Genomic DNA, 115343 nt, shown 5'->3' with positions numbered 1-115343 from the left:
GTCGGCGACGGCGGTGTAGGTGACCGACAGCGTCTTGGTCGACCAGGCGGGCGTGGCGGAGCCGTCCTGGGCGGCCGCCTCGACCGTCAGGGTCACCGTGCCGGCATAGTTGGCCGGCGGCGCCAGCGTCAGCGCCGCGCGATCCGACGCGGACAGGCCGGAAAGGTCGTAGACTCCGTTGCCGAGCGAGGTGCCGGCCGACAGGGTGAAGCCGGCCGGGACCGTCACACGCAGCGCGGTGATCACCTCGCCTGTGCCGACCAGATCGGTGACGGCGGCGGAGATGGACAGGCTGGCGGCGTGATCCTCCTGCGCGGTGACGGAGCTGGCGCTGATGGCCGGGGCGTCGCTGACCGGCGCCACCTCGACCGCCAGGGTCTGCGTCGTGGTCGCCCGGTCGGCGTTGCTGCTCTCGCGCGCGACCGCCGTCACCGTCAGCTGGAAGGTCCCGCTGGCGTCGTGCGGCGGGGTGAACTTCAGCCCGGACAGCTGGTCGGGGGTCAGCACCCATTTCCCGGTGGCGGAGTCCAGATAGCCGGCCGACAGCGAGGCGCCGGACGGCACCCCGTCGATGACGATGCTGGCCAGGACCTCCGACCCGTCGGTGTCGGCCAGCGCGGCGGTGATGTCCAGCGCGATGGCGGTGTCCTCGTTGCCGGAAGCCGCCTGCACGGTCAAAAGCGGGCTGTCGGCAACGGCGGTGACGGTCACCGCCTGGGTCAGGCTGGTGTGGGTGTTGCCGGAGTTGGTGACCACATCGATGCCGAGGGTGAAGTCGGCGTCGCTGTTGGAGGGTGGCGTCAGCGACAGACCGGCCAGCTGGGCCGGCGTCAGGGTGATCGAGCCGTTGGCGATGGTCAGCGTGTCGCCGGCCGTGTTGGTCAGGACGGCGCCGGTCGGGATACCGGACAGGGTGACGGAACTGACGCCGCTCCAGTCCTGCAGGCCGGTGTCGAGATGCAGGGCGACGACGCTGTCCTCCGCCGTCGTGACGGCGGACGGGCGGTCGCTGCCGACGCCGGTCGCCGGATCGGGAGACGTGCCGCCGGTGCCACCGCCGGTGGACCCTCCACCGGTCGAGCCGCCGCCAGTCGAACCACCCCCAGTGGACCCCCCTCCCGTGGAGCCTCCTCCGGTCGAGCCGCCACCCGTGGACCCGCCGCCCGTCGAGGCGGTGGTGGTCCAGCTAAGCACGAAGCTGTCGGACACGCTGGTGTTGCGGTCGCCCTCGCTCTCGATGCTGTAGGGGTTGACCGTCAGTGTGACGCTGGCCGTGTCGACGCTGCCGGACACGCTGTGCGTGATGCCGGTGGCATTGGCATCCTTGACCGTCAGCTTCAGGCCGCCTTCGGACAGTGCCGCGGTATAATCGTCCGCGGTCAGCGTCCAGGTGCCGTTGCCGTTGTCGAGGCCGCGCGACAGCACCGTGCCCTTCGGCACGCCGGAGATGGTGACCGCCAGCTTTTCGGAACCGTCGGTGTCGGCCAGGAAGGCGTTCAGGTCGATAACGAGGCCGTCCGGCACGCCGGTCGTCGTCTGGTCGTCGACATGGTAGGCCTCGACCGCGCCGTTCGCCCCGTGCGACATCGGCGCGTCGGCCACGGCGGTGACTGTCACGGTCGGGGTATAGGTCTTGGTCAGGCTGTCGGTGCCGTCCACCGCCGTCACCTTGACGGTGATGGTGAAGTCGTCGGCGTTGTTGGCCGGCACGTTCAGCCGCAGGTTCCCGAGCTTGGCCGGATCGACGGTCCAGCTGCCGTCATGGTTGTCGGTCAGCGCGCCGGCATCCGTGCTGGTCAGGGTGACCCAGGCCGGCAGGCCGGAGATGACGATGGAGGAGATGTGCTCCGACCCGTCGCTGTCGCCGGTCAGGGCGGAGATGGTCAGCGGGATGCCGCCGACGGCGTCCTCCAGACCGCTGGCGCCGATGGAGACGACCGGCTCGTCCGCCTTGGGATCGACGGTGACGGTCAGGTCGCGGGTGTCCTTCAGCGTGCCGCCGGAGGTCACGCCGTTCACCGTGATGATCGGTGCGCCGTTGCTGTCGGTGGTGATGACGTCCACCTTCAGCGTGATCGTGCCGGCGAAGTCCTGCTTGGTCGTCAGGGTCAGTTCGTTGCGATACTCCACATCGACCGACCAGCGGCCGTTGCCGAGATAGACCAGCCCGCCCTCATGCCCCGCTGCCAGCGACAGCCAGGAACCGGCAGGCAGGTTGCTGACGACCAGCGACAGGCGCTCCGACCCGTCATCGTCGACCATCACCAGATCGCCGAGCCGCAGGTTGATCGCCGTGTCCTCGTTGCCCTGGGCGGTGAGCGTGCCGTTGGGCGTCACCACGTCGGCCACGCCCTGCACCTCGACATGGACGGTCATCGGTATCGCGTCTGCGATGGAGCCGTTGGCGCTTTCCGTCGCCCGCGCGGTGAAGGTCAGGTCGAAGCCGGTGTTGGAGTTGGCCGGCGGGGTGATGGTCAGGCCGCTCAGGTCGGCCTGGGTCAGCACCCACTTGCCGAGTCCGGCATCGTAGTGGCCATGGTTCAGCGTCGCCCCGGCCGGCACGCCGCCGACCAGGATGCTGAGGGTTTCCGACCCGTCGCGGTCGGTCAGGGCCGCCACCACCGACAGCGGGATGGCGGTATCCTCGCGCCCCACCGCGTCGGAGGCCGACAGCACCGGCGTGTCGGCGACCGCGTTGACGGTGATCGCCAGCGGCTGCTGCGCCGAGGTGGCGGTGGTCGTTCCCTCCACCGAGGTGGCGGTGATCTGAAGCGTCACCGTGCCGGAATAGTTCAGCGGCGGCGTGAAGCTGAGGCCGGTCAGCTGACCCGGAGTCAGGGTCCAGCTGCCGTCGGCATTGTGGGTGCCGGCCGACAGGGTCGCCCCCTCGGGCACGCCGGTGATGGTGATGTGGTCCAGCGTCTCCCCGGTCACATCGGACAGGTGGGCGTCGATGGTCAGCGGGATGGCGCTGTCCTCGTTGCCGGTCGCGGCCGTGGGGATGACGATGGGGGCGTCGGCGACGCCGGTGACGGTCACCGACAGGGTCGCCGGCGCCGACACGGCGGTCGAGCCGTTCTCCTGCTCCACCGAGGTCGCGGTGACGCTGAGGGTGATGGTGCCGGAGAAGTCGTGCGGCGGCGTCAGGCGCAGGTTCGGCACGTCGGCCGCCTCGACCTTCCAGGTCTTGCTGCCGTCGCCCTGGGTGCTGAGAACGGTGCCGAAATTCAGGCTGGCCCCGTCCGGGACGCCGGAGATGGTGACGTAGCCGATGCTCTCAGACCCGTCGGTGTCGGTCAGGGCCGGGGTGATCGACAGCGCGACGGAGGTGTCCTCAGCGGTCGCGGCGGCGGCGGCGGTCACGGTCGGCGCATCGGCCACCGCGTCGACGGTGATGGTGCCCGTCGCCGTCTGCGTGCCGCGCGCCGTGCCGGCGCTGGTGCTGTCGATGGTCCCGACCGTCAGCGTATAATTGAGGTCGGCGTCGGAGTTGTGGGCGGTGACGACCGTCAACCCCTGGACCGTCCAGGTCCCCGCCGTACCGCCGGCCGCCAGCGCCGTGGTCGGGATCGTCCAGCTGTAGTTGCCGGAGACATCGGGACCGCTGCGGGTCAGTTCCACGCCATTCACGTACAGCTTGGCGCCGGCCACGTCCTGCTGCGAGGAGGCCATGGTCAGGGTGACGCTCTCCACCCGTTCTGGGCTGGCGGCGTCGACGTCGCTCAGCGTGATGGTCGGGGCGAGCGCGATGCCGCCGGCCGCGTCCTCGTCGCCGCGCGCGTTCATCGTGGTGATGGCGATGGCGTCGGCCTGCGGGGTGACCTGAATCGTCTGGGTGGCGGTGGAGGTGCCGCCATAGGCGTCGGTCACCGTGAAGGAGAAGGTCTCCGTGCCGCTGAAATCGGCGTCCGGGGTATAGGTGAAGGTGCCGTCGGCGTTCACCACCAGCGTGCCGTGGTCCAGACGCACCGGCTGGCCGTTGTCGCCGGGCCCCTTGTAGGTCAGCGTGTCGTCGGTGCGGCCGTTGAGCGTGTCCTGGTCGGTGGCGCCCAGCCGGCCGTTGACCGCGACATCCTCACGGGTGGAGGTGCTGTCCGCCGTCGCGGTGGGCGCATAGTTCAGCGCCGTGCGGACATCGACCGGCTGGCCGTCGACATAGAGTTCCAGCTTCTCGAAATCAGCCACCTTGATGCCGAGCGCGCTTAGGGTGGCGGCCTTCGAGACATCGGTGTCGTTGGTCGCGGCGTTGGGATCGGCGGCAGCGGCCTCGATCCGGTTGCGAAGGGTGCGCAGGTCGGCCAGGATCGATGCATTCGACAGCTGCGAACCGGTCAGCATCACCCGGAAGGTGTCGATGCCGGCATCGCCGTCCTGAAGTTCCGGGTTGGACGAGGTTCCGCCGTCGGTGCCGACGGTGAAGATCGACAGATCGTCGCCGGCCCCGCCATGGATGGTGTCGCGGCCGGCGCCGCCGGTGATGGTGTCGTTGCCGCCGCCGCCGAGCAGCACGTTGCCGCCGCTGTTGCCGGTGATGACATCGTCGAAGGCCGAGCCGGTGACATTCTCCAGATTGCGCAGGACATCGTTGCCCTCGCCGGTGCCGACCCCGGTCGCCAGGTTCGCGTTCACCGCTGTGGCAGAGTCCGCATAGGTGACGGTGTCGTTGCCGGCCCCGCCGTCGATGGTGTCGTTGCCGAGGCCGCCGGCCAGCAGATCGCTGTCGGCGCCGCCGTCCAGGCTGTCGTCGCCCGCCCCGCCGATCAGCGTGTCGTTGCCGGCCCCGCCGATGATGGTGTCGTTGCCGTCGCCGCCCTCCAGGCTGTCGTTGCCCTTGGGCGTGTTGGTGAACTGGATGGTCAGGGTCTGGGGCGTGCTGTCGGCGGTGCTGCCGTTCTCCCGCTCTTCCGAGGTGGTGACCACGGTCAGGGTGATGGGGGTGTTGCTGTCCCCCTCCTTGGCGGTCAGGGTCAGGCCGGACAGTTGGGCCTGGGTCAGCGTCCAGGTGCCGTCGGCGTTGCGGGTGCCGGCGCTGAGAACCGCATCGGCCGGAACGCCGGAGATCGTCACCCTGGAGATCGACTCCGAGCCGTCGACGTCCGTCACGGCGGGGGTGATGGTCAGGGCGGTGGTGAAGATGCCGGTGCCGTCGCCATAGATCACGTCGTCACCGGCGCCGCCCCGGATGGTGTCGTTGCCGGCGCCGCCCGACAGCGTGTCGTTGCCGGCGGTGCCGGTCAGCGTGTCGTTCTGGCCGCTCGCAAGGTTGTAGGTGACGGGCGTCACGGAGAGCGTCGGCGTGTCGGCCACCGCCACCACGGTAACGGCCAGCGTCGCCTGGACGGAGACCGGGGAAAGCCCGCGGTCGGTGGCCGTGGCGGTGACGGTCAGCGTGAAGTCGACGTCGCTGTCGTGCGGCGGCGTAATGGTCAGGCCGGACAGCTGGGCCTGGGTCAGCGTCCAGGTGCCGTCGGCATTGTGGGTGCCGGCGCTGAGCGTCGCGCCGGTGGGAACGCCGGCGATGGTGATGCTCAGGGCTTCCGAACCGTCCAGATCGGTCAGGGCGGACCGGATGTCCAGCGCGATGGCGGTGTCTTCGTTGCCGCTCGCGGCGGTGACGGTCAGCGTCGGGGTATCGGTCACCGGATCGACGGTGACGTGCAGGGTCCGGCTCCTGGTCGCTTCGGCGGCGACGCCGTCCTTGGCGACGGCGGTGACGGTCAGGTCGAAATCGACGTCGCTGTTCGACGGCGGCGTGATCGTCAGGCCGGCAAGCTGATCCTTGGTCAGCGTGATCGAGCCGCCGGTGACCGTCAGCGTGCCGTTCAGCGTGTTGGAGAGCGTGGCGCCGGTGGGGATGCCGGTGATCCGGATGCTCAGCGTCTCGGACCCGTCCGTGTCGGTCAGCGCCGGATTGATCGACAACGCGATGGCGGTGTCTTCGTTGCCCTGCGCGGCGGTGACGGTCAGCGTCGGGGTGTCGCTCACCGGATCGACGGTGACGCGCAGGGTCTCGCTCTTGCTCGCTTCGGCGGCGACGCCGTCCTTGGCGATGGCGGTGACGGTCAGGTCGAAATCGACGTCGCTGTTCGACGGCGGCGTGATCGTCAGACCGGCCAGTTGAGCCTTGGTCAGCGTGATCGAGCCGTTGGTGACCGTCAGCACGTCGCCCGCCGTGTTTCCAAGCGTGGCGCCGGAGGGGATGCCGGTGATCCGGATGCTCAGCGATTCCGAGCCGTCGGTGTCGGTCAGCGCCGGATTGATCGCCAGCGCGATGGCGGTGTCTTCGTTGCCCTGCGCAGCGGTGACGGTCAGCGTCGGCATGTCGGTGACCGGATCGACAGTGACGTGCAGGGTTTCGCTCTTGGTCGCCGCAGCGGCGACGCCGTCCTTGGCGATGGCGGTCACCGTCAGGTCGAAATCGACATCGCTGTTCGACGGCGGCGTGATGGTCAGGCCGGACAGCTGCGCCGGGGTCAGAGTCCAGGTGCCGTCGGCATTGTGAGTGCCGGCGCTGAGAACCGCACCGGTCGGAACGCCTGCGATGACGATGCTCAGCGTTTCGGAGCCATCGGTGTCGGTCAGGGCCGGGCTGATCGTCAGCGCGATTGCGGTGTCTTCGTCGCCGCGGGCGCTGGTAACGCTCAGCGTCGGGGTGTCCGACACCGGATTGACGGTCACCGGCAGCGTCTGGGTCACCGATACCGCGTCGGCAGTGCCGTCCTTGGCTGTAGCGGTCACGGTCAGGGTGAAATCGACGTCGCTGTTCGACGGCGGCGTGACGGTCAGGCCAGCAAGCTGATCCTTGGTCAGCGTGATCGAACCGTTGGTGACCGTCAGCACGTCGCCCGCCGTGTTGCCGAGGGTCGCACCGGCGGGGATGCCGCTGATGGTGATGCTCAGCGATTCCGAGCCGTCGGTGTCGGTCAGCGCCGGGCTGATCGCCAGCGCGATGGCGGTGTCTTCATTGCCGGTGGCTGCGGTGACGGTCAGCGTCGGCGTGTCGGTCACCGGATCGACGGTGACGCGAAGGGTCTCGCTCTTGGTCGCTTCGACGGCGACGCCGTCCTTGGCGATGGCGGTGACGGTCAGGGTGAAGTCAACGTCGCTGTTCGACGGCGGCGTGATGGTCAGCCCGGTCAACTGGGCCGGGGTCAGGGTCCAGGTGCCATCGGCGTTGTGGGTACCGGCGCTGAGGGTCGCGCCGGTGGGTACGCCGGAAATGACGATGCTCAACGCCTCCGAGCCGTCAGTGTCGGTCAGCGCGGGGCTGATCGTCAGCGCGATGGCGGTGTCTTCGTTGCCCTGCGCGGCAGTGACGGTCAGCGTCGGCATGTCGGTCACCGGATCGACGGTGACGTGCAGGGTCTCGCTCTTGGTCGCCGCTGTGGCGACGCCGTCCTTGGCGATGGCGGTCACCGTCAGGTCGAAATCGACATCGCTGTTCGACGGCGGCGTGATCGTCAGGCCGGACAGCTGGGCCGGAGTGAGAGTCCAGGTGCCGTCGGCATTGTGCGTGCCGGCGCTGAGCGTCGCGCCAGTGGGAACGCCGGAGATGACGATGCTCAACGATTCCGACCCGTCGGTGTCGGTCAACGCGGGGCTGATCGTCAGAGCAATCGCGGTGTCTTCATTGCCGCGGGCGCTGGTAACCGAGAGCGTCGGCGTGTCGCTCACCGGATCGACGGTGACGCGCAGGGTCTCGCTCTTGCTCGCTTCGGCGGCGACGCCGTCCTTGGCGATGGCGGTGACGGTCAAGTCGAAATCGACGTCGCTGTTCGACGGCGGCGTGATCGTCAGGCCGGACAGCTGGGCCGGAGTGAGAGTCCAGGTGCCGTCGGCATTGTGCGTGCCGGCGCTGAGCGTCGCCCCGGTAGGAACGCCGGAGATGACGATGCTCAACGATTCAGAACCGTCGGTATCGGTCAGGGCCGGGCTGATCGTCAGAGCAATCGCGGTGTCTTCGTCGCCGCGGGCGCTGGTGACGCTCAGCGTCGGGGTGTCGGTCACCGGATCGACGGTGACGCGCAGGATCTCGCTCTTGGTCGCCTCGACGGCAACGCCGTCCTTGGCGATGGCGGTGACGGTCAGGTCGAAATCGACATCGCTGTTCGACGGCGGCGTGATCGTCAGGCCGGACAACTGGGCCGGAGTGAGAGTCCAGGTGCCGTCGGCATTGTGGGTGCCGGCGCTGAGAACCGCACCGGTGGGAACGCCGGAGATGACGATACTCAGCGCCTCGGACCCGTCGGTGTCGGTCAGCGCCGGGTTAATCGTCAGGGCGATGGCGGTGTCTTCGTTGCCACGCGCGCCGGTGACGCTCAGCGTCGGCATGTCGGACACCGGATCGACGGTGACGCGCAGGGTCTCGCTCTTGGTCGCCTCGGTGGCGACGCCGTCCTTGGCGATGGCGGTCACCGTCAGGTCGAAATCGACATCGCTGTTCGACGGCGGCGTGATGGTCAGGCCGGACAGCTGCGCCGGGGTCAGGGTCCAGGTGCCGTCGGCGTTGTGGGTGCCGGCGCTGAGAACCGCACCGGTGGGAACGCCGGAGATGACGATGCTCAGCGCTTCGGAGCCATCGGTGTCGGTCAGGGCCGGACTGATCGTCAGGGCGATTGCGGTGTCTTCGTCGCCGCGGGCGCTGGTAACGCTCAGCGTCGGGGTGTCCGACACCGGATTGACGGTCACCGGCAGCGACTGGGTCACCGATACCGCGTCGGCAGTGCCGTCCTTGGCTGTCGCGGTCACGGTCAGGGTGAAATCGACGTCGCTGTTCGACGGCGGTGTGACGGTCAGGCCGGCAAGCTGATTCTTGGTCAGCGTGATCGAACCGCCGGTGACCGTCAGCACGTCGCCCGCCGTGTTGCCGAGGGTCGCACCGGCAGGGATGCCGCTGATGGTGATGCTCAGCGATTCCGAGCCGTCGGTGTCGGTCAGCGCCGGGTTGATCGCCAGCGCGATGGCGGTGTCTTCGTTGCCCTGCGCGGCAGTGACGGTCAGCGTCGGCGTGTCGGTGACCGGATCGACGGTGACGCGAAGGGTCTCGCTCTTGGTCGCTTCGACGGCAACGCCGTCCTTGGCGATGGCGGTCACCGTCAGGTCGAAATCGACATCGCTGTTCGACGGCGGCGTGATCGTGAGACCGGTCAACTGGGCCGGGGTCAGGGTCCAGGTGCCGTCGGCGTTGTGGGTACCGGCGCTGAGTGTCGCGCCAGTCGGAACGCCGGAAATGACGATGCTCAACGATTCCGACCCGTCGGTGTCGGTCAACGCGGGGCTGATCGTCAGGGCGATGGCGGTGTCTTCGTTGCCGCGGGCGCTGGTGACACTCAGCGTCGGCATGTCGGTCACCGGATCGACGGTGACGTGCAGGGTCTCGCTCTTGGTCGCCTCGGTGGCAACGCCGTCCTTGGCGATGGCGGTCACCGTCAGGTCGAAATCGACGTCGCTGTTCGACGGCGGCGTGATGGTCAGCCCGGCCAGTTGGGCCGGGGTCAGGGTCCAGGTGCCGTCGGCATTGTGCGTGCCGGCGCTGAGGGTCGCTCCGGTAGGAACGCCGGCAATGACGATGCTCAGCGTCTCCGAGCCGTCGGTGTCGGTCAGGGCCGGGCTGATCGTCAGAGCAATCGCGGTGTCTTCATTGCCGCGGGCGCTGGTAACGCTCAGCGTCGGGGTGTCGGTCACCGGATCGACGGTGACGTGCAGGGTCTCGCTCTTGGTTGCCTCTGCAGCGACGCCATCCTTGGCGATGGCGGTCACCGTCAGGTCGAAATCGACATCGCTGTTCGACGGCGGCGTGATCGTCAGACCGGCGAGTTGAGCCTTGGTCAGCGTGATCGAGCCGTTGGTGACCGTCAGCACGTCGCCCGCCGTGTTTCCAAGCGTGGCGCCGGAGGGGATGCCGGTGATCCGGATGCTCAGCGTCTCGGACCCGTCCGTGTCGGTCAGCGCCGGGTTGATCGTCAGGGCAATGGCGGTGTCTTCGTTGCCACGCGCGCTGGTGACGCTCAGCGTCGGGGTGTCGGTCACCGGATCGACGGTGACGCGCAGGGTCTCGCTCTTGGTCGCCTCGGTGGCGACGCCGTCCTTGGCGATGGCGGTCACCGTCAGGTCGAAATCGACATCGCTGTTCGACGGCGGCGTGATGGTCAGACCGGTCAGCTGCGCCGGAGTCAGGGTCCAGGTGCCGTCGGCGTTGTGGGTGCCGGCGCTGAGAACCGCACCGGTGGGAACGCCGGCGATGACGATGCTCAGCGCTTCCGACCCGTCGGTGTCGGTCAGCGCCGGGCTGATCGTCAGCGCGATGGCGGTGTCTTCATTGCCCTGCGCGGCGCTGACGCTCAGCGTCGGGGTGTCCGACACCGGATTGACGGTCACCGGCAGCGACTGGGTCACCGATACCGCGTCGGCAGTGCCGTCCTTGGCCGTCGCGGTCACGGTCAGGGTGAAATCGACGTCGCTGTTCGACGGCGGTGTGACGGTCAGGCCGGCAAGCTGATTCTTGGTCAGCGTGATCGAACCGCCGGTGACGGTCAGCACGTCGCCCGCCGTGTTGCCGAGGGTCGCACCGGCGGGGATGCCGCTGATGGTGATGCTCAGCGATTCCGAACCGTCGGTGTCGGTCAGCGCCGGACTGATCGCCAGCGCGATGGCGGTGTCTTCATTGCCGGTGGCTGCGGTGACGGTCAGCGTCGGGGTATCGGTTACCGGATCGACGGTGACGCGAAGGGTCTCGCTCTTGGTCGCTTCGACGGCGACGCCGTCCTTGGCGATGGCGGTGACGGTCAGGGTGAAGTCCACGTCGCTGTTCGACGGCGGCGTGATCGTCAGGCCAGCAAGCTGGGCCGGAGTCAGGGTCCAGGTCCCGTCGGCGTTGTGGGTGCCGGCGCTGAGCGTCGCCCCGACCGGAACGCCGGAGATGGAGATCGTCAGCGCCTCCGACCCGTCGGTGTCGGTCAGGGCCGGGCTGATGGTCAGCGGGATGGCTGTGTCTTCGTTGCCCCGGGCATCGCTGACGGCGAGGGTCGGCGTGTCCGACACCGGATTGACGGTGACCAGCAAGGGTGCGCTGGTGCTTGCCGCACCGGCATCGCCGTCCTTGCTGGTAGCCGTGACGGTGAGGGTGAAGTCCTCGTCGCTGTTCTGCGGCGGGGTGATCTTCAGGCCGGCCAGCTGGGCCGGCGTCAGGGTGATCGAGCCGCCGGTGATGGTCAGCGCCTCGCCCGCCGTGTTGGTCAGAACCGCCCCGTCCGGAATCCCGGCGATGGTGATGCTCAGGGTCTCAGATCCATCCGTGTCCGTCAGGGCCGGATCGATCGTCAGGGCGATGGCGGTGTCCTCGTCGCCTGCCGCCGCCTGGACGGTGAGCGTCGGCGTGTCGGACACCGGCGCGACGGCCACGGCCAGCGTCTGGGTCACCGACACCGGGTCGGCGGTGCCGTCCTTGGCGGTGGCGGTGACGGTCAGGGTGAAGTCCACGTCGCTGTTCTGCGGCGGCGTGATCGTCAGGCCGGCGAGCTGGGCCGGGGTCAGAGTCCAGGTGCCGTCGGCATTGTGGGTGCCGGCGCTGAGCGTCGCGCCGCCCGGCATGCCGCTGATGGTGATGCTCAGCGACTCCGAACCGTCGAGGTCGGTCAGCGCCGGGCTGATCGTCAGCGGAATGGCGGTGTCTTCGCTGCCGGACGCGGCGCCGACCGTCAGCGTCGGCGTGTCGGTCACCGGGGTCACCGTGACAACCAGCGGCATGCTGGTGCTGGCCGGTGCGGCGGTGCCGTCCCGGCTGGTCGCGGTGACGGTCAGGGTGAAGTCCGCGTCGCTGTTCAGCGGCGGCGTGATCGCCAGCCCGGCCAGCTGGGCCGGCGTCAGGGTGATCGAGCCGCCGGAGATCGTCAGCGTCTCGCCGGCCGCGTTGGTCAGCACCGCCCCGTCCGGGATGCCGCCGATGGTGACGCTCAGCGTCTCCGACCCGTCGGTGTCGGTCAGGGCCGGGCTGATCGTCAGCGGGATCGCCGTATCCTCCGCCCCCGTCACCGCCGCGACGCTGAGCGTCGGCGTGTCGGAAACCGGATTGACGGTGACCGGCAGCGTCGCGGTGACGCTGTTGGGGGTGGCGCTGCCGTCGGTGCTGGTGGCGGTCACGGTCAGGGAGAAGCTGTCGCCGCTGTCGGGCGGCGGGGTCAGCGTCAGGCCGGGAATCTGCGAGGAGGTCAGCACGATGCTGCCGTTCACCACCGTCAGCACCGCGCCGGATGCGTCGCGCAGCACCGCACCGTCCGGGATGCCGGACAGGGTGACGGTCAGCACCTCCGTCCCGCCGGTATCGGTCAGGGCGGCGGCGATGTTCAGGGCGATGGCCGTGTCCTCGTCGCCCGACACGCCGTTCACCGTCAGGCTGGGCGTGTCGGACACCGCTGCCGGCGTGGCCGCGGCGGTAAGGTCGGGCGTGGCGGCGGCGTCCAGGAAGGTGACGGGGTCGGCAGTGGGGACGGTCCCGTCGTCGATCACCTGCTCCGGCGTCTCGGGCACCGGGATGTCCGGCAGCGCGGCGGCGAGTTCGTTGTAGGTGGTCGTCGTGCGTGCGTTGGACAGCAGCTCCGCCCGCTCCGCCGCGCTGCCGTTGGCCTCGCGGCTCTCCCCCTCCGACGGGCCCGAGCCTTCGGGGCCGGCCGGCCCGGAGCCGCGGGTGCCTTCGGTGCGCAGGACATCGCCGTTCAGCAGCAGCGCGTTAAGCGAGCGGTCGGTGGCGACCGCAACCGACTCGCCGACGACTTCGCCGGTCTGCACCGCGCCGCCGACCATCAGGTCCTCGGCGCCGCGATAGTCGGTCTGGACATAGCCCAGCGTGTCGTCGGGCCGCTGCAGTTGGACTGCGCTCGCCTCGTGGATGACGCCGCCCAGCCTGGTGCCGTCGACCTGCTGCAGGAGGGTCAGATCGTCCAGGATCTGTCGATCGTCGACCGCCGGGACTTTGCCTTCAACCGCTTCCTCAGCCATCGGACCGCTCCATAAGAGGGATGCGAACTTGCATCACGCCACTCGTCACGACCCTAGGTTCTAGCGCTCTAACTTGCTTGTGATAAGAAACTTCCTGTGATGAGTTTCAACATCTTAGACGATGAAGCATCCCCCGCACCCCCCTTGCGGCGACGATGCGATACTGAAGGAACCCGTTGGAATCACTTTGTTTCTTTCCCCTTTCACGCAGGATCGGAAGGGGTGGGCGTAACACATTTTGTCACTCGGTTGCCTTTTGTTGCTATTCGCGGATTTACCTATCACTAGCAATTGTGGTGTTGATTAGCACCGGGTTAACCCTGTGAACAGGTTGGTCGTCTTGCAGTCCGCAGCCCCGTCCACCATCCGCACCGCACCGCGCACCGCCGCGGCCAAGGCGTCCTCCGGCAGCGACCGGGCGGCCGAAAAGGCTGCCCGGCGCCTGCTGTCCGGCATGCTGGGGCCGCGGCGCGACCGCGCGATGCTGGTCCTGGCATCCTTTGCGCTGAACATCTTCGCGCTGGCCCTGCCGGTCACGCTGCTGCACGTCTATGACCGCATCCTGCCGAACGAGTCCTACGGCACCATGCTCCTGCTGGGCATCGGCTGCGGCGCGGCGGCGGTCATGGAGGCGATCCTGCGGGTCGCGCGCTCGGCGCTGACCACCTGGATGGGCGCCAGGATCGAACATCGGTCGAGCGCATCGCTGATCGACCGGCTGATGCACATGCCGCTGAACGCCTTTTCCCAACAGGGGATCGGCACCCATTTCGAGGTCTATCGCGCCATCAAGATGGTGCGGGAATTCTACTCGGGCCAGGCGCTGCAGTCGGCCATCGACATCCCCTTCGCCGTCCTCTACCTGGGGCTGATCGCCCTGCTGGCCGGCTGGCTGGCGGTGATCCCGGTGGCGGTGCTGGCGCTGTTCCTGATCGTCGGCGCCGTGCTGGGCCGGCGCATGCGCCGGGCGCTGGAAAGCCGCCACACGATGGAGGAGCGGCGCCTGAACTTCATCAGCGAGGTGCTGGCCGGCGTCCATACGGTGAAGGGGCTGGGGGCGGAGGCCGGTCTGCTGCGCCGCCATGAACGCCTGCAGCAGGGCTGCAGCGAGGAGGATTTCGCCGTCGCACGGCTCAGCGGCTCCGCCTCCGTCGTCGCCGCCACGCTGGCGCAGGCGACGATGATGCTGGTGGTGATCGTCGGCAGCGTGTCGGTGATCGACGGGGCGATGACAACCGGCGTGCTCACCGCCTGCTCGATGCTGGCCGGACGCTGCGTGCAGCCGGTGCAGGCGCTGTTCGACCGCTGGGTCCGTTACCAGTCGGTATCGCTGGCCCTGCGCCGCATCGGCCATGTCCTGCTGGAGGTCGGCATCGACGGGGCCGCGGCACAGCCGCAAGGAGACGGCAAGTCCGGCAGCGAGGTCGCCACGGCGCTGGCCCCCGGCTCCATCGAGATGGACAAGGTCCGCTTCGCCTACGACCGCGGGCCGGAAATCCTAAGCGACCTGTCGCTGAGCGTCGGGCCGGGCGAGTTCCTGGGCGTGGTGGCGACCAACAGTTCGGGCAAGACCACCCTGCTGCGCCTGATCCTGGGCGTGCTACGGCCGAGTTCGGGCGAGGTGCGGGTCGGCGTGCGCGCCCTGACCGACGCCGATGCGATGATCGGCATCGGCGGCGTCGTCTATGTCGGCGAGCATCCGGAGCTGTTCAAAGGCACCATCCTGCAGAACCTGACCCTGTTCGATCCCGGCCGGGCCGATCTGGCGATGGAGGTCTGCCGCCGCCTGGGCCTCGACCGCCGAATCGCCAGCCTGCCGCAGGGCTATGAGACCATCGTCGGCGACGCCTCGCAGGAGGCGCTGCCGCGCGGCGCCCGCCAGCTGATCTGCCTTGCCCGCGCGCTGGTGCGCGAGCCGGCGGTGCTGCTGCTGGACGAGCCGAACTCCTCCCTCGACGTCGAGTCCGACAAGGCGTTCCGCCGCGCGCTGGACGAGCTGCGCGGCAGCGTCACCATCCTGCTAGTCACCAGCCGTCCGTCGCTGCTGTCGCTGGCCGACCGGGTGGTGCAGATCGTCGACGGCCGTGCCGTCACCCGCAATCCGGATGCCGGAAGCGCCGGCGGCCAGCCGGTCCTCGTCGCCGCCGCCGCGACTACTACGGACGAGGCGGAGGCCAAAGCCGACGCGGAGCCGATCCGCGCCGCCCATGACGACGGCGACATCCTGCGCCGCCGGCTGGCGGAGGCGTCGGCCGTGGGCGCCTGCATGGTCCCGCTGCTGGACGCGCTGGGCTGGCGCGGCGCGCCGCAGACACTGGCGGAGGCCCTGCCCCACTTCTCCGAGGTGCAGACGGTGGAGGAGCTGTGCGACGTGCTCCAGCGCCTGCATTTCGAGGGGCGCAGCCTGCGCTTCGACCTCGGCCGGCCGGAGCCGTCGCTGCTGCCCTGCCTGTTCCGCGCCCGCGACGGCGGCATCTACACGCTGCTGTCCGCGGACGCCGACGGCGTCACCGCCTTCAGCGGACGGTCGCGCGAGACGGTGATGCTGAATTTCGGCAAGGGCACCGCCTATGTCTTCACCCCGCTGGAGGCGGCTGCCGGCGCCGGCAGCCAGAACTGGGTCGGCACCGTCATCCATGCCTATCTGCCCCTGCTGTGGGCGGTTCTGGGACTGAGCGCGGTCATCAACCTGCTGTCCGTCGCCGCCCCGCTCTTCACCATGGCGATCTACGACAAGGTCATCGGCACAGGTTCCTACGACACGCTGGAGACCATCGCCGTCGGCGCGTTCCTGGTGATCGCCGGCGATTTCGCCCTGCGCCAGATCCGCGGCCGGGCGCTGGCCCATGCCGGGTCGCGCATCGCCCGCAGCATCAGCAACGCCACCATCGAACGCATCCTGATGCTGCCGGTGGGGTTGAGCGAGCGCGCCGCCATCGGCACGCAGATCGCCCGGGTGAAGGATCTGGAATCGATCCGCGACTTCATCAGCCAGGGGCAGGTCGCGGCCCTGTTCGACGTGCCCTTCGCCCTGTTCTATCTGGGGGTGATGGCCGTGCTGGGCGGGCCGCTGGCGCTGGTGCCGCTGGCCGCCGTGCTGGTGACCGCCGCCATCGGCGCCGCCGTCCACCCGATGGTGCGCGCCCGCACCGGCACCACCGCGCGCGCCGACACCGAGCGGCAGGAATTCTTCGTCGAGATGGTCGCCAAGATGCCGGCGCTGCGCGCCATCGGCGGGCTGGCCCATTGGCGCGACCGTTATGACCGGCTGTCCGCCCGCACCGCGCGGTCGGGCCACACCGCCGCCAACCTGTCGGCGACCCACGCGGCGCTGGCCGGGCTGGTGGTGCCGGTCGCCGGGCTCGCCACCGTCGGCGTCGGCGCCATGCAGGTCTTCGCCGGCACCATGACGCCGGGCGCGCTGATGGCGTCGATGATGCTGCTGTGGCGGGTGATGGTGCCGCTGCAGACCGCCGTCTCCATGCTGCCGCGCATCGAGCAGCTGCGCGCCAACGCCCGCCAGATCAACGGCCTGATGAGCATCCGGCCGGAGCGCGAGCCGCGCTGCGCCACCCTGCAGCCGCGCCGGCTGAAGGGCGAAGTCTCCTTCTCCCGCGTGTCGCTGCGCTACCGCAACGATGCAGACCCGGCGCTGGTCGGCGTGAGCTTCACCGTCAAGCCGGGGCAGATCGTCGCCATCGTCGGGTCGGACGGTGCCGGCAAGTCGTCGCTGCTGAAGGTGATGCTGGGGCTCTATGCGCCGCAGGCCGGCAATGTGCGGATCGACGGCGTCGACATCCGCCAGATGGACCCGGTCGACCTGCGCAAGTCGGTCGGCTATGTGCCGCAGGCCAGCTCGCTGTTCTACGGCACCATCGCCCAGAACCTGCGCTTCGCCGACCAGACCGCCGACGAGGCCGAGTTGCGCTGGGCGCTGTCGCTGGCCGGCGCCCTGGACGAGGTGGAGGCGCTGCCGCGCGGCCTGGACACCCGCATCGGCGACAACCAGTCGCTGCGCCTGTCGCCCAGCCTGACGCAGAAGATCTGCCTGGCCCGCGCCTATATCCGCCGGCCGCGCATCCTGCTGCTGGACGAACCGGCCAGCCGGCTGGATTTCGAAGGCGACAAGGCCCTGCACGCCGCGCTGGCCGCGCTGCGCGGCCACAGCACCATCTTCCTGGTCACCCACCGGCCGAGCCACCTGACGCTGGCCGACACGGTGCTGACCATGGATGCCGGCATGATCGCCCCCGCCAACCCGGCCGGCGGTCTGCCCGGCCCCCGCCCTGTTGGTCCGGGCGGTGGCGGCAGCAGCGTCGCCAACGGCATTGCCGGGGCGCTGCTGGGCGGGATCGGGCTGCAACGCCCGCCCGGCGTCGCCGCCACGCCGCAACGCTGACCCGTTTCGCTCCTTACTTTGCGCTTTCCCCCTCCTTTCCGCTTTCAGTGTGATCCGCAGATGGCCGCTTCAGACCTCGCCCGCCCCACCGGCAAATCGCTCAGCGCCGACGACGCGACGCTGTCGCTGGTCCGTGCGACCATCGTCGTGCTGGTCCTGCTGCTGGCGGCATTGCTGACCTGGGCCACGCTGATGCCGGTCAAGGAGGCCGTCGTCACCGCCGGACAGGTGGTGCCGTCCGGCAATTCCCAGGTCGTCCAGCATCTGGAGGGTGGCATCGTGTCGGCCATCCTGGTCAAGGAGGGCGATCTGGTCGAGGCCGGCCAGCCGCTGATCGTCTTCGACCCCAAGCAGGTCCAGGCCGAGCGCGAGCAGATGAATGCCCGCCTGCTGACGCTGGAGCTGCGGGCGGAGCGGCTGCGCGCCTTCGCCGCCGGGCGGGAGCCGGACTTCATCCGCGCCGCCGGACCCGGCACGCCGCAGGCGGAGGCCCAGAAGGAGGCGCAGATCGCCGACCAGCGCCTGATCTACGACACCCAGCGCAAGGCCCGCGACACCGCCATCGCCGTGCTGCAGGCCCAGGTGTCGCAGCGCGAGGCCGAGCTGGCGCTGTATGAGGGGCAGCTCGCCAACATCAAGGACCAGATCACCTTCATCACCGGATCGGTCGACATCCGCAACAGGCTGGAATCCATGGGCCTGTCGTCGAAGCTGCAGTCGCTGGAAACCCAGCGCGAGCAGTCGCGGCTGATGGGCGAGCAGCGGCGGATCGAGGGCCAGATCATCGCCACCCAACAGGCGATCACCGAGGCCGGCAACCGCATCCTCGACCAGTCGGCCAAGCTGTCGCAGGACGCCGTGACCGAGATGGGCACCGTCACCGCCGAGATCGCCCAGCTGCGCGAGGCCCGCGCCAAGCTGGACGACCGCGCCGAACGGCTGACCGTGCCGTCGCCGGTGCGCGGGCTGGTGCAGGACCTGCGCATCAACACCATCGGCGCCGTGGTGCCGGAAGGCGGCGTCCTAATGCAGATCGTTCCGGTCGACCACGACATGACGGTCGAGGCGCATGTCACCCCGCGCGACGTCGGCCATCTCCAGGTCGGGCAGGAGGCGACGGTCAAGGTGCTGACCTACGACTTCGCCCGCTACGGCGCCATCACCGGCACGCTGCAGCGCATCTCCGCCTCCACCTTCCTGGACGAGCAGAAACGCCCCTACTACAAGGCGGTCGTGGCGCTCAGCCGCAACCATGTCGGCCGCGACGACGTCGAGCACCCGGTCCTGCCCGGCATGACCACCCAGGTGGAGTTGCCCACGGGCGAGCGGTCGCTGCTGGAATATCTGCTGAAGCCGATCTACTTCGCCCTGTCCGACAGCTTCAACGAACGGTGAGGAGTCCCCTCTCCCCCCCGGGGAGAGGGTTAGGGTGAGGGGGAGGCGCGGCGAGGATTTTTGGAGTAGTCACGCGGTGCATCCCCCTCACCCCGACCCTCTCCCCAGGGGGGAGAGGGAGATTGGCCACCCTCCCCCCACAAACGCAAAAAGGCCGCCGGTCCTGGCTAGGACGGGCGGCCGATGGATAGCGCGAGTGGTCAGTAGGCGCCGAGCGACCGGGCCGCGGCGGCGAATTCCTCGGCCAGCCAGCCTTCGCGCTCGATCAGGTGGCCCATCAGACGCTTCAGCGCCGCCTCGCACACCGCGGCGCGCTCGCCATCGGGCAGGCCCGCCACGGTCAGACGGGCGACGAAGTCGTCCACGACCTGTTCGGCCTTCCGGGTGTCGACTTCGGTCATGACGGGGAACAACCTGGGGTTGGTGTCGGCGAGTTTCTGCGGAATCATCGGGGCGCCTTAATGCTGGACGCGTGGCCTTCCCGAATAATGGGTCTACGACCGACAGGTGTGAAGATGCGATTTAGCGCTTAAATGAAATAAATTTAGGCTGCATTTGATACATCTCGTTTCATCTGTCGCCGACCGGTGGCGAAAAGCGGCAAGCCGCGGGCATCCTACGGCCCCGACACAGCTCGACAGAATATGTCACGACATACCAGTAGCAATCATTGGTGCCTGTACCTAAAATTACCGCGTCTCAGCAGCGCCCGTGAACGCCATGGCCGGCCGCCCCAACCGCAGCGCCTCCCTTCAGACCGTGCCGCTCCACGCGGTGGAACCGGATCCGGCAGCCGTCAGCCTCGACAAGGTCAAGGCGATCCTGGCTCCGCTGGACCGGGCGCAGAAGTCCAAGCTGTTCGAACTGGTGCAGGCCGGCCATCTGGAAGACGACCAGATGACGGTGGAGGTCGGCCGGCTGATCGTCGCAATGCTGAACGGCCCGCGCACCGAACATGCCCGGCGCATCTGGACCGGCTGGTTCGACCCGGTGATGCTGCGCACCGATGCGCTGATGCTGGCGGAAAGCCGGCCGCCGGGCTGCATGCATGTGGTCGACGCCAGCGCGTGGTGGTTCGCCCTGCTGCCGCATCTGCGCGACCTTGCCGGTCGGGTCCAGTCCGACATCGCCGACCGGGCTACCGAACATCCGCTCGATGCCGTCCTCGCCTCCCCCGCCGCGGCGGATTGGGCGGAGGAGCTTCGCGTGAGTTCGCTGGAGGTTCTGCGCCGGCGCGGCGCGGCCGGGCCGCTGCTGGCGACCGCCAACGCCGAGCGGATCACCCTGCTGCGCAAGCGCGGGCTGACCGGGGTGGCGCCGCTGTCGTTCGGCGATCTGGCGATGCTGGACGCCATGCTGGAGCATGCGCCGCTGTGGAAGGGCGCCGTCCGTCCGCGCGACACCATCGGCGTCCTGCACATGGTGTCGGAGATGGCCGGGCGCGGCGCGGCCACGGGCGGCGGCGCGGAGGGTGCGATGCAGTACGCCCTGGCCCTGCTGAACGGATCGCGCGATCCCGATCAGGCGCTTGCGCTCCATGGCCTGTCGCCCAACCCGGCCCTGGTCGAGGCGGCGGTCGGTCATGTGCAGTTCGCCTGGCAATGCCTGCGCCAGAAGCTGGAGGATTTGCATCTCGGCCGCCCCGCCCCGCCGCAGCTGACCGCCGGCGAGACGGTGGACCGCCTGCAGGAGCGCGCCTTCCGCTGGTACGACGCGCTGCAGGGCTTCGGCGTCGAGCGCGGCGGGCGCAACTGGGCGGCGGTGTCAGCCGCCGTCGGCCGGGTGACCGGACTGGTGGAGGGAGAGGTGGTGCCGGTGCTGAGCCACCGCCTGCTGACGCTGAACGCCAGCAGCACCGCCCGACCGCTGATCGAGCCGGTACGCTTCATCAACGGCTTCAACCACCGGCTTCGCCGCCGCGGCATCGCCGCCTCGACCAACCCCTGGCTGACGGCGATCGGTGAGCATCTGGCCGGCCTGTTCCGCCAGATCGGCGCCTATGGCCGCGAGGATGCGCTGTCGGCGATGGCCGAACTGTGCGAACTGGCGGAAGAGACCGGCTATCCCATCGAGGTGACGGCCATCGACAAGACGCTGCTGGGCATCGCCGAGCGGGCGCTGCGCGACGGCCGCGAACTGAATGCCGGCGAAAGCAAGTTGATCGACCGTGTCGTCACCGTCGCGACCGAGGAACGCCGCCGCTGCCGCTGGTGGGTTTCGGGCGAGCTTGTCAGCCTGCTGGACGCCGCCCAGCAGCGCGGCATCGGCCCGACACCGCAATAGACGAGCCCGTTCAGGACGGCAGCTTGATCCCCGCCTTGATGGTGGCCAGCGCCAGCTGGGTGCGGTTGCGCACGCCCAGCCGCTGCATCACCGACCGCAGATGCACCTTGATGGTGCCCTCCAGCACGCCGAGCGCGCGGGCGATCTCCTTGTTGGACCGACCTTCCAGCAGAAGGCACAGCACCTCGCGCTGGCGTTCGGTCAGACCGCCGACCAATTCGCTTTCGCTGCGCACGGGAGCCGCATCGGCCGTCAGCGCGATGCGGACCCGCTTCCCGTTGGGCGGCGTGGGCGGAGCCGGGGCGAAGATGCCGCCCTCCAGCACGATGGCAAGCGCCTGGTCGAGCACCGCCGCTTCGCAGCCCTTGTTGACGAAGCCGCGGGCACCGGCTCGGATGCAGGAGGCAATGACGTTGCCGTCGGTCGCCCCGGAGACGACGATCAGCGGCACGTCGCCGGCGGCCTCCAGCATGTCGGTCAGGCCGCTGTGCTCGTCGCTGTCGCCCATCTGCAGGTCATAGAGGATGGCGGTGAGGTCCGGTTCCGACCGCGCCTTGCGCATGGCCTCGGCCAGCGATCCGGCCTCTACGATCACGACGTCCTCATAGCGCTGCCGCAAGGCCAGGGTCAGGCCGTAGCGGACCAGCGCATGATCGTCGACGATCAGGAACTTGAGGGGATCGTCGGACGGAATCCGGCGGTCAGACACCATGTTCAGCTCTGCGGAGCCATGGCCGTGCTGCGCGTGATGATCCACGTTTGTTCCTCTTCATCGATCAATGATACCAGCTCTCGCCGGTTAAGCGGCTCGTAAGCAAAACTTTAGTTCCAAGCCACTGCCGCGATGAACTTTCCATGCGGTTATCCATAGGGTGCATGGGGATAAGAGGTCAGCGAACCGAAGGTGGCAGATCGGCTATTGTACGCTTTCCCCCATCCTTGAACCTCAACCTCCGCGTTTGCCCACGGACTTGCCCCGATTGGCAGCAACCGATGGGGCAAGCGGCACCGTAATCGAAAAGACCGAGCCCCGATCCGGCCAGGACCGCAAGCCGATCTCGTGGTCGAGCTGGCGGGCCAACCGCGCGACGATGGCGAGGCCAAGACCGACCCCGCGCCGCTGGTCGCGGTTGCGGTTGCCGAGTTGCCGGAACTCCTCGAAAATGAAGGTCTGGCTGCGCTCGTCGATGCCGGGCCCGGTGTCCCAGACCTCGATCCGCAAGCTGCTGCGCCCTTTTCCGTCGCGGCAACGGCGGCCGCCCAGCAGGATCGAGCCGGAGTTGGTGTATTTCAGCGCGTTCGCCAGGAGGTTCCGCAGGATCCGCTCCAGAAGCTGCGCGTCGCTGAGCACCACCGCCCTGCAGGGCACGACGCGGAAGCGCAGCCCGCGCATTTCCGCCTGGATCGTGAACTCTCCCTCGATCGCCTCCAGCATGTCGCGCATCGGCAGGGACTCGATCATCGGGTCCAGCGCACCGGCATCCAGCCGCGCGGTGTCCAGCATGCCGTCCAGCAGGGTGCGGATCGACAGGTGCGCGGCCAGAAGTCCGCCCAGGATCGGTTGATCCCCGTCGCCCATCCGATGGCGCAGCACGTCCAGGAACAGCCCCATCGACATCACCGGCTGGCGCAGGTCATGGCTGGCCGAACCCAGAAGCTGCAGCTTGTCGGCGTCGGAGGCGCGTAGACGCTGCAGTTCCTCGTTCGAGCGGGCGAGATGGGCGTTGGCCTCCTCCACCTGTTCCAGCGAGAGGCGCAGTTCCTCGTCCATGGCGCGCAGCTCTTCCAGGGAGGCCTGAAGTTCGGTGTCGGACCGGTCGAACTCCTGGTTGCTGTGGTCCAACGCATTTTCCCGCAGCGACAGCCTTTCCTGCACCGCATCCAATTGCGCCAGCGTTTCCCGGTATCGTCCGTTTGCGGTTCGCAGTTCCTTGCGCAGTTGCGCGATGGTCTCGTTTGCCTCCTGCTGGCGCCGTTCCAGATCCTCGACCAGCGTCTGCGCCTGTTCAAGCTCGTCGTAGAGCCGCTGGACTGCGGAGGGAGAGCAGTCCTCCTTCAGGTCGCCGGCCACGCAGATGAAATGCTCGGTTTCGCCACTGGGGCCGATCAGCGGGGTGATGACCAGGGCACACAGATATTCGCTGCCGTCCTTCCGCCGGTTGACCAAGGTGCCCCGCGCATATTCCCCCTCCAGCAGGTCCCGCTTGATGGCGGCGGCCACCACCTTGTCGGTGCGGGGACAATGCATGAAACGGGGGGAGCGGCCGATCACCTCGTCGGCGCGATAGCCGGTCAGACGGGTGAAGGCGCGGTTGACATAGCGGATGGTCGGACCCGGTGCGGCGAGGTTCAGGTCGGTGACGATGACGGCATGATCCAGCCGGTCCCAAATCGGTTGGACGATCAGCGGCTTTGCCTTCGGTTCCTTCAGACCATGCGCGTCCGACATGCCAACACGATCCTTTTCGCGATCAGCCCGTTTCGGGGTCAGCGATCCACGGTGCACAACGCCGGGTGATTGCAACGATACTTAGTTCACAATGTTAACTGTCCTGATGCAATGCCGTCACGGCCATATAACTTCTGACAAATGCATCCGGTATTCAGGTGCCGTCGGAACCGCAGCGGGGTACCACAGCCCAAAGTTTCGATTACTGGGATACCGCTTTCGTGCGATTGTCGTCTATGCCGATGCGCTGGCGCTTCGCGACGTCGTGGGCGATCGCCACCAGGATCGGCGGATCCTCCTGGCCGAAATACTGCATGCACATTTCGACCTGCCTTGGCGGCTTGTTGCTGCTCTCGATCGTTGTCTCAATGACGATTTCCGCCTTCTCGCCCGACAGCAGCGGGGCGACCAACCGGGTGAAGGCGTCGGCATCGATCTCCGGCATCAGGTCATGTAGGGCGATCTGGCGGAGAAGGTCCAGAGAATAGCCCAGCTTCTCCTCCGCACCCTTATTGACCAGATGGAAATGGAAGGTGGTGGGATCGAGGAAATAGATCTCGTTCAGCGACTGCCCGACGATACGGCCCAGATAGCGGATGAAGGCGTCGGACCGTCGACGCTCGGTGACATCCTCCACGATCAGGATGACGCCGCGCGGCTGCCGGCTGTCGTACAGCAGCGGCGACAGGCGGATGCGACAGTCGATCCGGCGTCCGCGCCGGTCCATCGCCTCCATCTCCATCGCTTCGACCGGCATCTGCGTCGTCAGCGCATCATGCAGCGAATCGCGCAGCCGCTGCACCGGCAAACCGATGTCGAGATCGAGGAAGGATCCGCCGGTCACCTCCTCGTTGCGCAGACCCCAGACATTCTCGCACCAGCGGTTCCACGACTGGACCAGCAGATTGTCGTCCAGCACGATGATGCCGACATCGATGCTGCGCAGGACCGATTCAGAATAGCGCCGGTACTCGCCCGCCTCGTCGCTCTGGCGCCGCATTTCCTCGTTGGTGACCTCAAGCTCCTCGTTGGTCGAGCGCAACTCCTCGTTTATGGTCTCCAGTTCCTCGTTGGTGGACTGGAGTTCCTCGTTTGTCGTCTCCAACTCCTCATTGGTCGACTGCAACTCTTCATTGGTGGTCTCCAGTTCCTCGTTGGAGGATTGAAGTTCTTCGATGGTGGTCTCCAGGCTTTCCTGCGCCACCTCGACCTCCTGCTGGAGCATGAAGAGGCGGCTGGTGTCCTGGAAGCTCAGCAGAGAGCCGAAGGTCTTGCCGTCGCGGCCGAACAGGGGTGAGATCTCGATGGTCAGCCGCATCGGTTCTCTGCCCGGACCACTGAAAGGCTGATGGTCGATGCGGACCACGCGCCCGCTGTTGCGCACCTCCTCGATCTGGCTGCGCAGTTCGGTCGGGCGGTAGGAAATGGTCAGATCGTGGAACGGACGGCCGATGTCCGACTCCTCGACCTCGAACAGTCGGCGGGCCAGCAGATTGGCGAAGATCAGCTGACCGTCGGCGCTGACCGCCATATAGGCCGTCGAACTGCCGTCGACGATGCTTTCCAGCAGGCGGATGTGCTGGCTGTTGCGTCCGTTGGGCTGGTCGGCGGCCAGTGTCAGGCTGCCGCCGGAGGTGCGGTGCCATTCCTGCGGCACCTTGGTGAAGATGCGGCTTTTCAGGTTCACCGCCTCGAACATGCGGGACCGGGCCAGCTGGGTTTCCGCCTTGCCCAGGAACAGGATGCCGTCATTGACCAGGGCATAATGAAGGCGCGGCAGGACGATGGCCTGGGTGTCCGCCTCCAGATAGATCAGCAGGTTGCGGCAGACCAGCAGGTCGATGCGGGAGATCGGCGCATCGCTGACCACATTGTGGCGGCCGAAGATCACGCATTTGCGCAGTTCGCGCTGAAAGACGTAATGGTTGCCGGTCCGCTCGAAATAGCGTTGCAGCAGCGGTTCCGGCACCGATTCCACGTCGCGCGGGGAATAGGTGGCGTGGCGCGCGGTGTTCAGGGCGTCGTCGTCCAGATCGGTCGCGTAAATCTTGACCCGCCGGCAGAATTCCGTGCTGCCGAGATGCTCGGCGAACAGCATCGCCAGCGAATAGGGCTCCTCCCCCGAGGCGCAGCCGACGCTCCAGATCCGGATCGGCGCCTTTTCCCCCTTGCGTTCGATGATCTGGGGAACGACCTCGCGGCGCAGCACCTCCCACGCCTCCTTGTCGCGGAAGAAGGAGGTGACGTTGATCAGAACGGTGTTCAGAAGTTCGATGAATTCCTGCGGATGTGCCTCCAGGAAGGCATGATAGGCGTTGAAATTGTCGCAGCCCACCTCTTCCATCCGGCGCCGGATACGCCGTTCCAGGCTGGTCCGCTTGTAGCCGCGGAAGTCGATGCCGCGACTTTCCTGTATGTGACGGATCAGATTGGAAAAATCATTGTCCGGATCATCGTTGCCGTTGGTCATCGCTTCAATCTTCGCCATATCGAACATAGCATAGACGGCAATCTACAGTTTGCTCAAGCGGCATGACGTCGTAGCTCCCATTTATTGGAGCGTTCGGATGGAAGTGGAAATTTTTGGCTCAGCATTGCGACGCATCAGGCTTCTGGCTGTTCACGTTCCATGGACAAGCGCGATATTCTCGTGATCGGCGCATCGGCCGGCGGACTTTCGGCCCTGACCCGGCTGTTCGGCGGCATGCCGAAAGATTGCGTGCCGACGGTGTTCGTCGTCCTGCACATTTCGCCCAACGCCAAAAGCATGCTGCCGCGGCTGCTGGAGCGGGCCCACTGGCTGCCCGCCTTCCATCCCGCCGACGGCGAACCGATCCGACCCGGTCACATCCATCTGGCGTCGCCCGACCATCACCTGCTCGTCCATCACGACCACGTGCTGGTGCGCCGCGGCCCGCGGGAGAACCGCACCCGTCCAGCCGTGGATCCGCTGTTCCGCTCCGCCGGCATCGCCTTCGGCAGCCGGGTCGTCGGCGTCGTGCTGACGGGAATGCTCGACGACGGCGCTTCCGGCCTGCGCGCCATCCACCGCTGCGGCGGTCTCTGCGTCGTCCAGGATCCGGGGGAGGCAGAGTGGCCGAGCATGCCTGAAAGCGCCATCGCGCGCGCGCCGGTCGACCATGTGCTGCCGATCGATGACATGCCGGCGCTGCTGTGCCGGCTGGCGGCGGAGCCGGCAGGCACCAGCCCGCCGGTTCCCTTCGACATCGCCGCGGAGGCCCAAATCGCGGAACAGGAGTTCACCACAGTGTCCGACGACACCAAGTCGGTGGGCAAACCGACCACCCTCTCCTGCCCGGACTGCGGCGGCGGACTTTCGGCGATCCAGGACGGCCCGGTGCTGCGTTTCCGCTGTCAGGTCGGCCATGCTTTCAGTCCAGACAGCATGGAGGAGGTGCAGGCCGAGGTGATGGAAAAGGTGCTGTGGGTCGCCCTGCGCACCCATGAGGACCGGGTGGAGCTGTTCAACCGCATGGCCAGCTACGCCCATGAGCACAATCAGATGAATCTGGTCGCGAAATGGGAATCACAGATGCAGGAGGCACGGCAGACCGCCGACCTGCTGCGGAAGGTGCTGTCAGACCCGAGGGTCCGGCAGAGCAGCGGACAGGGCGAGGGCTGAGCGGGGGCGATGCACGCGGCTCCGCTGCGAGGGAACTGGATGATCATGGCGCGGTTGGACAGGGGACCGGCGGGGCACCCGCCCCGGACGCTAATTCCCAGAGATATCGAATGAGCCGCCCCATGAGCATCGATGGACTGTCGGACGACAACGACACCCCGCATTACGACGGCCCGGCCGGCGGCTGGGGGTCGGTCAAATCCATGGCCCGCATCATGGGGGAGGAGCGGCCGTCGGCCGCCGTGCTGGAGACGCTGCGCCGGCAGAACAAGCCCGGCGGCTTCATGTGCGTGTCCTGCGCCTGGGCCAAGCCGGCCAAGCCCCACACCTTCGAGTTCTGCGAGAACGGCGCCAAGGCGACGATCTGGGAACTGACCAGCCGGCGCTGCACGCCCGACTTCTTCGCCGAGCATACGGTCACCGAACTGAAGGGCTGGAAGGATTACGACCTGGAGCAGCAGGGGCGGTTGACCCATCCCATGCGCTATGACCGGGCGAGCGACCGCTACGTGCCTTGCGGCTGGGACGAGGCCTTCGCCGCCATCGGGGCGGAACTGCGCGCCATCGACCCGGAACAGGCGGTGTTCTATTCGTCGGGCCGCGCCAGCCTGGAGACCTCCTATCTCTATGCGCTTTTCGCGCGGCTCTACGGGCACAATAACCTGCCGGACAGCTCCAACATGTGCCACGAGACGACATCGGTCGGGCTGAAGAAGGTCATCGGATCGCCGGTCGGCACCTGCGTGCTGGACGATTTCGACAGCTGCAACGCCATCTTCTTCTTCGGCCAGAACACCGGGTCGAACAGCCCCCGCCTGCTCCACCCGCTGCAGGAGGCGGTCAAGCGCGGGGCCAAGATCGTCACCTTCAACCCCGTGCGGGAAAAGGGGCTGGAGAGCTTCCGCAACCCGCAAAGCCCGCTGGAGATGCTGACCGGCAAGGATACGCAGATCTCCACCCTGTATTTCCAGGTGAAGGCCGGCGGCGACATCGCGGCGATCACCGGCCTGATCAAGCATGTGCTGGCGGCCGAGGAGGAACGGCAGAGGGAGGGCAAGCATGTCCTCGACCAGGACTTCATCGCCCGGCACACCATCGGCTTCGAGGAGATGAAGGCGCGGGTGAACGCCATCGGCTGGAAGCAGATCGAAGAGGAATCCGGCCTGACGCGCGCCGATCTGAAACAGGCCGCCGACATCTATGTCGAGGCCGACCGCTCGATCGCCATGTACGGCATGGGCCTGACCCAGCAGGTACACGGGTCGGAGACGTTGGGCGCGCTGGTCAATCTGTGGCTGCTGAAGGGCAACATCGGCCGTGACGGCGCCGGCATTTCCCCGGTGCGCGGCCATTCCAACGTCCAGGGCCAGCGCACCGTCGGCATCTCCGAAAAGCCGGAACTGGTGCCGCTCGACCGGCTGGCCGACCAGTTCGGCTTCGAGCCGCCGCGCAAGGAGGGGCTGACCACCGTCAAGGCCTGCGAGAAGATCCTGTCGGGCGAGGTGAAGGCCTTCATCGGGCTCGGCGGCAACTTCGTCCGCGCGATCCCCGAGCGCGAGCGGATGGAGGCGGCCTGGACGCGCATGCGCCTGACCGTGCAGATCGCCACCAAGCTGAACCGCAGCCACCTGATCAATGGCGAGGTGGCCTATCTGCTGCCCTGTCTCGGCCGGTCGGAGGAGGATGTGCAGGAGAGCGGCGCGCAGGCGGTGACGATGGAGGACAGCCTGAGCTGCATCCACGGCTCGCTCGGCAACAACACGCCGGCCAGCCCGCATCTCAAGTCGGAGGTCGCCATCGTCGCCGGCATGGCGAAGGCGACCCTGTCGCCGAACCCGAAGGTGACGTGGGACGCGTGGGTGGGCGATTACGGCCGCATCCGCGCGCTGATCGAGGAGACCTATCCCGACCAGTTCCACCGCTTCAACGAGCGGGTCTTCACCCCCGGCGGCTTCTACCGCGGCAACCCGGCGCGCGAGCGGATCTGGAAGACCGAGTCCGGCAAGGCCCACTTCACCCCGCCGGGCCGCCTGCGTGCCATCGGCTTCGAGGATGCGCCGGGCCGCTGGCGGCTGATGACGATGCGGTCGAACGACCAGTTCAACACGACGATCTACGGCTATTCCGACCGCCTGCGCGGCATCGAGGGCACCCGCGACGTGCTGCTGATGAACCCGCTGGACATCGCCGCCGCCGGCCTGCAGGAGGGTCAGGTTGTCGCGCTGGCGAGCGATGCCGGCGACGATGTCGACCGCCGGGTGGGCGGGCTGACGGTGACGCCCTTCCACCTGCCGCGCGGCTGCGTCGGGGCGTACTACCCGGAGATGAACCCGCTGATCCCGCTATGGTATCACGACGAGGCGTCGAAGACGCCGGCGGCGAAGGGGGTGCCGGTGCGGATCGTGGCGGATGGGGTGGGGGGCTGAAGCTTCAGTGGGATGCCCGCCAATTATCGCCAATCCTACAACCTATGCCACCAGAGAATGCCATGGAACTCCTGGACACTCTCGGCGGCCATAGTGCCAGTCGAGGTCGGGTTGCCTGAATGCACCACTAAAGTAGATGGATCGGCAAGCACCACAGCACCCAAGCAAAATGAAGATAAAAACTACACGCAAACGGTACCGTTTAGTCCAACGGGTTATACAATATAGGCAAATATCTCTAGGGCTCCGAGTCGCTCCAACAAGAGTAGTATTTCAATCAATTCTCAAATATTATTCAATATGAGATCCGTTTCTATAAATATTAATCTGATTAGAAACAGATTTCTCTGAATTCTAAAATTCTCTGCAAGAAAGATCGAATTCATGATAAATTCTAAATCGCTGCACACAGTGAAGAAAAATATCGAAAATCATCTGCAGCCTTCATCAATAGAGATTTTCTCTGCATACTTACGTACTCAGCAAAAGCCCGAGCCTGGCAATTTACTTGCTTCTGTGGATTGAATTCGATGTCGGTGAAGCCGTCGTAAAGCACCTTTTCTTTGATCCATTCATTATGCGGCAGCAACGCACGGATATACAACCAATCATAGAACGCGTTCTTGGGCCAAAGCGGAAAATTTTGACCAAGAAAGCGAAAGCCAATCAAATCCCCTTTGCCATTCTCTCTGATAAATCTTTTGGCATCACGTGGAGGCATATCCATTATCTCAAGAAATGGTCCAGATTCTCGAAATTCTTTTGCACTCTGATATACACTTTCCAGGGGAAGCATCCTTCCTTCAACATTTATCTTTAAGCTGAATGCGCTCAACCTTCTGCCCAATTCAATCTCAGATTTAGTGGAAATTTCAAGCAGGCGACCTATACCGGACCTCCTTGCCGCATCATGCAATGCGGACACATTTTTCTTCTTTTGGGTTTCAGAAAAGCCTGGAGCCCACGTAAATTCAAAGTTTCGTTCCTCCACCAAAAGCGGTCCATCTTCAACAGGAAGAAAAACTGGGCGAACGGCCATCACCCCCCCCAGGAAATAAGTGCGGATGGGACTATATCTGGCACGAGCAACTCCATCTTTTCTGCTTTTTGCAAACGAGCCTGTATTGCCGCATCGCTCCAATTTGTTCTAGAATAAATGACATCAAGGTCCATATGCGGAATTGCATCTGAAAGATGCATGATTTTTGTATCGTTTGCATTGGCAACACCAAACGCAACCTTGACGCCAGCTATGCGTAGAACATTCGCACTAATTCGAAGGTACCTTGGCGAAGGCAATCTCCCTTGCTGGTAAGCGATATGCTTCATTGGATGGTTATTGGTAAAGCACAGACTGACATATTTGGAAATTCCTCGATGTTCGTCAAGCTGATGGCTAAGTGCATTTCCACCCGTGGCCGCCGGCCACCACCCCTGTAGTCGCATCTGTGCCTTAGACAGTAGACCCTTTTCTTTGATCGTCTGCAAATTGGAAGCATCAGTAAAGTGATAGAGGCAACGATGTTGTGAACTAGCATTGATACGCGCGATCAAATCATTAATGCTCACTTCAACCTCCCCCTCAATAGTCCGGATACCGTACCCTCCAAAGGGGAAAAGAGCAATAAATTACACCTATAAGGTACAATAGAATGCATTTGCGCGCGTGTATGACGGCTACGCACCGACTCAAGCTTAACTTTCTGGTTCATCAGCGTTCAATTTTCGCATTAGAACCAGTAAGATAGAGAGTTTCCCTCAGTGCGCCTCTTCCCAATTGTCCCCAATCCCCGCCTCGGCCACCAGCGGAACCCCGAGGTGGGCAGCGCCCTCCATCACCCCGCGCACGATCCGCGCGGCGTCCTCCGCCTCCGCTTCCGGCACCTCGAACAGCAATTCGTCGTGCACTTGCAGCAGCATCCGCGCGTTGCTGCCCGCAGCGGCCAGTGCCCCCGGCATGCGGTTCATCGCGCGCTTCATGATGTCGGCGGCCGTGCCCTGGATCGGGGCGTTGATCGCCTGACGCTCGGCGAAGGCTCGGCGGGCGGCGTTCTTTTCCTGGATGCCGGGCATGTAGCAGCGGCGGCCGAACAGAGTCACCACATAGCCGTGCTGACGAGCGAAGGCCTTGGTCGCCTCCATCCACACCTTCAATTCGTGGAAGCGCTCCAGATAGGTCTTGATGAAGGCGTTGGCCTCCCCCGGCGCGATGCCGAGCTGGCGGCCGAGGCCGAAGCCGGAGATGCCGTAGATGATGCCGAAGTTGATCGCCTTGGCCTTGCGGCGGATGTCCGGCGTCATCTGCTCCAGCGGGATGCCGAAGACCTGGGCGGCGGTGGCGGCGTGAATGTCCAGCCCGTCGCGGAAGGCGTCCTTCAACGCCTGGATGTTCGCCATCTCCGCCACCAGACGCAGCTCGATCTGCGAATAGTCGACGCTCAGCAGCTTGTGGCCGGGGGATGCCACGAAGGCGCGGCGGATCTTCTTGCCCTCCTCCGTCCGCACCGGGATGTTCTGCAGGTTGGGGTCGGTGGAGGACAGGCGGCCGGTGTTGGTCGCCGCCAGCGCGAAGGCGGTGTGGACGCGGCCGGTGACCGGCGAGATCTTCTCCTGCAGCGCGTCGGTATAGGTGCTTTTCAGCTTGGCGAGCTGGCGCCAGTCGAGCACGCGCTGGGCGATGGTGTGGCCCTGCTCCGCCAGTTCCTCCAGCACGCTGCTGTCGGTGGAATAGGCGCCGGTCTTGCCCTTCTTGCCGGTGCCGAGCTTCAGCGTGTCGAACAGGATCTCGCCAAGCTGCTTGGGCGAGCCGATGTTGAAGGTCTGGCCGGCCAGGGCGTGGACGTCCTTCTCGATCTCGGCGAGGCGGACGGACAGGCTCTGCGACAGGTCGGACAGCGCCTTCTTGTCGATGTGGACGCCGGCGCGCTCCATGTCCGCCACCACCGGGACCAGCGGACGGTCGAGAGTCTCGTACACTGTGACCATGCGGTCGTCGACCAGCCGCGGCTTCAGCAGCGTCCACAGGCGCAGCGTGATGTCGGCGTCCTCGGCGGCATAGGCCAGTGCCTTGTCCAGCGGCACGCGGTCGAAGGTGATCTGGTTCTTGCCGGTGCCGCAGACCTCCTTGAAGGGGATCGGCGTGTAGGCGAGGTGCAACTCCGCCAACTCATCCATGCCGTGGCCGTGGGACCCGCCCTCCAGCACGTAGGAGATCAGCATGCTGTCGTCGATCGGCGAGACCTTGATGCCGTTGCGGGCGAACAGCTGGTGGTCGAACTTGAAGTTGTGCCCGACTTTGAGGACCGACGGATCCTCCAGCACGTCCTTCAGGATCGCCATCGCCTCGTCGGTCGGGATCTGCTTGGGCGGCGGCGGGGCGTCGAAATCAAGCTGGCCGGCGGCGGCGGTCGAGGCGCCATGGGCGAGCGGGATGTAGCAGGCGATACCGGGCTCGGTGGACAGCGAGACGCCGACCAGCGTGGCGGTGGCCGGGGTCAGGCTGTCGGTCTCGGTGTCGACCGCCAGCACGCCGGTCTCGCGCGCCCGCTCGACCCAGCGGCGCAGCGCGTCGGCGTCCTGCACCAGCTCATAGCGAACCTCCGGCACATGCAGCACCGTCTTGCGGGCCGGGCGGTCTTCGTCGACCGTGCTTGCGGCGGCAGCCGGAGAGCTTGCGGCGGGAGTGGCGGCCGAACCGGGGGAGGCGGGAGCGCCGCCGGCCCCGTCGGCGATGCGGCCGTCCTTCTGCATCTCCATCTCGACGCGGGAGACGATGCTGCGGAATCCCTGGGCCTTCAGGAAGTCGATCAGACGCTGATGGTCAGGTTCGCGCACCCGCAGCTCGTCCAGCGGCTTGGGCGGCGGCACCTGATCGTCCAGCAGGACCAGACGGCGGGAGATGCGGGCGAGATCGGCGAACTCGATCAGCTTCTGGCGGCGGGCCGGCTGCTTGATCTTCTCGGCGTTCGCCAGCAGGGCTTCCAGGTCGCCGTACTCGGTGATCAGTTGGGCGGCGGTCTTCACGCCGATGCCGGGCACGCCGGGGACATTGTCGACGCTGTCGCCGGCCAGCGCCTGCACATCCACCACCTTGTCCGGCGGCACGCCGAATTTCTCGAACACCTCGTCGGGGCCGATGGTCTTGTTCTTCATCGGATCGAACATGCCGACGCCGGGACGGACCAGTTGCATCAGGTCCTTGTCCGACGACACGATGGTAACCGGGCGGCCGGCCTCCTGCGCCAGACGGGCGTAGGTGGCGATCAGGTCGTCGGCCTCGAAGCCCTCCAGCTCCAGGCAGGGCAGGCAGAAGGCCTCCGTCGCCTCACGGATCAAGGCGAACTGCGGCTTCAGCTCCTCCGGCGGTTCCGGGCGGTGGGCCTTGTAGTCGGGATAGAACTCGTTGCGGAAATTCAGCCGCTTGCTGTCGAAGACCACCGCCACGGCTTCCGCCTTGGCATCCGCCAGCAGCTTCAGCAGCATGTTGGAGAATCCGAGCACCGCGTTGACCGGCGTGCCGTCCGGCCGCGTCAGCATCGGCAGCGCGTGGAAGGCGCGGAAGATGAAGCCCGACCCGTCGACCAGATACAGGCCGCTGCCATCGCCGCCCGACGTGGTGCCGCCGGTGGTGGCCTTGGCTTCGGTCGCGGCGTTCTCGGAGGCGGTGGCTTCAGTCATGGTGGTCTCTCGTCCCTTCCTTGCGGGCGCTACCATCGCCGAAGGAGGGCCGGGAGTCGAGTGCCGAGACCGGGGTAGAATGCCCTCAGCCGGCGCTGTCCTCCACCGCACTGGTCACCACCGGGCCGACGAAGGCATAGCCGACGCCGTGCACCGCCTGGACCGGCAGGGCGCAGCCGCTGCGCTCCTCCACCTTGATGCGCAGGCGGCGGACCAGCGAGTCGATGGAACGGCTGTAGGGGTCCCAGTCGCGGCCCGTCAGCGCCAGGGAAATGTCCTGACGGCTCACCGCCTCGCCGGGCGCGGTGACCAGCAGCGAGAGGAACTTGTACTCCGTCGCGGTCAGCGGAACGGCAGCGCCGGTCGGCGGCTGGATGCGCCATTCGATGTCGTCGAACAGCCACGCCTTGCGCGGGTCCGCGCCCGGTGCGCCGGCGGCGGCGGGAGACGGCTGGGCCTGTTCCGCGGCGGGCGGCGACTCGGCGCCCTTCTGCATCCGGCGCATCAGCGCCTTGACCTGCGCCTCCACCTCGCGGAAATCGACCGGCTTGACCAGATAGACGTCGGCGCCAAGCTCCAGCCCGATGACGCGGTCGATCAGGCTGGAGCGCGCCGTCAGCATGATGATGGCGGCCGGCGAGCCGGCACGGATGCGGCGGGCGACCGAAAAGCCATCCTCATCCGGCAGGTTGATGTCGAGCACGATCACGTCGGCCGGCCCTGCCTCCAGCAGCCGGTCCAGTTCCGCACCGCGCGACGCACCCCGCACCTCGAAGCCGCAACGGTCGAGATATTCGACAAGATCGTCACGAAGGTCGGCTTCGTCCTCGACCACAATGATCCGGGCCACGACGCCTCACGCCCCCATTCACATTCGTATGAGGTTATCTTAAACGCCTGAGCGGGTTACGCAAACCCTATCGGACGACTGGAATGAACGAGGCCGCGCAACATCGGTTCCAACGCTTTACCTATTGGGCAGGTAGCGGTCGCCGACCGTCGCGGCATAGCGGGCAACCCACTCGCGGTCGATGGCGTCGATGCGGCCCTTCGCCTTCAGCTCGGCAAAGCAGCGGTCGAAGTCGGCGCGCAGCGATTCGTCACGGAAGACCACGCTGTAGGGCGTCGGCGGGAAGATGGCGGTGAATAGCACCGGCTGAGCCGGGTCGAACGGCAGCCCGCCGGCCGATTTCGCCTTTTCCTGAAGCTGACGGTTGTACTCGGCGAAGATCAGGCCGTCGGCCAGCACCGCGTCCACCCGGCCGGCGAACAGCAGGTTGGAATGCACCATCTGGTCGGCGCGCTCGCGGAAATCGCCGAAGCTGGGGATCGCGGCGCGCAGGCCCGGCAGCACGTCCGGCGCGCCGGAAAAGGTAATGACCCGCTTGCCCGCCAGATCGGCCAGCGACCGCACCGTCAGCCCGCTGCTTTTCAGCACCGAAGCGCCGTTCCGGTAGAGGATATAGGGGACGGAGCGGAACCCCGGCATTTCCATTCCCGCCGGCACGGTGGTAACGGCATCGACCTGCCCGCCCGCCTGGACGCCGTCGCGGTAATCGTTCCAATGGCGGCCGAACGGGACAACCTTGAAGTGCGCCTCATGTCCGCAGGCGGCCAGGGTCTCCTTGATGATGGACGCCTCGCGCCCGGTGCCGTCGGCGGTCATCATCGGCGGCAGTTCCGGCGCCAGGATCGTCACCGGTCGGGCCGCCGCGGGCAGAGCCGCGGAGACGATGCCGATGAAAAGACCAAGGCAGGCCGCAAGGTTCCCCGCGGCGGCGAATGCACGAACACCGAACGCCATCCTTCGCACTCCGTCCTTGCCAAGCTCGGATCAGGTCCGCCGCAACCGCCGCGACCAGCCCGGAGGCCGTCCGTCCCGGAAAGTAGCATGGACGACGGCGCGTCCGTCCACGGAAATTCCCGCGTCCGACAAAGGCTTCGACGACTTGACCGGGGCGTATGTTACAGTTCGTCGCATTTGGTTGGGATTGGTCGCCGGCCGTTGCCGGTCGTTCCCATTTTTCCGGCCACTCCGACAATGAACACCCCTTTGCCAAATGTTATTTCAGGACTGAGTAATTCGATCGTGCTATGGATAGGCTCAACGGCCACTCGCATGATCCCCGCCGGCTGGCTCGATGACTGTCGGCACGTTGCACGCGAGGGTGGATTTACTGATGGAAATGGGACTACCGCATCCCCGGACCTCCGGGCCCGGGGTGGCATGAAACCCGCCATGAACGCAAAGGCCCCGATCGGCCGGGTCAGGAGGATGTGGATGAGCGTCACAGGATGGGACGACACCGAATCCTATACGCTTCGCGGCGCCGGCCCCCGCGGATCGGGTGACGAGGTCACCCGCACCGGCGGATCCTCCCTGCTGACTCGCGTCATTCTGATGATCGTCGGCTGCACGCTGCTGGTCGGGCTGATCGCCATGGGCGTGTCGTCCGTGCTGGTCGGCCGGCAGCAGCGCGACGCGCTGACCCACCGCGCGACGCTGGTCGGCACGCTGCAGGCCTCGGCCATGGGGCAGGCGGTTTGGGAGTTCGACACCCGCGCCGTCGAGGCGATGATCCGCGGCCTGATGGCCGAGGATCCGGCGGTGCGCAGCGTCAAGGTGTGGGCGGCGACCGGCGGGCGCGGCAGCCATGGCGAACCGCTGGTGGAGCTGGACCGGCCGGCGGGGCGGGCCGAACTGGCGACCGTCGAACGCAAGATCCACATGTCCGACAGCAACGGCGAGCGCACGATGGTCGGCCTGCTGCGCATGACCTATTCGCTGGAGGAGGCGGAAAGCGCCACCATGACCGCGCTGGCGCCGATGGCCGGTCTGGTCTTCTTCTCGCTGCTGGCCGTCATCGGCATGATCAGCGTGCTGCTGAACCGGCTGGTTCTGGCGCCGCTCGCCCGGCTGACCCGGTCGGCCGGGGCCATCGCCGCCGGCGATTACCGCGTGCGCCTGCGCAACAGCCGCTCCGACGAGATCGGTCAGCTGACCGTCGCTTTCAACCATATGGCGGAAACCGTCCACGACTATACCGAGCGGCTGGAACAGCGCGTCGCCGAACGGACGGAGGAACTGCGGCAGTCCAACGAGCAGCTGGCGGTGGTCAACCGGCAGGTGATGGACAGCATCCAGTATGCCAGCCTTCTGCAATCGGCCATCCTGCCCGACGAGCGCGAAATGGCGCGGCGGCTGGAGGGCTTGTGCGTGCTGTGGCGGCCGCGCGACGTGGTGGGCGGCGATTTCCACATCTTCCGCGAATTCGAGGACGGCGGCTTCCTGATCGGCGTCGCCGACTGTTCCGGCCATGGCGTGCCGGGCGCCTTCATGACGATGACGGTGTCGGCCATCCTGGACCATGTGCTGTCGGAAACGCCGGACAGTGATCCGGCGGCGATCCTGGGCGGGCTGAACCGCATGGTGCGCGCAGCGCTGGCCCGTGGGCGCGACAACCCGCGCTTCGACAACGGGCTGGACATCGGGCTGTGCCTGGTGCGGCCGGACCAGGGCGACCTGCTGTTCGCCGGCGGCCGGATCGGCCTGCACATCGTCGATGCCGGCGCGGACAAGGTCGCCGAGGTCAAAGGCGACGCGCAGAGCCTGGGCTATCGCCGTTCCGACATCGGCCACCGCTTCGCCACCCACCGGGTGGAGCTGGCGCCGGGCCGCAGCTTCTACCTGACCACCGACGGCTTCCTCGACCAGGCGGGCGGCGCCCGCGGCTTCGGCTTCGGCAACCGGCGCTTCAGCACCATGCTGCTGGAGCACGCGACGATCCCGATGGCAGAGCGCCGGACGGCGTTCGCGCAGGCCCTGGCCGAGCATCAGGGCGAGCGGGCCCAGCGCGACGACATCACGCTGGTCGGCTTCACCGTTTCCCCGACCAATTCGGCGCCGGCCATGGTAACGCTTGCCGACGCATCCTCATCCCACCCCGTCCACCCGTAAGGCAGGTCGTCAAGGTACGATGAAAGGCAACGAACTCTTCAACCTGCAGGAGCTGCTGTCGCGGCAGAAGCTGCTGATCTGCTTCAGCGGCCCCTTCAGCCACAGCGTCATCGAGGAGCTGGGCAAGGCCGTCCGCAACCACCTGGAAAATGAGCGGATCGAGAAGTCGGCGATCATGGACGTCTTCTCCGTCTATGTGGAGCAGGCGCAGAACGTCCGCAACTACACGGCGTCGCGCGAAGCGCTGGGCCGGCCGATCCCGGCCAACAGCGGCATCGTCGTGATTGGCAAGGACGGCGACCATTACGTCGTCAGCTCCGGCAATCTGGTGGAGGCGGACGACGTTCCCGGCCTGTCGGCGATGCTGGAGAAGCTGCGCGGGCTGGACAAGGCCGGCCTCAAGGCGGTCTACAAGGAACAGTCGCGCAAGCCGCGCGAACCGGGCGCCAGCGGCGCCGGCCTGGGGCTGATCGACATGGCGCGCAAGGCCACCCGGCCGCTGGAATATTCGCTGCGCGCCGTGGACGACGCCTATTTCTTCTTCAGCCTTGAAGTCCAGCTATAAGAAATCACGGAACACGCATAATGGACAGTTTGCGGATCGAGGCAACCTCCTGCTCGCCCCTGATCGATTTCGATCCGGCGGCCGGGCTGCTGCGCATCGAAGGCGAATCCTATCCGGAGAATTCCTTCGACTTCTATGCGCCGGTGTTCAGCTGGCTGGAGGAGTATCTGAAGGCCCCCTCCCAGGCGGTGGTGCTGGACATCGGGCTGAGCTATCTCAACACGAGCAGCATCAAATGCATGATCGACGTGCTGGAGATGCTGGACGGCGCCCACCAGAACGGGCAGACGGTGTCGGTGCGCTGGCATTACGACAGCGACAACGACCGTGCGCTCGACATGGCCGAGGAATTCGCCGAGGACGTGTCGCTGCCTTTCGAAATTCTGGCGCACTGATAGCGCACTGAGCACCCGGGATGACGATGCGGTCGCAGGAACAGGAGCTTCGTCAGTGGGTTCAGCGGCTGGCCGAGGATCCGGCCAATGCCGACAACCCGCTGCTGGCGGAATTCCAGACGCTGGCGGAACGGCACGGCAAGCTTTTGCGCCAGTTCCGCAAGATCGCCAAGATCAGCGACCGCCTTCAGACCGAGACCAAGGAAATGGCGCTCCAGCAGCGCCAGTTCGTGCTGATGGTCAGCCACGAATTCCGCACGCCGCTGGCGATCATCGACAGCGCCTCGCAGATGCTGGAGCTTGAGCCGAAGCTGCCGGCTTCGGCGATGCCGCGGGTGGGCAAGATCCGCAACGCGGTCCAGCGGATGCTGCACCTGATCGAACGCTGCCTGACCAACGACCGGCTGGGCACTGCGGCGGCGCGGCCGATGGCCTTCGACCTCGCGGCGATGCTGACCGCGCTGGTGGGGGAGGTGGGGGCGTCGGCCTGCGGCCACCGGGTCGAGCTGCATGGCGCCGACCGCCCGCTCCCGATCCCCGGCGACCGCGACCTTTTGGCAATTGTGTTTTCCAACCTGCTGGAGAACGCTGTCAAATACTCGCCGAACGGGGGGACGATCCGTGTCGACCTCTCATCCGGCGAGGGCCAGGTCACGGTGGGAATCACAGACGAGGGAATCGGCGTCAATGCGGCCGACGCGGCCCGGCTGTTCGACAAGTATTTCCGTGCGTCCAATGCCGCAGGGACGACCGGTGCCGGCCTGGGGCTCCACCTTGCCCGCTGCATCGTGGACAATCACGGCGGCGGCATCTCGATGACGAGCGAGCTGGGGCGGGGATCGGCCTTTACCGTCCGGCTGCCGGTGCCGCGGGCCGAGGTCCGGGCAACCGCGGCGGCTCCGGTGGCGGGAGAGGCGTCGTGACCGGCGATCGGAAATCCGCCGGCACCGGGCTTGAGGGCGCGACGGTGACGGGTTTGCCCAGACGCTGGGCCTTGCGGCGGGGAACGGTGGGCATGATGCTGCAGGAACAGAAGATCCAGGACTGGCTCGCCCGCCTTGCGGAGAACCCGGATTACGCCGACCATCCGCTGATGAGGGAATTCCGCGCGCTCGCCGACGACCATCTGAAGCTGATGCGGCAGCTGACCAAGATCGCCAAGATCAGCGATCGCATGCAGACCGACACCCGCCAGATGGCGCGGGCGCTGCACGCCGCCTCTCAGACCGATCCGCTGACCGACCTGCCCAACCGCCGCCAGATGATCGAACGGCTGGAGGCGGAGCTGTGCCGTGTCGGCCGCAACGGCGGCTGCTTCGCGCTGATCATGCTGGACATCGACCATTTCAAGGATGTGAACGACGCCTTCGGCCATGCCGCAGGCGACCATGTTCTGGTTGAAGTCGCCGGCCTGCTGCGGCGGAACCTGCGCGGGCACGATTTGTGCGCCCGCTGGGGCGGCGAGGAGTTCCTGATCCTGTTGCCCGACACCGATCAGGTCCAGGCCGAAGCGGTGGCGGAAAAGCTGCGAGACATCATCGCCCGCCATCCCATCGCGTATCAGGAACACGACATCGCCGTCACCCTGAGCCTGGGCGTCGCCGCCTATCGCGAGGGGCGGACGGCCGATGCCTGCATCCAGGCGGCCGACGATGCGCTGTACATCGCCAAGCGCGCCGGACGGAACAGGTGGGCCGCGGCGGCCTGACTAAGGCTGCGGAAAAGTTGGCTCGGGAGCCGGGGCCGCAACCACGCCGATATTCAATTCCTCCAACTGCGCCAGGGCGCCGGCCATGTCGGTGGCGACCAGATTGGCGTCGGTCTCGGCACTGGCGCGCTCCGGGACCTCGGCTTCCGGATGGGCGCTCCACAGGCAGAGCAGGATCGGCACGCGCGGGCCGAAATGCAGGCGCAGGCGGCGCAGCATCCGCCGGCAATGGCCGAGAGCCGAGGGATTGAGAGAGGACAGCACCACCGCATCCACACCCGCGGTGCCGAGGCTGGCGATGGCGCGCGACGACGCCTTCTCGCAGGGGACGACATCGGCATGGGTACCGCGGCCGATCAGCAGATAGGCGAGAACCCCGGCCGCCGCTTCGTCCAGATTGTTGCGGGCAGCGACGCAGAGAACGCGCCGCGCCGGGTCGGCGGTTACGGCTGTCTCGCTCAGCTCGTCCAGCAGGCTCGCCATGCCCTCCGCCACCGCCTGCCGGCCATCCGGGTTCAGGCTGCCGCGCTGGCGGTCCTGCTCGGCCAGCGACAGGGCGGGAAGCAGCAGGCCGTCGGCCAGTTCGACCGGGCTGCAGGCGCCGAGCCGCTCCTCGGCAAGCTCCGTCGCCTCGGTGGGGTCCCGGGCCAGCAGGCGCTGGTACACCTTCGCCTCGTCGGGCAGGACGGGGCGGTCGCCCAGCATCACCTCAAGGAAATGCAGCTGCGGCACATGGCGCCCCAGCACGACAAGGCACACCGTCAGCGGCGTCGCCAGCAGCAGCCCGACGGGTCCCCACAGCGTCGTCCACACCACCGCCGCGACGATGATGGCGAGTGAGGACAGGCCGGTCGCCGTGCCGTAGAGCCAGGGCTCCACCACATTGTTGGAGAACAGCTCCACCGCCACGAACAGGGCGATGCACAGCAGCGGCAGGGTCCAGCCGGTGTCGACCGCGAAGGACAGCAGGATCGGAAAGGCCGACGCAATCACCGGCCCCAGGAACGGGATGAAGCGAAGGGCCGTCGCCAGCAACCCCCACAGCAGCGGGTTCGGCACGCCCAGCAGCCACAGCCCGACGCCGATGGGAATGCCGTAGGTGACGTTCACCACCACCTGCATCAGCAGATAGCGGCTGACCCGCTCGCCGGCGTCGTTCATCGCCTCCGTCGTGCGGCTGAGATCGCCGGACCCGACCAGACGGATCAGGCGGTCGCGCAGATCCTCCCGCTTCAGCAGCATGAAGATGGTGAAGACCAGCACCATGCCGGCGGTGGCGATGGGCGTCATCGCCGGGCCGAGAACCCGGCTGGCGAGGTCGAACACGCCGGTGTCGGACTGGTCGATGCGCACGGGCACGGGTTCGCGGCGCGGCGGGGTGGCGGAGCCGGCCTGCGGAGAGGTGGGCGCGGCCGTGGAACCTTGCTGCTCGGCCGGCGCGTTGCCGGTTGCGTTCTCCAGTTCCTGCTTGAGATCGCGGAAGGCTTCGGTCGCCTGCTTGATGGCGCCGCGGTCGCCGGTCGAGGCGGTGGCGCTGCGCAGGGATTCGATCTTGGTGTGGATGTTGCGCTGATAGGTCGGCAGATTGTCGGCCAGATCGCCGAGTTGGCTGCCGACCACCGCGCCGAAGCCGATGATGGCGAGGAACAGCAGAACCACCACCGCCAGCACCGACGGCACCCGGCCGAGGCGCCAGCGCTCCAGCCGGCTGACGATGGGCGTCAGCACGAAGCCGAGCAGCACCGCCAGCGCGATCGGCATCAGGATGTCCGCCGCCAGATACAGCGTCACCACGATCAGCGTGATGATGAGCAGGATGGTCTGGGTGGAGACGGGCGGAGCGGCCTTCGTCACCGCGATTGGGCGTGCCTGCAGCCGGCGGGCGGTGTCCTCGGCCATGATCGTCGGGCTTTCCGGAAGGGTGAATGCCCGACAGGAACACCGGCCGTGCCGCCACGTTCCCTACCGCCGCGCTTCCAGGAGGCACGGGCAATTCGCGGGCAAGACACCGATCCGGTAAGGGCGCTGGACAAGGCGTGTTTCGGTGGCATCTTCGGCACGGGGACGCGGGCAATCACGGTGGACAGGGGACGCGACGACCATGCGCTGGTTCATTCTTGCCATCCTGTTCATTGCCCGCACCTGCATGGCGCTGGAATTCCAGATGCTTGGCGCTCTGATGCCATTTGCGCGACTGGATTTGAACAGCGACTATGCCGCCATGGGCCAGCTGATGGGGCTGTTCATGCTGCCGGGGATCGTGATGGCCCTGCCGGCCGGCATGCTGAGCAGCCGGTTCGGGTTGAAGCGGCTGGCGGTTTTCAGCCTGCTCCTGCTGGCCGGAGGCAGCGCTCTGTTTTCGGTCAGCCACGATTACGGCACCGCCCTGGCCGGGCGCCTGCTCGGCGGGGCCGGCAACGCGGTGCTCAGCGTGCTGGTGTCGGCGATGGTGGCCGAATGGTTCCGCGACCGCGAGCTGTCGACGGCGCTGTCCATCGTGTTCATCAGCTGGCAGTTCGGGCTGGCCGTCGCGCTGGCGCTTTTCCCGGCGATCGCGGAGGCTGCATCCTGGCGGTGGGCCTGCCATCTGACGACGCTGGTCTGCCTGACGGTGGCGGTTCTGGTCGGGCTGACCTACCGCTCACCGTCCGGCACCGTCGTCGCAAGGCGGAGCATGCCGAGCCTGCGCCTGATCCTCCGGCGGCAGAGCATCCTTCCCACGCTCGCCGGCATCATCTGGACCGCCTACAATGTCGGACAGGTGATTTTCCTGACCTATGCGCCCGCCCTGCTGGCCTCCACCGGCATGTCGGTGACCGAGGCGTCGGGCACCGTCAGTTTGACCGTGTGGGTGACCATGGCCACCATGCCGCTGGGTGGGCTGCTGACCGACCGTTTCCGCTGGCCGCTGCTGCCGGTTGCAGTCGGATCGCTGGGTGCCGCGGCGGCGGGGACCGCCTTCAGCCTGGGGGCGCCGCCGGTGGCGAGCTGCATCATCGCCGGCCTGTTCCTTGGCCTGCCGGCCGGCGGCATCCTGGCCCTGCCCGCCCGGCATGCCGACCCGGCCGACACAGCCTGGTCGCTTGGCTGGTTCATGACCGTCTTCTATATCCTGATGACCCTGATCCAGATGATGGCCGGTCTGATCCGCGACCGGACCGGCAGCGACCTCGTCACAGTCGAGTTCGGCTGTGCGCTGCTGGCGCTCGTCGCCATCGGACTGATCCCGTTCGAACTGGCGCGCCGCGCCTTGCGGCCGTCTCCCGCCATCGCGGCCTGAGCCGCCGGATATTCTATGGAAGCGGCTGCCGTTGCGTGATGCAGTGGCGGACTTCACTGAAGCTAATCTGTTGATTGGGGAGGATCGATCCGACCATTTTGTCAGTTCGCAACATTGTGCCGGCACGAGATCGGAACCGGAACAGCCACGGATACCCGTTTGCCGGCATGATTGTCAGCACCCGCATGGCCGAGATGGGATCGGCGGCATCAGACGCATCGGACGATAGATGGGTCATCGTGGGATCATAGTGGTCGATCTTCCACATGATCCGCCTGTCTCGCACTGTCATGGTCGCGCAATTGGGCCTGTATGCCCCTCTCCTCTACATCCCCGCAGACTTTATAATAAAGAAGCTCTTTGCTTTGCCTTCCGGCGACCCCCTTATTGATGACCAATGGGCGGAATGGAAGGTAATTTGCTTCTCCTCCCTCGCAGCAAATCACCTGCCCCTTCCTCGATTTAACCCATCTGGCAAGCTCTGTGTAATCCAACATTGCAGCTGACCAAGCGTAGCCAAGTTTCCCTTGATTCTGGTATGGCGGATCAATAAACCAAGTCGCCTCCTCAGCTGGCGCCGAGCTGTAGTCACCACATACAATTTTCCAATGCTTGACTTTATGAAGATTTTCGGCCATGTGACGTTTACTTATTTCCCAATTTCTAATCAAAACCGGGGTTGCCTTGATCGTTTTGTAAGCGAACGCCATCTTGGTGACAGCATGTATAATATGAAGGAATTCGGTTGATTTCTCGCCGACGGTCAAATCGGGAAGAGCCGATATCTTCTCAGGAGTGGCTTCACCAATAAGCCAATGCCAGATGTCTGCAACGCGTTTATCCTTCTCAATCAGGAATATCTCCTTTTCCCAATTGCTTCCGAGAAGGCTGTAAGCGGCCGATCCGGCAAAAGGTTCTATAATCTTGTCGTAGATTGGCTTCGGGTAATGCTTGGCCGTTTGCTTTTTTCTGCCAAAGTAGTAAAACATTGCCGGCGCTCACTCACATAAATTCAAACTGCCGATTGGACTGGAAATCGCATCCAAGTTTATCACCGTACTTTTCAATGTACATAGGATTGCGATGAACAGCAACCCATCCTGCACCCATTTTCTTTTTTCCTGAACCTAACATACAATTGATTTTTGTATTTCTTCCGGAAGTTCCGCTGATTTACAAACAATACTTTAATTGTATTTCAGTCGAGCAAAACACGCCCGTTATTGCAGATCAGTTCATGCCGTTCTCTTGCCACAGATCAAAAAAGCCCCACACCAACCCAATAAGCTCTTTGACATACCGATAGCGCGCTTGCCATGTTATAATTGCAATCTGTCTTGTTCTGGGTTCCACAGCTCAGAGTTTTGCACCAGCTTCCACATTCCCAATAGTAGTCTATACCTCGATGCCCTCTGGACATTCCTTCTGTTGAAAATGGTTCATGACACCTCGAAAGCGCGGATCGATTCCAGGGGATATAAGCGCGTGCCAACTGCCTCCAGTAGAATGGGCTCGTTCAAGCGATTGAAGATTTCGAAGGCGGTGAGTAGGGCTGCATGGCAGTGGTAAACCTACTGGAGCGAATTCCGATCATTCTGGTTCATAGCCAGCGGCAGCGAAATAGGATCGGCAATCCCCGGATGTGACGGCGTTGATGGGCGCGCCTCTACGACAGCGGTGTGAATGTCGGTGGTCCTGAGGCTTTGCCGGACGTGGCGGCATGTGCCGGGCACGTAGGCACGCACCTGCCAGAACAGGTTCTTGCTATCGCGCCAGATCAAGAGCCCGTCCCCAATCTCCTTGCACACCGCCAGCGTTGCCGCCTCGCCTTCTGACATCAAGACCCCGCAACAAGGTCGCAACAGGGCACTTCAGCCTTGCTTCTGTAAAATTCCATTATTTTCACTATTTTATGAAGCGGCCGGCTGCTGCTGGGTGATGCAGTGGATGCCCCCGCCCCCTCGAACGATGTCGAGGGCCGCGATCTGCACCACCTCGCGGTCGGGAAAGGCTTTGCGAACGACGCGGTAGGCTTCGTCGTCGGCCGGATCCTCGAAGGCCGGCATCACGATGCCGCCGTTGGCGATGTAGAGGTTGGTGTATGACAGGGTCAGGCGCACCCCGTTCACGTCGCGGCGGGCCGGTTGCTGGATCGGGATGACCTCAAGTTCGCGGCCCTTCGCGTCGCGGGCGCGCTTCAGCCGGTCGAGATTGTCCTGGAAGATCTTGAAATTGGGATCGCCGGGATCGTCGGTGGTGATCGCCATCACCACACCGGGGCGCACGAACAGCGCAATCTCGTCGATGTGGCCGTCGGTCTCGTCGTCCTGATAGCCCTGCCCCAGCCAGATCACCGTCTCGACGCCGAGATGGTGCTTCAACTGCCGCTCGATCTCCTCGCGCGACAGGCCGGGATTGCGGTTGGGGTTGAGCAGGCATTGCTCGGTGGTGATCAGCGTCCCCTCCCCGTCCACATGGAAGGAGCCGCCCTCCATCACCAGCGGCGCGGAAAAGCAGGGAAGCTTGAGGTGGTCGAGGATCAGGCGGCCGACCTGCTGGTCCTTCTCGCAGCCCTCGTAATTGCCGCCCCAGGCGTTGAAGCCCCAATGGACGCCGGCCAGCCCGCCCTTGCCGTCGATGACGAAGCTGGGGCCGGTGTCGCGGATCCAGGAATCGCTGATGGGCAGCGGCAGAATCTGGACGCCGGCACCGCAGGCGAGCGAGGCCTCCGCCACATCCGCCGGGTCGCACACCATCGTCACCGGCTCGAAGCGGGAGATGGCCTGCGCGACCTCGGCGTAGGCGTCGCACGCGGCGTCGAAGGCACCCTCCGGCCAGGTTTCCGGCCGGCACGGCCACGCCATCCAGCAGCCGCTGTGGCGCGCCCATTCGCCGGGCATGTGGAAGCCTTGGCCCGTCGGCATCGGGGCGTTCGGTGTCGTCATGCGTCGATCCCCCTACCCTTTTTAAAAGTCCCTGCCCGTCGCGACGGCCGCGTGACCCGAATTGCCGGGCCTCAAAACCGCAAGACCGGGACATTTTCCGTCCCGATCCACCCTAACCACGGGAATGCGCGTTTGGCAATCGCGTCCACGGCAGCGGGCACTTGGCCTTATGGCAGAGGAACTTTTGAACGGACGCGACATCGTGTCGCGTCGGCATGCCGGGAGGGGGGCCGGCATGTAGGCCGTCGGCGGCCGATCAGGCGCGGGACGGCGGGCGCAGGGCGCGACGGGCGGTGACCGTACGGGTGGTCGAATAAGCACTGGAAACGGGACTGAAGAATCCGAGTCTCAACAAGGGGAACCACAGGAGCGCGCGCATGGCACGGCCTCTTTCGCTGTTGCAGATAGCTTCAACATAGCAAAAGAAGCAGGCAATTGCCATCCACGGCGGCAGAATTCTCCCCTGCGCGGATGGAGGGTATACTGGTTAAGATCTGTGGACCGGCCGGGCTATGGCGTCCGGCCGGTCCATGAACCTCCATCAGCCGTTCTGGATCGCCATCTGCTCGTCGCGTTTGCGCTGGCGTTCCTGGCGGGCCATGACGATGCTGGCGACGAAGATGCCGGTCGCCACCACCAGCACCATCAGGGTCGCCAGCGCGTTGATCTGCGGGCTGATGCCGAACTTCACGCTGGAGAAGATCACCATCGGCAGCGTCGTCGATCCGGGACCGGAAACGAAGCTCGCCACCACCACGTCGTCCAGCGACAGGGTGAAGGCCAGCAGCCAGCCGGCGACCAGCGCCGGGGCGATCAACGGCAGGGTGATGACGAAGAACACCTTGGCCGGGCGGGCGCCCAGATCCATCGCCGCCTCCTCCAGGCTGCCGTCCATGCCGGCCAGACGCGACTGGATGACCACCGCGACATACGACATGGTGAAGGTGGTGTGGGCGATGGTGATGGTGGTGACGCCGCGCCCGTCGGGCCAACCCACCCACTGCTCCATCGCCACAAACAGCAGCAGCAGCGACAGGCCGGTGATGACCTCCGGCATGACCAGCGGCGCGGTGATCATGCCGCCGAACAGCGTCCGGCCACGGAACCGCCCGAAGCGGGTCAGCGCGAGCCCGGCGCAGGTGCCCAGCAGCACCGCCAGCGTCGCCGACACCGCCGCCACCTGGAAGGACAGCAGGGCGGCGTCGAGCAACGTGTCGTTGTGGATCAGCTCCGCATACCATTTGGTCGAGAAGCCGGCCCACACCGTCACCAGCCGCGACTCGTTGAAGCTGTAGACGATCAGCAGCGCGATGGGGACATAGAGGAAGGCGTAGCCGAACAACAGCGCCCAGGACAGGAATCCGAACCGTTTCATCGCCCGGCCTCCGCCTGTTTGCCCTGCACATGCTGGAAGATCATGATCGGCACCACCAGGACCAGAAGCAGGGCAATGGCGACGGCCGACGCCACCGGCCAGTCGCGGTTGGCGAAGAACTCGTTCCACAGCACGCGGCCGATCATCAGCGTGTCGGGGCCGCCCAGCAGCTCCGGCGTCACGAACTCGCCCACCGCCGGAATGAAGACCAGCAGCGAGCCGGCGACGATGCCCGGCAGCGACAGCGGCAGCGTGATCTGCAGGAAGGACTTGAAGGGACGGGAGCCGAGATCGGCCGCCGCCTCCAGCAGGCTGGGGTCCATCTTCTCCAGGGTCGAATAGAGCGGCAGCACCATGAAGGGCAGATAGCAGTAGGTCATGCCGATATAGACCGCCCAGTCGGAATAGAGGATCTCCACCGGGCCGCTGGTGATGCCCGCCCATTCCAACAGATTGCTGATGACGCCGTTGCCCTTGAGGATGCCGATCCAGGCATAGATGCGGATCAGGAAGCTGGTCCAGAAAGGCAGGATCACCAGCATCATCAGCGGTCCGCGCCGCGCCGGATCGGCCTTCGCGATGGCGTAGGCCATGGGATAGCCGATCAGCAGGCAGAACAGCGTGGTGACCGCCGCGATCTTCAGCGAGTTCAGATAGGCCAGGATGTAGAGATCGTCTCCGCCCAGCCGGAAATAGTTGCTGATGTTCAGCAGGATCTGCAGCTTGGAGGTGCCGGCATCCTCGTCGGTCAGCCACTCCACCAGCGAGGAATAGGGCGGCTGGGCGATGATCGATTCGGAGAAGCTGATGCCGAAGACGATCAGGAAGGGCACCAGGAAGAACAGCATCAGCCAAAGATAGGGGACGGCGACGACCACGCCGCGGCCCCACAGACCGATCCGGCTGAGGCCGGAAACGAGGGCGGAGACGACCGCCCTCATTGGGTCAGCACCACGCCGGCGAAGGGGCGCCAGGTCAGGGTCACCTCGTCCTCCCACGTGATCGGCATTTCGGTGCGGCGCGTGACATTGGGGGCGGTGACGCGCACCGTCTTGCCGGTCGGCAACTGCACCAGATAGATCGACACGTCGCCGAGATAGGCGATCTCGCGCACGATACCGGTGGTCCGGTTACGGCCATCACCATCCGCGACCGGATCCTTGGACAGGGCGATCTTCTCCGGCCGGATGGCGACCGAGACGGGGGAGCCGGCCGGCGCCGGGGTGGCGTGGGCGATCAGCAGGTCGCAGCCCGCCTCCTCCGACGAGACGATGACCTGATCGCCGTCGGTCGACACCACGCGGCCGTCGAACATGTTGATGGAGCCGATGAACTCCGCCACGAAGCGGGTGTGGGGATATTCGTAGATCTCGGTCGGCGTGCCCACCTGCGCGATGACGCCGTGATTCATCACGGCGATGCGCGAGGACATGGTCATCGCCTCTTCCTGGTCGTGGGTGACGACGATGAAGGTGACGCCCAGCTTTTCCTGGATGTTGACCAGTTCGAACTGCGTGCGTTCGCGCAGCTTCTTGTCGAGCGCGCCCAGCGGCTCGTCCAGCAGCAGCAGCTTCGGCCGCTTGACCAGCGAACGGGCGAGCGCCACGCGCTGACGCTGGCCGCCCGACAGCTGGTGCGGACGGCGCTTGCCGAAGGCCGACAGCTGGACCATCCCCAGCATCTCCGCCACGCGGTCGCGGATTTCCGCCTTTGCCACCCCGTCCTGTTTCAGGCCGAAGGCGACGTTCTGCTCCACCGTCATGTGCGGGAACAGGGCGTATGACTGGAACATCATGTTGACCGGCCGCTCATAGGGCGGGATGCCGGCCATATCGACGCCGTCGATGAAGATCTTGCCTTCGGTCGGCTGCTCGAACCCCGCCAGCATGCGCAGCAGCGTGGTCTTGCCGGAGCCCGACCCGCCGAGCAGGGCGAAGAACTCGTTGCGGTAGATCGACAGGCTGACCTCGTCCACCGCGACGAAGTCGCCGAAGGTCTTCGTCACCTTTTCGATTCGGACATACGGCGTCTGGCCCGCGTCCTGCCACGGTTCCAGACGGGTGGGTTTGCGAATCGGCTGACCGGCCATCCGGGTTCCTCTTTCATGACGACGCCCCGGCCGCTCCCCATCGCTGGGGACCGGCCGGGGCGGGCCAGCGCCACAAATCGGCGCCTCGCGGGGGACGGCTTACTTGCCGGTCTTGACCTTGGTCCACACGCGGGTGCGGGCGCGGTCGGTGGTCTGCTTGATCTGCTTCAGCGAGAACAGCTTCAGCTTGCTATCGGCCGGCAGGAAGATGCCCGGGTTGGACTTGATGTCGTCCGACACCATCGGCAGAGAGGCCGGCACGGCGTTGGCGTAGCTGACCTTGTTGGAGATTTTCGCCATGTTGGCCGGGTCGAGCACGAAGTTGATGAAGTCGTACGCACCCTGCTTGTTCGGCGCATCGGCCGGGACCGCCAGCGTGTCCCACCAGACCTGCACGCCTTCCTTCGGCGTGATGTATTCGACCTTGGCGCTCTTGGCCTCCTCGGCGCGGGCGGCGCCCTGGATGGCGTCGCCGTTGTAGGCCATCACGACGCAGGCGTCGCCGCCGGCCAGGATGTTGATGTTCTCACCCGTGACGAACCGCTTGATGTAGGGGCGGACCGCCATCAACGTCTTTTCGACCTTCTCCAGATCCTCCTTCTTCTCGGAGTTCGGATCGAGGCCGAGGTAATTCAGCACCGACGGGATGACGTCGATGGCTGAATCCATGACGGTGATGCCGCAGGCCGAGACCTTCTTCGCCACTTCCGGCTTGAAGATCAGGTCCCAGCTGTCGAGCGGGACGTCGGGGGCGACGGCCTTGATCTTTTCCGGGATGATGGCGATGCCGACGGTGCCGCCGAGATAGGGCACGGCGTACTTGTTGCCGGGGTCCGAGTTCTCCAGCAGCTTCAGGACCTTCGGGTCGACGTTCTTGTAGTTGGGGATCTTCGACTTGTCGAGCGGACCCACAACCTTGGCCTGGATCAGGCGGGAGAGCGTCGGCTCGGCGGTCGGCACGATCACGTCATAGCCGGACTTGCCGACGAGCACCTTCTGCTCCAGCAGCTCCAGGCTGTCGTACAGGTCGACCTTCGTCTCAGCGCCCGTGGCCTTGGTGAAGTCGTCGAGGGTCGTCTCACCCAGATAGTCGTTCCAGATGTAGATGTTGACCGGCTTCTTGGCCTGGGCCATCGCCGGGCCGGCGATGGCAATCGCCGCGACCGCGCCGATGAGGCTGAGAGCGAGTTTTTTCATGATTTGCCCCGACCTGTTCGTGAGTGTTGCGGGCGCCGCCACATCCCAACGGCATACCCAGCTCGCGGGCGCTATTGCACCCACGGCCGGGCATGTTGTCAACGGTTTGGGTCGAGGTCGGAAGCCGGTTTCCGGGCGGCGGCCATCTGTCCGAAGCCTTGCCCGATCAACCGGCTATCCGGGGAGGGTCGCCGCGGTTTCTTTCCGCGCCCGGGCTTCGTCCAGCAGGCGCTGGGTCTCGCGGATCAGGGCGCGGCGACGCGCGCTGTCGATCTCGTGCTGCGCCGCCGCCGCCGCGACGTCGGCACCGCAATGGGGGCAGTCGGTCTCGTGCGGCCAGATATACTGGTTGCAGCCGCGGCAGAGCGTCAGGCTGGGCGGCACAACGCCGCCTTCGGGGGAGCGTTCATAGGTGTGGCGATGCACCTTTGCCGGGTCGCGCTCCGGCAGGCCGGGGGATTCGGCGCCGGGGATCGGCTCGGTGATGAGCGCGAACTCGCCGATGGCGAAGGCCTCCTGCGGGGCGTCCTTGATCTTCACCACCCGCTCGCGCAGACCATGCCTGGCGAGGTCGAGCACGCGGTAATGGCAGTAGGGGTTGTTGCCCCGCTTGCCCAGCAGCGATTCGGAAGTCCAGGTGCAGCCGGCGCGGCAGATGTCGGCGTAATAGCAGGTGCGGCAATAGCCCCACAGCTCGTCCACCGAGCGCAGGCGGCCGAACTGCATCCGGTCGGCATGACGCCAGATATCCTCCACGCTCATCTCGCGGATATTGCCGGCGGCATAGAGGGAGGTCGCCAGCGACGGACAGCCCTTCAGGGTGCCGTCCGCCTCGATGCCGATGCCGATCTGCCCGGCGGCACAACCGGACCAGTGCATCCGGTCGTCGCCCAGGCCGCGCCAGATATGCTCGTAGGGACCGTAATAGCCGACATTGTTGCCGACCACCATCAGCAGCCCGCGGTCCAGCCCCTCGCGGTAGAGGCGGGCCAGCAGCGGCATGACATCGAGAAGGCGGTGGGGCTGCAGCAGCAGGTCGGGGTTGTCGACGGCGTTGCCCATGGCGACGGTGAACTGAATCTGCCAGTGGGTGGCCCCGGCCTCGATGATCCGGTTCATCAGCTCCGGCAGATGGTCGGGGGTTTCGGGGCCGATCTGGGTGTTGACGGACACCGCCAGCCCGCGCTCCTTGGCGCGGCGGAGGGCGCTCATCGCCTGATCGTAGGAGCCGGGAACGCCGCGCACCCGGTCGTGCAGGTCGGGCAGACCGTCGATCGAGACGCCGATGGCCTGGAGCCCGGCCTCCACCGCCTCGTCCAGCCGGCGGTCGGTCAGGTTGCGGCCACCGGTCTGCACGGCGGTCCTGATGCCGTGGCTGCGGCAGCGCCGGATGATCTCCACCCAGTCCTTGCGCAGATAGGCCTCGCCGCCGATCAGCGAAATCTCGCGGGTGCCGAGTGCGGCCAGACGGTCGACGAGGTCCAGAGCCTCCTCGGTGCTCAGCTCATCCGGGCGCGGCCGGCCGGCGCGCGATCCGCAATGCTGGCATTTCAGGTTGCAGGCGAGCGTGGTTTCCCAGACCACCAGGACCGGGACCAGTTTGCGGAAATCGTCTTCGTCGCAATAGCGGGCCGGTACGGATGCCTGCTGATCCGGGGAGCGGGCCGAAAGGTCGGGACTGGGAAGCGGCTGGTCCATGGTTCCGGAATCTTCCTCGCAATGGCATTGGCTCTGAATATCGGCGGCGCGGTGCCGCCGGGGTGCGGGCGGCATGGACGCCGCACCCCGGCCGCCGCACCCGGCCGAAGCCGATCAGCCGTTCGCCTCGGCCTTGGCGATCTCGACCTTCAGGAGCTGCAGCAGCGCCGGAACGTCGCCGTAGGTGGCGAGATGCTGCTCGGCCTCGGCCGCGACCTGCTTCATCGTCGCCAGATCGCCGCCGGCGATGGCTTCGGTCATGGTGGCCATGTACATCGGACGGAAGGGGGCAAGGGTCGAATCGGTCATCTGTCGGTTCCTCAGCTTGGAATGGCGGGATTGTTGGAAATCGGTCGATCGGAAATCACGAGGCGGGGCAAGCCCGGCCGGATCAGGAACCGGCTTCGGCCTTGGCGATCTCGACCTTCAGCAGGTTGAGGACGCCGGCGACGTCACCGTGTTCGGCGAGATGCTGTTCGGCGGCCGCAGCCACCTCCTTCATCTTCGCCAGATCGCCGCTGACGATGGCGTCGGAAATCGCCACGCCATAAGGCTTGATGGAGCGCATGGGTGCTTCGGACATGGGGAGACTGCTCCGCAGGAAAAATGGAAAGGCGACTGCGCGCCGGATCAGCCGTTCGCCTCGGCCTTCGCGATCTCGACCTTCAGCATCTGGAGCATCGAGGCGACGTCGCCATGCTGGGCGAGGTGCGTCTCGGCCGCCGCCGCGGCCTCCTTCATCTTGGACAGGTCGCCGCTGGCGATCGCCTCGGTCATGGCGCCGCCGTAGAGCATGCGAATGGGAGCGGTGGACATCCGGTGGTCTCCTTCAAGAGATGATTGGCAAGACATGATTGGAGAAATGCGCTTTGCATGCGCAGCCTGATGCCGATGTTTAAAACTGACGAAATTCCCGAATGAACGAACGGCAGCTGAAAATCGGCAAATATATGAAACGCCATGAAACGGGATTTACAAATCTAAAAGCTATCGGTTGTCAGTTTTCATGCTATCGTGTGAATACTGAACTTCATTTCCAGAAAGCTATATCCACGCTCCGGCAGAGGTCAATTGTTAATTTGTTATTTTTAATTTTGTTTTTGAAAGAATGCTTTTGTAACTGATTATTTTGCATCGGCGAGTATGCGACTCACGCTCCGTCCGGTGCCGGGCCATGGGACGTCATCAATACTTAGCGCAAAAGAAAAGGGACGCCGCACCATCGGTACGGCGTCCCTGCTTCAGCGCAAGACGGTGCCAGAGGACTGGCTTCGGCCTTGGCGATTTCGATCTTCAAGATTTAGGCGGCAGGAGGGAGGCCGGTCGCGACCGCATGGGGCGAAAATCCCATGCGTTGAGTGTCGCGACCGGCGAAGAGAGTCCCCTTCCCAGGCGACGGCCAACTGGCCGGCGCCCGGACTCCCTGTCGTTGAAATTGCATGCGCTTGTATTTTCACTCGCGAATATGCCGTCAGTTATATCCACTCACTTAATCCGGTCAATGCAGGAATCGTGACATTTGGTTTTAAGATTGAAAGAGTCCGTGTCGAATTTTGTTTCCATATAGGGGTATTCACCAAGACGCCGGCAGTCTCAGAGCAGCAGCATTTGTGCAGCGCACAAAGAAGGCGCCGCGACTTCTGCCGCGGCGCCTTCATCATCTCCAACCGGCTGTGGCCGGGACCTTGGGTGCGGGGTTTCCCTGGGAACTTCAGCTCTGCGCGGTCAGCACAACGCCCAGCACCACCAGCAGGGTGCCGATGACGCGGGTCAGGCTCATGGACTCGCCCAGCAGCAGGACGCCGAGCGCCAGCGTGACCAGGAAGCCCAACCCGACGAAGGGATAGGCCATGGTGACCTCGACCTTCGCCAGCACCGCCAGCCACACCACCATGCCCAGCCCATAGCAGGCGAGCCCGGTCAGGATATGGGGCGTGGCGACGACGGACAGGGCGATCTGCCCGGCCTCCCCCCGCGCCAGCGCAGTCGACACCGCCGGACTGGACATGCCGATCTTCAGCGAGATCTGCGCGATGGCGGACAGGGTGACGCTCAGCAGGATCAATCCGACGACGGCGATGGGCATGGGGACTCCCGGATAAAGGCGGACGGAGAAGGGGGCCATGGGATGGGGCCGGCGGCTCAGGTCCGGCCGAAGAGGAGGGCGGCGCCGCAGACCGCGCCGATGGCGAGGCTCCACTTGTCGCGGGCGGCGAACACCACCGGATCGTCATGCATCAGCCCGCGGTGGGTCTGCAGCCACACCCGCCCGATCCAGAAGAGCAGAAGCGGGCAGATGATCCACAGCGCCTGCGGCTGGTCATAGACGCGTCCGACCTCCGGGCTGTTGATGTAGAGCGCCATCACCAGCACCGAGAGGAAGCCGGCCGACACGCCGATGGATTGCAGGACCGGCATGTCGGCGGTCACATAGCCGCGCCCCTCCGCCTGCTCCAGCCCGAGCTTCACCATGCTGTCCATCTCGGAATAGCGCTTCACCATGGCGAGGCTGAGGAACAGGAACATCGAGAAGGCCAGCAGCCAGAAGGACGGGACGATGGCGGTCGCCGTGGCGCCGCCCAGCACCCGCAGCGAATACAGCCCGGCCAGCAGCATCACGTCCCAGATCACCCGGTTCTTGGCGAACAGATTGTAGAACAGCGACGACGCGGCGTAGGTCGCCAGCGCCGCCAGGAACAGCGGCGGCAGGGCCACCAGCGACAGGACGAGGCTGGCCAGCAGCAGGCCGGGGATCAGCGTCAGGCCGAGGTCGAGCGGCAGGTCGCCGGCGGCGAAGGGGCGGCGGCGCTTGCGCGGGTGCCGCCGGTCGGCCGGCAGGTCCAGCAGGTCGTTCAGCACATAGATGCTCGACGCGCACAGCCCGAAGGCGAGGAAGGCGCCCGCCGCCTGCAGGGTTGGCCCGACCTCGCCCAGCTTCTGGCCGGCCAGAAGCGGCACGAAGACCAGCAGGTTCTTCAGCCACTGATGCAGGCGCAGCGCCTTGAGGATCAGCAGCAGGCGCGGCCGGCGCGGCGTCGTTATGGTCTCCAGCGGGCAGAGGGTGGCGGCATGGCGCAGCACGGCGGCCGGCGCATTCACCGCGATGCCGCGGCGGGCGCCGCGCCAGATCGCATAGTCGGCCTCGTCGTTGCCCATGTAATCGAAGACGCCGGACGGCACCTGCGCGCGGATCGCCTCGTATTTGCGCTCGCTCTTCAGGTTGACGCCGTCGTTGCTGGCCAGCACCTGATCGAACAGGCCGAGATGGCGGGCGATGGCGTCGGCATAGCGGTGGTGGGCGGCGGTGGCCAGCACCAGCCGGCGCCCGCGCTTGCGCTCGGCCTCCAGCCGTTCCAGGACGGCGGGGTTGTAGACGAGGCCGGTCGGGTCGATGTCGACGCGGCGGGCCAGTTCCGCCTTCAGCCGCGCCTTGCCGCCGGCCAGCCAGACCGGCACGAGCAGCGCCGCCCAGGGCCGGGCCTTGATCAGGCCGAACAGCGATTCATAGAGAAGGTCGGTCTTCAGCAGCGTGCCGTCGAGATCGACGAACAGCGGCGGCTCCTCCGCTGCGGGCGGCGGGACCGGCGTTTCGGCCGCGGCGGCGCGGGGAAGCGCGACGCTGGTCGCGGTCAGGCCGGGAGCGCCCGCATGCGGTACGTGGTCCCTGCGGTCGCCGGCCTCCGCCCCGCCCCAAACCAGGGTGGCGCGGTCATGCCGGCCGGCCAGCACGATGGTCAGCCCCAGCAGCATCAGGGTGGCGAAGAACAGGTAGGATTGCAGGACGTTCAGCGGCGTGTCGGCCAGTGCGTTGACCGGCCAGAACAGCAGGTTGCCGGCCAGGAAATAGGCTACGGCCAGCAGCGCCGCCGCCCCGGCCGGACGCCGCAGGCCGGGCTCCAGCAGGATCAGGAAGGCCAGCGCAAAGGCCGGCAGCAGGATGCCGTAATGATGCACCCAGGCGACCGGCGAGCCGACGGTGAAGCAGATGCCGGCGACGACGAAGGGCAGGATCCGCTCGGCGCCCCGGTCGCGCCGGCGCCACAGCAGTCCGAGGGCGACGAAGACGAGGCCGGAAATCTGCGTGGCGATGTGGACCGCCGGATGGTAGGGGGCGAAGGCCTCCGCCGACCAGTCGAGGTTGTTGCCGTTGTGCAGCAGGCGGTTGACCAGCCCGTTGACGGTCTGGTTGACGTGATAGCTCTCGCCATGGCGGCCGATGAACAGCAGCACGTCGAGGTAATCGACCATCGGGGCAAAGCCGTAGAACAGGGTCGCCAGCACCACGCCCGGCACCACCACGGCCGCCCAGCCCGCCGCCATCCGCCAGTCGCCGCGCAGGGCCGCCCAGGCGAGGAACAGCGACATCTGCGGCTTCATCAGCGTCGAAGCGCCGAGCAGGGCGCCGCACAACGCGCGCCGGTCACGCAACAGGGCGATGCAGGCGAAGACGAAGGCGGCGTTCAGCCAGACCTGCACCTGCCCCAGCGAGAAGGCCTTCAGAACCGGGTAGAAGCACAGGGTGGCGACGAAGCCGAAGCCGCCGAGCAGCAGCTGGGTCATGCGGTCGTCGCGGGCACCCGGAACGCGCAATCGGGCGGCCATCTCCAGCACCAGGATCGCCATGCCGGCCGCGGTCGCCAGCACGAACAGCAGATTGACCCGCTCGAAGGCCACGAGGTTCAGCACCCCCAGCGCCTTCATCGCCTCCAGCGGCAGCAGCGAGGTCACCGGATACTGGAACTTGATGTGCTGCTGGAAGAATACCCCCTCATAGACATTCTCGCCGGGCCGCTCGTGCAGCCAGCTGAGCGCCGCGATCATCGGATCCCAGCTGTCGACCGGGATCAGGTCCTGGTTTTCCAGCACGAACAGGTTCTGGATATCGGTCAGGTTGCTGGCATGGCCGCCACGGTGCAGCGCCAGCCCGAGCAGCCCCGTCGTCAGCACGATGAACAGCGACGCCAGGATGATGCTGCGTTGGACCCAGCCAACGCTGTGGAGGCCGGTCCGAAGGGACGGGATCGCTGGTTGCATGCTCATGCTTGGCCATCCATCGGTTGCCCATCGATTGCGTCGAGACGGTGCCCCTGTGACGCCCGCCTGGATTATCCATTGGGGCAATCAAAGGCGCAGGGCGCCGGCGGGGGTCGCCGTCTCCGCGAAAAACGGTCAGGTGTGTCGACTATTTTCAAAGGAGATAACAAAGTGCAGTGACGCTTAAACGTCATGGGTCGAAACACCATGCGGCGCCCGCATCTCCTTCCGCCTCCTCTGACTGGATCGAAAATACACTGCGACTTTGCTGCGAAAGTCTTCGATTTCGTGTTCCGGCGGCCATAAGCGGATTAACGCCGGCTTTGAAATTTCCGGCTGTGTCGACACGGCCGGTCGGCGCGGTCGTGGCAGAAGACGACGGCCGGCGATCGATCGGGGTGGGACCGTTGACGTGTCGGAGTAGGACAGGCGGCGGTCGACGCCAGTTGGCCGGTCTTCCCGGCCGAACTTGCGGAATTCCGTGACTGACCGGCGCACGAACGGGGTGCCGTCCGGCGCGATCCGCTGAGCGCCGGGCGGGGGCCGGACTGACGGACCCCGCGCAGGAATAGGGAACCAAATGCGTAAAAGGGCGGCCGACGGATGTCTCCGCTGGCCGCCCCTTTGTTCGTCAACCTACGATGTCAGACGTTCAACAGCAGGTTTTCCCGTTCCCAGGAGCTGATGACGCGGTTGTAGGCCTCATACTCCGCCTCCTTCACGCAGGCGACGGCCTCGATGAAGCGTTCGCCGAGGATTTCCTTCAGCGGTTTGCAGGCGTTGAACTTGGTCAGCGCCTCCGACTGGTGGCGCGGCAGGGTGAAGGCGAGCCGGTAGGCGGAGCCCTTGATCGGGTCGTTCGGCTCCAGCCCCTGGATCATGCCGATATAGCCGCAGGCCAGCGACGCGGCGATGGCGAGATAGGGGTTGGCGTCGGCGCCGGCCACCCGGTTCTCCACCCGGCGGGCGTCGGGCTGGGAGACGGGAACGCGCAGGCCGGTGGTGCGGTTGTCGCGGCCCCAATGCACGTTGATCGGCGCGTCGGAGTTGGGGACCAGCCGGCGGTAGCTGTTGACGTTGGGCGCCAGCAGCGGCATCGCATAGGGCAGGTATTTCTGCAGCCCGGCGATGTGCGACATGAACAGGGCGCTGTCGGTGCCGTCGGGGTTGGCGAACAGGTTGCGGCCGCTGTCGGTGTCGACCACGGACTGGTGGATGTGCATGGCGCTGCCCGGTTCGCCCTGCATCGGCTTCGCCATGAAGGTGGCGTAGATGTTGTGGCGTATCGCCGCCTCGCGCGCCGTGCGCTTGAACAGGAAGGCCTGGTCGGCCAGCTCCAGCGCGTCGCCGTGGTTGAAGTTGATCTCGATCTGGGCGGCGCCGGCCTCGTGGGTCAGGGTGTCGATGTCGATGTCCTGCTTCTCGCAGAAATCATAGACCGCCTCGAAGATCGGGTCGAATTCGTTGACGGCGTCGATGCCGAAGGCCTGCCGCCCGCTTTCCATCCGGCCGTTGCGCCCGACCGGCGGAACCAGCGGGTAATCGGGGTCCTTGTTGACCTGGACCAGGAAAAATTCCAGCTCCGGCGCCACCAGCGGTTTCCAGCCACGCTCCTCGTAGAGCGACAGCACGCGCTTCAGCACATGGCGGGGAGAGACGTCGACCGGCTTGCCGTCGGCATAGACGCAGTCGGTGATGACCTGGGCCGTCGGCTCGTTGTACCAGGGGACGAAGCGGATCGTGCGTTCGTCCGGGATCATATAGATGTCGGAATTCTCGTCCGAGGTGATGTCCTCGTCGTCGGGGAACTCACCGGTCACGGTCTGGACGAAGATCGCCTCGGGCAGGCGCAGGCCGCGGTCGCGCAGGATGCGGAGGAACTTCTCGGCGGGGACGATCTTTCCCCGCGCGATGCCCGACATGTCGGGCACAAGGCATTCGACTTCGGTAATGCGGTTCTTCTTGATGAAGTCTTCCATAAAACCCATGGGTATGGCGGACCGCTCCGGGCGATGGGCAGCCCCCTCCGTGCTGTGAACGACAGCGACACTATGACGCCGTTCCGGCGGGACGCGCCAGAGGCTTCCGCATGATGCTTTGGTGAAACATCTGCCTTTCCGTTGACCTCCCCCATCGGCTGGGCCTTAACTGCCGCCATGCCGAAAGCCACATACCTGAACAGCTGGTACGCGGCCTCCGCCGCGCCCCGTGCCGACCGCCCGACCCTGGAGGGGGAAGCCGCCTGCGACGTCTGCATCGTCGGCGGCGGCTACACCGGCCTGACCGCGGCGTTGGAACTGGCGGAACGCGGATTCGACGTCGTCCTGCTGGAGGCGGAGCGCTGCGGCTGGGGGGCGTCGGGCCGCAACGGCGGACAGATCATCACCGGCTACAACAAGCCGATGGCGGCCATCGAGAGCTGGATCGGCAAGGAGGACGCCCGCCGCCTGTGGGAATTCGGCGAGGAGGCCAAGGCCCAGCTGGCCGAACGGGTGGAGCGCCACGCCATCGCCTGCGACCTGACCTGGGGCTTCGCCTATGCCGCGCTGAAGCCGCGCCACATGCAGGATGTCGCCGCCCTGGAACGCGAGATGCGCGACGACTACGGCTATGACCGGGTGCAGCGGCTCGACCGCGCCGGCATCCGTGCCCATGTCGGCAGCGACGCCTATATCGGCGGCCTGCTGGACGAGGGCAGCGGTCATTTGCACCCGCTGAACTACGCTCTCGGCCTCGCCCGCGCCGCCGATGCCGCCGGGGTGCGCATCTTCGAGAACAGCCGCGTCCTCGCCATGGACAGCGGCGCCGCGCCCTGGGTCCGCACCGAACGCGGCAGGGTGACGGCGAAGCACCTGATCCTGGCCGGCAACGCCTATCTCGGCCGCCTTGCGCCGGCGCTGGACCGCAAGATCATGCCGGTCGCCACCTACATGATCGCCACCGAACCGCTGGGCGAGGAGCGGGCGCGCGCCCTGCTGCCGACCAACATCGCGGTGTCGGACATGAAGTTCTCGCTGAATTACTTCCGCCGCTCCGCCGACCACCGGCTGCTGTTCGGCGGCGGCGTCAGCTATTCGGGCGTGGACGCGCCGGGGCTGAAGCAGGCGATGCGGCTGAAGATGCTGGCGATCTATCCGGAGCTGAAGGACGCCCGCGTCGAGTATTTCTGGGGCGGGCGGGTCGCCATCACCATGAACCGCATGCCGCATCTGGGCCGGCTGTCGCCGACGACGCTGTACGCCCACGGCTATTCCGGCCATGGCGTGGCGCTGGCCGGCATGGCCGGGCGGCTGATGGCGGAGACGGTGAGCGGCACCGCCGAACGCTTCGACGTGTTCGCCCGCATCCCCCATATGCCGTTCCCCGGCGGGCGGCGATTCCGCACGCCGGCGCTGGTGCTCGCAATGATGTGGTTCCGTCTGCGCGATCTGCTGTAGGCTGCGCAAGCAATCGACAGCCCCCTCCTCCGGCCTTTGAGTCCCCTCCCCGCCCATGACCGACACCTCCAGCAGCGACGAGACCACCCCCTCCTCGGAAGCCGTCCCGGAGACGGACACCAATCCGGACGCTGCCCCCGACTCCGGCATCGCCGAAAAGGCCGCGCAGGAGAATGTTCTGGTCCAGCCGATGCGGGACACGCATTTCGATTTCCAGCACAAGGTCTTCAGCCTGCCCGGCGCCTTCTTCTGCCAGGAGCCGAACAGCAAGGAACCGGTGCTGAACATCCTGCTGGGCGACCTGAAGGCGGCGCTGGCCTTTCCCACCCTGATGGAGTCCTTCCAGATCGAGGACGGCACCCACGACGCCCGCCTGCTGGAGATCATCGAACAGGGGCTGGCCTTCGTGAAGCAGATCCGGCCGGGCGAGGAAATTCCGGGCGAATTGCTGGACGGCCGCGCCTCCTGGTCGGTGGAGGACAGGCACCGCATCACCGCCAAAGGGCGGCTGACCATGCAGATCGTCTCCTCCTTCACCGGCAACGAGATCATCGTTTCCGACCAGTCGCAACTGGAACAGCTGTTGGATGATCCGCAGACACACGAGAAGATGAAGGCGGCCTTCGCCAAGATCGCCGAGCGGCTGAAGCTGACCACCAACGCCGAACAGTATCTGACCGACCGCATCGACGATCTGGCGCAGGAGCTGTCCTACATCGAGGCGCTGCGCGACCGCTTCAGGCACATCCGGCGCATCGATCAGGCGATGGCGAAGCTGGCCACCATCTATCGCACCGACCGGACCTTCTGCAGCGAGCTGAACCGCATGCAGGGGCTGATCCGCAAGCCGCTGCGCGAATACGACATGATCTTCGATCAGGCCGACGCCCAGACCGGCGACATCGTCGGCGCGCTGCGCAACTTCCACCCCACCGTCCAGTTCATCCGCAAGATCCGCGACGATCTGCGCGCCAAGTTGCTGGAATGGGAGGAACTGCTGCAGGGCTGGGACGAAATCACGATGGAACGCTCGCCCAAGGTGGAGGCGTTGCAGAAGCAGACCTACCGGTTCCTGGCAAGCCGCTACATCGAAACGACGGTGTGGAAGCGGGGCGGATAAACGAAAGGGGCGCCGCCAGCCGGCGACGCCCCCTCCATCACTTCAAACGCAAGACTTACCAGCTCTTCGCGCGGGCCGCCGGCTTGCCGTTGCCGTGGGCTTCACGGCGGGCATGAGCATGGTCCGGGCGCGAGTCGCCGCGGTGGTTGTCGTTGCGGGCATAGTCCGGACGCGGGCCGCGCGGGGCGTGCGGACCCTTGGACTCGCCGTTGCGGTGCCACGGCTTGCCGCCGCCACCCGGACGGCCGTTGCGGCCGGCCGGACGGCCGGCGCCACCGGTGGTGAAGGGACGCGTCGGCTCCAGGCCGGGCACCACATGCACCTCAAGCGTCGCCTTCGTGTAGCGCTCGATACGGACCAGGGTCTCGCGGTCGGCGCGGGCGGCGAAGGAGATCGCAACGCCCGAGGCGCCGGCGCGGCCGGTGCGGCCGATGCGGTGGACATAGTCCTCCGCCGAGCGCGGCAGGTCGAAGTTGATGACGTGGGTGATGTCGCGCACGTCGATGCCGCGGGCGGCGACGTCGGTGGCGACCAGCAGGCGGACCTGACCGGTGCGCAGACGCTGGAGCGTGCGGTTGCGCTTGGTCTGGTCCATGTCGCCGTGCAGGGCGGCGGCGGCATGGCCGGCGGCGCTCAGCTCCTCGGCCAGCGTGTCCGCATCACGCTTGGTGGCGGCGAAGATGATCGCCTTGCCGACCTCTTCCTGGGCGGCGAAATGCTGCAGCAGGCGGCGCTTGTGGTCGAGGTCGTCGGCATGGTGCAGACGCTGTTCCACGTTGATCGCGGTCGCCTGGCTCTCGACGGCCACGCGCTCCGGATTGCGCAGCAGGTTGCCGGCCAGATGCGCCATGCGGCGGTCCAGCGTGGCGGTGAACAGCAGGGTCTGGCGCGTCGGCGGGCAGCACTTGGCGATGGTCTCGACATCGTCGAGGAAGCCCATGTCCAGCATGCGGTCGGCCTCGTCGAGGATCAGCACCTCGACCTCGTCCAGCGCGATGCGGCGGCGGGCAACGTGGTCCAGCAGGCGGCCCGGGGTGCAGACCAGAACGTCGACCGGGCGCGACAGCAGGCGCAGCTGCTCGCGGTAGGGCATGCCGCCGACCACGTCCACGATGTTCAGCTTCATGAACTTCGCGTACTTGCGGGCGGCGTCGGTGACCTGCTTGGCCAGCTCGCGGGTCGGGGCCAGAACCAGCACGCGCGGGGTGGCGGCGCCGTTCAGCGGCAGCTCGGCGGTGCGGGTCAGCGCCGGCAGCATGAAGGCGGCGGTCTTGCCGGTGCCGGTTTCGGCGGTGGCGAGGATGTCGCGGCCCTGCAGCGCCGGCGGAATGGCGGCAAGCTGGACCGGGGTCGGGGTGGTGTATTCGAACGCCTCGAGGGCCTTCAGGACGAGCGGGTGCAGGCCGAGTTCGGAAAACGTCAAGTCGTAACAACCTTCTCAAAGCAACACGGCACGGCCCCGCGCGCCCCGATGGCGGGCGTGGGACATACCGGCGGACTCGCCGGGAGGAGGTCGATAGAGGGAGAGGCGTCTATCCGATGCAGCGGCCAGAGCGTCCCTAGAACCCTGGGACGTTTGCCCCCAAGGGGGCTGCCGTTGCGCAATCAGCGCGTCTCGCTCAAGAGACGCGCGAGCCTCCAGCGATCAAGACGCCCTACATAGGCTATTGCGCTGCACAAGACAAGTCCCATCGCAGAACGAGCCCCGCGTGCGTCACTTGACGACCATGCGTTCGATGTAGATGTCGCGGATCAGGCCGGTCCCCGCCTCGCGGTTGACGGCGTCCCTGATGCGCCCCTTCAGGAAGGCGGCCGAGCCGGGGCCGGTCAGGATTTCGCTGTCGGTTTGGCCGACGGTCTGGAACAGGCGGTCGGCGATGCGGTCCTGGTAGCGCAGGACGCGGTCGGGCTCGATTTTCGGCGCCAGCACCAGCGAGACCTGCATCTCCACCGCCCGCGACGCGCCGAGGGGCACCTCCATGGCCGGCAACTGCGCCAGCCGCGGTTTCGGCCCCATCCGCGCCTCGATCCGCCGCTGTTCAAGGATGCGGTCCACCGCGATGCCGCCGCCATAGGCCAGCCCGGCCAGTGTCAGCAGCGAGATCAGGACGACGATCAGCAGGCGGGTGGGATGCGCCGCCTCCGGGTGGGGTTCGTGGCGCACCGACAGTTCGTCGCGCACCCGGTCGGGCGGCGGGGTCGGGTACGGCGTTCCGTGCAGCGTGCGATGCGTGGCCATGGTCGGCCTCATCCGGAGCGGCGGGGGCATCAGTGAGCGTAGTGCGGCGGGGGTTAAGATTCGGTGGAGGGCGGCTGCCCGACGCCCCTCACCGCACGCAGTCCGCCAGCCCGTCCCGCCGCACCACCGCCATCCGCCGCTCGATCACCCCCGCCCGGCGGGCGACATAAGGGCCGGGGCGGGACGGCGACCAGTTGCGCGGGTTGGGCAGCACCACCGCCAGCAGCGCCGCTTCGCGCCGGGTCAGGGCCGCCGCGGATTTGTGGAAATGATGCCGCGCCGCGGCTTCGGCGCCATAGACGCCGTCGTCCCACTCCACGATGTTCAGATAGACCTCCAGAATGCGGCGCTTGCTCCACAGGCTTTCGATCAGCAGGGTGAACCAAGCCTCCGCCCCTTTGCGGGTCCAGCTGCGGTCGGGCCAGAGGAAGGCGTTCTTGGCGGTCTGCTGGCTGATCGTGCTGCCGCCGCGCAGGCGCTTGCCCTCCTCATTGTCCTCGAAGGCATCCTCGATGGCCGCCCAGTCGAAGCCGCCATGGCCGCAGAAGCCGGTGTCCTCCGACGCGATCACCGCCTCTGCCAGGGCCGGCGAGATGCGCTCCAGCGGTTCCCAGTCGCGCGACAGGCCGGAGCCGCCCAGCGCCCGGATCAGCATCAGCGGCGTGGCCGGCGGCGGCACGAAGCGGTAGACCGCCGCCCACAGAATGGTGAAGGCCATCAGCCCCGCCGCCCCGATCAGCGCCCAGCGCAGCAGTTTCCGCATAAGGTCCCGTCTCCGCTCGGCTCCGCAGGACTTCCCTCAATGGGGGTGAAGCGGCGGGCCGTCAACATCCGGCACTCGCTTTGCGGCCTGCCGCCGCCATATAGTGCCGCCGATGGACCTGACCGCCGACCCCACCCCGCTCCACAGCCTTGACGATGCGCCCGCCATGGTGGCCGGCGCGCGCCGCGTCGTGTCGCTGACCCTCGACGGCGAGGTGGAGGAGCTGTCGCTGGCCGCCGCCGCGTCGAAGGTACGCCACCAGCCGCCGCTGGTCTGCCATGCCCGCGCCTTCGCCCGCCGGCTGGGGATCGACGGCTTCCCGGCCTTCGACGTGCTGGAACTGTTCGCCTTCGTCCACCCCGCCCGCTTTTGCGTCCCCACCCCGCGCGGCATCGCCGAGGCGCTGGACCTGCCCACCCCCGACGGCCACGAGGCGGAGGCGCTGGCCCTGCAGCGCGCCGTGCGCCGCCTGCTGGGCGATCTCGGCGCCGCCGGACGCGAGGAGTCCTCCGACCCCGTCGCCTTCGCCTGGGAGATGGGGCGCGCCGGCTGGCCTTGGGCGTCGGCCGTGCTGGCCGCGCTCGGGAAGCCCGACGGACCGGAGAAGGGTGCCGCGCGCTCCGGCCTGCGCGTCTGGACCCGCATCAAGGAGTGGGAGGAGGGCGCGCCCCCGCCGCCGCCCGCGCAGAATCCTGTCGATCCGGACGAGGCGCGCCGCCGCCTCGCCGCCATGCTGTCCGCCAATGTGCCGGGCAAGGTGGCGGAGCCGCGGCCGCAGCAGGCCGATTACTCCAGCGCGGTGTCGGCCGCCTTCGCCCCGCGCCAGCTTCCCGACACCCCGAATGTCGTGCTGGCGGAGGCCGGGACCGGCGTCGGCAAGACGCTGGGCTATCTGGCGCCCGCAACCGTGTGGGCGGAGAAGAATGGCGGGACGGTGTGGATTTCCACCTACACCCGCAACCTCCAGCACCAGATCGACGCGGAACTGGACCGGCTCTATGCCGACCCGGCGACCAAGGCGCGCAAGGTGGTTCTGCGCAAGGGGCGCGAGAACTACCTGTGCCTGCTGAACCTGGAAGAGGCGGTGCGCGCCATGCCCTTCCAGCCGCACAACGCCATCGGCGTCGGGCTGATGGCGCGCTGGGCGGCGGCGACGCGCGACGGCGACATGACCGGCGGCGACTTTCCCGGCTGGCTGGTCGACATCGCCGGACGCGGCCCGACCATGGGGCTGGCCGACCGCCGCGGCGAATGCATCTATTCCGCCTGCGACCATTACGCCCGCTGCTATGTCGAGAAGAGCATACGCCGCGCCCGCCGGGCCGACATCGTCATCGCCAACCACGCGCTGGTGATGGTGCAGGCGGCTCTCGGCGGCGGCGAGGAGCCGACTCTGCCCAGCCGCTATGTCTTCGACGAGGGGCACCATGTCTTCGACGCCGCCGACAGCGCCTTCGCCGGCCACTTGACCTGCCGCGAGACGCAGGAACTGCGGCGCTGGCTGCTGGGCGCCGAGGAGACCGGCCGCAGCCGCGCCCGCGGCCTGAAGCGCCGGTTGGAGGACATCGTCGCCGGCGACGAGGAGGCCCTGCGCCATCTCGACGACATCCTGATGGGAGCCCGCGTCCTGCCCGGCGACGGCTGGTCAGCGCGTCTGGCCGCCGACAACCCGCAGGGGCCGACCGAGCGCTTCCTGCTGCTGGCCCGCCAGCAGGTCTATGCCCGCACCGCCGGCCAGGGCGGCCCCTACAGCCTGGAGGCAGACAAGGCCTATCCGGTGGACGGGCTGCTGGATGCCGCGGCGGAGCTGGAACAGGCGCTGGTCCGCCTGTCGGAACCGGTGGAGGCGCTGGCCCGTCGGCTGGCCCAGCGTCTGGAGGACGAGAGCGCCGAACTCGATTCCGACCAGCGCCGCCGCATCGACGCGCTGTCGCGCAGCCTGCACCGCCGCGGCACCCTGACGGTGGAGGCGTGGCGCGCCATGCTGCGCACCCTGCCGACCGAGACACCGTCGCATTTCGTCGACTGGTTCGCGGTGGAGCGGATCGACGGCCGCGACGTCGATGTCGGGCTGTACCGCCACTGGGTCGACCCGACGGTTCCCTTCGCCGAGGCGCTGGCCGGTCCCGCCCATGGGCTGGTGGTGACTTCCGCCACGCTGACCGACGGCACCGGCGACATCGGCCAGGACTGGCGCGCTGCGGAGGACCGCTGCGGCGCCACCCACCTGCCGGCCCCGGCGATCCGGGCGCAGGTCCCCTCCCCCTTCGACTACCCGAACCGCACCCGCGTCTTCGTGGTCAACGACGTGCGCAAGGACGATCTGGGGCAGGTATCGGCGGCCTACAAGTCGCTGTTCCTGGCGGCGGGCGGCGGCGGGCTCGGCCTGTTCACCGCGATCAGCCGCCTGCGCGCGGTGCGCGACCGCATCGCCGAGCCGCTGGATCAGGTCGGCATCCCGCTCTACGCCCAGCATGTCGATCCGCTCGACGTGTCCACCCTGATCGACATCTTCCGCAACGAGGAGCACGCCTGCCTGCTCGGCACCGATGCGGTGCGCGACGGGGTGGACGTTCCGGGCCGCTCGCTTCGCCTGATCGTCTTCGACCGCGTGCCCTGGCCGCGCCCCGACATCCTGCACCGCGCCCGCCGCGACGCCTTCGGCCGCCGCCGCTACGAGGACATGATCACCCGCCTGCGCCTGAAGCAGGCCTTCGGCCGCCTGGTCCGCCGCGCCGACGACACCGGCGTTTTCGTCCTGCTCGACCCGATGATGCCGAGCCGGCTGGCCGGCGCCTTCCCCGAGGGGGTGGAGATGCGGCGCGTCGGGTTGAAGCAGGCGGTGGAGGAGACGGCGGAGTTCCTGCGGGGGTGGTGAGGCGTAAGCTCACCCCCCGGGCGCATACACCGCCAGCAGCGCCGACAGCGTCACCACGCTCAGCACCGTCGAGACCAGGATCGCCGAGGAGGTGCGCTCGACGTAGGTCTGGTACTGGCTCGCCACCACGAAGGTGAGCGCGCCGGTCGGCAAGGCTGCCAGGATCACCGCGCTGCCGGTCCAGAAGGGGTCCATCGGGAACAGGGTCTGCGTCAGCACCCAGGCCAGCGCCGGGTGGACCAGCAACTTCAGCGCGCTGATCCATCCCGCCTCGGCCAGTCCGGCGGTCAGGCGTTGCGAGGCCAGGAACAAGCCGATGGCGAACAGCGCGCAGGGACCGGCGGGGGAGCCCATCAGTTCGCAGAAGGTGGCGATCGGCTTCGGCACCGCCACGCCGGGCAGCAGCGCCGACCAGGCGAGGCCGGCGGCGGTGGACAGGATCAGCGGGTTCTTCGCCAGCGCCCGGCCGACGTCGCGCAGCGCCTTGCCCAGCCCGCCGCCGTGGCTGTTGGCGAACTCCATCCAGATCACGGCGATGCCGACCATGATGGCGCTCATGATGACGGTCGCCAGGATGGTGGGGGCGAGATGGTCCGGGCCGAAGGCGGCCAGGAACAGCGGGATTCCCATGTAGCCGGTGTTGGAAAAGGCCGAGTTCAGCCCCTGCATGCACTGGATCTGCGTGCGTTCCCGGTACAGCAGGCGGCCGATGATCGCGCCCAGCGCGTAGACCAGCAGCATCGACCCCAGGAAGGCGCCGATGAAGGGGCCGTTGAAGATCTCGGGGATCGACCGCCGCGCCGTGCCCAGGAACAGCACCGGCGGCAGCGCCATCCAATAGACGAACTTGTTCAGCGCCTCCGACGAGGCGGCGCCGAGCAGCTTCGACTTCCCGGACAGGAATCCGGCCAGAATGATGGCGAATACGGGAAATGCGACATTGAGGACGACGTTCATGGTGCGCGACAATAGGCAGACCCAACCGTCGCGTCGAGCGGCCGACCTCTCCGCGCCGAGCATGGCACCCTTGACGCCGCGCAGGCGGCGTTCGAGATTGCCAACCCGACTTGCGACCACTCCCCAGGGGAGACCGCTTCATGAGAAAGCCGACCGACGCCATGATCGACCACCACAGCGCGCTCATCTACATCATGGTCCTGGTGTCCGCCTGCGACGGCGACATGACCGACCCTGAACTGGAAGCCATCGGCGAGAATGTGCGCTACCTCCCGATCTTCAAGGACTACAGCGGCGATCAGGTGATGGCCGCGACGCGCGAATGCACCGCCATGCTGTCGGACAACGACGGGCTGGACACGGTGCTGACCATCGTCGAGCAGGCGCTTCCGCCGAAGCTGCGCGAGACCGCCTATGCTGTGGCCTGCGACATCGCCGCCGCCGATCCCAAGGCCTCGCAGGAGGAGTTGCGGATGCTGGAGCTGATCCGTCACCGGCTGGGAGTCGACCGGCTGTGCGCAGCCGCCATCGAACGCGGCGCCCGCGCCCGCCACATGCGCCTGTGACCGTCTTCCTTTTTTTCTGAAAGCACCGACATGACCGAAGAGACCCTCCGCCCCGACCTCGCCGGCCAGCGCATCGGCTTCATCGGGCTCGGCCTGATGGGCAAGCCGATGGCCCGCGCGCTCGCCCGTGCCGGCGCGGAGCTGGTGGTGACCAGCCGCAGCCCCGGCCCGGTCGCCGAGATGGCGGCGGAAGGCATGATCGCCGCCACCGGCCCCGCCGCCGTCGCCGGGCAGGCCGGAACCATCGTCCTGATGCTGACCGACACCGCGGCGGTGGAAGCGGTGGCGGCGGCTCTGCTGCCGGTCCTGCGCCCCGGCCATCTGGTGATCGACATGGGCACCACCGCCGTCGCCGCTACCCGCGCGCTGGCGGAGCGGGTCGCCGCCACCGGTGCGGAGTGGCTCGACGCTCCCGTCTCCGGCGGGACGGTGGCGGCCGAGGGGGCGATCCTGACCATCATGGCCGGCGGGACCGAGACCGCCTTCGCCCGCGCCCTGCCGGTGCTGCAGGCGATGGGCCGCCGCATCACCCATGTCGGGGCCAGCGGCGCCGGCCAGATCGCCAAATCCGCCAATCAGGTCATCGTCGCCCTGACCATCGGCGCTGTGGCCGAAGCCCTGGCGCTTGCAAAAGCGGCCGGCGCCGATCCGGCCAAGGTGCGCGACGCCATCCGCGGCGGCTTCGCGGAATCCCGCATCCTCGACCTGCATGGCGGCCGCATGGTCAGCGGCGACTTCACCCCGGGCGGCCGCGTCACCACCCAGGTCAAGGATCTGCGGCAGGCGGAGGAACTGGCCCAGCAGTCCGGCATCGACCTGCCGACTCTCGGCCTGTCGCTTGAACTGTTCGAGATGCTTGTCGACCAGGGCGACGGCGGGCTGGACCATTCCGCCCTCTACCGCCTGTTCGCGCGCTGATCCCGGAAGGCGGAGCATAACGCTCCGCCATTCCCGTCCATTGCGGCGGAGAGCCGCTTTGCGTAAGTTTCTTGTCAAAACGGTTGAGGATACGCGCCGCATCGTCCATTCTCCCGGCTTTCCACAGGGCGGCAAAACACTGCCGGTCCTTATGTCTCTACAGGTCAGGCGGCGATGACGGGCGAGCGCATCTATCTCTACGACACCACGCTGCGCGACGGGGCGCAGACCCAGGATGTGGATTTCTCGGTCGCCGACAAGATCGCGATTGCCAAGGACCTCGACCGGCTGGGCATCGACTACATCGAAGGCGGCTGGCCGGGCGCCAACCCGACCGACGACCAGTTCTTCGCCGAGGCGCCGGAGCTGACCCGCGCCACCTTCACCGCCTTCGGCATGACCCGCCGCCCCGGCCGCAGCGCCGCCAACGACCCGCAGCTGACGGCGCTGGCGCAGTCGCGCGCCAAGGCGGTGTGCATGGTCGGCAAGACCTGGGATTTCCATGTCGACGTCGCGCTGAACATCCCGCGCGAGGAAAATCTCGACCTGATCCGCGACAGCATCGCCGCGCTGCACGCCGCCAAGGGCGAGGCGCTGTTCGACGCGGAGCATTTCTTCGACGGCTACAAGCGCAACCCGGCCTATGCGGTCTCCTGCATCAAGGCGGCCTTTGATGCCGGGGCGCGCTGGATCGTGCTGTGCGACACCAACGGCGGCACCCTGCCGCACGAGGTCGACGCCATCGTCCGCGAGGTGGTGGAGAGGCACGGAATCCCCGGCGACCATCTCGGCATCCACTGCCACAACGACACCGAGAACGCCGTCGCCAATTCGCTGGCGGCGGTGCGGGCCGGCGCCCGCATGATCCAGGGCACCATCAACGGTCTGGGCGAGCGCTGCGGCAACGCGAACCTCGTCTCGCTGATCCCGACGCTGATGCTGAAGCTGGGCTACGAGACCGGCATCCGGCGCGAGGATCTGCCACTGCTGACCCAGCTGAGCCGCGCCTTCGACGACCGGCTGAACCGCGCCCCCAACCGCCACGCCGCTTACGTCGGCGCGAGCGCCTTCGCCCACAAGGGCGGGCTGCATGTCTCGGCGGTGGAGAAGGACCCGTCCTCCTACGAGCATGTGGCGCCGGAGGCCATCGGCAACCGCCGCCAGATCGTCATGTCCGACCAGGCCGGCCGGTCCAACCTGATCGTGCGGCTGCGCGACATCGGCATGGCGGTGGACGCCAATGACGACCGGCTTGCCGGCCTGCTCGATCTGGTGAAGCAGCGCGACAGCGACGGCTATGCCTACGACACGGCGGAGGCCAGCTTCGAGCTTCTGGTCCGTCGCGAGCTGGGCGAGGTGCCGCGCTTCTTCGAACTGCTGCGCTTCCACGTCACCGACGAGCGCCGCTACAACGCCGTCGGCAAGATGGTGGTGGAATCGGAGGCAGTGGTGCGCGTGCGCGTCGGCGAGTCCGTGCGGATGGAGGTGGCGGACGGCAACGGTCCGGTGCATGCGCTGGACGTCGCCATGCGCAAGGCGCTGGAGCCGGTCTATCCGGCGCTGGCCAAGGTCAGCCTGTCCGACTACCGCGTCCGCATCCTGGCGGCCAAGGACGGCACCGGCGCCATGCCGCGCGTGCTGATCCGCAGTGCCCGTACCGATGGAACAGAATGGTCGACGCTGGGGGTGTCCACCAACATCATCGAGGCGTCGATGGAGGCGCTGGTGGACAGCTACGTCTACGCGCTGATGAAGAGCGACGCGAAGCCGGTGTGAGGGAATCTGCCCTCTCCCGCCCCGGGAGAGGGAGGGGACCCACGAAGTGGGGAGGGTGAGGGGGCGGCCAAGCATCCCGAACCGCATGGTTCCTTGGATCACCCCTCACCCTTCCCACCGCTGCGCGGCGGGCCCCTTCCCTCTCCCGGGGCGGGAGAGGGAGCCTTACGGACTTCCCACCACGGCGATGTTCTGTTAGCTAAAGCGGTTTCGGGGCGCTCGCATTCACGCGGGGTCGGCTCCGGTCATCAGCGCCCGTATTGCCGCGGGTCCGCTCTCGGAGGAACATCGCCATGCTCTGGCTCGCCGCCTATATCGGCAGCATTCTTGCCATCAACTATGCCTTCAGCCTGTTTCCGCACCTGGATCTGGTCTGGTCCTGCTGGGCCGGCCTGATCTTCATCCTGCGCGACATGGTGCAGGTGCGCTTCGGCCATTGGGCGCTCGCCGCCATGCTCAGCGGCACCGTGCTGTCCTATCTGCTGACCGATCCGTTCGTCGCCACCGCCAGCGTCGTCGCCTTCGCGGTGTCGGAAATGATCGACTGGGCGGTCTTCACCATCACCCGTCGTCCGCTGCGGGACCGGCTGTGGATCAGCGCCGCCCTGTCGGTGCCGGTCGACACCGCCATCTTCTTCGGCATGCTGGACGTCTGGGACCCCGCCGTGTGGGCCGCCAGCTTCGCGTCGAAGCTGCTGGGCGTGTCGGTGGTCTGGCTGCTGATGCGCACGCGCGACGGCCGGATGCCGGTCACGGCGTAACCAGCCCCCCTCGCCCTCTTCCGCGTTCCATGGCGGAAGGGGGCAAGGCGTCTCACGCCACCCCGCGCAATTCCTCGGCACGGCTGAGATCGACGCTGACCAGCTGCGACACGCCGCGTTCCACCATCGTCACGCCGAACAGGCGGTCCACCCGCGCCATGGTCAGGCGGTGGTGGGTGATGATGAGAAAGCGGGTGTCGCCCTGCTTCGCGATGTCCTCGACCAGATCGCAGAAGCGGCCGACATTCGCCTCGTCCAGCGGGGCGTCGACCTCGTCGAGCACGCAGATCGGCGCCGGGTTCGACCGGAAGACGGCGAACAGCAGCGACAGCGCCGTCAGCGCCTGCTCGCCGCCCGACAGCAATGAGAGAACCTGCAGTTTCTTGCCCGGCGGGCTGGCGTAGATCTCCAGACCTGCATTCAGCGGATCCTCGGCGTTGACCAGCTCCAGATAAGCCTTGCCGCCACCGAACAGGCGGGTGAACAGCTCCTGGAAGTCGCGGTTCACCACGTCGAAGCTGGCGACCAGACGCTCGCGCGCCTCGCGGTTCAGGCTGGAGATGCCCTGGCGCAGGCGGGCGATGGCGGCGGTCAAATCCTCGCGCTCGCCATGCAGTCCGGTGATCTGGGCTTCCAGCTCCTCCGCCTCGATCTCGGCGCGCAGATTGACCGGCCCCATGTTCTCGCGTTCGCGGGTCAGCTTGTCGAGACGTGCCTCCACCGCGACCGCATCCGGCATCGGTTCGGCGGGGTCGAGGTCGGCGGCGGCGCGGGTGTCCTCCGGCCGGCAGTCCAGCCGCTCGGCAATCCGTTCCGTCAGGGTGCGTTCCTGCTGCTGGGCGGCCGAGACCGCGGCTTCGGCGCGGGCGCGGGCCTCGCGGCCATCGGCCAGCGCTGCTTCGGCGTCGTGCAGGGCCTGCTCGGTCCCGGCCAGCCGGGATTCGGCCTCCGCCAGCGCGTCGGCGGCGCGTTTGCGGTCGCGCTCGGCCATGGCGATGCGGTCGAGAAGCTCCTGGCGTTCCGCCGCGATCGCGGCCGGTCGGCCGGACAGCGCGGCGATCTCGCCCTCCGCCTCTGCTGAGCGCTGGCGCAGTTCGGCGACGCGACCACCGGCTCCGGCGGAGCGTGTGTCCCAGGACGCGGTTTCGGACTGGATGGCGGCAAGACGCTGGCGGCGCGCCTGCGCCTCGCGGGTCAGGCGGTCGAGCGCATTCTGCCGCTCGGCCAGAACGGCGCGGCGCTCGGCCAGTGCGGCGCGCTGGTCGTTCACCCGCTCCCGCCCTTCGCGCGGGTCAGGCAGCGACTCCAGCAGCTCCAACGCCTCGTCCCGGCGGGCGGCGGCCTCAAACTCGTCGGCGGCAAGCCGCTCCACCGCCTCCACCAGGGCGGCGAGACGGGAGGACGCGGCGTCGGCCTCGCGCGCCAGCTTGGCATGGCGGTCGCGGGCGGCGTTCAGCGCGGCGAAGCCCTCGCGCACGGCGTCGCGGGCGCGGCGGTCGGCCTGGGCGGCTGCCTCCACCGCCAGTTTGGCGGCGTCGAGCGCCTCGCGCGCCAACTCGACCTGTTCCTCGGCAAGCTCCAGTTCGCCGCGCAGTTCGGCCAGCCGGTTGCGCTGCTTCAGCCGGATGGCCGCAGCGGTCGGGGCGCCGGCCTGGACGGTCAGCCCGTCCCAACGCCACGCCCCGCCGTCGCGGCTGACCAGCACCTGCCCCGGCGCCAGCGTCGCGGCCAGCACCACCCCCGCACCGGCATCGGTGACCACGCCGATATGGGCGAGCGCGCGGGCGGCGGCCGGCGGACCCTGCACATGGTTCGACAGCGGCTCCGCCCCTGTGGGCAGCGGCGCCACCGACTCATAGGCGGGCAGCATCCGCCAATGCACCGGCGCCGCCATGTCCAGCGGAGCGGTCAGCGCATCGCCGAGCGCGGCGGCGAGCGCCCCCTCATAGCCGGGCGACACCGTCACCGCATCGACCAGCGGCGGAAACTGTCCACCCGCCCCGGCCTCCAGCAGTTCGGCCAACGCCCGTTCCTCGGCGCGCAGCTTGGCACAGGCGCTATCGGCGGCGGACAGCGCCTCACGGGCGCGGGACTGCGCCGGCTCGGCCTCCACCTTCGCCAGTTCGGCGGCCTCGGCGGCGTCGCGGGCCTGCTCCAGCCGCTGTTCGGCCAGCTCGACCGCCAGCTCTGCCTCCGACAGGTCGGCGCGGGCGGCGATCTCCGCCTCCAGGGCGGCGCGCTGGGCCTGCTGTTCGGCCAGCCGCTTGGCGAGGCCGGCGGCGCGGGTTTCCAGCTCGGCGGCCTGACGCTGGGTGGCGGCGCGGCGGGCCTCGTCGGTGGCGACCGCCTCTGTCAGGCGGGTCAGTTCGCGGTCGAGCGCATCGACCTGCTCGCGCGCTTCGGCCAGCGCCTCGGCGGCGGCCTCTTCCAGCATCTCCTCGTCGGATTGCGCCGCGATCAGTCGGTCGCGTTCGGCCATCAGCCGGGCCAGCGCCTCGCCAGCATCGGCGGCCAGCGCCTCCTCGCGGCCGAGGTCGCCGGCGATCTGACGCAATCGGGCCTCCAGCATGCGCTGCTGGTCGGCGACGCGCTTTTCCTCGGCGTCGAGCTGTTCGCGGGCGATCACCAGCCTTTGCAGGGCGGATGCCGCCCGCGCCTCGTCCTGGCGCTTGTCGGGCAGGCCGGCGGCGGCCTCGGTGCGGCGGGCGGCCAGCTGGTTGACGGCCAGCATGCGGTCGCGCACCTCGGCCTCGGCGGTCGCGAAGGCGGCATGGGCGCGGGTGCGCTCCTCCTGCGCGGCGAGCCAGCGCAGGTGCCACAGCACGGCCTCCGCCTTGCGGATCTGGTCGGACAGGTTGCGGTAGCGGGCCGCCTGCCGCGCCTGTTTCTTCAGGCTCTGCAGCTGGGTGTCCATCGCCCCGATCACGTCGTCGAGGCGGGTCAGGTTGGTTTCCGCCGCCTTCAGCCGCAGTTCGGCCTCGTGCCGGCGGGAATGCAGGCCGGTGATGCCGGCGGCCTCCTCCAACAGGGCGCGGCGGTCCTGCGGCTTGGCCGAGATGATCTGCGCCACCTTGCCCTGGCTGACCAGCGCCGGGGAGCTCGCTCCCGACGCGTTGTCGGCGAACAGCAGCTGGACGTCGCGCGCCCGCACCAGCTTGCCGTTGATGCGGTAGTCGGAGCCGGAGCCGCGCTCGATCCGGCGGGTGATCTCCAACTCGTCATGGTCGTTGAATCCGGCCGGGGCGGTGCGCGACCGGTTGTCGACCGCCAGCGTCACTTCGCCCAGATTGCGGGCCGGCCGGCTGGAGGTGCCGCCGAAGATGACGTCGTCCATGTCGTCGCCGCGCATGCGCTTGGCCGACGTCTCGCCCATCACCCAGCGCAGCGCCTCCACCAGATTGGACTTGCCGCAGCCGTTGGGACCGACGATGCCGGTCATGCCGGGTTCGATGACCAGATCCGTGGCATCGACGAAAGACTTGAAACCCGACAGGCGGAGACGCGTGAACTGCACTGGGAAAGAACCTTTGGTGTACTGGGCTTTGATGTGCGGGAACTGGACAAGTCTTGCCCCCTCCCCGACCCTCCCCCGCTCTCGCGGGAGAGGGAGTTGAGTACAAGTGCGGCGGAGTTCCCTCTCCCGCGAGAGCGGGGGAGGGTTAGGGAGGGGGCATTACTGACAAAGACCTTCCAAACTGCCTTACTTCAACAGCTTGTCGATCGCCTTGGAGAACTCCTCGAACGACTGGGCGCCTTCGATGCGGGCCTTGCCGTCGTTCAGGATGAAGGTCGGGGTGGCTTCGACCTTGTACTGGTTCTGGCCGGTCAGGCGGCTGCCCAGGATGGCGTCGGCCAGCTCCTTGTTGGCGAAGCAGGCGTCGATGGTCTCCTGGCTCATGCCGGCCAGCTTGCCGTATTGGGCCAGCGCCTTGGTCGGGTCGGCGGCCCGGCTCCAGGTCGACTGGCTCTTGAACAGCACGTCGGTCAGCGGATAGTAGCGCTCGGCCGGCGCGCAGTGGGCCAGCATGCTGGCGGTCAGCGCCGCCTGGTCGAAGGGGAAGTCGCGGAAGATCAGCTTCACCTTGCCGGTGTCGATGTAGGCTTCCTTGATCTTCGGCAGGATGTCGGTGTGGAAATGGGCGCAGTGCGGGCAGGTCATCGACGAATAGTCGAGGATCGTCACCGGCGCCTTGGGGTCGCCCATGACGCGGTCGGTCATCATTTCCGACACCGGCGGCAGGGTGGCGGCGGCGCTGGCGGCCGACGGGGCCGTCACGGCGGTGCCGATGGCGGCGGTGAAGCCGATGGCCAGAAGGCCGGCCAGTCCGAAGTCCCTGCGTCCCAAAATTTTGCGGTTCACTTTGCCCTCGTTCCTACCAGATGTTGACGTATAGACAATGAGGCCCCGGCGCGTCCAGCAGGCCGGCTACCGCGCCGCCCGTTTCGGCCGTGCCATCAGCGAGCGGCCGAAGCGTTCCAGGGTGGCGCGCAATTCCTCGTCCTCGATGGCCGCGGTGGTGGTGGTGATGCCGATCTCCTCGTCCATCGTCAGGGCGCGCGGGCGCACCACCGGCGACGGCGTGGACGGCAGGGCCGCGTGGATCAGCTTGATCTTCGCCACCGCGCGATAGCCGAAGAAGCTGTTGATGCGCTCGATGATCTGCGGTTCCAGATGCTGCAGTTCCAGCGCGATGGCGCCCATGGCGCGGATGTGAAGGGTCGCCTCCTCGCGCTTGCCGCGGGGGAAGCTGAGCTTGTCGGGGGCAGTGCGCAGCGACAGCTGGTGGCCGACGATGGACGGCCAGTCGGTGATCAGCGCGCCGAAGGCAAGTCCGCGCTTGCCCAGCACCTTGCCGGCGACCTCCGGAACGGATTGGCCGATGCGACGCGGTCCGGTCATGCTCTGCGATCACTCCTGTGCGGCCCCGGCTGAGGCACCGGTTCCGGGTCATGTGGGATGCCGGCACCCTAGCGCAAGCGTGGGCCGATGCCCAGCTTCCGACCAGAGACCGGACCGGCTCCCTTCCCCAGACGCTCCGGACCCTCTATTTCTTCCCATCATGATTCCAGATTCCACCGAGGCCGCCCGGCGGCTGTTGTCCTGGTACGACCGCCACCGCCGCGACCTGCCCTGGCGCGCCAAGCCGGACGAGACCGCCGATCCCTATCGGGTCTGGCTGTCGGAGATCATGCTGCAGCAGACGACCGTCCCCGCCGCAGCACCCTATTTCCGCAACTTCACCGAACGCTGGCCGACCGTGCGCGATCTCGCGGATGCGCCGCTGGACGATCTGCTGGTGGCCTGGGCCGGGCTCGGCTACTACGCCCGGGCGCGCAACCTGCACAAATGCGCCCGCGTGGTGGCGGGCCAGCATGGCGGCCGCTTCCCGGACAACGAGGCGGCTCTGCTGGAACTGCCGGGCATCGGCGCCTACACCGCGGCAGCCATCACCGCCATCGCCTTCGGCCGCAAGGCCACCGTGGTGGACGGCAATGTCGAGCGGGTGATCGCCCGCATCTTCGCGGTGGAGGAGCCGCTACCGAACGCCAAGCCGAGCTTACGCCGGCTGGCCGCCACCCTGACTCCGGAGTTCCGCCCCGGCGACTATGCCCAGGCGATGATGGACCTCGGCGCCACCATCTGCACCCCGCGCAAGCCGAAATGCATGCTGTGCCCGTGGGCGGACTATTGCGAGGCGCGCGCCGCCGGCATCGCCGAAAGCCTGCCGCGCAAGGCCGCCAAGGCGGAGAAGCCGACCCGGCGAGGCGTCGCCTATTGGCTGCTGAACCCCGACGGCGCCGTCCTGCTGCGCCGCCGGGCGGAGGAAGGGCTGCTGGGCGGCATGGCGGAGGTGCCATCGACCGCCTGGGGACCGGATTTGCCCGGCGAGGCGGCGGTGGCGGCGCAGCAGCCCCTGCCCGCCCGCTGGCGCCGGCTGCCCGGTCTGGTCCGCCATACATTCACCCATTTTCACCTGGAGCTTGAGGTGGTCGTGGCGCAGGCCGGGACCGATTGGCCGCAGGCCGACGGCACCTGGGTGCCGGTCGACCGGCTGGGCGACCATGCCCTGCCGTCGGTGATGGTGAAGGTGGTGCGCCACGCCCTTTCCAATGCGTGAGGAGGGATGGCGCAGGATGGAGTGCCGATAGGAATGCTGCGTGCCGTGATCGCCGTGATGGTCCTCCTGCTGGCCCTGTGCGGCGAGGCGCTGGCCGCGCCAGCCGAGAAATCTCCGGAGAAGAAGGCAGGGGTGGCGCTGGTGCTGGCGCTCGACGGCTCCGCTTCCATCACCACCGGCGACCTGGAGTTCCAGTTGCAGGGCCATGCCGCCGCCTTCCGCGATCCGGCGGTGGCCGAGGCGCTGGCCTCGGCCGGGACGCGGGTGACGCTGGCGGCCTATTCGGGGCCGAACAGCCTGCGGGTGCTGATCCCCTGGACCGTGCTGGACAAGCCGGAGGATGCCGGGCGCTTCGCCGACCGGATCGACGCCCTGCCCCGCGGCTTCCAGGGCGACTCGACGGCGCTCGGCAGCGCCATCATCGAGGCGGCGAAGCTGTTCGACCATGGCGGCAAGGCGCCGAGGCAGGTGATCGATCTGGTTTCCAACGGCTTTTCCAACAGCGGGATCGATCCGGCCGACGCGCGCGACCGGGTGACGAAGCGCGGAATCATCGTCAATGGCCTCGCCATCCTCGACGAATTCCCCTGGCTGGAGGAGTATTTCGACGAGAGCGTGATCGGTGGGCCGGGCAGCTTCGTGAAGAGCGCCATGGACAAGGACAGCTTCGTCGCCGCCCTGCGGCAGAAGCTGATCCTTGAAATGGTGGCCCTGCCGGATCACATGCCGAACCAAAGCGCTGCCACGCCTTAGGCGGCCCATAAGAATGCAAGAGGAGCGGGACGAGTGGAGCGCGTCGATTTTCTGGTGGTCGGGGCCGGCATCGCCGGGGCGTCCGCCGCCTATGAGCTGGCCGCACAGGGCTGGGTGCTGGTGCTGGAACGCGAATCGCAGCCCGGCTATCACTCGACCGGCCGTTCGGCGGCGCTCTACACCCAGACCTACGGCCCGGCGCCGATCCGTGCCCTGACGGTGGCGAGCTGGGATTTCTACACCAACCCGCCCGCCGGCTTTACCGAGCACGCGATGCTGACCCCGCGCGGCGTGATGATCATCGGGCGCGAGGACGAGATCGACCGGCTGGATGCCGAGTACGAGCAGGGCCGGCGGCTCACCCCCTCGGTGGAGCGGTACGACCGCGAACAGGTGCTGGCGCGCGCCCCCTTCCTGCGCCCGGACTATGTCGCCGGCGGCGTCTGGGAACCGGATGCCCGCGACATCGACGTGCATGCCCTGCACCAGGGTTACCTGCGCGGTCTGAAGGCGCGCGGCGGCCGGGTGGTGACTGATGCCGAGGTGCGGGCGCTCACCCGACAGGACGGGCTGTGGGTGGCGGAAACGAGCGTTGGCAGCTTCGCCGCGCCGGTGGTGGTGAATGCCGCCGGCGCTTGGGCGGACGAACTGGCGAAGCTGGCCGGAGTCGCCACCATCGGGCTGGTGCCGAAGCGGCGCACCGCCATCACCTTCGATCCGGTGTTCGAGGATCCGGCCGACAAGACCGGGCTGGACGGCTGGCCGATGGTGTCGGACGTGGCCGAGACCTTCTATGTGAAGCCGGATGCCGGCCGGCTGCTGGCCTCTCCCGCCGACCAGACGCCGATCGAGCCCTGCGACGTGCAGCCGGAGGACATCGACGTCGCCGTCACGGTGGACCGGCTGGAACAAGCGTCGCGCTTCACCGTTCGGAGATTGGCCCACCGTTGGGCCGGCCTGCGCAGCTTCGTCGCCGACAAGGTGCCGGTGGTCGGTTTCGCGCCGGATGCGGAGGGATTCTTCTGGCTGGCGGGCCAGGGCGGCTACGGCATCCAGACCGCGCCGGCCATGGGCCGGACGGCGGCGGGGCTCGCCACCGGCCGCGGCCTGCCGGAGGATGTGCGGGCGCTGGGCGTGACCGAGTCGGACCTGTCACCGGCCAGGAAGCGATAGACCGGTTCAAGCCGTGGGACGGAGGAGGCGTGCGATGTTTGTGCGTCTGGAATCAGTTGGACGTCTGGCATCACAAGGGTATGCGGCGAGGAAGGTTCTCGGCGTTGCGGCACTGGCCGCCGCCGGGGCGCTCGGCGGCTGCGCCAACCCCGCGGCGGACGAGGCGCTGGTGGCGCAGACCGCGCTGATCGGCATGCCCAAGGCGACGCTGCTGTCCTGCGCCGGGGTGCCGGAACGGCAGGCGACCGTCGACAACCGCGAGTTCTTCACCTACCGCAGCTCCCGCATCGTCTCCTACCCCAGCACGCCGCCGCTCGGCTATTACGGCGGCTGGGGATGGCCCAGCTACGGTTACGGCTATGGCTGGCCGTCATATGGTTATGAAGTCAACAGCTTCGACTGTGAAGCAACCTTCAGTTTGAGAAACGGTGTGGTCGAGCGCGTCGTGTATGGCGGCGCCAGCGGCGGGTCCACGCGACTTGGTCAATGCTATGCCATCGTCCAGAACTGCATGGCGCTGATTCCGCAGCGGACAATCAAACCAAGTCCTTGATTTCCTTGTCCATGCGACAACTCGTCACTGTTGCATAGCTGCTGCATGGGACGTTGATCGGTTGTACACCCCCTAGTACCCTTACACGGTGTCTGGTAATAGCTCCATCGGCTGATGCCACAGAACAGCAACAACGCATTGCCTGGAGCAGACCCCATGACCATCCTGTCGCGCGCCGCCGCCGCCCTGCTGGCGACCTCGGCCCTCGTCGCCATCGCTTCCCCGTCGCTCGCTCAGGACTTCAAGGGCAAGTCGGCCGGCGACATCGTCATCCGTGCGCGCGGCCTGGCCGTGCTGCCGCAGGAAAAGGGCACGATCCACAACAACACGCTGGGTGACATCGGGTCGGCCAAGGTCGGCAACGACTATATCCCCGAAGTCGACTTCACCTACTTCTTCACCGACAACATCGCCGCCGAGCTGATCGCCGGCACCAGCCGTCACCGCGTGAAGGGCAACCTGATCGCCGCCGCCGGCGGCGTCACCGAAATCGGCAAGGTGTCGCTGCTGCCGCCGACCCTGACGGTGCAGTACCACTTCATGCCGAAGGAGCGCATCAGCCCGTACGTCGGCGCCGGTGTCAACTACACGCTGTTCTACAACGAGGACGCGGCCGAGAGCCCGAACTCCGCCGGCCTGCGCATCACCGACACCAACTACAAGAACCGCTTCGGCTGGGCCCTGCAGGCCGGTGTCGACGTCGCCCTGACCGGCAACTGGTCGCTGAACATCGACGTCAAGAAGGTCTTCCTGAAGACCGACGTGACCGCCAACGCCCGCCTGGGCACCGCCGTCCTGCCGGTCTCCTCGAAGGTCACGCTGGACCCGTGGCTGGTCGGCGTCGGCGTCGGCTACCGCTTCTAAGACCGGTTTCCGGGATCAGTTCCGGACATCGGAAAGGACGGCCTCCCCCATCCGGGGGAGGTCGTCTTTTTCTTTTTACCATCCGTCTTGCAGATTGTACGGTTATCCCCATGATTCCCCTACGGGGATCAATGGAAGGGAGGCCGTACCGCCATGCATGTTGCAGCCGTATTGAAGCGCAAGGGCAACCGGATCGTCTCCGCCGCGCCGGGCGACAGCGTTGCCGCCGTCACCCGCCTGCTGACCGAGCACAGGATCGGCGCCGTGCTGGTGACGGATGACGACGGGCAGCCGGTCGGCATTCTGTCGGAACGCGACGTGGTGCGAGCCGTCGCCCGTGATGGTGCCGGCGCGCTGGATCGGCCGGCGGCCGACCTGATGACGCGGGAGTTGATCACCGGCACCCCCACCGACACCGTCGCCGACATGATGGCGGTGATGACCCAGCGGCGCATCCGCCATGTGCCGATCATCGAGGCCGGCCGGGTCGTCGGCGTGATCAGCATCGGTGACGTGGTGAAGGCCCGCATCGACGACGCCGAGTTGGAGGTCGAATCGCTGCGGGGCTATGTCGCCGGCATGGGATAAGGACAGGGGGTAAGGCGATCCACGCGGCCTGAAACGCGAAAGGACCTGCCGGAGCGCTCCGGCGGGTCCTTTCATTTTGCTCGGGAAGAGCGGTGTCAGGCCGAATGCGACTGCGGGAAGGCCATCGCCGCCTGGGTGCGGTTGCGAACACCCAGCGACTTGAAGATCGCCGTCATGTGGATCTTCACCGTCCCTTCGGACAGGCCCAACTCGTGAGCGATCTGCTTGTTCGACTTGCCCTCGCGCAGGCGGTCCAGCACCTCGCGCTGACGCTGGGTCAGCAGTTGCTCCAGCTGCGGATCGGTCGGCGGGATCACGCCGCCAGCACCGCGCTGGTCAGGCTCCACCCCTTCGCGCAGGACCGTCGCCGGCACATAGACGCCGCCCGAGAAGATCAGGTCGAGCGCGCTCAGCATGATCTTCACGCTGGAGGATTTCGGGATGTAGCCGGCGGCGCCGTTCTCCAGCGCCTCCCGCACGTCGGCCTGTGCCTCCGACGCGGACACGACCACGACCTTGGCGTTCGGCTGACGATCGCGCAGCATGCCGATGCCTGAGAAGCCGGGCCAGCCGGGCATGCGCAGGTCGGTCAGCACAAGGTCATAGGCCTCATCCTTCGACGCCGCCATATCCAGAAGCTCGTCGAAATTGCTAGCCTCCGCAAAGGTAGCATTATCGCGAAGCTGCTCAAGCAGACGGCGAAGACCTTCCCGGAACAGGACGTGATCATCACCGATCAGGATCTTCATCGCTCAAACTCCCGAACCATGCCTGCCCCTCCGAAAGACGCCCTAAGGGCTTGAGAAAAGGAGGGGGCTGTCGCCACCCGCATATTCCCTAAAATCCAAAGGATATAGCAGGCACCGGCCGAACGTAATCTCTATTGAGATGTAACACGCAGGGACGAGAGGCGACAACCGGAAATTAACTTTTGTCACCGCTCCGACGGCCTAGCGGACAGAGGCAACACTTCCCAGGAGTGATATTTCTAAAGCGCTATGACAATTTTAGATCAATGTGCGAATGCACCGCTGGATCTTGAAATAAATAAAAAAACGCCGGCCGGTGCCGTTCTCGGGCACCGCACCGGCGTTGTAGTCGCGCGCCCCGGAGGACGATAGGACGCGGATCGGCAGGTCTGTTAGAACGCGGCCTCTTCCAGTTCCATCAGCGGCTTGGCGCCGGCGGCGATGGTGATGAACAGGCTGTTCGTCTGCGGCAGCAGCTTGGTCATATAGAAACGGGCGGTCTTGATCTTGGCCTCATAGAAGGCGGCGTTGCCCTCCCCGGCCGCGAGCTTGGCCTGCGCCTTCTCCACCATGGTCAGCCAGCTCCAGCCCAGCGCCACCAGACCGAACAGGCGCAGGTAATCGCTGGCGGCGGCACCGGCCTCCTCCGGATCCTTCAGGCCCTTCTGGGCGATCAGGGCGGTGGCCTGCTGCAGCTTGGCGAAGGCCTTGGCCAGCGGCATCACGAATTCGCCCAACTCGTCCTTCTCCATCGCCGCCTCGATGTCGCGGCCGACGGGATGGAAGAAGTGGCGCAGCAGGCGGCCCATGTCCTGCGGCAGCTTGCGGCCGACGAGGTCGAGCGCCTGGATGCCGTTGGTGCCCTCATAGATCTGGCAGATGCGGGCGTCGCGGACATACTGCTCGACGCCGGTCTCCCAGATGAAGCCATGGCCGCCATGGACCTGCACCGCGATGTTGGCCGACTCGAAGCCGATGTCGGTGAACAGCGCCTTGACGATCGGCGTCATCAGCTGGACGAACTCGTCGGCGTCGCGGCGGGTGCGGGCGTCCGCGTGCTTTTCCGCCACGTCGAGTTTGTAGGCCGTCAGGGCACCCAGCGCGCGCGCACCTTCGGTGAAGGCGCGGGCGGTCAGCAGGTTCTTGCGCACGTCCGGGTGGACGATGATCTGGTCGGCCGGCTTGTCCGGCGCCTTCACCCCCGACAGCGACCGGCCCTGGAGCCGTTCGCGGGCGTAGTTGACGGCGTTCTGGTACGACACCTCGGACAGCCCCAGCCCCTGGATGCCCACGGCCAGACGGGCCGCGTTCATCATCACGAACATGGCGCGCATGCCCTTGTGCGGCTCGCCCACCAGCCAGCCGGTGGCATCCTCGAAGTTCATGACGCAGGTCGAGGACGCCTTGATGCCCATCTTGTGCTCGATGGAGCCGCAGGCGACGCCGTTGCGCGCCCCCGGCGTGCCGTCGTCCTTCGGCATGAACTTCGGCACCAGGAACAGGCTGATGCCGCGGGTCCCGGCCGGCGCATCCGGCAGGCGGGCCAGCACCAGATGCAGGATGTTCTCGGTCAGGTCATGCTCGCCGGCCGAGATGAAGATCTTGGTGCCGGTGATCTTGAACGACCCGTCCTCCGCCGGCACCGCCTTGGTGCGGATGATGCCGAGGTCGGTGCCGCAATGCGGCTCGGTCAGGCACATGGTGCCGGACCAGGTGCCGTCGACCAGCTTGGGCAGGAAACGCTGCTTCAGCTCGTCCGAGCCGTACATCGCCAGCGCGTTGTAGGCGCCGAGCGACAGGCCGGGATACATGCCGAAGCTGAGATTGGCGGAGCAGATGAACTCCTCCAGCATGATGTTGACCAGCTTCGGCAGCCCCTGACCGCCATAGGCCGGGTCGCAGGCCAGACCCTGCCAGCCGGCTTCGATGTAGGTGGTATAAGCCTCCTTGAAGCCCTTCGGCGTGCGGACCTCGCCATTCTCGAAATGGCAGCCTTCGCCGTCGCCGGACTGGTTCAGCGGGAACAGCACCTCCTCGCACAGTTTGGCGCCTTCCTCCAGCACCTGACCGACGAGTTCCGGCGTGGCGTCCTCATAGCCCGGCAGGGCCGACAGCTTGTCCAGGCCGACGATCTCGTCCAGGACGAAGCGCACATCCTCAAGCGGAGCCTTGTAGATCGGCATCTCTCGTTCCTCCCCCTCAGTTCCGCAGCGGCTTGCCGGTGAGCAGCATGTGCTCGATCCGGTCGATGGTGCCGCCGGTGCGCACCAGCCCCATGAACGCCTCGCGCTCCAGCCGCAGGACATGGTCCTCGCCGACCGGCTTGGAGATGTCGGCCTCCTCGCCGCCGCTCAGCACCTCCGCCAGCGCCGCGCAGACCACCTTGTCGTGCGGCGTGACCTTGCCCTGCAGGGCGAAGCCTTCCACCGCCAGCTCCATCGCCGCCTTGGCGCTGGAGCCGGGCAGGACATAGGCCGTGCTCTTTTCCGGCGGGGTGTAATCGGCCGCCAGTTCCAGCGCCTTGGCCTTGGCGTCGGCCAGCAGGCGGTCGCGGTTCATGGTGATGCCGTCGGTGGCGCGGAAATACAGCAGCTCCTTGGCCTCGGCCGCCGACTTGGCGACGGTGGCGGTGCTGATGATCTCGAAGGCCTTGGCGATGCCGGGCATCGGCCCGCGCGGCGCCTTCGGGTTGGCCTGATGGCGTGCCAGCATCTCGGTGCAGCCGCCCCAGGCGGGGATCAGGCCGACGCCGACCTCGACCAGACCGACATAGGTCTCGGCATGGGCCTGGACATGGTCAGAATGCAGCAGGATCTCGCAGCCGCCGCCCAAGGCCATGCCGCTGGGCGCCGCCACCACCGGGAAGGGGGCGTATTTCAGCGCGCGGTAGGTGCGCTGGCCGCCCTCCACCATCTCCTCGATCTGCGGCCACAGGCCGATGTTCAGCGCGAAGAGGGCGAGGCCCAGATTGGCGCCGACCGAGAAATTGTCGGCCTCGTTGTGGATGACCAGGGCCTTCCAGTCGCCTTTGCCGTCGCCGATCAGGCGCATCGCCTTCTCGTAGGCGGCCATGATGTCGGCGTCGACCGCGTTCATCTTGCTGGTGAACTCGACGCACAGCACGCCGTCGCCGATGTCCCACAGGCTGGCCGAGCCGTTCTTCCACACCGGCTTGCCGGCGGCGCGCTTGATGTCCGACAGCAGCAGGACGCCGTCCGGACGCACGACGGTGTCATAGATGCCGGCGGTGGTCAGGTGCTGGAGCTTGCCGCCCTCGACCCGATAGAAGGGGCGGCCGGCGGCCGTCTCGACCAACGCCGGGACCGGGATACCTTCGGAGCGGCACAGCTCGGCGAACCAGTCGGTGCCCAGCCGGTCGATCAGTTCGAACGGACCCTGCTTCCAGTTGTAGCCGAGGCGCATGCCCTCATCGACGGCAACGATGCTGTCGGCGATCTCCGGCACCAGGCTGGCGGCATAGGCCAGCGTCTGCGCCAGGACGCGGCGGGCGAACCGGCCGCCCTTGTCCGGGTGCTCGCACAGCTTGCGCAGGTCGCGGCCGGCGGCGGACACGCTGTCCAGCCGGGCCTTCTCCGACGGGGCGTACTCGCCGGTCTGGAGATCGACCGACTCCTTCACCTTGCCGCCACCGGCCTTGTTGATGCGGTAGAAGCCGCCCTTGCCCTTGCGGCCGGTATAGCCCTCCGCGATCATCTTCGTGATGACCGGGTGCTCGCGCATCTGGCCGCGGTAGGCGTCGTTCGCCGGCAGGGTCGCCGACATGCTCTTGGCGATGTGCGGCATCAGGTCCAGCCCGACGAGGTCCATCAGACCGAAGACGCCGGTCTTGGGGATGCCCATCGGACGGCCGCCGACGGCGTCCGCCTCCTCGACCGTCAGCCCAAGATCGACCGCGGCATTCACCGCCGCCTGAATCCAGAAGACGCCGATGCGGTTGGCGATGAAGCCCGGCGTGTCCTTGCAATGGACCACACCCTTGCCGAGCCGGCGATCGCCGACGTCGGCGATGGCGGCCAGGGCGTCGGGACGCGTCTGGGCGCCGCCGACGATCTCCAGCAGCCGCATGTAGCGCGGCGGGTTGAAGAAGTGGGTGATCAGGAAGTCCTTGGCGAACTGCTCGCTCTGCCCCTCCGTCAGCACCGCCAGCGGGATGGTGGAGGTGTTGGACGACACCACCGAGCCCGCCTTGCGCACCGGGTCGATGCGCTTGTAGAGGTCGGCCTTGATCGCCGGGTTCTCGACGATGGCCTCGACGATCCAGTCGACGTCGGCCAGCAGGTTCAGGTCATCCTCCAGATTGCCGGGCGTGATCAGCTTGGCATTCCTGGGATGCATGAAGGGGGCCGGATCGGTCTTCAGCATCTTGGCCACGGCGCCCTTGGCGATGGCGCTGCGGTCGGCCCCCTCCTTGGCAGGGATGTCGAGCAGGATGCAGGGGATGCCGGCATTGGCGAAATGGGCGGCGATGCCGGCGCCCATCACGCCCGCACCGATCACGGCGGCGCGTTCGATCTTCATGGTCGTTTCCTCCCCGATCCCGTTGGTCAGACCGCTTCCAGGATGGTGGCGATGCCCTGACCGCCGCCGATGCACTGGGTGGCCAGCGCGAACTGCTTGCCTTCGCGCTTCAGCAGGGCCGCGGCCTTGCCGGTGATGCGGGCGCCGGTGGCCCCCAGCGGGTGGCCAAGCGCCAGCGCGCCGCCGTCCGGGTTGATGCGGGACGGGTCGATGTCGAGATCGCGCATGCAGGCGATGGCCTGGGACGAGAAGGCCTCGTTGATCTCGATGATGTCGATGTCGTTGATCGACAGACCGGCACGGGCCAGCGCCTTGCGGGTGGCCGGAACCGGACCCAGCCCCATCAGTTCCGGCGCGCAGCCGGCGACGGCGACCGAGCGGATCTTCGCCAGGATCGGCAGGCCGTTGGCGCGGGCATACTCCTCCGTCGTCACCAGAACGACCGAAGCGCCATCGGTCAGCGGCGAGGAGGTGCCGGCGGTCACCGTGCCGTCGGCGATGAAGGCGGGCTTCAGGCCAGACAACCCTTCGGCGGTGGTGCCGGGACGGATGCAGCCGTCCTTGTCGACCAGACCGGCCGGGGTCTGGATGCCGACGATCTCGTCGGCCAAGCGGCCGGATCCTTGCGCCTCCGCCGCCTTGGCGTGGGACGCGACGGCCAGCGCCTCCTGCTCGGCGCGGGAGATCGCGTATTTGCGGGCGACATTCTCCGCGGTGATGCCCATGGAGCAGTAGGCTTCGGGATAGGAGGCCTTCAGCGCCGGGTTCGGCATCGGGTTGAAGCCCATGATCGGCACGCGGGTCATCGACTCGACGCCGCCGCAGACGAACACCTCGCCGGCGCCCATCTGGATGGCGCCCGCCGCCTGGTGGATCGACTGCATGGAGGAGCCGCAATAGCGGTTGACCGTGGTGGCCGCAGCGGTCTGCGGCAGCTTGGCCAGGAAGGAGATGCTGCGGGCGACGTTCAGCCCCTGCTCGCCCTCGGGGAAGGAGCAGCCGACGATCACATCCTCGATGTCGTCGGTCTTCAGGCCGGTGCGCTCCACCAGCGCCGCGATGACGCGGGCCAGCAGATCGTCGGGGCGGACCTTGGTCAGCTCGCCCTTGTGGGCGAAGGCGAAGGGCGAACGGGCATAACCGGCGATGACGACCGACTTCATGAGTGCTTCTCCTCCATGTCCTGCGTCTCCGTGATGCCGTTGCGGCGAAGATGCTCGGAGATCTGGGTGTCGATGGTGCACAGCTCCGCCAGCGTCTGTTTGACGTCGGCAAGCTGCTGTTCAAGCGCGGAAATCCGGCGGCGCGCGATCGTGCGCATGTAGCGCATCTGTTCGATCTGGGCGTCGTCGGTGTCGTAGAGGTTCAGGAAATCCTTGATCTCGGCCAGGCTGAAGCCCAGCCGCTTGCCCCGGCAGATCAGCGCCAGACGGGCGCGGTCGCGATGGCCATAGATACGGGCGCCTCCAGGGGCACTGCCGATCCGCTCGGGAGACAGCAGTCCCTCATCCTCGTAATGGCGGATGGTGCGGTGGGTCAGACCGAACTCCCCGGCAAATTCGCCGATGGCAAGGCGCGGTTCGCAGCCATGGCCGTTCGGCCTGCCGCCCTCCTCCGCTTCCATCGAACCGATTCTGCCCGAAACCCGATCCAAGCTGCCCGCTCCCTTCCCTGACGTTGACGTAAAGGTAAGGTTGATGCCGCGCGCTGTCAACCGACTTGTTGACCATGCGAACCAATCCGGCGAACCGGGCGCCGCAAACTGTTTAGCCACCAACTGGTGCGGCGCGCCCGCGCAGTGACAGGATGCCACGCCCCGGCACGGGTGGCGGTTATGGCAGGCTTTGCAGCGAGCGCGCGCATCGGTCCATCTCCCCTGTCGATATGGGGATGGAATGCGGCGCCGGACAGACGGCCAGAAGGCCGCGGCAAGTTTCAAGGTTTCGGGTGGATCGGGATAGGGTACGGGAGACAACCCATGTCGGCGCGCGCCATCGTATCGCTGGGCGTCTGGATACTGGCCATGGTGCTGATCGGCACGATGACCGTGGGCCTTGCATTGGCCTTCTACCTGCTGCTGACCCTGTGCTTCGCGCTGGTGGTCGCGGCCCTGACCCTGCACTCCCGTCGGCGGGAGAACCAGCGGGGAGAGCAGAGTTACCTTTAAGCTTCAGGTTTCAGGTCGCAGCAGAATCACTCCGGCAGCACGCGCAGCCGGGATGCGGCGGTGCGGGCGGACAGGTGGGGGCGCTGCAGGTCCTGGACCTGGGCTCCGGGCACCGCGAAGTCGCCGGGGGTCACGGCGCGGACCAGATAGACCAGCCGGAAGCGGGGCGCCGCCTTCGGCAGGTCGACCGCAGCGAGGAAGCGGTCGTCGCGGAACTCGACATTGCGCACCGCCGACAGATCGCCCAGCCAGGACAGCTTGCCGAGCTGGCCGCTGTTGGCGAGGCGGACATTCTCGATCTCGAAGCCGGCCGGCAGCGGATCGCTGACCAGCACCGAATGGTCGAGCGGATCGCCGACCTCGCCCTCCAGCGTCACCACCAGCAGGTCGTTGTGGCGGATGCCGGCCGGATCGACCGGACGGCCGGCCATGTCGAACAGGCGGCGGCGGATGGTCATCCCCTGCTCCTCCGCGCCGGCCGGCTGGTCGGGCACGCCGGCGACCGACACCGTCTGCCGGACCTCGCCGCCGAGGTTGCGGATGGCGGGCGGAGCAGCCGGATCGATGGGCAGGATCTGCGGCTTGGCGTTCTCCACCGTCTGGTCGCCGATGGCGAGCTTCATCGGGGCGGCGCGGTCGATCAGCGCCTTTGCCGCCAGCAGCAGCCAGGACTGCTCCTGCGGGTTGGTGGTGCGGACGGCGGCGAAGGTCTTGGCCACCCGCTCGCCCGCCTGGAAGATGCGGTCGCGGTCCACCGCGCCGCTTTCGGCCATCAGCACCACCACGCCGGCCTCGTCGCGCAGGGAGGAACCCTGGTCGCGCAGGCTGGCGGTCACCATGCGGGCGCCGGTCAGCTTGGAGAAGGCGTCCGTCGCCCCCGGCTGGTCGCCCAGCATGGCGGTGGCGGCGGCGATCTGCGCCCGGCCGAAGTCGGTCTGCAGCCGGTCCCAGTAGTTCTCGCGGAAATAGCGCACGGCGCCGGCGTCGATCATCTTCGCCCGCGCCAGCACATAGAGCGCATAGGCGCGGCCCGGCAGGTCGGCGGTCTCCACCCAGGCGTTGTCGATGGCCTGCTTCAGCCAGTCCAGACCCTTGCGATAGGGCTGGTCGGGGATGCGGTAGCCGGCGGCCTTGGCCCGACCCAGCACATCGACGGCGTAGGCGGTCAGCCACGGGTCCAACTCGCCCTTCGGCGACCATGCGGCGAAGGCGCCGTCGATGCGCTGGAAGGTCAGCAGCCGGTCGACGCTGCGCTGGACGCGGGCCTTGATGCGGTCCTCCGGCGCGATGCCTAGACCGGCGGCGACGTCGCTCATCGACAGCAGCGGCAGGATGCGGCTGGCGGTCTGCTCCGCCCCGCCCGGTGCAGCGCGGTCCAGCGCGAAGAGAAGACCCGCCACGTCGAGGTCCGGCAGGGGGGCGACGACCGCGCCGACCGACAGGGTTTCCGGCCGCAGGCCGGAGGTGATGTCGGCGGGAATGGTTAGGCTCTTGTCGGTCGGCAATGCGGCGGTGTTGCGGCGCGCCACCGGTGGCATGGCAGGACGGACGGTGACGTCCCAGCGGCGGGTGACGCGGACGCCCTCCGGACCGGTGACGTCGAGCGTGACATGGCCCGGCCCGACCGCGGTGGCGGTCAGCACCCGGCCGGCGGTCGCCCGCTTGCCGCGCGCCAGCTTCGGCACGGCCAGCTCGTTGCCGGATTCTGACTGAACGATGGCGACGGCGCCCTCGGCGGTCAGGGTCATGGTGTAGTCGCCGGACGGTCCGTTCAGGTTGTCGAGCGACAGCAGGACCTGCGCCGAGTCGCCGGGGGCGAGGAAGCGCGGCAGCACGGCGTCGGCAACCACGGGGTCGCGGACCAGCATCTGGCTTTCGGCATGGCCGATCCGCCCCTCGCTCCAGGCGACGGCCATCAGGCGCAGGCGCCCCTGGAAATCCGGAAGGTCGAAGGGAACGGAGACCTTGCCGTCGGCCCCGACGGTCTGGATGCCGGAATAGAGCGAGACCACCCGTTCCGACTTCGGCGGGACCAGCCCGGCGATCTGGCGCAGGCGCGGCGTCGGCTGGGCCGGCGGACGGGCGGCGTCCAGGCTGGCCGGGTCGATCAGGCGGCCGTAGGAGTCGCGCAGTTCCACCCTGAGCGGACGCTTGCGCAGATAATGGCGGGCCGGATCGGGCGAGGGCTGGTCGGTCAGCTGCATCACCGATTCGTCGACGGCGGCGAGCGTGACGAAAGCCTGTTTGCCCGCGGCGACGCCGTCCACCGTGATGTCGGCGGTCATGGCACGGCGCGGCTCCGTCTCCGCCGGGGCGGAAAGGCGGACGTCGAGGGTGCGCGGGGCCTTGTCCATCGCCAGCCACGCGAGGCCGACGGCGCGGCGCGGCGGCTTCTTCGACTGCGGGTCGGAGGTGGCGAAGGCGGTCGCCAGCACATGGGCGCCGCTGGTCCAGCCCTGCCCGACCGGGATTTCTAGGAACGCGCCCTGGGTGCCGATGGCGCGGGTGACGGCATAGGAGACGCCGCGGTCGGCCACGGCGACCAGAACCTGACTGTCATAGGGCGGCTTGACGAAGACCCAGGCGCTTTCCCCGGCGCGGTAGGCCGGCATCATCACCGAGACATCGACGGAATCGGGCCGCTCGCCGGCGGTCGGGGTCATCCACCAGCCGGCGGCGAAGCGGAAACTGCTGGCGACGCCGGTCTTGGGATCGAACACCTCCAGCCGGTAACGCCCCGCGGTCACCGGGGTTTCGACCGAAACGGGCGCGCCGGCCTGGGCCGACAGCGAACCGCCGGTCACCCGCTGGTCCTTCACCGTGACCTTGTAGTCCCAGCGGCCGTTGGCCTCGTACCAGGAGTAGTCATACTCCTCCTCGAACAGCTCGTAGGAGAGATCGGCGTGGTCTGTCGGCTTTCCGTCCGGGCCGACGGCGATGACGTCGAATCCGGCGGTCGCCCCCTCCGGCACGCCATCGCCTTCGAAGCGCGGCTTGATGCCGATGGCGAAGGACTGGTGGCGCACCGGCAGCACGAAGTCGCGGCCGACCGGACGGCCGCCGAGGTCGAACAGGGTGGCGCGCACCACCGCCTCCAGCGGGCGGGTGCTGTCGGGCGGGCGCGGCAGCTTGACCTTCAGGCGGGCCGAGCCGTTGGAATCGGTGATGAAGCCCGGCAGGTCGGCGCGGGCCGGCTTCACGTCTTCCTGCACCAGACCGAAATGATAGCCCGGCAGGTTGGGATAGGGGTTGGCGGCGGCGCGCAGCGTCACCGTCAGTTCGCCCGGCAAACCGGACGCCGGCGCGCCGTAGAGATAGTGGCTGTCGAGCGCGATGTCGGCCTCGCCGTCGGAGGCCAGCACCGTCGTCGGGGAGGCAAGCGCCACGTCCAGACGCGGCGGCACGAAATCCTCCAGCAGGAACTCGGCCTTGCCGATGGCCGGGCCGTCCGGCTCGGCATGGGCGGTGACGATCCAGTTGCCGGGATAGGCGTTCATCGGCAGGTCGATGCGGGTGGCATAGCCGCCGGCCCCGCTGTCGGTCAGGCCGCGCCGCTCCACCTCGAAACCGTCGGGGCGCAGGACGCGGATGGTCAGCTGCTTGCCGGCGGGCGGCGGGTTCAGGTCGGCGTCGCGCAGCAGCGCGGTCAGCTGCACCGTCTCACCCGGCCGGTAGATGCCGCGCTCGGTATAGAGATAGGCGTCGAGGCCGCCGGCGACCGGGCGGACCACGGTGGCGGGCTTGTCCTGCGTGTCGGCCGGCGGGGCGCCGCCGGCGGTCAGGTCGAGAACGGCGAAGTCGCCGTCGCCGCGCGCGGCGAACAGCGCCTGCACCGGCTCCGCCCCGGCGGCACGCAGGGCCGCGAGATCGAAGCGGCCCAGCCCATCCTCGCCGGTCTGGACGCGGCCCAGCTCGGTGCCGTTGCGGGCGACCAGACGCAGTTCCACCCCGGCAGCCGGCGCGGCGCTCTGCACCGAGCGGGCGAAGACCACCAGCGAATCCTCGCCGAGGATGGTGTTGAGGCCGAGGTCGGAGACGACGAACCACTGGGTCGCCTTGCGGTCCCAGCCGCCCGGCTTGATCTCGTCCGCGCCGGCGACGGCGACATAGACGCCCGGCTCCAGCTTGCCCAGCACGGCGTCGATCGGGAAGGCGGTGGTGACGGTACGGTTCGGCTGGTTGCCGATGCCGATCTCGCCGCGCCACACCTCCTGGCCCGACTTGTCCAGGATCTCGCCGATGTCGTAGTCGGTCATCTGCTGGGTGATGCGGCCGAAATAGATCTTCTCGACCAGCGCGCGGTCGGCGATCCGCAGCACCTGCAGCTTCGCCCGGTCCAGGTTGATCGAGCGCAGCGGCAGGCCGTCGGCCCCCACGCGCGGCAGGATGTAGCCGGCGCCACGGAAGGCGAGCGAGGGCTTGCGGTTGGGAACCTGCACCTCGCGGGTGTCGGCCGCCGGCAGCCGCTTGCCGTCGGCGCCGGGAAGCCCGTCCTTCAGCGTGACGCGGTAGGTCTCGCCATGGTGCAGCCCCTCCACGCAGAGGGTGCGGTCGCGAGCGATGGCGGCGCCGTCCACCGCCGGCTCCACCGCCACGTAATCGCGGTAGTTGACGGCGCGCGAGCGCTCCAGCCGGTCGGTGAAGGTGAAGCAGGCCTGGGGCGTATCGCGCTCCGCCACCACCTCGACGCTGGAGACGCCGAAGGGCACCGGCTCGGCCGGCGGGTCGGCGGCGAGGGTCTGGGAGGCGGTGAACGTGCCGGAGCACGCGACAAGAACGGCACAGACACGCGCCAGCGCACGCAACATTCTGGACAGGCCCCAATTCCGCGGGTGGGTCCGGAAGCACGCGGCCGGGGACAGCCCTGGCGTCGGCTCGGACCTGGACAAAACCGGCGCGGAGTATGCCCAAGCGGCGGGGGTTTCGCCATGGCTTTGCGGCACCGCCGCGAAGATCGCCTTGGTTGCGGGCCGGATCGGCAACGGACCTGCGGATCAGGCCGCGAATTCCAGGGTGATCTGGCTGCCCTGGCCGGGGCGGCTGTCGATGCGGAGGCTGCCGCCATGCGCCTCGATCAGCGACTTGACGATGGGCAGACCGAGACCGGTGCCGCGGCCGGGGTGGGTGGTGAGGGCAGAGGTCTGGCCGAAGGGGATGGAGGCCTGGCGCAGTTCCTCCGCCGTCATGCCGATGCCGTTGTCGGTGACGCGGACGATGCAGCGGCCATGGACCCCGCGCCCGACGCTGACCAGCACGCGCCCATTCTCCGGAGTGAATTTCAGGGCGTTGCCCAGCAGGTTCAGCAGCATCTGCTTCAGCGCCCGCTCGTCCGCCCGCACCAGGGTCGGGGCCGGCGGGCGGTTGATCTCCAGCCGGATCGACTTCTGTTCCGCCTGGGGGGTGACGATGCGGATGGCCCATTCGGCGGCGGTGACGGGATCGACATCCTCCATCAGCAGGGCGAACTTGCCGGCCTGGAGCCGCGACAGATCCAGGATGTCGTCGATCAGCGTCAGCAGATGCTGGCCGGAGGCGTGGATGTCGCCGGCATAGTCGGCATAGCGGTCGCCGGCATCATGCCCGAACATCCGGTCCTTGATGATCTCGGAAAAGCCGATGATGGCGTTCAGCGGCGTCCGCAGTTCGTGGCTGACGCGGGCCAGGAAATCGCGGTTGACCGCCAGCGCCTCCGCCAGCCGTTCGGCGTTGCGGTGCTGGACCAGCAGCAGGGCGGCGACCAGCAGGACCGAGACGCTGAGCAAAGCGGCGATGATCCGCATCTGTCCGCGGAAGCCGGCGACCGCGGCGTCGATGTCCTTCACGGCAACGCCGGCGACGAGGATCAGCGGATAGCCCTCCACCGGGCGGTAGGCGTAGGCGCGGCGGACATGGTCGGCGATGCTGTCTTGCCAGAATACGCCGGTGGGCGACCGCCGCGCCGTTTCCCACAGGGCCGAGGCGGAGCCGTCCAGTCCGACCGCATCGCGCCCGTCCTTGGAGCCGCGGGCGCGAATGATCCTGTCCAGCCCGATCAGGGTCACCACCCCGTTTCGGCCGACATCGGCCTGCCGGTAGAAGCCGGACAGGTAATCCGGGTCGATGTTTGCGATCACCACTCCGGCGAAGCCGCCCGCCGCATCGTCCAGCCGGCGGGAAAGCCGCAGCAACGGCTGGCCGGTCGCCGCCCCGGCGAAGGGCGTACCGACATTCATCAGCCCCCGCCCCTCCCCCCGGTGAAAGGCGAGCAGGCCGTCATCATTCAGCCGGTCGGGCGGACCGATTATACCGCTGCGGAACAACTGGGCACCGTCGGGCCCGAACACCGAGACGTGATGGATCAGGGCGGTGTCATAGAGCCCGTCGTCGACGATGCGGCGGGCGCGGGCCAGCCCGCCATCGGCATAGCGCTCGGCGAAGGAGCGGAGCGTGGTGTCGACGTCGTGCAGGGTGCGGCTGGTGCTGCTTTCATAGGCGCGGGCCGTCGCCTCGGCATTCGCCAGCGCCTCCTGCGTCTGGGTTGCCAGCATGGAGGAGGCCATCAGGGCATAGCCGGCCCATATCCCGGCGAGCGCCAGGACGGCGGCCGCCAGGATGCCGGCCCGGAAGGATGGAGTCCGGATGGCTGGCAACCGAAGGGTCGGGAGACGTGGCATGCCCTGCGCTCCGCCGTTCCACCGCTCCCCCGCCGGTTCGCTGCAGCGGGCGACGATCGGGCGGGGAAGGACCAATCATCGCGCCAACAGGTTAAAACTTGCCAAACACCCGGATAATCCGCATGGGCAACTTTACTGCGCGTAAAGCTTTATTCGCTTACGAAGCGTTTCCGCAGCCGGCCGATGGCCTCATCCAGCACTTCATCGCGTTTGGAGAAGCAGAAGCGGACGACATTGGTCGGCGCATTCTCCACGAAGAAGGCGCTGACCGGGATGGCGGCGACCTTCGCCTCCGCTACCAGCCAGCGGCAGAAGGCCTGATCGTCGCCGTCGAAGCCGAAGCGGGAGATGTCGGCGGCGACGAAATAGGTGCCGGCGCTGGGCAGCACGTCGAAGCCGACCGAGGCGAGGCCGGCCGACAGCCGGTCGCGCTTGGCCTGCAGCCCGGCGGCAAGCCCGGTGAAATAGGCCTCCTCCTTGCCCAGCCCGAAGGCGACGGCGGTCTGCAGGTTCGGCGGGGTGGTGAAGGTCAGGAATTGGTGGGCCTTTGCCACCGGCTGCAGCAGGTGCGGGGCGGCTGTGACATAGCCGACCTTCCAGCCGGTCAGCGAGAAGGTCTTGCCGGCCGAGCCGATCTTCAGACAGCGGTCGCGCATGCCCGGCAGGGTCATCAGCGGGATGTGGCGGCGGCCGTCGAAGACGATGTGCTCGTACACCTCGTCGCAGACCGCCAGCGCGTCGTGGCGCTGCACGAATTCGGCGATCAGCTCCAGCTCCGCCCGATCGAAGACCTTGGCGGCGGGGTTCAGCGGGTCGTTGATCAACACCAGCTTGGTGCGGGGGGAGAAGGCGGCTTCCAGATCGGCGCGGCTGAAGCTCCAGTCCGGCGCCTTCAGCGACACGAAGCGCGGCACGCCGCCGGCCAGCCGGACGATCGGCAGGTAGCTGTCGTACATCGGCTGGAACAGCACCACCTCGTCGCCCGGATCGATCAGGCCGAGCAGGCAGGCGGTCAGCGCTTCGGTCGCACCGGAGGTGACCATCGTCTCGGTCTTCCAGTCGATGTCGAGGCCATAGAAGCGGCTGGCGTGGGCGGCCAGCGCCTGACGCAGCTCGGGCGTGCCCATCATCGACGGGTACTGGTTCCACCCGTTGAGCAGGGCGTCGGCCGCGGTCTGCAGCACGTCCGCCGGCCCGCGGTCGTCGGGGAACCCCTGGCCCAGGTTGATCGCGCCATGGTCCTCCGACAAACGGGACATGACCTCGAAAATGGTGGTGCCATAGCTGGACAGCAGCGCGTTGCCCGACTTCACCGGAAGACCTCCTCATGCGAACGGACGCACAAGATGGATGCTGCGGGGCGACGCTGTCCAGTGCCCGCTTCCGCAGGGCAGGCGGTCGTCGGCGGACCGCTGAATCGTTTGCGCTCGGACGGAGCAATGAAGACGGCGATGGTATGGCTGTTGCATACTCAGGTAGGTTTCCGTCCCAAGGAGTGAAATTCCGATGTCATTGTATTCCCGCTGCCGCGGCGCCGCCCTGTCGGCCCTGTTCCTGTTCGGGCTGGCTGGTCCCCTGCAGGCCGCGGAGCCGGTCAAGGTCAAGGTGTTCGTCGGCTCGATGTTCGAGATCGGCAAGAACACCGGGGACCGAGCCGGCGAGTTCCAGCACTGGTACGAGCGCTACTGGCAAACGGCCGAGCCGATCACGGTGAAGGGCGCGTTGAACCCGGTCTACTGCAACGCCGACGGCGTGTGCGGGTCGGTGCTGGGCATGGGCAAGGTCAGCTCCTCCGCCTCGATGCAGGCGATCCTGCTGAATCCGCAGTTCGACCTGTCGCAAGCCTATTTTCTGGTCACCGGCGTGGCCGGCACCCCGCCGTCGCGCGGCACCATCGGCGAAGTGAACTGGGCGACCTGGGTGGTCGACTATGACCTGGGCCACCGCTGGGCGCCGGAGGAAGGCAAGCCGGGCGAGCCGACCTTCATGCCGCGCAAGGGCTATGAGGCGGTGCGGCTGTTCCCGATGAACCCGGCGCTGGTGTCCTGGGCCATGCGCCTGACCGCCGACACGCCGCTGAAGGACAGCGACTCCGCCCGTGCCTACCGCAAGCGCTATCCGCAGGAAGCCGCGCAACGTGCTCCTTTTGTGGGCACCGGCACGCACATGACCGGCGACACCTTCTTCCACGGTCCCGGCATGTCGGCCCAGGCTCAGTACATCGCCAAGCTCTACGGTGCGGACGACTACGTCATCACCGAGATGGAGGCGGCGGCGATCACCCTGGTCATCAAGCGGCTGCAAGGCTCCGACCGGGTGATGAGCCTGCGCGGCGCCGTCAATTTCGACCAGGGCAACCCGAACGAGACGACGCTCCAGCATCTCGACCCGAAACCCGGCGAGACCGCCGGCGGCTTCGCCGAGACGGTGGAGAATGTGGAACTCGTCGGCTCGCGCATGGTCGACCACATCGTCGGCCATTGGGACCAGTGGAAGGACGGTGTCCCGGCCCTCACGGCACAGTGATCTGACGCACCGCAAGCACCGTCCGGCTGACCCGCCCGCCCGTCCGGCGCGGGCAGGTCAGCCGCCGTTCATCTTGCGCAGGCGGCGGGCGCGCAGCTTCTGGCGGATGCGCTCGATCGGGCTGAACATGCGGGGATAGCGGCGCTTCGACCGCACGAACAGGCGGCGGGCGTCGGCGGAGTTGCGCAGCACCAGCACGCCGCCCAGCAGCATCACCGGCAGCCCGCCCGGCCCGGGCAAGGGAGCGATCAGCAGGCCGAGCAGGATGATGGTGCATCCGGCGCCGATCAGGGCCAGCTGACGCACGCGCGCGAAAGACAGCGTCTGGGCGGTATCGGGGGGACTCATCTGCGGTTCGCCGGGCTCCATGCTTTCCATTGGCCTGCATATGGGCCGGGGGAGGCGTGTCGAAAAGGCCCCCTCCTCTTTGCGGAGTTCGGCGATCTCAATGCAGCGTGCGCGCCGGTTCCGACAGGGCACTGCGCAGACGCGCGGGGTCGAGGCGGCTGAGGGCGGCGTCGCGTTCGTCGGGCTTGGGTTCCCAGCCGAATTCGCGGATCAGCTGGTCACGGGCGGCGACGGCGCGGCGGGACAGATGGGTGCATTTGTCTTCAGCCGCCCCCTGGCGCGGCGGGGGGCAGCGGCGGTCGGCGCAGCTTTCCAGCATCAGGCGGATCATCCGCTCGCGCTTGGCGGCGTCGACATAGCCCATCTGGTCGAAATAGAGCTTGGTGAAAGCCAGTTCGGTGACACGGGCCGGGGTCTTGCGGTCGCCGACCATCACCGCCGCCACCACCTCAACGCAGCGGCCGGCGAAATGCGGCAGCGGCGCCGTGCCGTCGTCGGCCCGGTCCAGCAGGCTGCTCGGCAGATCGACCAGCCGGCCGGTCACGTCCTTCACCAGATAGCGGCGCCACACCGACATCTCCGCCTCCCGTCAGGCTCAAGCCCCATGGATAAGCCTACACCAGACGGAGGGAAGACGGAACCGGTCGTGCGCTACACGATGTCGTGAGCGGACGTGATCGTCAGCGCGGCACCAGCGGCCAGAACAGGGCGATGGCGGTGGTGCCGATCACCACCACCATGATCGACAAGGGCAGGCCGAGCCGCCAGTAATCGCCGAAGCGGTAGCCGCCGGGGCCCATCACCAGCGTATTGCACTGGTGGCCGATGGGGGTGAGGAAGTCGCAGCCGGCCCCGATGGCCACCGCCATCAGGAAGGCGTCGGGCCGGAGCCCGAGATGGGTGGCGAGGCTGGCGCCGATCGGCGCCATCACCAGCACGGTCGCGGCGTTGTTCAGGAAGGGCGTCACCGCCATCGCCGCCACCATGATCATGGCGAGCGAGCCGATGGGCGGCAGCCCCTGCGACGCCTCCGACAGGAAGCCGGCGATCAGTTCGGTCCCGCCGGTGGTGCGCAAGGTCTCGCTGACCGGGATCAGCGATCCCAACAGGACCAGGATCGGCCATTCGATGGCCTCATAGGCCTCGCGCAGGCTGACAACCTTCAGCGCGGTCATCGCCACCGCCGCCCCGAAGAAGCCGATGGCGACCGGAACCATCCCGGTGGCGACCAGGATGACGGTCAGGCCCAGCACCGCCACCGCCGCCGCCCGCTTCGGCGTGCGGCCGATGCCGAGGTTCCGCTCGGCCAGCGGCAGGCAGCCCAGCTCGGCCAGCGTGTCGGCCACGGCGGCCTGACGGCATTGCAGCACCACCAGATCGCCCGACTGCAGGCGGACGCGGCGCAGGCGCTGGCGGATCGGACGGCCGCGCCGGCTGATCGCCAGCAGGTTGGCGCCGAATCGCTCGCGCAGGTTCACCTCCTCGATGCTGTGGCCGATCATGGCGGAGCGCTGCTCCACCACCGCCTCGACCACGGCGATGTCGTCCTTCTGCTCGACCTCCTCCTGGTCCTTGTCGTGCATCATGCGCAGGCCGGCGCGCTTGACCAGTTCGGCCAGCGCCGCGGTGTCGCCCTCCAGCACCAGGATGTCGCCGGCGAACAGCACCCAATGGCCCGACGGGACATAGCGGCGGTAATTCTCGCGCACAATGGCGGCGACGGTCACCTCGTTCTCGCCGAAATGCTCCAGTTCCGCCACGGTACGGCCGACGAACTGCGACCCGGCCGGCAGCCGCGCCTCCGCCGTATAGTCGTCGATGTTGAAGGCGGGACCCGCCCCCGCGGCCCTGCCCTTCGGCAGCAGCCGGTATCCGACCGACAGGAAGGCGACGCCGAACACCGCGATCACCAGACCGACCGGCGTGAAATCGAACATGTGGAAGGGCTGGCCCGTCATCTCCGCCCGGACGCGCGAGACGATGATGTTGGGCGAGGTGCCGACCAGTGTCATCAGGCCGCCCAGCAGCGAGCCGAAGGCCATCGGCATCAGCAGCAACGACACCGGCGTGCCGCTCCGCCGCGCCACCTGCAGGGCGATCGGCATGAAGATGGCGAGCGCGCCGATGTTCTTGACGATGGCCGACAGCATGGTCACCGCCCCGGCCAGCACCGCCACTTGGGTCCAGACGCTGGTCATGCGCGTGGTCAGCGGACGCATCGCCGCCTCCACCACGCCCGACCGGCCGACGGCGGCGCTGACCACCAGGGCCGAGCCGACGATGATGACGATGTCGTCGGAGAAGCCCTGGAAGGCCTCCTTTGCCGGCACGATTCCCGCGGCGACCGAGGTCAGCAGTGCCAGCATGCCGACGAGGTCGTAGCGCAGCCGGTCCCAGATCAGCAGCGCGATCACCGCGCCGATGATGCCGAAGGATAACATCTGGTCGATGGTCATGGGCAGGGACGGCGTCCTTCCTGGCCTGTACGGTGGCCGGATCGGACAGGATGGATGCGGATTTGCGTCCGGTCAGCGCGCCGATCCCGACGCCTTCCCTTCCCCGCGGCCATTGCCCGACTTGCCGGACGCCTGCCCTCCCTTCTCGGGAGAGCGGGCGTCCCGCACCAGCCGGCCACACTGTGGCTGCTCATCACTGCCTGGGTCAAGGAAGGGAAGCACGCTGGCCAGCGGCGTCAGCAGCACGCCCAGCGCCACCGCCGCCGCGCCGCGCGCCGCCGACTCGGTGGGATCGACGCCGATGTCGGGGTTGCCCAGCGTCCCGCCGACCAGCACCGGGACATGGGTGGCGAAGACCTGCGGCGATTTGGCGTCGCCGACGATCCGAAGATCCAGCGCCTCGTTGCGCAGGCTGATCCGGCCCTTGCCGGTGACCAGGGTTTCCGGCGTGTCGAGCACCAGCGCCTGGACCTGGGCGATGCCGTTCTCCACCGACATGTTGCCGACCAGACAGTTGAAGGGCATCGGTTTCGACCCGGAAATGGCGACGCCAAGCGTTTCCAGGATGTTGGTCTTCAGCCCCTTGACCGCGAGGCTGGTGACCCGGCCGCCGTCCACCGCGACCCCGATCTTGCCGTCGGAGGTCGCCAGCAGGTCGGCCACCGTCTTTCCGGTGCCGGCAAGCTGGATGCGGCCGGCCACCGTGCCGCCGATCTGCCCGGCCAGCGCGGTCTCGCTGAAGAAGGTCGACAGCTTCATGGCGCGGATGTCCAGGTTGGTGCGCATCGCCGGCACCTTGCGGCTGCCGTCCACCTCCACCGTTCCGGCGATCCGCCCGCCGCCGATTCCCAGCGACAGCGGATCGAAGCGAAGGTCGCCGGCGTTCAGCCGCACCCGCATGTCGAGGTCGTCGAGCGGCGCGAAGGGCGCCTCCACCCGCTTGCCGCGCAGGCGGACGTCCATGTCGGTGTTGCGCAGCTTTTCCACCGGAATCGGCGTGGCCGGAATCACCCCGCCCTTGCCGCGGGTCGGATAGTCGTCCGTGCCGCGGGGAGAGGCGCCGACCAGACCGGCGAGATCCTGCGCCGCCAGCCGCTTGGAGGTGAGGTCGGCCTTCACCAGCGGCCGCTCGCCACCGGTCTTGACCGACAGGTCGCCGGCCAGGTCGCTTTCGCCGACCTTGCCCGCCATGTCGCGGAAGGCCCACAGGTCGCCCTCGCGCGACAGATGGCCGTCGATGGAATAGGGCCGGGTCTTCGGCGTCGGGATGCCGACGATGGGGAAGATTTCCGCCATGTCGGGACCGCTGAGCGCGACCGACAGGTCGACGCCCTGCATCTTTACCGGTTCGGCGATGGAACCTTCGATGTGGCCCTTGGTCTTGCCGACCGCGGCGTCGATCTTCAACGGATAGGGCTTGGGATCGTCGCGCAGATACAGCAGCGAGCCGCCGGTCGCCGCCAGGGTGAAGGGTTTGCCGGCGAAGCTGCCCTTGCCCTTCAGTTCCACCGTGTCGTCGTCGTTGCCGCCGGTCGCGGTGTTGATGGAGTTGTCGATGTCGATGTCGCTGGTGGGGTCGCGGTAGCGAATCTGGCCGTCGGCGATCGCCAGCCGCTCGATCACCGGGATGTCGCCGCGGTTGTCGGGGGTCGCGGCCTGCTTCGCCACCTCCTTCTCCGCGTTGGGCGGGCCGAAGTTCCAGTTGGCCTCGCCCTTCTCGTTTTTCTCCAGGATCAGCTTCGGTCCCTGGAATTTCAGTTCCGGCAGTTCCCAGTCGCCGCGCAGCAGCGGCCAGGGGCGCAGCGTGGCGTCGAGCACCTTGATCTCCGCCATGGTCTTGTCCTGCGCCCAATCGGCATTGGCGACGCGCAGCCCTTCCAGATGGATGCGGATCGGATTGCCGAGATGGACGCGCAGGTCGCCGTCGATGGCGACCTCGCGGTTCAGCGCGGACGAGGCATGGCGGGCGACAAAGCCGCGGGCATCGTTCCAGTCGAACAGCAGCAGCACCGCGCCGACCGCGACGACGACGAGACCGACGAGGCCGAGCAGCCCATAGCCGATCCATTTGAACACCGACCCCGCCCCCGCCGCCATGCCGCCGTCCCTCCGCGCACGTCCCTGATGTGGACAACGGATGAGGGGGCGGATCGGTGGAGGCGGGAGGTGGGGAGTACCGCAAGAGATCCGCGCATACCGCCCGAAGGTGATATATTTCCGTTGAAGCTTATATTGGATTTAACGCAAAATTCAGCATCGCGGCGCCGTAATCGTTCGACCATCAGGTTCCACCATTTTCAGCAGCCACGACCGCGGACACGATGCGTTCCCTTACCAACTTCGCCCCCTCCACCTTCGAGGAACGCGGTGCCGCGGTGGCCTTCACCACGCCGGTCCTGGCCCAGACGCGCGTGCGCAAGGACAGCCGCGACCAGCTGGAGGTGCTGGTGCCCAACCTGTCGGAAGGGCGCGGCGTCTATGTGGTGCCGTGGAAGTCGCTGCCGCTGGCCTTCCCGATGACGGTGCACGACCGGATGCTGCACGAGCTGATCGCCAAGGCCGAGGGCTGTTCGCCCGACGACATCCGCAAGGCGGTGCTGGAGGCGGCGCGCTGCGGGCTGGCCGGCGGCGGGGCGGTGGCGGCGGCCGAGGCGGCGCTGAGCGACGACGAGGAGCAGCGCCTTCTCATCAACTATCAGCTGATCGTCGAGGCGCTGAAGGCGGTCGGGCTGGAATCGACGGAGATCCTGCGTGTCGGCCTGACCTCCGCCGAGGGGCAGAAGCTGACGCGCGACCTGATGATGAAGGCGGCGCAGCGACTGGCGCTGGAGCCGACCGAGCTGTATGGCCGCATCGCCGAACTGGCGGTGCTGATGGAGTCGATCGGGCTGGCCAGCTCGCCCAAGCCGGCGCGGCTGCGGCGGCTGATGCGCGACCTGCAGGGCTTCCGCGACAGCATGACCGACTGGGCGACCGACAACGTGTCGGAAGCGGCCCCCATCGGCGGCTTCTGCGCCGAGGTGGCGGAACACACGGTCAACCATGCCCGCAACGTCATCGGCCAGCTCGATCAGGCGATGGCGTCGTTCGAGACCCTGCTGCGCCAGTGGGAGACCAAGCGGGCGCTGATCCGCAAGGCGTCGAGCCGGCTGTCCTGGCTGCTCGACGGCTGGGAATACTTGATCCTGCTGTGGAACGACGCGCAGACCCAGGACCGCCACAGCCAGGACATGGCCGTCCACGACATCTTCCGCGTCATCCCGCTGCTGCCGAAGGACGAGGGCCGCGCCGACCAGTCGATGATGGCGGACAAGCTGATCAACAGCCACAAGCGCTCCGTACGCGCCTATGTCGACTGGCGCAGCGGCCAGCTTGACGTCGATCTGGTCATGCGGATCGAGACGATCAAAGGGAAGGCCGCCTGACGATGGAGATGAGGGATCTGGTCGCGCTGGGCGACAAGCTGATGGACATCGACGAGGCCAAGTTCCGCCAGGTGGTCGGCCTGCTGGAACAGATGAACGACCATCCCGACATCCAGCGCACCATCGCCGTCATCCGCCCCCGGCTGGTGGAACTGCGGCTGAGCCGCCGGCCGACGCTGAAGCGCCTGTTCTGCGACCCGTTCGAGGATTTGTTCGAAGCGCTGGGCAAGGCCGACCCGGTGCCGCTGAGCGTGATCGAGCGGTCGCTGATGAACAGCCTGTGGCCGCTGGTCGAGGCGGAGATCGGCAAGGACCGGCTGCGCGCCTACCGCCCCGCCCTGGAGGAGGGCCCGGAGCGCAAGGCACTGTGCGAGGCGTTCTGGACCGAATGCGCGGCGGCGGTGGCGAAGATCGCCGAAGGGGCGGTGGCGGGGCATTTCAGCGAGCCGCTGGACCTGCGGATGAACCCCAACCGGACGCGGGCGCTGGCCGACATCGCCGTCATCCTGTCCATCGCGCCCGAGGTGGCGGAGCTGAAGGCGGCGCTGTCGCCCAAGCCGGTGCCGAAGCTGCACGCCGACCATATCGAGGCGATCCAGACCGTCGGCCGGCGGCTGTCCCGCGTGCGGCCGGACGCGCTGAAGATCTACGTGCTGCTGGCCGCGTCGCGGCTGACCAACCCGTCGGCGCTGCTGAGCGGGCTGTGGGACATGGATCTGGGGCAGAAATCGACCGACCGCGCCGCGCTGTTCATGTCGCTGAGCGGCACGGTCGTCGCCCAGATCGAGGACCGCTCGCGGGCCGGGCAGAGCGCGGAGAATGCAGACCGCATGGCGGTGGCCGATCTGGCGCTCGACCTCGTCGCCACCCTGGACGCCACCCGCGCGGCGATGGAGCAGAGCCGCAACAAGGAGTTCGACCAGCGGCTGAAACAGGTCCGCAACTCCGTCCATTCCATGGTGAAGTCCCAGGTGCTGCAGGATGCCGACGCCGGCATCGTCGCGGCCATCGGCGCGCTGGACGGCGGCGGCGACCTCCGCGAGGGCCGCGCCCAGCTGGCCCAGGCGGAGAATCACGCGCGGGCGCTGCGCAAATGCGCGACCATCGCCGATTCTCTGGGGCTGCGCGGCGAGCTGCGGGAGATGACGCAGAAGACCACCGCCTCGCTGACGGAACGGGCGCAGAAGGAACTGGCCGGCCCCGCCGGCAACGCCCGCAGCGGCTATACCGCCATCCGCATGATCGAGCTGATTGCCGGGCCGGCGGAAGCGAATAAGATCATGGACGGGATCATGAACGGCGGCCGGCGGTGACCATGCCGGCGCCTTTCGGCTTAGAGGAAGCGGTGATGGGATCGGGATACACCGGGTGGGAACTGCCGGCCGACGAGCGCGGGCGCCTGCTGGCCCTGGTCCCGCCACGCTATGAACGGCTGGTCGCCGACCACGTGACCCTGCAGTTCGGCGCCGGCCCGCAGGACCCTCTGCCCACCGCCACGCTGGCCGAGGTGATCGGCTGCGCCGACGACGGCGAGGGGGTGCAGACGCTGGTCGTCGCCATCGACGGCACCAGCGACCGGCCGGACGGCTCCACCTACCACATCACATGGTCGCTGGCGGACGGACGCCGGCCGGTCGAGTCCAACGACGTCATCCGCGACTATGGCTGGCGCCCGCTGGACCCGCTGACGGTCAGGCTGGTGCCGCGGTATTTCGCGCTGTGAGAGGGGTGCCTCACGGCACCTCCGTCACCCCTTCGGACACCACGCCGCGTTTCACACGCTGTTCGCGGTAAACGATGAACAGGCCGCTGCCGATAATCAGGGCCGCCCCCACCCCCATGCGGATGGTCGGCGCCGTACCCCAGACGGCGAGGTCGAGCACCACCGCCCACAGGATCGACACATACTGGAACGGCACCACCACCGCGGCCGGGCTGAGCTGCAGCGAGCGGTTCATCATGGCGTGGCCGGCCAGCGCCGAGACGCCCAGCAGCCCCAGCAGGAAGAAGCCCAGCCAGCCCGGCGCTTGCCACGACCAGGGCAGCGCCGCCCCGCCGATCAGGACGCCGCCGACCATCTGGTTGCCGACCAGCGTCAGGCTGGAAGAGGAGCGCAGGACGCGGGTGGAGATCACGCCGCCGGAGAAGATGAAGGCACCGACCAGCGCCACCAACGACGGCAGCAGGTCGAAGCGGCCGGTCGGGTTCAGCACGATGACGACGCCGACGAAGCCGACCAGAACCGCCAACCAGCGGCGCCAGCCAACGCTTTCCCGCAGGACCAGCACCGACAGCGCGGTGACGATCAGCGGCGCCGCCATGTAGATGGTCATCACGTCCGCCAGCGGCAGATAGGCGACCGCCCAATAGAAGCAGGAGATGTCCACCGTCATCATGACGACGCGCAGCACGTGCAGCGGCAGCCGGTCGACGGCGAAGACCGCAGCCACACCCTCGCGCAGGATCATCGGCGCCAGCACCGCCAGCCCGAACAGGCTGCGCACGGCGATCATCATGGCGACCGGATGATCGGCCACCAGCCATTTGCCGAGCGCGTCGTTCAGCGTGAACAGCGTCATGCCGCCCAGCATCATCAGGATGCCGAGACGGGTGTCGGTCGCGGGGGCCGCGGTCATGGAGGGATCCGGGGTTGGTTGAGGGCGGATTTTGAAAGCCACAGGCCGTGGCCTGCAAATGAGCCGGTTGCGGGGTCGGCATATTGCGGGATTGGCGATCGAACGCAACCCCTCCGCAGATGGCGGGAGCAATGACGAATGTGTGCTGGCGCACGCCGGCCGCCGCCGCTTCGCCCAATCGCCGGGCAAGGAGCAACTCTCGCTCCACGGCGAAACCAAATGCTGCCGCCACCGTGAAACAAGATGACTTTAGTTGCGAAACTTCCGGTCGAATTTATGGATTATAGATTCGAAATCTGGATATCTTTATTACCAATAGAATTTAAAAATGAACATTGCTCATAGATCCAATAGAAAATTAACTAACCACCTTAAGGAAACTCATATATCTGTTTTTAACAGCGCTTTAATTTTATTGGAATTATAGGTTCCAAATGCCGGCAACAGAGAACTATGTTGTCATTTTAGTTTTTTCTGTTGCTGCCTTAAGATGCAAAACACCCAACGCACTCTTGCTCGTATGGGTCGGGAGAGAAAGAGACAATGTTCAACCTTGCAAATCTGTCGATCTCCAAGAAGATTTCAGGCGCATTCGCATCTATGGTTGCAATCGCCTTGGCCGTCGCTTTCTCCAGCTATTCGAAGCTTTCGTTTATCGAGACGTCGAGCGGTTGGACGACCCACACCTACGAGGTGCTCGAAGAGGTCTCCAGGATCCTGGGATCCGTGGTGAACCAGGAAACCGGCGTCCGCGGTTATCTGATCGCCGGCGACGATAAGTTCCTGGAGCCCTATCGGGAGGGCCAGCGCCGCTATGCGGAGTCCCTTGCCAAGGCGAAGCGGCTGACGGCGGACAACCCGACACAGCAGGCACGCTTCGCCGAAGTCGATCACTTTTACCGGACGTGGTTGACCACGGTCGTCGAGAAGGAGATCGAATTGATGGCCAAGCCTGAAACCCGCGAGCAGGCGCGCGCACTGGAAGCCTCCGGCGCGGGGAAATCGGCGATAGATGGCCTACGCGGCAAAATCGCGGAGATCGACAAGATGGAGCGCGATCTGCTCATCAAACGCGCCGTCGATCAAGCTGAAGCCTTCTCCACCTCCTACACCGTCAATTTTGCCGGCGGCGGAGTCATGATCATCCTCGCCATGGCGGCCGGCGTACTGCTGTCGCGCGGCATCGCCACGCCGATCCGCGGCATGACCACCGTCATGGGACGGCTGGCCGCCGGCGACAACGGCGTGCAGATCGAGGGGCAGGAGCGTCGCGACGAGATCGGCGCCATGGCGCAAGCCGTCGAAGTGTTCAAGCGGAACGCCATCGAGAATGCCCGCCTGGAGGCCGAGCAGGAGCAATTGAAAGCGAAGGCGGAGGCGGACCGCAAGGCATCCATGGCGGCGCTGGCCCGGAGTTTCGAAGCCAGCGTCAAAGGCGTGGTGGAAAGCGTCGCCACGGCATCGGGCAACATGCAGTCGGTCGCCACGACGATGGTCGGAACGGCAGAGCAGACCAGCCATCAGGCCAGCGCCTCCGCCGCCGCCGCCGAACAGACCTCGGCCAACGTCCAGACCGTTGCCGCCGCCACCGAAGAGATGTCGGCATCCTTGCTTGAAATCTCCAAGCAGGTCAGCACCTCGTCGCAGATCTCCGCCCAGGCGGTCAAGGATGCGGAACGGACCAACGACACCGTCGCCGGTCTGGCCAACGCCGCACAGAAGATCGGCGAAGTGGTGACGCTGATCCAGAGCATCGCCGGCCAGACCAACCTGCTGGCCCTGAACGCCACCATCGAGGCGGCACGGGCGGGCGACGCCGGCAAGGGCTTCGCCGTGGTCGCTTCGGAGGTGAAGAATCTCGCCACCCAGACCGCCCGCGCGACCGACGAGATCGCAGCGCAGATCGCGACGATGCAGGCGGTGACCACCGAAGCCGTCGACGCGATCAAGGGGATCGGTGCAACGATCACGCAGATGAGCGGGATCGCCACCGCGATCGCCTCGGCGGTCGAGGAGCAGAACGCGGCGACCGGAGAAATCTCGCGCAACGTGACCCAGGCGGCCTCCGGCACCATGGAGGTCTCCACCAACGTCATCGAGGTGCAGAAGGCCGCCAGCCTCAGCGGCAGCATGGCGGGTCAGGTTCTGGACGCCGCCGGAGAGCTGTCGCGCGAAGCCAGGACGCTCAGCTCCGCGGTCGACGAGTTCCTCCGAGGCGTTCGCGCGGCCTGACGGACGCGTCGTTCCTTCTGTTGTGGGGAAAGGTCTGCCCCGTGCACGGACCTTTTCCCACCCCACCTTTGGGTAGAGCCGCGTCGCACACCATCGAAAATGCCGCTCTACCCGATGACGGGAAGCCTGTTCGTCGCCTTCATCTCACGCAGAGATAGGTTCGAGCGGATGCTGGCGACGCCCGGAAGCTTCCTCAGGACCTTGTCCACGAAGCTGCTGTAATCGTCGAGATCGCGCGCGACGACGATCAGCAGGAAATCCGCCTCCCCGGTGGTGTTGTGGCAGGCCAGCACATAGGGGCAGGCCTGGATGACCGCCTCGAACGCCGCGGTCACCTCCTCGCCATGCTGGGTGCAGACGATCTGCACGAAGGCCATCAACCCGAAGCCCAGCTTCCGGCGGTCGAGCACCGCCTGATAGCCCTTGATGACCCCGCTGTCCTCCAGACGCTTCTGACGACGCCAGCAGGACGCCTCGCTCAGTGCCAGTTGCTCGGCGAGCTTGGCATTGGACAGCCGGCCATCCTGCTGCAGCCGGTCCACGATCGCAGCATCCATTTTATCGAGCGCGTCCATGGCGGGGGCTTCCTGCAGGAATTAGGGCGTGTCGTCAGTTGAGCCAGATGACAGCCGACACGAGGTAAACAGCCGCCAAAAAAGTGCTGGCAAGCTTGTCGTATCGAGTGGCAATGGCTCGGAAGCCCTTCATCTTGTTGAAGAATCGCTCGACGAGATTACGTTCGCGGTACAAGGCGAAATCGGTATCGCGGGCGATCAGCCGATTCGCCTTGGACGGGATGACGGGGACGATGTCGCGCTCCTTCAAGGCGTCGATCAAGGCGTCGCCATCATAGGCCTTGTCGGCGATGAGGGCCTGCGGCTCGACCGCGTCGAGCAGAGGGGCGGCTTGGCTGAAGTCAGAGGCCTGACCGGGGGTCAGGGAGATCGCCACCGGGTTGCCCAAGGCGTCCACGATGGCATGGATCTTCGTCGTCAGCCCCCCTCGTGATCGGCCGATGGCTTGGCAGGCGCCCCCTTTTTTCGCGCCCCGGCGCTGTGCTGGTGGGCGCGGACGATGGTCGCGTCGAGCATCATGTACTCGTTGTCGCCATCCTCGGCCAGGGCCTTGAAAAGGCGCTCGAACACCCCGCTCTCGCACCAGCGGCGGTAGCGGCGGTGGGTGTTCTTCCAATCCCCGAACCGGGTGGGCAGGTCGCGCCAGGGAATGCCAGCCCGGTAACGGTACAGCACCGCCTCGACAAACAGCCGGTTGTCCTTCGCCGTCCCCCCGACATGGCCCGCCCGCCCCGGCAGAAAAGCCTGGACCCGATCCCACTGGTCGTCGCGCAAAGCATAGCGTCGCATCCGTCGGCCCTCCCGTCAGCCGACCTTCTATGAATCACGCATTCCTACCGCTGGGAATCCCATAACTGACGACACGCCCTAGGGCAATCGCGAAAGATCCCTTCATATCTCCGGACCGCCGCGTCTTCAATTGAAAGCCAATTTCAGCGGCTTGGCCGTAGAATGGCGGGGCAATCCAGCAGGAGAATCCCGATGAAAGCGGTGGTCTACGAGGCATTTTCCGCACCACCCCAAATCATGACCGTGCCCGATCCGACGCCGGAGCCGCATGGCGTCGTCGTCAAGGTGATGGCGACCGGGGTTTGCCGCAGCGACTGGCATGGCTGGGTCGGCCACGACACCGACATCCGGCTTCCGCATATACCCGGCCATGAGCTGGCCGGCATCGTCGAGGCGGTCGGCAAGGACGTGACGAAATGGAAGGCCGGCGACCGGGTGACGGTTCCGTTCGTCGGCGGCTGCGGCAGCTGTCCCGAATGCCATTCCGGCAATCATCAGGTCTGCGACCGGCAGTTCCAGCCCGGCTTCACCCATTGGGGGTCTTTCGCCCAATATGTCGGCCTGCATCAGGCGGACATCAATCTGGTCGGGCTGCCGGAGACGATGGACTTCACCACCGCCGCCAGCCTCGGCTGCCGCTTCGTGACCTCGTTCCGCGCGGTCATCGACCAGGGCAAGGCGTCCGCCGGCCAGTGGGTGGCGGTTCACGGCTGCGGCGGTGTCGGCCTGTCGGCGATCATGATCGCCAACGCGGTGGGCGCCAATGTCGTCGCCATCGACATTTCGGAGGACAAGCTCGCCCTGGCCCGAGCGCTGGGCGCGGTCGCGACGGTGAACGCGTCCGAGGTCGGGGAGGTCGCCGAAGCGGTCATCGAGATCACGCGGGGTGGCGTTCATGTCTCGCTCGACGCGCTGGGCCATCCCACCACCTGCTTCAATTCGATCAGCAACCTGCGCAAGCGGGGCAAGCATGTGCAGGTCGGCCTGATGCTGGCGGAGAACAGCACGCCGGCCATCCCGATGAGCCGCGTCATCGCCAACGAGCTGGAGATTCTCGGCAGCCACGGCATGCAGGCTCACCGCTACGACGCGATGCTGGAGATGATGCGGTCCGGCAAGCTGGCGCCGGAGAAGCTGATCGGCCGGACGATCACGCTGGAACAGTCCATTGACGCGCTGATGAATATGGACAGGTTCGAGGGCACCGGCGTCACCGTGGTGACGGAGTTCTGACGACAAAGCCGGAAAGCGTAAGCTTTCCGGCTCCACAGTCCTGCGATCAGATCACGCCCTTTTCACGCAGGGCTGCGATGTCGGCCTCGCCCAGCCCGAGGGACTCCGCCAGCACCGTGTCGGTGTGCTGGCCCAGCGTCGGCGGGGCGGTGTCGTGCACCAGCGGGGTGCCGCTGTAGCGGATCGGGCTCGCCACCGTCGGCACGCTGCCCTGGGTCGGGTGCGGCAGATCCTGGTGGATGTTGCGGGCCTTCACCTGCGGGTCCTCGAACACCGCGGTCAGGTCGTTGATCGGGCCGCAGGGCACGCCGACCTCTTCCAGCGCGCTCAGCCAGTCGTGGCTGTCGCGGGTGCGGATCAGTTCCTCCAGCAGCGCCACCAACTCCTTGCGGTTGGCGACGCGGGCCGGGTTGGTGGCGTAGCGTTCATCCCGAGCCAGTTCGGGACGGCCGGCGACGGCGCAGAACTTGGCGAACTGGCCGTCGTTGCCGACCGCCAGGATGATGTAGCCGTCGCGGGTGGCGAAGGCCTGATAGGGCACGATGTTGGGATGGGCGTTGCCGAGCCGCTGCGGCGCCTTGCCGCCGACCAGGCAGTTCATCGCCTGATTGGCCAGCACCGCCACCTGAACGTCGAGCAGGGCGAGGTCAACCTGCTGCCCCTCGCCGGTGCGGTCGCGGTGGGCGAGAGCGCCCATGATGCCGATGGTGGCATAGAGGCCGGTGAAGATGTCGGTCACCGCGACGCCGACCTTGACCGGGCCGCCACCCGGCTCGCCATCGGGCTGGCCGGTGATGCTCATCAGCCCGCCCATGCCCTGGATCATGAAGTCGTAGCCGGCGCGGTTGCGGTACGGCCCGGTCTGGCCGAAGCCGGTAATCGAGCAATAGACCAGCCGCGGATTGACCGCCTTCAGGCTGTCATAGTCGAGGCCGTATTTGACCAGCCCGCCGACCTTGAAATTCTCGATGACGACATCGGCCTGGGCGGCGAGCTTGCGGACAAGCTCCTGGCCCTCCGGCCGTTCGAAGTCGATGGTGA

79 protein-coding genes (2 of these 79 only partly in view) are annotated in these 115343 nt (G+C 67.2%); 31 read left to right on the top strand and 48 right to left on the bottom strand.

The genetic code is table 11. The features are described 5' to 3' along the window. Positions 1 to 12993: the 5' portion of a tandem-95 repeat protein gene (locus tag PWS46_RS22475; RefSeq protein ID WP_434623080.1), read on the bottom strand. Its footprint begins 3465 nt before the window's first position; the window shows 12993 of its 16458 coding nt (coding positions 1-12993); the start codon lies at positions 12991 to 12993; its stop codon lies beyond the left edge, outside the window. Between the two features lie 340 nt (positions 12994 to 13333). Between PWS46_RS22475 and PWS46_RS22470 the strand changes: the two genes are divergently transcribed. Then, the gene (locus tag PWS46_RS22470) at positions 13334 to 17392 is read left to right on the top strand and encodes a peptidase domain-containing ABC transporter (protein WP_434623079.1); all 4059 of its coding nucleotides are present in this window, start codon (positions 13334 to 13336) and stop codon (positions 17390 to 17392) included. Positions 17393 to 17452: 60 nt separating this feature from the next. Next, positions 17453 to 18787: an HlyD family type I secretion periplasmic adaptor subunit gene (locus PWS46_RS22465; RefSeq protein ID WP_434623078.1), complete on the top strand. Its 1335-nt coding sequence runs from the start codon at positions 17453 to 17455 to the stop codon at positions 18785 to 18787. A 200-nt stretch (positions 18788 to 18987) separates the two neighbouring features. Here the strand turns inward: PWS46_RS22465 and PWS46_RS22460 are convergent, their stop codons facing one another. Further along, positions 18988 to 19188: a hypothetical protein gene (locus PWS46_RS22460; protein ID WP_434623077.1), complete on the bottom strand. Its 201-nt coding sequence runs from the start codon at positions 19186 to 19188 to the stop codon at positions 18988 to 18990. Positions 19189 to 19507: 319 nt separating this feature from the next. Here PWS46_RS22460 and PWS46_RS22455 point away from each other — a divergent pair, with 319 nt between their 5' ends. Further along, positions 19508 to 21070, top strand: a complete 1563-nt coding sequence (locus PWS46_RS22455) for a hypothetical protein (RefSeq protein WP_434623531.1) — start codon at positions 19508 to 19510, stop codon at positions 21068 to 21070. A gap of 10 nt (positions 21071 to 21080) precedes the next feature. On the opposite strand, the gene PWS46_RS22450 is transcribed toward PWS46_RS22455, so the two are convergent. From PWS46_RS22450 to PWS46_RS22440, 3 genes are all read right to left on the bottom strand, one after another. Beyond that, on the bottom strand, positions 21081 to 21827 hold the full coding sequence (locus PWS46_RS22450; RefSeq protein ID WP_434623076.1) for a LuxR C-terminal-related transcriptional regulator: 747 nt from the start codon (positions 21825 to 21827) through the stop codon (positions 21081 to 21083). Positions 21828 to 22016: 189 nt separating this feature from the next. Beyond that, positions 22017 to 23519 carry a PAS domain-containing sensor histidine kinase gene (locus PWS46_RS22445; RefSeq protein ID WP_434623075.1) on the bottom strand — a complete coding sequence of 501 codons (1503 nt, stop codon included), beginning with the start codon at positions 23517 to 23519 and terminating at the stop codon, positions 22017 to 22019. A 202-nt stretch (positions 23520 to 23721) separates the two neighbouring features. Further along, positions 23722 to 25989 carry a CheR family methyltransferase gene (locus PWS46_RS22440; protein WP_434623074.1) on the bottom strand — a complete coding sequence of 756 codons (2268 nt, stop codon included), beginning with the start codon at positions 25987 to 25989 and terminating at the stop codon, positions 23722 to 23724. Positions 25990 to 26148: 159 nt separating this feature from the next. Between PWS46_RS22440 and PWS46_RS22435 the strand changes: the two genes are divergently transcribed. Both PWS46_RS22435 and PWS46_RS22430 read left to right on the top strand, forming a co-directional pair. Then, entirely contained in the window at positions 26149 to 27162 is a 1014-nt protein-coding gene (locus tag PWS46_RS22435) for a chemotaxis protein CheB (protein ID WP_434623073.1), read from the top strand. A gap of 122 nt (positions 27163 to 27284) precedes the next feature. Then, the gene (locus PWS46_RS22430; protein ID WP_434623072.1) at positions 27285 to 29588 is read left to right on the top strand and encodes an FdhF/YdeP family oxidoreductase; all 2304 of its coding nucleotides are present in this window, start codon (positions 27285 to 27287) and stop codon (positions 29586 to 29588) included. Between the two features lie 394 nt (positions 29589 to 29982). On the opposite strand, the gene PWS46_RS22425 is transcribed toward PWS46_RS22430, so the two are convergent. The 5 genes from PWS46_RS22425 to PWS46_RS22405 all read right to left on the bottom strand — a co-directional run bounded on the left by PWS46_RS22425 (position 29983) and on the right by PWS46_RS22405 (position 36069). Further along, positions 29983 to 30627 carry a DarT1-associated NADAR antitoxin family protein gene (locus PWS46_RS22425; RefSeq protein WP_434623071.1) on the bottom strand — a complete coding sequence of 215 codons (645 nt, stop codon included), beginning with the start codon at positions 30625 to 30627 and terminating at the stop codon, positions 29983 to 29985. Continuing rightward, positions 30627 to 31157, bottom strand: a complete 531-nt coding sequence (locus tag PWS46_RS22420; protein WP_434623070.1) for a DarT ssDNA thymidine ADP-ribosyltransferase family protein — start codon at positions 31155 to 31157, stop codon at positions 30627 to 30629. The genes PWS46_RS22425 and PWS46_RS22420 overlap by 1 nt, the downstream gene beginning before the upstream one ends. A 189-nt stretch (positions 31158 to 31346) precedes the next feature. Continuing rightward, positions 31347 to 34265, bottom strand: a complete 2919-nt coding sequence (gene polA / locus PWS46_RS22415) for a DNA polymerase I (protein ID WP_434623069.1) — start codon at positions 34263 to 34265, stop codon at positions 31347 to 31349. Positions 34266 to 34350: 85 nt separating this feature from the next. Beyond that, the gene (locus PWS46_RS22410) at positions 34351 to 35115 is read right to left on the bottom strand and encodes a response regulator transcription factor (protein ID WP_434623068.1); all 765 of its coding nucleotides are present in this window, start codon (positions 35113 to 35115) and stop codon (positions 34351 to 34353) included. A gap of 117 nt (positions 35116 to 35232) precedes the next feature. Beyond that, positions 35233 to 36069 (bottom strand): substrate-binding periplasmic protein, encoded by an 837-nt coding sequence (locus PWS46_RS22405; RefSeq protein WP_434623067.1) that lies wholly within the window; start codon positions 36067 to 36069, stop codon positions 35233 to 35235. 477 nt (positions 36070 to 36546) lie between these two features. Here PWS46_RS22405 and PWS46_RS22400 point away from each other — a divergent pair, with 477 nt between their 5' ends. The 5 genes from PWS46_RS22400 to PWS46_RS22380 are packed head-to-tail and all read left to right on the top strand — an operon-like array spanning position 36547 to position 40891. Then, positions 36547 to 38223 (top strand): SpoIIE family protein phosphatase, encoded by a 1677-nt coding sequence (locus PWS46_RS22400; RefSeq protein ID WP_434623065.1) that lies wholly within the window; start codon positions 36547 to 36549, stop codon positions 38221 to 38223. A 19-nt stretch (positions 38224 to 38242) separates the two neighbouring features. Then, positions 38243 to 38788, top strand: a complete 546-nt coding sequence (locus tag PWS46_RS22395; RefSeq protein ID WP_149273278.1) for a SiaB family protein kinase — start codon at positions 38243 to 38245, stop codon at positions 38786 to 38788. 20 nt (positions 38789 to 38808) lie between these two features. Beyond that, positions 38809 to 39183: a biofilm regulation phosphoprotein SiaC gene (gene siaC / locus PWS46_RS22390; RefSeq protein ID WP_434623064.1), complete on the top strand. Its 375-nt coding sequence runs from the start codon at positions 38809 to 38811 to the stop codon at positions 39181 to 39183. Between the two features lie 20 nt (positions 39184 to 39203). Further along, a complete protein-coding gene (locus tag PWS46_RS22385; RefSeq protein WP_434623063.1) occupies positions 39204 to 40106 on the top strand; it encodes a sensor histidine kinase in 903 nt (300 codons plus the stop codon). Next, positions 40103 to 40891, top strand: coding sequence for a GGDEF domain-containing protein (locus PWS46_RS22380; protein ID WP_434623062.1), 789 nt, complete (start codon positions 40103 to 40105; stop codon positions 40889 to 40891). Before PWS46_RS22385 ends, PWS46_RS22380 begins: the two co-directional genes overlap by 4 nt. Here PWS46_RS22380 and PWS46_RS22375 read toward each other — a convergent pair whose 3' ends face one another. Continuing rightward, positions 40892 to 42790 carry an AI-2E family transporter gene (locus tag PWS46_RS22375; protein ID WP_434623061.1) on the bottom strand — a complete coding sequence of 633 codons (1899 nt, stop codon included), beginning with the start codon at positions 42788 to 42790 and terminating at the stop codon, positions 40892 to 40894. Between the two features lie 202 nt (positions 42791 to 42992). On the opposite strand from PWS46_RS22375, the gene PWS46_RS22370 reads away from it, so the two are divergent. Beyond that, the gene (locus PWS46_RS22370) at positions 42993 to 44171 is read left to right on the top strand and encodes an MFS transporter (protein ID WP_434623060.1); all 1179 of its coding nucleotides are present in this window, start codon (positions 42993 to 42995) and stop codon (positions 44169 to 44171) included. Between the two features lie 13 nt (positions 44172 to 44184). On the opposite strand, the gene PWS46_RS22365 is transcribed toward PWS46_RS22370, so the two are convergent. From PWS46_RS22365 to PWS46_RS22300, 14 genes are all read right to left on the bottom strand, one after another. Continuing rightward, positions 44185 to 44439: a DUF3768 domain-containing protein gene (locus tag PWS46_RS22365; protein WP_434623059.1), complete on the bottom strand. Its 255-nt coding sequence runs from the start codon at positions 44437 to 44439 to the stop codon at positions 44185 to 44187. Then, positions 44417 to 45160 carry a hypothetical protein gene (locus PWS46_RS22360; protein WP_434623058.1) on the bottom strand — a complete coding sequence of 248 codons (744 nt, stop codon included), beginning with the start codon at positions 45158 to 45160 and terminating at the stop codon, positions 44417 to 44419. The genes PWS46_RS22365 and PWS46_RS22360 overlap by 23 nt, the downstream gene beginning before the upstream one ends. Before the next feature lie 921 nt (positions 45161 to 46081). Next, a complete protein-coding gene (locus tag PWS46_RS22355; RefSeq protein WP_434623057.1) occupies positions 46082 to 47116 on the bottom strand; it encodes an agmatine deiminase family protein in 1035 nt (344 codons plus the stop codon). Between the two features lie 541 nt (positions 47117 to 47657). Further along, a complete protein-coding gene (locus tag PWS46_RS22350; protein WP_434623056.1) occupies positions 47658 to 48491 on the bottom strand; it encodes an ABC transporter permease subunit in 834 nt (277 codons plus the stop codon). After that, a complete protein-coding gene (locus PWS46_RS22345) occupies positions 48488 to 49432 on the bottom strand; it encodes an ABC transporter permease subunit (RefSeq protein WP_434623055.1) in 945 nt (314 codons plus the stop codon). The genes PWS46_RS22350 and PWS46_RS22345 overlap by 4 nt, the downstream gene beginning before the upstream one ends. Continuing rightward, the gene (locus PWS46_RS22340) at positions 49429 to 50580 is read right to left on the bottom strand and encodes an ABC transporter ATP-binding protein (protein WP_434623054.1); all 1152 of its coding nucleotides are present in this window, start codon (positions 50578 to 50580) and stop codon (positions 49429 to 49431) included. Before PWS46_RS22340 ends, PWS46_RS22345 begins: the two co-directional genes overlap by 4 nt. 99 nt (positions 50581 to 50679) lie before the next feature. After that, complete coding sequence (locus tag PWS46_RS22335) at positions 50680 to 51777, bottom strand: extracellular solute-binding protein (protein ID WP_434623053.1); 1098 nt, start codon at positions 51775 to 51777, stop codon at positions 50680 to 50682. Between the two features lie 174 nt (positions 51778 to 51951). Beyond that, positions 51952 to 53475: a GDL motif peptide-associated radical SAM/SPASM maturase gene (locus PWS46_RS22330; protein WP_434623052.1), complete on the bottom strand. Its 1524-nt coding sequence runs from the start codon at positions 53473 to 53475 to the stop codon at positions 51952 to 51954. Positions 53476 to 53589: 114 nt separating this feature from the next. After that, entirely contained in the window at positions 53590 to 53784 is a 195-nt protein-coding gene (locus PWS46_RS22325; protein ID WP_434623051.1) for a DUF1843 domain-containing protein, read from the bottom strand. An 82-nt stretch (positions 53785 to 53866) separates the two neighbouring features. Continuing rightward, positions 53867 to 54058 carry a DUF1843 domain-containing protein gene (locus tag PWS46_RS22320; protein ID WP_434623050.1) on the bottom strand — a complete coding sequence of 64 codons (192 nt, stop codon included), beginning with the start codon at positions 54056 to 54058 and terminating at the stop codon, positions 53867 to 53869. Positions 54059 to 54105: 47 nt separating this feature from the next. Beyond that, positions 54106 to 54291, bottom strand: coding sequence for a DUF1843 domain-containing protein (locus tag PWS46_RS22315; RefSeq protein WP_434623049.1), 186 nt, complete (start codon positions 54289 to 54291; stop codon positions 54106 to 54108). An 895-nt stretch (positions 54292 to 55186) separates the two neighbouring features. Next, positions 55187 to 55561 (bottom strand): EamA family transporter, encoded by a 375-nt coding sequence (locus PWS46_RS22310; RefSeq protein WP_434623048.1) that lies wholly within the window; start codon positions 55559 to 55561, stop codon positions 55187 to 55189. A 56-nt stretch (positions 55562 to 55617) separates the two neighbouring features. Beyond that, entirely contained in the window at positions 55618 to 58515 is a 2898-nt protein-coding gene (locus PWS46_RS22305) for a UbiA family prenyltransferase (RefSeq protein ID WP_434623046.1), read from the bottom strand. 638 nt (positions 58516 to 59153) lie between these two features. After that, entirely contained in the window at positions 59154 to 60497 is a 1344-nt protein-coding gene (locus tag PWS46_RS22300) for a glutamine synthetase family protein (protein WP_434623045.1), read from the bottom strand. Between the two features lie 168 nt (positions 60498 to 60665). Here PWS46_RS22300 and PWS46_RS22295 point away from each other — a divergent pair, with 168 nt between their 5' ends. Both PWS46_RS22295 and PWS46_RS22290 read left to right on the top strand, forming a co-directional pair. Continuing rightward, entirely contained in the window at positions 60666 to 61946 is a 1281-nt protein-coding gene (locus tag PWS46_RS22295) for an NAD(P)/FAD-dependent oxidoreductase (protein ID WP_434623043.1), read from the top strand. 55 nt (positions 61947 to 62001) lie between these two features. Next, positions 62002 to 63066 (top strand): hypothetical protein, encoded by a 1065-nt coding sequence (locus PWS46_RS22290; protein ID WP_434623042.1) that lies wholly within the window; start codon positions 62002 to 62004, stop codon positions 63064 to 63066. 55 nt (positions 63067 to 63121) lie between these two features. Here PWS46_RS22290 and PWS46_RS22285 read toward each other — a convergent pair whose 3' ends face one another. From PWS46_RS22285 to mtgA, 3 genes are all read right to left on the bottom strand, one after another. Further along, positions 63122 to 64489, bottom strand: a complete 1368-nt coding sequence (locus PWS46_RS22285; RefSeq protein WP_434623040.1) for a DEAD/DEAH box helicase — start codon at positions 64487 to 64489, stop codon at positions 63122 to 63124. Between the two features lie 291 nt (positions 64490 to 64780). Beyond that, entirely contained in the window at positions 64781 to 65305 is a 525-nt protein-coding gene (locus PWS46_RS22280) for a flagellar basal body-associated FliL family protein (protein ID WP_434623039.1), read from the bottom strand. 88 nt (positions 65306 to 65393) lie between these two features. Then, complete coding sequence (gene mtgA, locus PWS46_RS22275; RefSeq protein WP_434623038.1) at positions 65394 to 66068, bottom strand: monofunctional biosynthetic peptidoglycan transglycosylase; 675 nt, start codon at positions 66066 to 66068, stop codon at positions 65394 to 65396. Between the two features lie 112 nt (positions 66069 to 66180). Here mtgA and PWS46_RS22270 point away from each other — a divergent pair, with 112 nt between their 5' ends. Further along, positions 66181 to 68946: an ATP-dependent DNA helicase gene (locus PWS46_RS22270; RefSeq protein WP_434623037.1), complete on the top strand. Its 2766-nt coding sequence runs from the start codon at positions 66181 to 66183 to the stop codon at positions 68944 to 68946. 9 nt (positions 68947 to 68955) lie between these two features. Here the strand turns inward: PWS46_RS22270 and PWS46_RS22265 are convergent, their stop codons facing one another. Next, complete coding sequence (locus tag PWS46_RS22265) at positions 68956 to 69903, bottom strand: AEC family transporter (protein WP_434623036.1); 948 nt, start codon at positions 69901 to 69903, stop codon at positions 68956 to 68958. 140 nt (positions 69904 to 70043) lie between these two features. Between PWS46_RS22265 and PWS46_RS22260 the strand changes: the two genes are divergently transcribed. From PWS46_RS22260 to PWS46_RS22245, 4 genes are all read left to right on the top strand, one after another. Continuing rightward, positions 70044 to 70469: a tellurite resistance TerB family protein gene (locus PWS46_RS22260; protein ID WP_434623035.1), complete on the top strand. Its 426-nt coding sequence runs from the start codon at positions 70044 to 70046 to the stop codon at positions 70467 to 70469. Between the two features lie 30 nt (positions 70470 to 70499). Beyond that, a complete protein-coding gene (locus PWS46_RS22255) occupies positions 70500 to 71387 on the top strand; it encodes an NAD(P)-dependent oxidoreductase (RefSeq protein ID WP_434623034.1) in 888 nt (295 codons plus the stop codon). A gap of 174 nt (positions 71388 to 71561) precedes the next feature. Next, positions 71562 to 73163 carry a citramalate synthase gene (cimA, locus tag PWS46_RS22250; protein ID WP_434623033.1) on the top strand — a complete coding sequence of 534 codons (1602 nt, stop codon included), beginning with the start codon at positions 71562 to 71564 and terminating at the stop codon, positions 73161 to 73163. Positions 73164 to 73456: 293 nt separating this feature from the next. Beyond that, positions 73457 to 73924, top strand: a complete 468-nt coding sequence (locus PWS46_RS22245) for a preQ0 transporter (RefSeq protein ID WP_434623031.1) — start codon at positions 73457 to 73459, stop codon at positions 73922 to 73924. A 52-nt stretch (positions 73925 to 73976) separates the two neighbouring features. On the opposite strand, the gene smc is transcribed toward PWS46_RS22245, so the two are convergent. From smc to PWS46_RS22230, 3 genes are all read right to left on the bottom strand, one after another. After that, a complete protein-coding gene (gene smc / locus PWS46_RS22240) occupies positions 73977 to 77438 on the bottom strand; it encodes a chromosome segregation protein SMC (RefSeq protein ID WP_434623525.1) in 3462 nt (1153 codons plus the stop codon). A 186-nt stretch (positions 77439 to 77624) separates the two neighbouring features. Next, entirely contained in the window at positions 77625 to 78284 is a 660-nt protein-coding gene (locus PWS46_RS22235; protein ID WP_434623523.1) for a DsbA family protein, read from the bottom strand. Between the two features lie 66 nt (positions 78285 to 78350). After that, positions 78351 to 78824 (bottom strand): DUF721 domain-containing protein, encoded by a 474-nt coding sequence (locus PWS46_RS22230; RefSeq protein ID WP_149233104.1) that lies wholly within the window; start codon positions 78822 to 78824, stop codon positions 78351 to 78353. A 160-nt stretch (positions 78825 to 78984) separates the two neighbouring features. Here PWS46_RS22230 and mutY point away from each other — a divergent pair, with 160 nt between their 5' ends. The 6 genes from mutY (at position 78985) to PWS46_RS22200 (ending at position 83974) form a co-directional block, all read left to right on the top strand. Next, positions 78985 to 80043: an A/G-specific adenine glycosylase gene (gene mutY, locus PWS46_RS22225; RefSeq protein ID WP_434623522.1), complete on the top strand. Its 1059-nt coding sequence runs from the start codon at positions 78985 to 78987 to the stop codon at positions 80041 to 80043. Between the two features lie 33 nt (positions 80044 to 80076). Continuing rightward, positions 80077 to 80796 carry a DUF1194 domain-containing protein gene (locus tag PWS46_RS22220; protein WP_434623521.1) on the top strand — a complete coding sequence of 240 codons (720 nt, stop codon included), beginning with the start codon at positions 80077 to 80079 and terminating at the stop codon, positions 80794 to 80796. A 33-nt stretch (positions 80797 to 80829) separates the two neighbouring features. Beyond that, the gene (locus PWS46_RS22215; protein ID WP_434623520.1) at positions 80830 to 81969 is read left to right on the top strand and encodes an NAD(P)/FAD-dependent oxidoreductase; all 1140 of its coding nucleotides are present in this window, start codon (positions 80830 to 80832) and stop codon (positions 81967 to 81969) included. A gap of 34 nt (positions 81970 to 82003) precedes the next feature. After that, on the top strand, positions 82004 to 82522 hold the full coding sequence (locus tag PWS46_RS22210) for a hypothetical protein (RefSeq protein ID WP_434623519.1): 519 nt from the start codon (positions 82004 to 82006) through the stop codon (positions 82520 to 82522). Positions 82523 to 82678: 156 nt separating this feature from the next. Beyond that, positions 82679 to 83386, top strand: a complete 708-nt coding sequence (locus PWS46_RS22205; protein ID WP_434623518.1) for an OmpW/AlkL family protein — start codon at positions 82679 to 82681, stop codon at positions 83384 to 83386. A gap of 153 nt (positions 83387 to 83539) precedes the next feature. Next, on the top strand, positions 83540 to 83974 hold the full coding sequence (locus tag PWS46_RS22200; protein ID WP_434623517.1) for a CBS domain-containing protein: 435 nt from the start codon (positions 83540 to 83542) through the stop codon (positions 83972 to 83974). 95 nt (positions 83975 to 84069) lie between these two features. Here PWS46_RS22200 and PWS46_RS22195 read toward each other — a convergent pair whose 3' ends face one another. The 5 genes from PWS46_RS22195 to PWS46_RS22175 all read right to left on the bottom strand — a co-directional run bounded on the left by PWS46_RS22195 (position 84070) and on the right by PWS46_RS22175 (position 90916). After that, complete coding sequence (locus PWS46_RS22195; protein ID WP_085085802.1) at positions 84070 to 84723, bottom strand: response regulator; 654 nt, start codon at positions 84721 to 84723, stop codon at positions 84070 to 84072. Positions 84724 to 85115: 392 nt separating this feature from the next. Then, positions 85116 to 86906, bottom strand: coding sequence for an acyl-CoA dehydrogenase C-terminal domain-containing protein (locus PWS46_RS22190; RefSeq protein WP_434623516.1), 1791 nt, complete (start codon positions 86904 to 86906; stop codon positions 85116 to 85118). Positions 86907 to 86922: 16 nt separating this feature from the next. Next, complete coding sequence (locus tag PWS46_RS22185) at positions 86923 to 89262, bottom strand: 3-hydroxyacyl-CoA dehydrogenase NAD-binding domain-containing protein (protein WP_434623515.1); 2340 nt, start codon at positions 89260 to 89262, stop codon at positions 86923 to 86925. Positions 89263 to 89288: 26 nt separating this feature from the next. Then, the gene (locus PWS46_RS22180; RefSeq protein WP_434623514.1) at positions 89289 to 90425 is read right to left on the bottom strand and encodes a thiolase family protein; all 1137 of its coding nucleotides are present in this window, start codon (positions 90423 to 90425) and stop codon (positions 89289 to 89291) included. Next, positions 90422 to 90916 (bottom strand): MerR family transcriptional regulator, encoded by a 495-nt coding sequence (locus PWS46_RS22175; protein ID WP_434623513.1) that lies wholly within the window; start codon positions 90914 to 90916, stop codon positions 90422 to 90424. Before PWS46_RS22175 ends, PWS46_RS22180 begins: the two co-directional genes overlap by 4 nt. A gap of 324 nt (positions 90917 to 91240) precedes the next feature. On the opposite strand from PWS46_RS22175, the gene PWS46_RS22170 reads away from it, so the two are divergent. Further along, entirely contained in the window at positions 91241 to 91429 is a 189-nt protein-coding gene (locus PWS46_RS22170; RefSeq protein WP_434623512.1) for a hypothetical protein, read from the top strand. Positions 91430 to 91455: 26 nt separating this feature from the next. On the opposite strand, the gene PWS46_RS22165 is transcribed toward PWS46_RS22170, so the two are convergent. The 3 genes from PWS46_RS22165 to PWS46_RS22155 form a co-directional block, all read right to left on the bottom strand. Next, positions 91456 to 96237, bottom strand: a complete 4782-nt coding sequence (locus PWS46_RS22165) for an alpha-2-macroglobulin family protein (protein WP_434623511.1) — start codon at positions 96235 to 96237, stop codon at positions 91456 to 91458. A gap of 186 nt (positions 96238 to 96423) precedes the next feature. Then, a complete protein-coding gene (locus PWS46_RS22160; protein ID WP_434623510.1) occupies positions 96424 to 98082 on the bottom strand; it encodes a sensor histidine kinase in 1659 nt (552 codons plus the stop codon). A 149-nt stretch (positions 98083 to 98231) separates the two neighbouring features. Next, on the bottom strand, positions 98232 to 99395 hold the full coding sequence (locus tag PWS46_RS22155; RefSeq protein ID WP_434623509.1) for an aminotransferase: 1164 nt from the start codon (positions 99393 to 99395) through the stop codon (positions 98232 to 98234). Positions 99396 to 99588: 193 nt separating this feature from the next. On the opposite strand from PWS46_RS22155, the gene PWS46_RS22150 reads away from it, so the two are divergent. Then, positions 99589 to 100608, top strand: a complete 1020-nt coding sequence (locus PWS46_RS22150; RefSeq protein WP_434623508.1) for a purine-nucleoside phosphorylase — start codon at positions 99589 to 99591, stop codon at positions 100606 to 100608. Between the two features lie 57 nt (positions 100609 to 100665). Here the strand turns inward: PWS46_RS22150 and PWS46_RS22145 are convergent, their stop codons facing one another. From PWS46_RS22145 to PWS46_RS22130, 4 genes are all read right to left on the bottom strand, one after another. After that, the gene (locus tag PWS46_RS22145; RefSeq protein ID WP_434623507.1) at positions 100666 to 100956 is read right to left on the bottom strand and encodes a hypothetical protein; all 291 of its coding nucleotides are present in this window, start codon (positions 100954 to 100956) and stop codon (positions 100666 to 100668) included. A gap of 97 nt (positions 100957 to 101053) precedes the next feature. After that, positions 101054 to 101533, bottom strand: a complete 480-nt coding sequence (locus PWS46_RS22140; RefSeq protein ID WP_434623506.1) for a hypothetical protein — start codon at positions 101531 to 101533, stop codon at positions 101054 to 101056. A gap of 103 nt (positions 101534 to 101636) precedes the next feature. Continuing rightward, the gene (locus tag PWS46_RS22135) at positions 101637 to 103412 is read right to left on the bottom strand and encodes an SLC13 family permease (RefSeq protein WP_434623505.1); all 1776 of its coding nucleotides are present in this window, start codon (positions 103410 to 103412) and stop codon (positions 101637 to 101639) included. 72 nt (positions 103413 to 103484) lie between these two features. Continuing rightward, positions 103485 to 105509 (bottom strand): AsmA family protein, encoded by a 2025-nt coding sequence (locus PWS46_RS22130; RefSeq protein WP_434623504.1) that lies wholly within the window; start codon positions 105507 to 105509, stop codon positions 103485 to 103487. Positions 105510 to 105733: 224 nt separating this feature from the next. Here PWS46_RS22130 and PWS46_RS22125 point away from each other — a divergent pair, with 224 nt between their 5' ends. The 3 genes from PWS46_RS22125 to PWS46_RS22115 are packed head-to-tail and all read left to right on the top strand — an operon-like array spanning position 105734 to position 108560. After that, positions 105734 to 106837 (top strand): hypothetical protein, encoded by a 1104-nt coding sequence (locus PWS46_RS22125; protein ID WP_434623503.1) that lies wholly within the window; start codon positions 105734 to 105736, stop codon positions 106835 to 106837. Positions 106838 to 106839: 2 nt separating this feature from the next. Continuing rightward, complete coding sequence (locus tag PWS46_RS22120; RefSeq protein ID WP_434623502.1) at positions 106840 to 108150, top strand: hypothetical protein; 1311 nt, start codon at positions 106840 to 106842, stop codon at positions 108148 to 108150. Between the two features lie 35 nt (positions 108151 to 108185). Continuing rightward, the gene (locus PWS46_RS22115) at positions 108186 to 108560 is read left to right on the top strand and encodes a hypothetical protein (RefSeq protein WP_434623501.1); all 375 of its coding nucleotides are present in this window, start codon (positions 108186 to 108188) and stop codon (positions 108558 to 108560) included. A gap of 10 nt (positions 108561 to 108570) precedes the next feature. On the opposite strand, the gene PWS46_RS22110 is transcribed toward PWS46_RS22115, so the two are convergent. Continuing rightward, complete coding sequence (locus PWS46_RS22110; RefSeq protein ID WP_434623500.1) at positions 108571 to 109473, bottom strand: DMT family transporter; 903 nt, start codon at positions 109471 to 109473, stop codon at positions 108571 to 108573. Between the two features lie 543 nt (positions 109474 to 110016). On the opposite strand from PWS46_RS22110, the gene PWS46_RS22105 reads away from it, so the two are divergent. Then, on the top strand, positions 110017 to 111705 hold the full coding sequence (locus PWS46_RS22105) for a CHASE3 domain-containing protein (RefSeq protein ID WP_434623499.1): 1689 nt from the start codon (positions 110017 to 110019) through the stop codon (positions 111703 to 111705). 107 nt (positions 111706 to 111812) lie between these two features. On the opposite strand, the gene PWS46_RS22100 is transcribed toward PWS46_RS22105, so the two are convergent. Both PWS46_RS22100 and PWS46_RS22095 read right to left on the bottom strand, forming a co-directional pair. Further along, positions 111813 to 112280 (bottom strand): Lrp/AsnC family transcriptional regulator, encoded by a 468-nt coding sequence (locus PWS46_RS22100; protein WP_434623498.1) that lies wholly within the window; start codon positions 112278 to 112280, stop codon positions 111813 to 111815. Positions 112281 to 112314: 34 nt separating this feature from the next. Then, positions 112315 to 113069 (bottom strand): IS5 family transposase gene (locus PWS46_RS22095; RefSeq protein WP_434613367.1). Its coding sequence is split into 2 segments (ribosomal slippage): positions 112315 to 112748 and positions 112748 to 113069, totalling 756 coding nucleotides; the frame shifts between segments, so codons are not numbered across the junction. Positions 113070 to 113261: 192 nt separating this feature from the next. Here PWS46_RS22095 and PWS46_RS22090 point away from each other — a divergent pair. Next, positions 113262 to 114302 (top strand): zinc-dependent alcohol dehydrogenase family protein, encoded by a 1041-nt coding sequence (locus tag PWS46_RS22090; RefSeq protein ID WP_434623497.1) that lies wholly within the window; start codon positions 113262 to 113264, stop codon positions 114300 to 114302. Positions 114303 to 114348: 46 nt separating this feature from the next. Here the strand turns inward: PWS46_RS22090 and PWS46_RS22085 are convergent, their stop codons facing one another. After that, a protein-coding gene (locus PWS46_RS22085) for a CaiB/BaiF CoA transferase family protein (RefSeq protein ID WP_434623496.1) crosses the window boundary here: on the bottom strand, positions 114349 to 115343 show its 3' portion. Its footprint extends 208 nt past the window's final position; 995 of the gene's 1203 nt are visible here — the last part of the coding sequence; its start codon lies off the right edge, out of view; the stop codon is at positions 114349 to 114351.

This window comes from Azospirillum sp. B2RO_4 (genome assembly GCF_051124815.1).
Lineage (GTDB): Bacteria > Pseudomonadota > Alphaproteobacteria > Azospirillales > Azospirillaceae > Azospirillum.
The sequence above is the reverse complement of the archived record's forward strand: the minus strand, read 5'-3'. Positions and strand labels throughout refer to the sequence as shown.

Excerpts from the sequence above, each read along its gene's own strand:
- PWS46_RS22465 (WP_434623078.1), top strand. The coding sequence starts at position 17,453 with ATGGCCGCTTCAGACCTCGCCCGCCCCACCGGCAAATCGCTCAGCGCC.
- PWS46_RS22460 (WP_434623077.1), bottom strand. The coding sequence starts at position 19,188 with ATGACCGAAGTCGACACCCGGAAGGCCGAACAGGTCGTGGACGACTTC.
- PWS46_RS22455 (WP_434623531.1), top strand. The coding sequence starts at position 19,508 with ATGGCCGGCCGCCCCAACCGCAGCGCCTCCCTTCAGACCGTGCCGCTC.
- PWS46_RS22445 (WP_434623075.1), bottom strand. The coding sequence starts at position 23,519 with ATGTCGGACGCGCATGGTCTGAAGGAACCGAAGGCAAAGCCGCTGATC.
- PWS46_RS22440 (WP_434623074.1), bottom strand. The coding sequence starts at position 25,989 with ATGACCAACGGCAACGATGATCCGGACAATGATTTTTCCAATCTGATC.
- PWS46_RS22435 (WP_434623073.1), top strand. The coding sequence starts at position 26,149 with ATGGACAAGCGCGATATTCTCGTGATCGGCGCATCGGCCGGCGGACTT.
- PWS46_RS22430 (WP_434623072.1), top strand. The coding sequence starts at position 27,285 with ATGAGCATCGATGGACTGTCGGACGACAACGACACCCCGCATTACGAC.
- PWS46_RS22425 (WP_434623071.1), bottom strand. The coding sequence starts at position 30,627 with ATGGCCGTTCGCCCAGTTTTTCTTCCTGTTGAAGATGGACCGCTTTTG.
- polA (WP_434623069.1), bottom strand. The coding sequence starts at position 34,265 with ATGACTGAAGCCACCGCCTCCGAGAACGCCGCGACCGAAGCCAAGGCC.
- PWS46_RS22405 (WP_434623067.1), bottom strand. The coding sequence starts at position 36,069 with ATGGCGTTCGGTGTTCGTGCATTCGCCGCCGCGGGGAACCTTGCGGCC.
- PWS46_RS22400 (WP_434623065.1), top strand. The coding sequence starts at position 36,547 with ATGAGCGTCACAGGATGGGACGACACCGAATCCTATACGCTTCGCGGC.
- PWS46_RS22395 (WP_149273278.1), top strand. The coding sequence starts at position 38,243 with ATGAAAGGCAACGAACTCTTCAACCTGCAGGAGCTGCTGTCGCGGCAG.
- siaC (WP_434623064.1), top strand. The coding sequence starts at position 38,809 with ATGGACAGTTTGCGGATCGAGGCAACCTCCTGCTCGCCCCTGATCGAT.
- PWS46_RS22385 (WP_434623063.1), top strand. The coding sequence starts at position 39,204 with ATGACGATGCGGTCGCAGGAACAGGAGCTTCGTCAGTGGGTTCAGCGG.
- PWS46_RS22375 (WP_434623061.1), bottom strand. The coding sequence starts at position 42,790 with ATGGCCGAGGACACCGCCCGCCGGCTGCAGGCACGCCCAATCGCGGTG.
- PWS46_RS22370 (WP_434623060.1), top strand. The coding sequence starts at position 42,993 with ATGCGCTGGTTCATTCTTGCCATCCTGTTCATTGCCCGCACCTGCATG.
- PWS46_RS22365 (WP_434623059.1), bottom strand. The coding sequence starts at position 44,439 with ATGTGGAAGATCGACCACTATGATCCCACGATGACCCATCTATCGTCC.
- PWS46_RS22360 (WP_434623058.1), bottom strand. The coding sequence starts at position 45,160 with ATGTTTTACTACTTTGGCAGAAAAAAGCAAACGGCCAAGCATTACCCG.
- PWS46_RS22355 (WP_434623057.1), bottom strand. The coding sequence starts at position 47,116 with ATGACGACACCGAACGCCCCGATGCCGACGGGCCAAGGCTTCCACATG.
- PWS46_RS22350 (WP_434623056.1), bottom strand. The coding sequence starts at position 48,491 with ATGAAACGGTTCGGATTCCTGTCCTGGGCGCTGTTGTTCGGCTACGCC.
- PWS46_RS22345 (WP_434623055.1), bottom strand. The coding sequence starts at position 49,432 with ATGAGGGCGGTCGTCTCCGCCCTCGTTTCCGGCCTCAGCCGGATCGGT.
- PWS46_RS22340 (WP_434623054.1), bottom strand. The coding sequence starts at position 50,580 with ATGGCCGGTCAGCCGATTCGCAAACCCACCCGTCTGGAACCGTGGCAG.
- PWS46_RS22335 (WP_434623053.1), bottom strand. The coding sequence starts at position 51,777 with ATGAAAAAACTCGCTCTCAGCCTCATCGGCGCGGTCGCGGCGATTGCC.
- PWS46_RS22330 (WP_434623052.1), bottom strand. The coding sequence starts at position 53,475 with ATGGACCAGCCGCTTCCCAGTCCCGACCTTTCGGCCCGCTCCCCGGAT.
- PWS46_RS22325 (WP_434623051.1), bottom strand. The coding sequence starts at position 53,784 with ATGACCGATTCGACCCTTGCCCCCTTCCGTCCGATGTACATGGCCACC.
- PWS46_RS22320 (WP_434623050.1), bottom strand. The coding sequence starts at position 54,058 with ATGTCCGAAGCACCCATGCGCTCCATCAAGCCTTATGGCGTGGCGATT.
- PWS46_RS22315 (WP_434623049.1), bottom strand. The coding sequence starts at position 54,291 with ATGTCCACCGCTCCCATTCGCATGCTCTACGGCGGCGCCATGACCGAG.
- PWS46_RS22310 (WP_434623048.1), bottom strand. The coding sequence starts at position 55,561 with ATGCCCATCGCCGTCGTCGGATTGATCCTGCTGAGCGTCACCCTGTCC.
- PWS46_RS22305 (WP_434623046.1), bottom strand. The coding sequence starts at position 58,515 with ATGAGCATGCAACCAGCGATCCCGTCCCTTCGGACCGGCCTCCACAGC.
- PWS46_RS22300 (WP_434623045.1), bottom strand. The coding sequence starts at position 60,497 with ATGGGTTTTATGGAAGACTTCATCAAGAAGAACCGCATTACCGAAGTC.
- PWS46_RS22295 (WP_434623043.1), top strand. The coding sequence starts at position 60,666 with ATGCCGAAAGCCACATACCTGAACAGCTGGTACGCGGCCTCCGCCGCG.
- PWS46_RS22290 (WP_434623042.1), top strand. The coding sequence starts at position 62,002 with ATGACCGACACCTCCAGCAGCGACGAGACCACCCCCTCCTCGGAAGCC.
- PWS46_RS22280 (WP_434623039.1), bottom strand. The coding sequence starts at position 65,305 with ATGGCCACGCATCGCACGCTGCACGGAACGCCGTACCCGACCCCGCCG.
- mtgA (WP_434623038.1), bottom strand. The coding sequence starts at position 66,068 with ATGCGGAAACTGCTGCGCTGGGCGCTGATCGGGGCGGCGGGGCTGATG.
- PWS46_RS22270 (WP_434623037.1), top strand. The coding sequence starts at position 66,181 with ATGGACCTGACCGCCGACCCCACCCCGCTCCACAGCCTTGACGATGCG.
- PWS46_RS22265 (WP_434623036.1), bottom strand. The coding sequence starts at position 69,903 with ATGAACGTCGTCCTCAATGTCGCATTTCCCGTATTCGCCATCATTCTG.
- PWS46_RS22260 (WP_434623035.1), top strand. The coding sequence starts at position 70,044 with ATGAGAAAGCCGACCGACGCCATGATCGACCACCACAGCGCGCTCATC.
- PWS46_RS22255 (WP_434623034.1), top strand. The coding sequence starts at position 70,500 with ATGACCGAAGAGACCCTCCGCCCCGACCTCGCCGGCCAGCGCATCGGC.
- cimA (WP_434623033.1), top strand. The coding sequence starts at position 71,562 with ATGACGGGCGAGCGCATCTATCTCTACGACACCACGCTGCGCGACGGG.
- PWS46_RS22245 (WP_434623031.1), top strand. The coding sequence starts at position 73,457 with ATGCTCTGGCTCGCCGCCTATATCGGCAGCATTCTTGCCATCAACTAT.
- PWS46_RS22230 (WP_149233104.1), bottom strand. The coding sequence starts at position 78,824 with ATGACCGGACCGCGTCGCATCGGCCAATCCGTTCCGGAGGTCGCCGGC.
- mutY (WP_434623522.1), top strand. The coding sequence starts at position 78,985 with ATGATTCCAGATTCCACCGAGGCCGCCCGGCGGCTGTTGTCCTGGTAC.
- PWS46_RS22220 (WP_434623521.1), top strand. The coding sequence starts at position 80,077 with ATGCTGCGTGCCGTGATCGCCGTGATGGTCCTCCTGCTGGCCCTGTGC.
- PWS46_RS22210 (WP_434623519.1), top strand. The coding sequence starts at position 82,004 with ATGTTTGTGCGTCTGGAATCAGTTGGACGTCTGGCATCACAAGGGTAT.
- PWS46_RS22205 (WP_434623518.1), top strand. The coding sequence starts at position 82,679 with ATGACCATCCTGTCGCGCGCCGCCGCCGCCCTGCTGGCGACCTCGGCC.
- PWS46_RS22200 (WP_434623517.1), top strand. The coding sequence starts at position 83,540 with ATGCATGTTGCAGCCGTATTGAAGCGCAAGGGCAACCGGATCGTCTCC.
- PWS46_RS22195 (WP_085085802.1), bottom strand. The coding sequence starts at position 84,723 with ATGAAGATCCTGATCGGTGATGATCACGTCCTGTTCCGGGAAGGTCTT.
- PWS46_RS22190 (WP_434623516.1), bottom strand. The coding sequence starts at position 86,906 with ATGCCGATCTACAAGGCTCCGCTTGAGGATGTGCGCTTCGTCCTGGAC.
- PWS46_RS22185 (WP_434623515.1), bottom strand. The coding sequence starts at position 89,262 with ATGAAGATCGAACGCGCCGCCGTGATCGGTGCGGGCGTGATGGGCGCC.
- PWS46_RS22180 (WP_434623514.1), bottom strand. The coding sequence starts at position 90,425 with ATGAAGTCGGTCGTCATCGCCGGTTATGCCCGTTCGCCCTTCGCCTTC.
- PWS46_RS22170 (WP_434623512.1), top strand. The coding sequence starts at position 91,241 with ATGTCGGCGCGCGCCATCGTATCGCTGGGCGTCTGGATACTGGCCATG.
- PWS46_RS22165 (WP_434623511.1), bottom strand. The coding sequence starts at position 96,237 with ATGTTGCGTGCGCTGGCGCGTGTCTGTGCCGTTCTTGTCGCGTGCTCC.
- PWS46_RS22160 (WP_434623510.1), bottom strand. The coding sequence starts at position 98,082 with ATGCCACGTCTCCCGACCCTTCGGTTGCCAGCCATCCGGACTCCATCC.
- PWS46_RS22150 (WP_434623508.1), top strand. The coding sequence starts at position 99,589 with ATGTCATTGTATTCCCGCTGCCGCGGCGCCGCCCTGTCGGCCCTGTTC.
- PWS46_RS22145 (WP_434623507.1), bottom strand. The coding sequence starts at position 100,956 with ATGAGTCCCCCCGATACCGCCCAGACGCTGTCTTTCGCGCGCGTGCGT.
- PWS46_RS22140 (WP_434623506.1), bottom strand. The coding sequence starts at position 101,533 with ATGTCGGTGTGGCGCCGCTATCTGGTGAAGGACGTGACCGGCCGGCTG.
- PWS46_RS22135 (WP_434623505.1), bottom strand. The coding sequence starts at position 103,412 with ATGACCATCGACCAGATGTTATCCTTCGGCATCATCGGCGCGGTGATC.
- PWS46_RS22130 (WP_434623504.1), bottom strand. The coding sequence starts at position 105,509 with ATGGCGGCGGGGGCGGGGTCGGTGTTCAAATGGATCGGCTATGGGCTG.
- PWS46_RS22125 (WP_434623503.1), top strand. The coding sequence starts at position 105,734 with ATGCGTTCCCTTACCAACTTCGCCCCCTCCACCTTCGAGGAACGCGGT.
- PWS46_RS22120 (WP_434623502.1), top strand. The coding sequence starts at position 106,840 with ATGGAGATGAGGGATCTGGTCGCGCTGGGCGACAAGCTGATGGACATC.
- PWS46_RS22115 (WP_434623501.1), top strand. The coding sequence starts at position 108,186 with ATGGGATCGGGATACACCGGGTGGGAACTGCCGGCCGACGAGCGCGGG.
- PWS46_RS22110 (WP_434623500.1), bottom strand. The coding sequence starts at position 109,473 with ATGACCGCGGCCCCCGCGACCGACACCCGTCTCGGCATCCTGATGATG.
- PWS46_RS22105 (WP_434623499.1), top strand. The coding sequence starts at position 110,017 with ATGTTCAACCTTGCAAATCTGTCGATCTCCAAGAAGATTTCAGGCGCA.
- PWS46_RS22100 (WP_434623498.1), bottom strand. The coding sequence starts at position 112,280 with ATGGACGCGCTCGATAAAATGGATGCTGCGATCGTGGACCGGCTGCAG.
- PWS46_RS22090 (WP_434623497.1), top strand. The coding sequence starts at position 113,262 with ATGAAAGCGGTGGTCTACGAGGCATTTTCCGCACCACCCCAAATCATG.